Annotated in this window: 90 protein-coding genes, 2 tRNA genes, 3 rRNA genes and 2 pseudogenes (1 of these 97 cut by a window edge); 45 read left to right on the top strand and 52 right to left on the bottom strand. The window is 60.6% G+C overall.

Annotation, left to right across the window (positions count from 1 at the left end; genetic code table 11):
* The first annotated feature begins 5 nt into the window (after positions 1 to 5).
* Positions 6 to 1,073: a WYL domain-containing protein gene (locus PPUTUW4_RS03260; protein WP_015093385.1), complete on the top strand. Its 1,068-nt coding sequence runs from the start codon at positions 6 to 8 to the stop codon at positions 1,071 to 1,073.
* Between the two features lie 265 nt (positions 1,074 to 1,338).
* On the opposite strand, the gene PPUTUW4_RS03255 is transcribed toward PPUTUW4_RS03260, so the two are convergent.
* The 3 genes from PPUTUW4_RS03255 to PPUTUW4_RS30105 form a co-directional block, all read right to left on the bottom strand.
* Entirely contained in the window at positions 1,339 to 2,625 is a 1,287-nt protein-coding gene (locus PPUTUW4_RS03255; protein WP_015093384.1) for an McrC family protein, read from the bottom strand.
* Positions 2,622 to 5,210 carry an AAA family ATPase gene (locus PPUTUW4_RS03250; protein ID WP_015093383.1) on the bottom strand — a complete coding sequence of 863 codons (2,589 nt, stop codon included), beginning with the start codon at positions 5,208 to 5,210 and terminating at the stop codon, positions 2,622 to 2,624. The genes PPUTUW4_RS03255 and PPUTUW4_RS03250 overlap by 4 nt, the downstream gene beginning before the upstream one ends.
* A 202-nt stretch (positions 5,211 to 5,412) precedes the next feature.
* Positions 5,413 to 5,901, bottom strand: coding sequence for a hypothetical protein (locus PPUTUW4_RS30105; protein ID WP_015093382.1), 489 nt, complete (start codon positions 5,899 to 5,901; stop codon positions 5,413 to 5,415).
* A 404-nt stretch (positions 5,902 to 6,305) separates the two neighbouring features.
* On the opposite strand from PPUTUW4_RS30105, the pseudogene PPUTUW4_RS03240 reads away from it, so the two are divergent.
* A pseudogene (locus tag PPUTUW4_RS03240) lies at positions 6,306 to 6,955 on the top strand (hypothetical protein).
* Between the two features lie 345 nt (positions 6,956 to 7,300).
* On the top strand, positions 7,301 to 7,762 hold the full coding sequence (locus PPUTUW4_RS03235) for a cysteine hydrolase family protein (RefSeq protein WP_015093381.1): 462 nt from the start codon (positions 7,301 to 7,303) through the stop codon (positions 7,760 to 7,762).
* A gap of 29 nt (positions 7,763 to 7,791) precedes the next feature.
* Here the strand turns inward: PPUTUW4_RS03235 and PPUTUW4_RS03230 are convergent, their stop codons facing one another.
* Positions 7,792 to 8,043, bottom strand: coding sequence for a helix-turn-helix domain-containing protein (locus PPUTUW4_RS03230; protein ID WP_015093380.1), 252 nt, complete (start codon positions 8,041 to 8,043; stop codon positions 7,792 to 7,794).
* Between the two features lie 415 nt (positions 8,044 to 8,458).
* Between PPUTUW4_RS03230 and PPUTUW4_RS03225 the strand changes: the two genes are divergently transcribed.
* Both PPUTUW4_RS03225 and PPUTUW4_RS03220 read left to right on the top strand, forming a co-directional pair.
* Positions 8,459 to 8,809, top strand: a complete 351-nt coding sequence (locus PPUTUW4_RS03225; RefSeq protein WP_015093379.1) for a DUF6124 family protein — start codon at positions 8,459 to 8,461, stop codon at positions 8,807 to 8,809.
* Positions 8,810 to 8,924: 115 nt separating this feature from the next.
* Complete coding sequence (locus tag PPUTUW4_RS03220; protein ID WP_015093378.1) at positions 8,925 to 10,331, top strand: DUF2252 domain-containing protein; 1,407 nt, start codon at positions 8,925 to 8,927, stop codon at positions 10,329 to 10,331.
* Between the two features lie 92 nt (positions 10,332 to 10,423).
* On the opposite strand, the gene PPUTUW4_RS03215 is transcribed toward PPUTUW4_RS03220, so the two are convergent.
* Together PPUTUW4_RS03215 and PPUTUW4_RS03210 are read right to left on the bottom strand one after the other, a co-directional pair.
* Positions 10,424 to 11,269, bottom strand: a complete 846-nt coding sequence (locus PPUTUW4_RS03215) for a phosphatase PAP2 family protein (RefSeq protein WP_015093377.1) — start codon at positions 11,267 to 11,269, stop codon at positions 10,424 to 10,426.
* A gap of 31 nt (positions 11,270 to 11,300) precedes the next feature.
* Complete coding sequence (locus tag PPUTUW4_RS03210; protein ID WP_015093376.1) at positions 11,301 to 11,972, bottom strand: histidine phosphatase family protein; 672 nt, start codon at positions 11,970 to 11,972, stop codon at positions 11,301 to 11,303.
* 260 nt (positions 11,973 to 12,232) lie between these two features.
* On the opposite strand from PPUTUW4_RS03210, the gene PPUTUW4_RS03205 reads away from it, so the two are divergent.
* The gene (locus tag PPUTUW4_RS03205) at positions 12,233 to 14,152 is read left to right on the top strand and encodes a methyl-accepting chemotaxis protein (protein WP_015093375.1); all 1,920 of its coding nucleotides are present in this window, start codon (positions 12,233 to 12,235) and stop codon (positions 14,150 to 14,152) included.
* Positions 14,153 to 14,276: 124 nt separating this feature from the next.
* On the opposite strand, the gene PPUTUW4_RS03200 is transcribed toward PPUTUW4_RS03205, so the two are convergent.
* The 8 genes from PPUTUW4_RS03200 to PPUTUW4_RS03165 all read right to left on the bottom strand — a co-directional run bounded on the left by PPUTUW4_RS03200 (position 14,277) and on the right by PPUTUW4_RS03165 (position 24,858).
* A complete protein-coding gene (locus PPUTUW4_RS03200) occupies positions 14,277 to 14,696 on the bottom strand; it encodes a type II toxin-antitoxin system VapC family toxin (RefSeq protein ID WP_015093374.1) in 420 nt (139 codons plus the stop codon).
* Complete coding sequence (locus PPUTUW4_RS03195; protein WP_015093373.1) at positions 14,693 to 14,938, bottom strand: hypothetical protein; 246 nt, start codon at positions 14,936 to 14,938, stop codon at positions 14,693 to 14,695. Before PPUTUW4_RS03195 ends, PPUTUW4_RS03200 begins: the two co-directional genes overlap by 4 nt.
* Positions 14,939 to 15,032: 94 nt before the next feature.
* A complete protein-coding gene (locus tag PPUTUW4_RS03190) occupies positions 15,033 to 16,406 on the bottom strand; it encodes a DUF1329 domain-containing protein (RefSeq protein WP_015093372.1) in 1,374 nt (457 codons plus the stop codon).
* A gap of 134 nt (positions 16,407 to 16,540) precedes the next feature.
* Complete coding sequence (locus PPUTUW4_RS03185; RefSeq protein WP_015093371.1) at positions 16,541 to 18,496, bottom strand: DUF1302 domain-containing protein; 1,956 nt, start codon at positions 18,494 to 18,496, stop codon at positions 16,541 to 16,543.
* Between the two features lie 41 nt (positions 18,497 to 18,537).
* Positions 18,538 to 19,839, bottom strand: coding sequence for a hypothetical protein (locus tag PPUTUW4_RS03180; protein WP_015093370.1), 1,302 nt, complete (start codon positions 19,837 to 19,839; stop codon positions 18,538 to 18,540).
* Positions 19,840 to 20,078: 239 nt separating this feature from the next.
* The gene (locus PPUTUW4_RS03175; RefSeq protein WP_041474977.1) at positions 20,079 to 21,647 is read right to left on the bottom strand and encodes an FGGY-family carbohydrate kinase; all 1,569 of its coding nucleotides are present in this window, start codon (positions 21,645 to 21,647) and stop codon (positions 20,079 to 20,081) included.
* 20 nt (positions 21,648 to 21,667) lie between these two features.
* Positions 21,668 to 23,257, bottom strand: a complete 1,590-nt coding sequence (locus PPUTUW4_RS03170) for a glycerol-3-phosphate dehydrogenase/oxidase (RefSeq protein ID WP_015093368.1) — start codon at positions 23,255 to 23,257, stop codon at positions 21,668 to 21,670.
* Positions 23,258 to 23,262: 5 nt separating this feature from the next.
* Positions 23,263 to 24,858: an FAD-binding oxidoreductase gene (locus PPUTUW4_RS03165; RefSeq protein WP_015093367.1), complete on the bottom strand. Its 1,596-nt coding sequence runs from the start codon at positions 24,856 to 24,858 to the stop codon at positions 23,263 to 23,265.
* A gap of 210 nt (positions 24,859 to 25,068) precedes the next feature.
* Between PPUTUW4_RS03165 and PPUTUW4_RS03160 the strand changes: the two genes are divergently transcribed.
* A complete protein-coding gene (locus tag PPUTUW4_RS03160; protein ID WP_015093366.1) occupies positions 25,069 to 26,097 on the top strand; it encodes an AraC family transcriptional regulator in 1,029 nt (342 codons plus the stop codon).
* A gap of 41 nt (positions 26,098 to 26,138) precedes the next feature.
* Here PPUTUW4_RS03160 and PPUTUW4_RS03155 read toward each other — a convergent pair whose 3' ends face one another.
* From PPUTUW4_RS03155 to PPUTUW4_RS03135, 5 genes are all read right to left on the bottom strand, one after another.
* Entirely contained in the window at positions 26,139 to 26,507 is a 369-nt protein-coding gene (locus PPUTUW4_RS03155; RefSeq protein WP_015093365.1) for a glyoxalase superfamily protein, read from the bottom strand.
* A 234-nt stretch (positions 26,508 to 26,741) separates the two neighbouring features.
* Positions 26,742 to 28,199: a D-aminoacylase gene (locus tag PPUTUW4_RS03150; protein ID WP_015093364.1), complete on the bottom strand. Its 1,458-nt coding sequence runs from the start codon at positions 28,197 to 28,199 to the stop codon at positions 26,742 to 26,744.
* 81 nt (positions 28,200 to 28,280) lie between these two features.
* Positions 28,281 to 29,726, bottom strand: coding sequence for a SulP family inorganic anion transporter (locus PPUTUW4_RS03145; RefSeq protein WP_015093363.1), 1,446 nt, complete (start codon positions 29,724 to 29,726; stop codon positions 28,281 to 28,283).
* 347 nt (positions 29,727 to 30,073) lie between these two features.
* Entirely contained in the window at positions 30,074 to 30,985 is a 912-nt protein-coding gene (locus PPUTUW4_RS03140; RefSeq protein WP_015093362.1) for a LysR family transcriptional regulator, read from the bottom strand.
* A 248-nt stretch (positions 30,986 to 31,233) separates the two neighbouring features.
* A complete protein-coding gene (locus PPUTUW4_RS03135) occupies positions 31,234 to 31,824 on the bottom strand; it encodes an NAD(P)H-dependent oxidoreductase (RefSeq protein ID WP_015093361.1) in 591 nt (196 codons plus the stop codon).
* 163 nt (positions 31,825 to 31,987) lie between these two features.
* Between PPUTUW4_RS03135 and PPUTUW4_RS03130 the strand changes: the two genes are divergently transcribed.
* Entirely contained in the window at positions 31,988 to 32,302 is a 315-nt protein-coding gene (locus tag PPUTUW4_RS03130; RefSeq protein ID WP_015093360.1) for an antibiotic biosynthesis monooxygenase, read from the top strand.
* Here PPUTUW4_RS03130 and PPUTUW4_RS03125 read toward each other — a convergent pair.
* Positions 32,292 to 33,056: a sulfite exporter TauE/SafE family protein gene (locus PPUTUW4_RS03125; RefSeq protein ID WP_015093359.1), complete on the bottom strand. Its 765-nt coding sequence runs from the start codon at positions 33,054 to 33,056 to the stop codon at positions 32,292 to 32,294. The two genes, PPUTUW4_RS03130 and PPUTUW4_RS03125, sit on opposite strands and share 11 nt — an antisense overlap.
* 215 nt (positions 33,057 to 33,271) lie before the next feature.
* Between PPUTUW4_RS03125 and PPUTUW4_RS03120 the strand changes: the two genes are divergently transcribed.
* The 4 genes from PPUTUW4_RS03120 to PPUTUW4_RS03105 all read left to right on the top strand — a co-directional run bounded on the left by PPUTUW4_RS03120 (position 33,272) and on the right by PPUTUW4_RS03105 (position 35,649).
* Entirely contained in the window at positions 33,272 to 34,156 is an 885-nt protein-coding gene (locus PPUTUW4_RS03120; RefSeq protein ID WP_015093358.1) for a LysR family transcriptional regulator, read from the top strand.
* Between the two features lie 42 nt (positions 34,157 to 34,198).
* On the top strand, positions 34,199 to 34,777 hold the full coding sequence (locus PPUTUW4_RS03115) for an NAD(P)H-dependent oxidoreductase (protein WP_015093357.1): 579 nt from the start codon (positions 34,199 to 34,201) through the stop codon (positions 34,775 to 34,777).
* A gap of 49 nt (positions 34,778 to 34,826) precedes the next feature.
* Positions 34,827 to 35,198, top strand: a complete 372-nt coding sequence (locus tag PPUTUW4_RS03110; RefSeq protein ID WP_015093356.1) for a MerR family transcriptional regulator — start codon at positions 34,827 to 34,829, stop codon at positions 35,196 to 35,198.
* A 106-nt stretch (positions 35,199 to 35,304) separates the two neighbouring features.
* On the top strand, positions 35,305 to 35,649 hold the full coding sequence (locus tag PPUTUW4_RS03105) for a cupin domain-containing protein (RefSeq protein ID WP_007900627.1): 345 nt from the start codon (positions 35,305 to 35,307) through the stop codon (positions 35,647 to 35,649).
* Between the two features lie 165 nt (positions 35,650 to 35,814).
* Here the strand turns inward: PPUTUW4_RS03105 and mmsB are convergent, their stop codons facing one another.
* Together mmsB and PPUTUW4_RS03095 are read right to left on the bottom strand one after the other, a co-directional pair.
* Entirely contained in the window at positions 35,815 to 36,702 is an 888-nt protein-coding gene (mmsB, locus tag PPUTUW4_RS03100) for a 3-hydroxyisobutyrate dehydrogenase (RefSeq protein WP_015093355.1), read from the bottom strand.
* A gap of 10 nt (positions 36,703 to 36,712) precedes the next feature.
* Positions 36,713 to 38,239, bottom strand: a complete 1,527-nt coding sequence (locus tag PPUTUW4_RS03095; RefSeq protein ID WP_015093354.1) for a CoA-acylating methylmalonate-semialdehyde dehydrogenase — start codon at positions 38,237 to 38,239, stop codon at positions 36,713 to 36,715.
* A gap of 150 nt (positions 38,240 to 38,389) precedes the next feature.
* Between PPUTUW4_RS03095 and PPUTUW4_RS03090 the strand changes: the two genes are divergently transcribed.
* On the top strand, positions 38,390 to 39,337 hold the full coding sequence (locus PPUTUW4_RS03090; protein WP_007973226.1) for a LysR family transcriptional regulator: 948 nt from the start codon (positions 38,390 to 38,392) through the stop codon (positions 39,335 to 39,337).
* 99 nt (positions 39,338 to 39,436) lie between these two features.
* Here the strand turns inward: PPUTUW4_RS03090 and PPUTUW4_RS03085 are convergent, their stop codons facing one another.
* The 11 genes from PPUTUW4_RS03085 to PPUTUW4_RS03035 form a co-directional block, all read right to left on the bottom strand.
* The gene (locus PPUTUW4_RS03085; RefSeq protein WP_015093352.1) at positions 39,437 to 40,981 is read right to left on the bottom strand and encodes a class I SAM-dependent methyltransferase; all 1,545 of its coding nucleotides are present in this window, start codon (positions 40,979 to 40,981) and stop codon (positions 39,437 to 39,439) included.
* A gap of 480 nt (positions 40,982 to 41,461) precedes the next feature.
* Positions 41,462 to 43,564 carry an exodeoxyribonuclease V subunit alpha gene (recD, locus tag PPUTUW4_RS03080; protein ID WP_015093351.1) on the bottom strand — a complete coding sequence of 701 codons (2,103 nt, stop codon included), beginning with the start codon at positions 43,562 to 43,564 and terminating at the stop codon, positions 41,462 to 41,464.
* Positions 43,561 to 47,250: an exodeoxyribonuclease V subunit beta gene (gene recB / locus PPUTUW4_RS03075; RefSeq protein ID WP_015093350.1), complete on the bottom strand. Its 3,690-nt coding sequence runs from the start codon at positions 47,248 to 47,250 to the stop codon at positions 43,561 to 43,563. Before recB ends, recD begins: the two co-directional genes overlap by 4 nt.
* A complete protein-coding gene (gene recC, locus PPUTUW4_RS03070) occupies positions 47,250 to 50,699 on the bottom strand; it encodes an exodeoxyribonuclease V subunit gamma (protein WP_015093349.1) in 3,450 nt (1,149 codons plus the stop codon). The genes recB and recC overlap by 1 nt, the downstream gene beginning before the upstream one ends.
* 222 nt (positions 50,700 to 50,921) lie before the next feature.
* Positions 50,922 to 51,037: ribosomal RNA gene (rrf, locus tag PPUTUW4_RS03065) — 5S ribosomal RNA — on the bottom strand.
* 169 nt (positions 51,038 to 51,206) lie between these two features.
* A 23S ribosomal RNA gene (locus PPUTUW4_RS03060) occupies positions 51,207 to 54,100 on the bottom strand.
* A gap of 247 nt (positions 54,101 to 54,347) precedes the next feature.
* A tRNA-Ala gene (locus PPUTUW4_RS03055) sits at positions 54,348 to 54,423 on the bottom strand.
* Positions 54,424 to 54,432: 9 nt separating this feature from the next.
* Positions 54,433 to 54,509, bottom strand: a tRNA-Ile gene (locus tag PPUTUW4_RS03050).
* Between the two features lie 122 nt (positions 54,510 to 54,631).
* Positions 54,632 to 56,165, bottom strand: a 16S ribosomal RNA gene (locus tag PPUTUW4_RS03045).
* Together the 16S, 23S and 5S rRNA genes with 2 tRNA genes alongside form the textbook arrangement of a ribosomal RNA operon.
* A gap of 569 nt (positions 56,166 to 56,734) precedes the next feature.
* On the bottom strand, positions 56,735 to 58,228 hold the full coding sequence (locus tag PPUTUW4_RS03040) for a CoA-acylating methylmalonate-semialdehyde dehydrogenase (RefSeq protein WP_008021905.1): 1,494 nt from the start codon (positions 58,226 to 58,228) through the stop codon (positions 56,735 to 56,737).
* A gap of 74 nt (positions 58,229 to 58,302) precedes the next feature.
* Complete coding sequence (locus tag PPUTUW4_RS03035; protein WP_015093348.1) at positions 58,303 to 59,652, bottom strand: aspartate aminotransferase family protein; 1,350 nt, start codon at positions 59,650 to 59,652, stop codon at positions 58,303 to 58,305.
* Positions 59,653 to 59,790: 138 nt separating this feature from the next.
* On the opposite strand from PPUTUW4_RS03035, the gene PPUTUW4_RS03030 reads away from it, so the two are divergent.
* From PPUTUW4_RS03030 to PPUTUW4_RS03005, 6 genes are all read left to right on the top strand, one after another.
* Entirely contained in the window at positions 59,791 to 60,711 is a 921-nt protein-coding gene (locus PPUTUW4_RS03030; RefSeq protein ID WP_015093347.1) for a LysR family transcriptional regulator, read from the top strand.
* 199 nt (positions 60,712 to 60,910) lie between these two features.
* Positions 60,911 to 61,561 carry a TetR/AcrR family transcriptional regulator gene (locus PPUTUW4_RS03025; protein ID WP_015093346.1) on the top strand — a complete coding sequence of 217 codons (651 nt, stop codon included), beginning with the start codon at positions 60,911 to 60,913 and terminating at the stop codon, positions 61,559 to 61,561.
* Positions 61,562 to 61,579: 18 nt separating this feature from the next.
* On the top strand, positions 61,580 to 62,161 hold the full coding sequence (locus PPUTUW4_RS03020; protein WP_015093345.1) for a YigZ family protein: 582 nt from the start codon (positions 61,580 to 61,582) through the stop codon (positions 62,159 to 62,161).
* Positions 62,162 to 62,742: 581 nt separating this feature from the next.
* The gene (locus tag PPUTUW4_RS03015; RefSeq protein ID WP_015093344.1) at positions 62,743 to 64,308 is read left to right on the top strand and encodes an ABC transporter ATP-binding protein; all 1,566 of its coding nucleotides are present in this window, start codon (positions 62,743 to 62,745) and stop codon (positions 64,306 to 64,308) included.
* Positions 64,309 to 64,319: 11 nt separating this feature from the next.
* Positions 64,320 to 65,426 carry an ABC transporter permease gene (locus tag PPUTUW4_RS03010; RefSeq protein ID WP_015093343.1) on the top strand — a complete coding sequence of 369 codons (1,107 nt, stop codon included), beginning with the start codon at positions 64,320 to 64,322 and terminating at the stop codon, positions 65,424 to 65,426.
* Entirely contained in the window at positions 65,426 to 66,352 is a 927-nt protein-coding gene (locus tag PPUTUW4_RS03005) for an ABC transporter permease (RefSeq protein ID WP_015093342.1), read from the top strand. Before PPUTUW4_RS03010 ends, PPUTUW4_RS03005 begins: the two co-directional genes overlap by 1 nt.
* On the opposite strand, the gene PPUTUW4_RS03000 is transcribed toward PPUTUW4_RS03005, so the two are convergent.
* Positions 66,349 to 66,840 carry a hypothetical protein gene (locus PPUTUW4_RS03000; RefSeq protein ID WP_015093341.1) on the bottom strand — a complete coding sequence of 164 codons (492 nt, stop codon included), beginning with the start codon at positions 66,838 to 66,840 and terminating at the stop codon, positions 66,349 to 66,351. The genes PPUTUW4_RS03005 and PPUTUW4_RS03000 overlap by 4 nt on opposite strands.
* A 79-nt stretch (positions 66,841 to 66,919) precedes the next feature.
* Between PPUTUW4_RS03000 and PPUTUW4_RS30005 the strand changes: the two genes are divergently transcribed.
* The 3 genes from PPUTUW4_RS30005 (at position 66,920) to PPUTUW4_RS02990 (ending at position 69,405) form a co-directional block, all read left to right on the top strand.
* Entirely contained in the window at positions 66,920 to 67,078 is a 159-nt protein-coding gene (locus PPUTUW4_RS30005; RefSeq protein WP_015093340.1) for a hypothetical protein, read from the top strand.
* Between the two features lie 19 nt (positions 67,079 to 67,097).
* Positions 67,098 to 67,787: an SDR family oxidoreductase gene (locus tag PPUTUW4_RS02995; RefSeq protein WP_015093339.1), complete on the top strand. Its 690-nt coding sequence runs from the start codon at positions 67,098 to 67,100 to the stop codon at positions 67,785 to 67,787.
* A gap of 259 nt (positions 67,788 to 68,046) precedes the next feature.
* On the top strand, positions 68,047 to 69,405 hold the full coding sequence (locus PPUTUW4_RS02990) for an 8-oxoguanine deaminase (RefSeq protein ID WP_015093338.1): 1,359 nt from the start codon (positions 68,047 to 68,049) through the stop codon (positions 69,403 to 69,405).
* A gap of 200 nt (positions 69,406 to 69,605) precedes the next feature.
* On the opposite strand, the gene PPUTUW4_RS02985 is transcribed toward PPUTUW4_RS02990, so the two are convergent.
* Complete coding sequence (locus tag PPUTUW4_RS02985) at positions 69,606 to 69,851, bottom strand: hypothetical protein (RefSeq protein ID WP_041474771.1); 246 nt, start codon at positions 69,849 to 69,851, stop codon at positions 69,606 to 69,608.
* Between the two features lie 101 nt (positions 69,852 to 69,952).
* On the opposite strand from PPUTUW4_RS02985, the gene PPUTUW4_RS02980 reads away from it, so the two are divergent.
* From PPUTUW4_RS02980 to PPUTUW4_RS02970, 3 genes are all read left to right on the top strand, one after another.
* Positions 69,953 to 71,035, top strand: a complete 1,083-nt coding sequence (locus tag PPUTUW4_RS02980; protein ID WP_015093337.1) for a BMP family ABC transporter substrate-binding protein — start codon at positions 69,953 to 69,955, stop codon at positions 71,033 to 71,035.
* Between the two features lie 144 nt (positions 71,036 to 71,179).
* The gene (locus tag PPUTUW4_RS02975; protein ID WP_015093336.1) at positions 71,180 to 72,145 is read left to right on the top strand and encodes a 2-oxoglutarate and iron-dependent oxygenase domain-containing protein; all 966 of its coding nucleotides are present in this window, start codon (positions 71,180 to 71,182) and stop codon (positions 72,143 to 72,145) included.
* An 82-nt stretch (positions 72,146 to 72,227) separates the two neighbouring features.
* Positions 72,228 to 73,181, top strand: a complete 954-nt coding sequence (locus tag PPUTUW4_RS02970; protein WP_015093335.1) for an adenosine deaminase — start codon at positions 72,228 to 72,230, stop codon at positions 73,179 to 73,181.
* Between the two features lie 71 nt (positions 73,182 to 73,252).
* Here PPUTUW4_RS02970 and PPUTUW4_RS02965 read toward each other — a convergent pair whose 3' ends face one another.
* On the bottom strand, positions 73,253 to 73,987 hold the full coding sequence (locus tag PPUTUW4_RS02965; RefSeq protein ID WP_015093334.1) for a helix-turn-helix transcriptional regulator: 735 nt from the start codon (positions 73,985 to 73,987) through the stop codon (positions 73,253 to 73,255).
* 315 nt (positions 73,988 to 74,302) lie between these two features.
* Entirely contained in the window at positions 74,303 to 75,232 is a 930-nt protein-coding gene (locus tag PPUTUW4_RS02960) for a LysR family transcriptional regulator (RefSeq protein ID WP_041474976.1), read from the bottom strand.
* 121 nt (positions 75,233 to 75,353) lie between these two features.
* Here PPUTUW4_RS02960 and PPUTUW4_RS02955 point away from each other — a divergent pair, with 121 nt between their 5' ends.
* Both PPUTUW4_RS02955 and PPUTUW4_RS30000 read left to right on the top strand, forming a co-directional pair.
* A complete protein-coding gene (locus PPUTUW4_RS02955) occupies positions 75,354 to 76,367 on the top strand; it encodes a zinc-binding alcohol dehydrogenase family protein (RefSeq protein WP_015093332.1) in 1,014 nt (337 codons plus the stop codon).
* A 250-nt stretch (positions 76,368 to 76,617) separates the two neighbouring features.
* Positions 76,618 to 76,791 (top strand): hypothetical protein, encoded by a 174-nt coding sequence (locus PPUTUW4_RS30000; RefSeq protein WP_007971850.1) that lies wholly within the window; start codon positions 76,618 to 76,620, stop codon positions 76,789 to 76,791.
* A gap of 8 nt (positions 76,792 to 76,799) precedes the next feature.
* Here PPUTUW4_RS30000 and PPUTUW4_RS02950 read toward each other — a convergent pair whose 3' ends face one another.
* Positions 76,800 to 77,996, bottom strand: a complete 1,197-nt coding sequence (locus tag PPUTUW4_RS02950; protein WP_015093331.1) for a multidrug effflux MFS transporter — start codon at positions 77,994 to 77,996, stop codon at positions 76,800 to 76,802.
* A 90-nt stretch (positions 77,997 to 78,086) separates the two neighbouring features.
* Positions 78,087 to 78,284: a cation transporter gene (locus PPUTUW4_RS02945; RefSeq protein WP_007996466.1), complete on the bottom strand. Its 198-nt coding sequence runs from the start codon at positions 78,282 to 78,284 to the stop codon at positions 78,087 to 78,089.
* A gap of 148 nt (positions 78,285 to 78,432) precedes the next feature.
* On the opposite strand from PPUTUW4_RS02945, the gene PPUTUW4_RS02940 reads away from it, so the two are divergent.
* The 3 genes from PPUTUW4_RS02940 (at position 78,433) to cueR (ending at position 81,810) form a co-directional block, all read left to right on the top strand.
* Positions 78,433 to 78,816 carry a hypothetical protein gene (locus tag PPUTUW4_RS02940; RefSeq protein ID WP_015093330.1) on the top strand — a complete coding sequence of 128 codons (384 nt, stop codon included), beginning with the start codon at positions 78,433 to 78,435 and terminating at the stop codon, positions 78,814 to 78,816.
* 190 nt (positions 78,817 to 79,006) lie between these two features.
* Positions 79,007 to 81,400 carry a heavy metal translocating P-type ATPase gene (locus PPUTUW4_RS02935; RefSeq protein WP_015093329.1) on the top strand — a complete coding sequence of 798 codons (2,394 nt, stop codon included), beginning with the start codon at positions 79,007 to 79,009 and terminating at the stop codon, positions 81,398 to 81,400.
* Positions 81,397 to 81,810: a Cu(I)-responsive transcriptional regulator gene (gene cueR / locus PPUTUW4_RS02930; protein WP_015093328.1), complete on the top strand. Its 414-nt coding sequence runs from the start codon at positions 81,397 to 81,399 to the stop codon at positions 81,808 to 81,810. The genes PPUTUW4_RS02935 and cueR overlap by 4 nt, the downstream gene beginning before the upstream one ends.
* A gap of 182 nt (positions 81,811 to 81,992) precedes the next feature.
* Here cueR and PPUTUW4_RS02925 read toward each other — a convergent pair whose 3' ends face one another.
* Positions 81,993 to 82,886 (bottom strand): PA4780 family RIO1-like protein kinase, encoded by an 894-nt coding sequence (locus tag PPUTUW4_RS02925; RefSeq protein WP_015093327.1) that lies wholly within the window; start codon positions 82,884 to 82,886, stop codon positions 81,993 to 81,995.
* Between the two features lie 446 nt (positions 82,887 to 83,332).
* On the opposite strand from PPUTUW4_RS02925, the gene PPUTUW4_RS02920 reads away from it, so the two are divergent.
* On the top strand, positions 83,333 to 85,279 hold the full coding sequence (locus PPUTUW4_RS02920; RefSeq protein ID WP_015093326.1) for a methyl-accepting chemotaxis protein: 1,947 nt from the start codon (positions 83,333 to 83,335) through the stop codon (positions 85,277 to 85,279).
* Positions 85,280 to 85,403: 124 nt separating this feature from the next.
* On the opposite strand, the gene PPUTUW4_RS02915 is transcribed toward PPUTUW4_RS02920, so the two are convergent.
* On the bottom strand, positions 85,404 to 86,681 hold the full coding sequence (locus tag PPUTUW4_RS02915; RefSeq protein ID WP_015093325.1) for an acetyl-CoA C-acetyltransferase: 1,278 nt from the start codon (positions 86,679 to 86,681) through the stop codon (positions 85,404 to 85,406).
* 221 nt (positions 86,682 to 86,902) lie between these two features.
* Between PPUTUW4_RS02915 and PPUTUW4_RS02910 the strand changes: the two genes are divergently transcribed.
* Both PPUTUW4_RS02910 and PPUTUW4_RS02905 read left to right on the top strand, forming a co-directional pair.
* On the top strand, positions 86,903 to 88,255 hold the full coding sequence (locus PPUTUW4_RS02910; RefSeq protein WP_015093324.1) for a 3-oxoacyl-ACP reductase: 1,353 nt from the start codon (positions 86,903 to 86,905) through the stop codon (positions 88,253 to 88,255).
* Positions 88,256 to 88,257: 2 nt separating this feature from the next.
* Complete coding sequence (locus tag PPUTUW4_RS02905) at positions 88,258 to 89,112, top strand: MaoC/PaaZ C-terminal domain-containing protein (RefSeq protein WP_015093323.1); 855 nt, start codon at positions 88,258 to 88,260, stop codon at positions 89,110 to 89,112.
* An 86-nt stretch (positions 89,113 to 89,198) separates the two neighbouring features.
* Here PPUTUW4_RS02905 and PPUTUW4_RS02900 read toward each other — a convergent pair whose 3' ends face one another.
* Positions 89,199 to 89,555, bottom strand: a complete 357-nt coding sequence (locus PPUTUW4_RS02900; protein ID WP_015093322.1) for a DUF6124 family protein — start codon at positions 89,553 to 89,555, stop codon at positions 89,199 to 89,201.
* Positions 89,556 to 90,327: 772 nt separating this feature from the next.
* On the opposite strand from PPUTUW4_RS02900, the pseudogene PPUTUW4_RS02895 reads away from it, so the two are divergent.
* Both PPUTUW4_RS02895 and PPUTUW4_RS02890 read left to right on the top strand, forming a co-directional pair.
* Positions 90,328 to 90,462: pseudogene (locus PPUTUW4_RS02895) on the top strand (pilus assembly protein); the annotation flags it as partial.
* The gene (locus PPUTUW4_RS02890; RefSeq protein ID WP_015093320.1) at positions 90,459 to 93,200 is read left to right on the top strand and encodes an ATP-binding protein; all 2,742 of its coding nucleotides are present in this window, start codon (positions 90,459 to 90,461) and stop codon (positions 93,198 to 93,200) included. The pseudogene PPUTUW4_RS02895 and the gene PPUTUW4_RS02890, both read left to right, overlap by 4 nt.
* 136 nt (positions 93,201 to 93,336) lie before the next feature.
* Here the strand turns inward: PPUTUW4_RS02890 and PPUTUW4_RS02885 are convergent, their stop codons facing one another.
* The 4 genes from PPUTUW4_RS02885 to PPUTUW4_RS02870 are packed head-to-tail and all read right to left on the bottom strand — an operon-like array spanning position 93,337 to position 95,604.
* The gene (locus PPUTUW4_RS02885; protein ID WP_015093319.1) at positions 93,337 to 93,900 is read right to left on the bottom strand and encodes a DUF4136 domain-containing protein; all 564 of its coding nucleotides are present in this window, start codon (positions 93,898 to 93,900) and stop codon (positions 93,337 to 93,339) included.
* Between the two features lie 37 nt (positions 93,901 to 93,937).
* Complete coding sequence (locus PPUTUW4_RS02880) at positions 93,938 to 94,540, bottom strand: DUF4136 domain-containing protein (protein ID WP_015093318.1); 603 nt, start codon at positions 94,538 to 94,540, stop codon at positions 93,938 to 93,940.
* A gap of 12 nt (positions 94,541 to 94,552) precedes the next feature.
* Complete coding sequence (locus PPUTUW4_RS02875) at positions 94,553 to 95,302, bottom strand: methyltransferase domain-containing protein (RefSeq protein WP_007971340.1); 750 nt, start codon at positions 95,300 to 95,302, stop codon at positions 94,553 to 94,555.
* Complete coding sequence (locus tag PPUTUW4_RS02870) at positions 95,302 to 95,604, bottom strand: MazG-like family protein (protein WP_015093317.1); 303 nt, start codon at positions 95,602 to 95,604, stop codon at positions 95,302 to 95,304. Before PPUTUW4_RS02870 ends, PPUTUW4_RS02875 begins: the two co-directional genes overlap by 1 nt.
* A gap of 259 nt (positions 95,605 to 95,863) precedes the next feature.
* Here PPUTUW4_RS02870 and PPUTUW4_RS02865 point away from each other — a divergent pair, with 259 nt between their 5' ends.
* Together PPUTUW4_RS02865 and PPUTUW4_RS02860 are read left to right on the top strand one after the other, a co-directional pair.
* Positions 95,864 to 96,157, top strand: coding sequence for a hypothetical protein (locus tag PPUTUW4_RS02865; protein WP_015093316.1), 294 nt, complete (start codon positions 95,864 to 95,866; stop codon positions 96,155 to 96,157).
* 176 nt (positions 96,158 to 96,333) lie between these two features.
* Positions 96,334 to 97,683: an MATE family efflux transporter gene (locus PPUTUW4_RS02860; protein WP_015093315.1), complete on the top strand. Its 1,350-nt coding sequence runs from the start codon at positions 96,334 to 96,336 to the stop codon at positions 97,681 to 97,683.
* A gap of 11 nt (positions 97,684 to 97,694) precedes the next feature.
* Here the strand turns inward: PPUTUW4_RS02860 and PPUTUW4_RS02855 are convergent, their stop codons facing one another.
* From PPUTUW4_RS02855 to PPUTUW4_RS02830, 6 genes are all read right to left on the bottom strand, one after another.
* Entirely contained in the window at positions 97,695 to 98,495 is an 801-nt protein-coding gene (locus PPUTUW4_RS02855) for a DUF4123 domain-containing protein (protein ID WP_015093314.1), read from the bottom strand.
* Positions 98,492 to 99,811, bottom strand: coding sequence for a contractile injection system protein, VgrG/Pvc8 family (locus PPUTUW4_RS02850; protein WP_015093313.1), 1,320 nt, complete (start codon positions 99,809 to 99,811; stop codon positions 98,492 to 98,494). The genes PPUTUW4_RS02855 and PPUTUW4_RS02850 overlap by 4 nt, the downstream gene beginning before the upstream one ends.
* 231 nt (positions 99,812 to 100,042) lie before the next feature.
* Positions 100,043 to 101,956: an arginine decarboxylase gene (speA, locus tag PPUTUW4_RS02845; RefSeq protein WP_015093312.1), complete on the bottom strand. Its 1,914-nt coding sequence runs from the start codon at positions 101,954 to 101,956 to the stop codon at positions 100,043 to 100,045.
* A 219-nt stretch (positions 101,957 to 102,175) separates the two neighbouring features.
* Positions 102,176 to 102,547: a translation initiation factor Sui1 gene (locus PPUTUW4_RS02840; RefSeq protein WP_007991289.1), complete on the bottom strand. Its 372-nt coding sequence runs from the start codon at positions 102,545 to 102,547 to the stop codon at positions 102,176 to 102,178.
* 327 nt (positions 102,548 to 102,874) lie between these two features.
* Complete coding sequence (locus tag PPUTUW4_RS02835; protein WP_015093311.1) at positions 102,875 to 103,408, bottom strand: NUDIX hydrolase; 534 nt, start codon at positions 103,406 to 103,408, stop codon at positions 102,875 to 102,877.
* Positions 103,409 to 103,411: 3 nt separating this feature from the next.
* Positions 103,412 to 104,479 (bottom strand): DUF2333 family protein, encoded by a 1,068-nt coding sequence (locus tag PPUTUW4_RS02830; RefSeq protein ID WP_015093310.1) that lies wholly within the window; start codon positions 104,477 to 104,479, stop codon positions 103,412 to 103,414.
* 483 nt (positions 104,480 to 104,962) lie between these two features.
* Here PPUTUW4_RS02830 and gcbA point away from each other — a divergent pair, with 483 nt between their 5' ends.
* The 8 genes from gcbA to PPUTUW4_RS02790 all read left to right on the top strand — a co-directional run.
* Complete coding sequence (gcbA, locus tag PPUTUW4_RS02825) at positions 104,963 to 106,579, top strand: diguanylate cyclase GcbA (RefSeq protein ID WP_015093309.1); 1,617 nt, start codon at positions 104,963 to 104,965, stop codon at positions 106,577 to 106,579.
* A 106-nt stretch (positions 106,580 to 106,685) separates the two neighbouring features.
* Positions 106,686 to 108,632, top strand: coding sequence for a methyl-accepting chemotaxis protein (locus PPUTUW4_RS02820; protein WP_015093308.1), 1,947 nt, complete (start codon positions 106,686 to 106,688; stop codon positions 108,630 to 108,632).
* A 171-nt stretch (positions 108,633 to 108,803) separates the two neighbouring features.
* Complete coding sequence (locus tag PPUTUW4_RS02815) at positions 108,804 to 110,552, top strand: protein-disulfide reductase DsbD (protein ID WP_015093307.1); 1,749 nt, start codon at positions 108,804 to 108,806, stop codon at positions 110,550 to 110,552.
* 132 nt (positions 110,553 to 110,684) lie between these two features.
* Positions 110,685 to 111,140 (top strand): type II 3-dehydroquinate dehydratase, encoded by a 456-nt coding sequence (aroQ, locus tag PPUTUW4_RS02810; RefSeq protein WP_007971361.1) that lies wholly within the window; start codon positions 110,685 to 110,687, stop codon positions 111,138 to 111,140.
* 24 nt (positions 111,141 to 111,164) lie between these two features.
* Positions 111,165 to 111,644, top strand: a complete 480-nt coding sequence (gene accB / locus PPUTUW4_RS02805) for an acetyl-CoA carboxylase biotin carboxyl carrier protein (RefSeq protein ID WP_015093306.1) — start codon at positions 111,165 to 111,167, stop codon at positions 111,642 to 111,644.
* Positions 111,645 to 111,661: 17 nt separating this feature from the next.
* Positions 111,662 to 113,020 (top strand): acetyl-CoA carboxylase biotin carboxylase subunit, encoded by a 1,359-nt coding sequence (accC, locus tag PPUTUW4_RS02800; protein WP_015093305.1) that lies wholly within the window; start codon positions 111,662 to 111,664, stop codon positions 113,018 to 113,020.
* 273 nt (positions 113,021 to 113,293) lie between these two features.
* A complete protein-coding gene (prmA, locus tag PPUTUW4_RS02795; RefSeq protein ID WP_015093304.1) occupies positions 113,294 to 114,172 on the top strand; it encodes a 50S ribosomal protein L11 methyltransferase in 879 nt (292 codons plus the stop codon).
* A gap of 30 nt (positions 114,173 to 114,202) precedes the next feature.
* Positions 114,203 to 115,343, top strand: partial view of a DUF3426 domain-containing protein gene (locus PPUTUW4_RS02790; RefSeq protein WP_015093303.1) — the 5' portion only. The gene runs 113 nt beyond the window's last position; only the first 1,141 of its 1,254 coding nucleotides appear in the window; it begins with the start codon at positions 114,203 to 114,205; its stop codon lies beyond the right edge, outside the window.

Genomic DNA, 115,343 nt, shown 5'->3' with positions numbered 1-115,343 from the left:
GAGCCATGATAAATCATCACCGACGCCGTACTGCGTTGCGCAAAATTCTTCAACGCGAAGGCAAGTCCCTGTCGACGGCGGATATCCACGCGGAACTATGTCGGTGGTTCAATGATTTCAGCCTCAATGTAAAAACCACACTGCGAGACCTCGACGCTCTCACCGCAGCCGAGTTGGTAACTGCGGGTGAAACCGGCTTAGATAAAAAATCAAAATACTGGAAAACCGGTCGAGGCAGCTTCGACTTGACGCTCTCTCCCACAGAGGCGATGACCTTGGCGGCTATTTTCGACCACGCAGAGCGCTTCGGTTTCACATCCCACACGGAACAACTGACCAAGCTACGTGAATACGCAACCACGGAAATAACCAAGCACTCCAAACAGACTCTCGCATGGACGAAGCGGATCACTTCGGGGACCCGGTTTACGCTGCTTAGACCCGGCAAGTATGACCCTGCGCATCTCGACCTTATCCAAAGCGCCATTCTGGACGATGCTTCGCTTGAGGTGACCTACCTTCCAAGAGACGCCGGTGGTGTCGAGTGCATCTACCTGCTTAAACCCTTGGCTCTTTCCTATCAGGATTCAAACGTCTATCTGTCGGCATACGTGCTCGAGGAGCAATGGCCGAAGGGGCATACGCCTGCAACAGGCACCCGTCGCGGCAAATACAGCAGCAACGGTCCCAAGACGATGTGCGCCCTTATGCTGCATCGAATGGTAGAGGTCAAAGCGAGTTGGCTACAAATATCTGACCCGGATAACTACAACGTCAATTCGTTTGAGGTCCAAAAGCACCTCATGACGATACACGGCGATGACCCTATCCAACTCAAACTACGTCTTGGCCACAATCTGCACAATCGGCTTACCGAGAATCCGCTGGCTGAAGACCAGGTGGTAGCGCGTTGCGCCGACGACAAGTGGGACTTGTGCTGCACCGTCCTCGACACCCAGGGCCTGCGCCTGTTCCTGCTCGGCAATGCTGGTGACATTGAAGTACTCGAACCCCCGGTAATACGAGCACATGTGCGCGATACTCTTCGTTGCGCAGTGCGTGCGTACGATTAGTTGGCCAAGCCGCGGGGCTGATGCAATGTGGGCGGTGGTACTTATACAGCCCCAGGGCTACTAAGCGTGAATAGATGACCCGGCCCACGAAGCAGCGAGCTCTCCGCTGCAGAGAAGTTATGGCTCACCCTGGGGGTTGAGATACAGGTAACCTCATTTGGAGTGCTCACCATTGGAGTCCTCAGCCGATGGCATTCCATGCAGTATTCCACTACAAAATTCAGTAACATATTTTCATTTTAAATCAATAACATACAGAGCCTGTTCAAATTACCCCGGTAAAGCACCTCCCAAACCCCTCCTCTCCACCAACCAACAACTCATCCCCCTCCACATCAAACGGCAACACCCAAAGCCGCATTTCCGAGCTGAACTCAAACGCTGGCAAAGGCTCCGAAAACTGTGCAGTCCGCGGATAAATCAAAGCCAACTCCCCGCTCCCGCCCAAATATCGATGACCGTAGCTAAACAGCTGATAAAAATCGGCTTGGCTCAACCCATACTTATTCCGCCTATCGCCCCCATCCAGCCGCTTCCACTTAGTGTCTAGCACCCAAGCCCTCTCGCCCTGCTCCAGCAAAAGGTCCGGCTCCAAACGGAACATAGCGCTGCCATCATGCACGCACAGGCTATGCCGGGCAGCTTGTGATGTAAGCCGTGCTGTCGGCGCCAGTCGCCGGCGCAGCCAGCCTTCCACGTAATTTTCAAACAGTTTTTCCATAGGAAAGAGCAGGCTAATCCCTCGCCACTCACCGCTTACGGCAATGGGCATCTGCTGGTTAAGTATCAGCTCACACCAGGGCTTGATCGCTTGGTAGTGCGCCATCAGCCGGTCCCCGCTCCAGGCGCCGAAATCTTGGCTTACCTGCCGGCTTACCGGCAGCTCGGCGAGCATGGCGCGCAGTTCGTTAGCCAGGCGCCAGTTGGCGGGCTGTTGGGTCTTTTTAGCAACCTGCTCCAGCGCCAGCTTCAGCAAGCGGTTCTCGGCTCGGTCCGGCAAAAAGATGTCATGCCGAATTTGGAAGTGATGCTGTCTTCCCGGCGGCTGGCGCATTTGTGCCACAACGTTCAGCTGACCACGCAAAAAGCGTTGCTCTTCTTCGATACGCCGATAGTCGAAGCGCACACCCCGCTTTACCAATAAATCCAGCTCAGCAAGAAACTGCCCCATCACCCACTCACTGAGCGGTGCATCGAACAAATCCAAGCTGGCCACTGACGTCTCACGCGGCTTCAGATGTAAGGCATGCTGTATCATCCTGCGCAGTAACCGCCGGCTTTTCACCAGGCAATCGTCTTGCTCGTGGTGCTTGGGCAGTATCTCTAATCGCGTGCCACAGGGTGTTTCCAGCATGCCGACATAGGAATCCCACTTCAGCGTACTGCGCCCTTCAATCTGCAGCAGCGTAGCGCCATTGCGGTTGAAGCTGGCGCTCAGCTCGCATAACCATTCGAAAGCACTTTCCGAAATTTGCGCACAATCCAGTCTGCCAGGCGCGACGGCAGCCGTGGTCAGGCGGGCATACTCACGAACGCTGACGATTGCGCTCACGCGCCCGCCTCCTCAAATACCTCAGCAGGCATCACGACCTTGGTATTTGCCGCGATGACGCCGAAGTAGGCAGATATGCGCTTGAAAGCTTCATGGTTAATGCGCCAGGTCGGACCTTGCGCCGGCAAGCTGATGCCACCAAAAAGCGCTGTCAAATCCTGCTCATCCGGCACCACGAAGCGATCGACTGACAGCTTACGATGGTCATTGAAAACCCACTGAATGCGCTGCCAGTCCTCGAAGAAATACTCCTGTAACAGCGGCAGTATCTGACTGCGGAAGATCGCCTCCAAACGTTCCAGTGAGCCATCGTGCTGAAGCGGCATGAAATAGGCGTGCCCCAGGCAATGATCGCGGCCCAGCAGTACTTCAATACGCTGGTTCATCACGCGCAACAGTTGGCCAATGTTCAGCCCCTGCACTACCACATCGTCCAGTAGCTCAGGACGTGGAGGCATCTCCTGGAAAACGAAGCGACGGCGCAGCGCCACATCCAACCCGGTCAAGGAGCGGTCGGTGGTATTCATGGTGCCGATCAAATGCAGGTTGCTGGGCACGCTGAAGCGCTGCTTGGAGTAGGGCAACACTACCGACAGCGCCTCTTCTTCGCCGGCACGCTTAGAGGGTTCGATCAGCGTGATCAACTCACCGAAAATGCGCGAAATATTACCCCGGTTAATTTCATCAATGATCAGCACGCGAGCGTCAGTCACCGTGCTACTCGCTTGCGGTTTCAATAGCTGCTCAACCATCGGTGCAAACACATGTTGGTAGCCGTTAACCATGTACTTTTCCATTTCGGCTTCAGGGACCTTCTCAAACACTCGCCCACGCCGGATATCTTCAACGGTAATTTGGCCACTTCGCACATAGGCCAGCAGCTGCCGCAGCAAGCTCAATGGCAGCGGTAGTACGCCGCCCTTGGGCTTGTCCAACTCCACCAATTCCTGCCCAACGCTGCGCACCACATAACCTTGGCTAAAACGCTGCCCCACGTGTAGCAAAGCACCAGGGCCCACTTCGGGAGTACCGAGTAGCGCTTTAAGCTTGTCTCGGTTCAGAGTTGGTGCTTTCAGCTCGTAAAGGGTCATTTGGCTGAATTGCCCGTTGAGCAACTCAGTGTGAGGCAGTGACGGTTGGTATTGGCGCAGCCATTTCACCGGGCGCATCTGCGAATAGTCAGCCTCATACTCGGAGTGCGGCTTGAACAGGTAGTCCCCTGTCACCTCACCAATCGCCCGGAACTTGAAATTGCCATCTGACACGACAATCAGGTCGCCCACTTTCATCCGCGCGACGAAGGCGGTCACGCTGGTGATGCCATAGTCCGTCGCCGGGCTTTCAGGCTTCACACCGGCTGCAGCAAAGCGCTCTTGGACTTGCTGGCGGCTCGTGCACCCTGAAAAGTCGATAGCATCACCGTAGCCCAGCAACACGTAATCACCCGCCAGGCACTCCTGATAAATGCTGGCGTCTTCGCCCAGGGTGTTGCCCAACGACATTTTCCAAATGCGTCGTTGGCCAACTTCGGTCGGTGCCTCAGCCTGCTGAGTAACCTTGGCTGCCGCCGCCTCACAGAGTGATTTGAACACCCCGTCCACAACCTCATACCGCAGCTGCTGACTTGCTTCGTCAGTGGTCGCTCGCAGCCCTTCAACGAAATCTTCGTAACTGAAACTCTGGTGGAAGGTAACAAAACGGATGCGATCTTGTTCCACCAGCTCGTCGAAGCGCTGCTTAAGTGCCTCGCGATTGTCCAGCTGCTCGTCAAGGTATGCAGGGTCGAGCACCTTCAAGGCGCTGTCGATGGTGGCGTAGGTTTTACCGGTACCGGGTGGCCCAAACAGGATCTGGTTAAGCGCAGGTACTGAGGCGGCTGTCGTCACGGTGGACTCCTCTTGCTCGGACTGATGATAATCAAGGGGTACGAAACCCGATCCGCTGAGCGTCAATTCCCTCTCCCCGAGTACTTCGTCAACGGAATCGAGCCACTCCTTGATCTCCGTCGCGGTTGGGCACGCATCTGACTCAATTTCCCAGGCCAGGCCGGCGGCTTCCATCAACTCTCGATGGTCTGCAACCTTTCGCAGCGAACAGCGAATCTTGCCCCAGTCCCAATACAAGCTGAATACGGGCTTGCCTTTCAGGGCGTTCAGCTGTCGAACGCCGATACGAATGTCCGAGGGGTTGACGTTCACCGTCCAGTGATCAGCCTGTGGGTAGCGTAGGCGCATAATGCCCAATAACGTCCGCACCCATGTCTGCTCATGCGCAGTGCCTTTGTTCAGCAGCTGTCTTACCCGATGATCGGCATAGCCTTCGAGATCCATCGGCGCTAGGCCAGGACTCAGTTGAAGCTGAGTACGCCGATACTCCAGCCACTGCTTGAGGCCGTTGTGAACATTACCGCTATTGCTACCACCGATTGCTGCACGCGCCCCTCCCGGGCTGTAAATCTGATAAACCTGTTCCAGGTCATCGATGCTCTCAATTTCAAACACGTCTCGACCATAATCGTTCGAAACAGTGTTTACGCCACTGGCATAATTGTTAGCCGTAGTTGGGGCTTTCCCCGTCTCAACCATCCAGTCTTTAAAGAGTTGGCTGACGCTAGGTTTCAAAATTTCGCACTCCGGAAAAGGTCGCGGCATTAGTCGAACACCACTAGCCACAGCCCAGAAACAGAATCAAGGATATCGATAGTCAAAAATATGCAGCCAACGGCGCAACTGGTGAGGCGCCGGTGAACTGAGGGCGAGCAATTTTCACCGCCGCCCCAGTCCTCCTTCATTTCACCGAACTAAGCTCACCCCTCGGCTCATCCGGAGTAATCCAACGAACCTCAATCCGCCGCTGCTGTGCATCCTCCGGCGCAATCCCTGGTATGGGCTGTGGATCCCCATACCCCGCCGCCACCACGCGTCTCGCAGTAGCAGAACCGGACAAGTCGAGCAAGGCGTGAATTTTGGTCAGGCCCGAATCGAAACGCTCGACACTGCTGGCGTCGAGGTCATCCAGCTCATTGTCGGCGGCGAGCACCATGAGTCCAGCCATCTTCTTCAGGTAGCTCGACAACTCGCCGCTGGCCGCCAGCCGATGCAAGAATGGAATGGCGCTCCGCACGCCGCCCCAGCGCAGAATCTGCAAACAGGCCTGAAGCGCTTGCTGCTCATCACCGGCGCTGACTGCAGCCGAAAACCACTCGCGCAATTGCCCAAGCGAGCTATGGGTCTGCGTCCAGGTTTCAGAGTCGACCGCGCTCTGGTGACTGTGCACCAGCTTGCCTTCCAGCGGTAGTGCTCAAGGACCTGCTCGATCCTCTGCACATCGACCGTCAAGCCACCGGGCACGAACTTGCTGGACTCGCAGCGCAGCTTGAAGGTGAGCACCGGCAGGTTGGCTGCCAGCCATGCAATGAAAGCCTCGACTTCGGGTTGTGCCAGGAACTCATCACGCTTCATGCCCGCCGCCTTGCTGGTAGTGCCGAATGGCCATACCCTAAGCAAAATGACAGGCCGCGTCCACGTTGTCTGTTCATACAGGTAAACAATTGGAGCAGGTTCGAGTGCCCTGGCCAGACAGTTTCCAGCGCCAGCGGCGATTCGTCCATTCAACTGTAAAGTTTTCAGACACACATCACCTCTTTACGGACCGCGCGCGCCCTCAAGGATCATCACCTCATGGACCATCAAGCACTCAAGACCCGTCACCACCAGGAACGTGAGGGCCATCACCCCCAACCTCACCTTGCGTGCTCATCGAGCACTGAGCTTGCTGAACCGCGCCGAGCAGACTGATGACCGTGATGGGCGCTTCATCTTTCTGTGGGTCGCCTTCAACTCTGCCTACGCCACCGACATCGATGAAGAACTCCGCTTGTCCGAGCAGTCCACCTTCGAGAAGTTTCTGGACAAGCTCTGCGCACTGGACAAGGACAATCTGATCGAGAACCTGGTGTGGTCTGAGTTCCCAGGCAGCAGTCGCACCTTATTGAACAACCCCTAAGTGTTCCAGAGTTTCTGGCATAACCAGAACGGCAAGATTAGCGAGCAACAATGGACCGAGCGCTTTGCCAACGGCCGGCGAACCGCACAGCAAGCGCTGGCAAACCGCAACACCGCCGCCGTACTCGGGGTGCTATTTAATCGAACCTATGCCCTGCGCAATCAGATCATGCATGGCGGCGCCACGTGGAACAGCAGCGTCAACCGGGATCAGTTACGTGACTGTGCCAACCTGCTCGACAAGCTGGTGGCGGTCATCATTCTGCTGACGCTGGATAACCCAGAAACATTGTGGGGGGAATGCTTGTTATCCGGTTGTTGTTTAGCTAGATGACTGCGATTGGGTCAGAGGTCGCCTGACAGGTGACACTACTGGTAATCGGCAGGCGAGGAGTAATTGCGGCAGTATTCCAATTGGTATTCCACTTTAAAACACAAACCGATATTCATTAAGTTAATCAATATGTTACTGGCCCAATTCAAATTACCCCGGCCCACCAACCAAAGCTGACAAGGCCCGCCCAGTGCGGGCTTTGTTGCATCCGGGGTTTGATAATTCATGCCTCACACCGCACCCTGTGGGAGCGGGCCCGCGAAGAGGCCAGCGAAACCGCCCGGATGTTTTCCAACCGCAGGTCCCCGCGTCACCGCCCTCTCTCCCGGAGAAGCCCATGCGCCAAGCCCTCCTGATCATCGACGTACAACCCGGCTTCGTCCCACCGCAGTGGCTGGTCGACGGCATCCGGGCACTCATCGGCACCCTGCCCAGCGTCGCCACGGTCGAGCGTCACGACGAGTCCATAACCCCGTTCGAAAAACAGCTTGGCTGGCACCCCGCGCCGGACGATGACAGCCTGATCCCCGCCGACCGCATTTTCATCAAGCACGGCTATGCCCCCACAGCGGAAACCATCGACTACCTGAAAAGCCTGAACGTCGAGCGCGTGCTGGTGTGCGGCCTGCAGACCGAAACCTGCTGCCTGGCGGCGGGGTTTGCGCTGTTTGATGCGGGGTTGCAGCCGACTTTGATTACGGATTTGACGGTGGGGTCGTCGCTGGACCGGACGGGCGGGTTGGGGGTGAGGCTTTGGGAGCATCATTTCAAACACACGGTGAAATTGGCGGACTTGTAAGCTGTTGCGTTCGCGCAAAAGGGGTGGTTTCACTCGAATAATTCGCTTAGCTCTTCAAGCGTCGGCAATTCAGCTGGAATGACCGAAAGCTCACAATCCAACGCGCACAAGACTCGGGCATACGCGACCATGGCAACGGTGGAAGTCCCCTGTTCCACGGCAATGACTTTCTGTCGTGGCAGTCCGGAGAGCTCGGCAACTCTTGCTTGCGTCAGACCACGACTCTTACGTTTTTCACGTATTTGGTGCCCAAGACGGGATAGCAGAAGAGATTGATCCATATTCGATTTCCGTGACATTGGTGATCAAATGTATTGCATGCAGGACATTACTACGAATCGATTTGACTCAGTATCCAAGCGGTTATCCATCTCGACACCTTCCTCACGTCCTAGGACATTTCCCGCAAAACGCATCGCCCTTCATGAACTGGCGGGGCCGGCTTCTCGACGATAGCCTTTCTGGGTCGCTGAAAATCAGTGATCAGCTTTGACAGGCTGAAAACAGGAACCTTCCACTCGCCCAAACAAAACGGCATGCTTTCCCGCGTGCAATTTTCATGGTGGCTGTGCGTGGGGCATCTTCGGATGCACCGGTTTCCTGTGTTTCCGGTCTGTCAACCTGCGTACAGCCGCCACCCACCTTGTTTGACAGCAGGAGAGCGGCGGCTCCTTTGAACAAACCAGGAACCCCAACATGAAAAAGCAAAGCCCCAATCCGCCAGATTCAACAACCGAAACACCCGACCTATCCAACCTCTCCAACACCACCGAACCCGCCATCAGCGCCCGCCTGCGCAACCCCAATCACCTCGACCCCGTCAGCCACGTCTTCACCATCCGCCCCGACATCGACACGCCGTCCCTGCTCACCCACGCCAGCGAAACCCTCGCCTCGCTCAACGTCATGAGCACCGACCTTGCCTGCGAGCTTGAGAGTTCGCGTCGCAACATCGCCCTGGCGATCCAGCAGTTGGCCGTGCTGGCGCAATTGCTGGTGAACCGGGCGCTGGACAACATCGCGCCACTCGACGAAGCAGAGGCTTGAGATGGATCGATACATGCCGATGCCAGACAGGTCAGTCGCCGGGCAAACACGAACCCGCAAAGCCCTTCTACACTCCATTCGCAATCACCCTAAAACACCCGTCGAATAGGCCCCCATGACCACCCTCACCGACCGTTTTAAGCAAGGCAAGGATGCGCGCAAGAAGTGCTCGCGCAGTTCGCAAGCAGCCTTGGGCAATGTCGATCGCGATCCGATACCGCTGATCAAGGCGTCGAGTGAAGGACGCGTCAAATCGCTGGTGGAGCTGCGTTACGGGCGCATGCTGGTGTCGCCGTTCACCTTCTATCGCGGTAATGCGCTGCTACAGGCCCATGACCTGGCGGGCACTTCGAACATGGGGCTGGTTTCGCCGATTTGTGGCGATAGCCACCTGATGAACTTCGGCGGTTTCGCAACGCCTGAACGCAACCTGCTGTTCAGCGTCAACGACTTCGACGAAGTCCATCCCGGGCCGTGGGAGTGGGACTTGAAACGCCTGGTGGCGAGTTTTCTGGTGGCCACCCGCGACTTGCGCCATGGCGAGTCGGTTGAAGACAGCATCTGCCATGAGGTGGTGAGTGCCTATCAGAAAACCATGCTCGAATGCGCCGAACAAAGCTCGCTGGAAACCTGGTACGAATCCATCAGCTATAACGACTTGCTGGCGCAGGCCAACCAAAGCACCCTGGAACACGTGGAACGCGCCATCGAAAAAGCCGAGCGTCGCACCCATGCCGAACTGCTGCCAAAAATCAGCGAACGCGACGCCCATGGGCGTCTGATCATACGCGATGACCTGCCGGAAATTTTCCACCTGCACAAGAACACCACGCTGCTGGACGCCGATGATGACTGGTTGCGCCTGTCGGACTGGCGTCCGCTCTACGACACCTTCATGCGCGACTATCGCGGCACCCTGCAAGCGGACCGCCGTGAGCTGCTGTCGCGTTTTCAAGTGCAGGACATGGCCTTCAAGGTGGTGGGCGTCGGCAGTGTCGGCACACGTTGCCTGGTGGCGCTTCTGACCGACGATCAGCAGTTCCCGCTGTTCCTGCAATTCAAGGAAGCGCGGCGCTCGGTGCTCGCCGGCTACGTGAAGGCCAGGTCGCGGGTGCGCCATGAAGGGCAGCGTGTGGTCGAGGGTCAACGCTTGATGCAATCGGCCAGCGACCTGTTCCTCGGCTGGACCACCGGGCCCAGCGGGCGGCATTTCCATGTGCGGCAATTGCGCGATATGAAAATCTCCGCCGAACTCGAGACCTTCGATGGCGATGCCTTCGCGGCCTATGGCCGACTTTGCGGCCGGGCCCTGGCTCGCGCCCATGCCAAGTCTTCCGGGCAGGCGGCGGTGATCAGCGGCTACATCGGCAAGAGCGACGCACTGGCCGATGCGCTTTATAAATACGCTCAGGGCTATACCGAGCAGAACGAGCGCGATTTCGAGCGCTTCCAGCAAGCCTGCCGCAAGGGCCGTTTACGTGCCCGGTCGGAAGCCGACTTTGCCGCCGATCATTTGCCGTAGCTGTGTCGCAGGCTCTGGTGCGGGGCTTTGATCGAGATGAATTTTTCTTCACCCCACCCTCTCGCGCCAGCCTGTACATTTCGCTCGCTCATTCAAGAAACTACGGTTTGCCCGCCCTCCCGCGGGCTTTTTTTTGCCTGCGAATTCGCTTCGCAGAGCACCGGCTGTTCCAGCCTCGCTCGCCCGTAAAACGCCAGCGCCGTCAGCAAACACGCCAGCCACACGAAGATCCCGGCCCAGAAGGTGTGGGACATGTAGTGCCAGCCTTGCAGCACTCGCGTTGTGCCGTAGATGAAGCCGAGGGTCAGCGAGCCGTACATGATCGCCTTGGAATAGCGCCAGCGATAACGGCGAGCCACGAAGTACAACGCCAGCATGGTGAAACCGCCCGAGGCATGTCCACCCGGCCAGCAGCGGCCGTCACCGGCAACTTTCAGCAGGTCGAAATTTTCATACCACTCAACGTGCTGCATCTTGCCGCCGTACAGTGTCGTCTCGATCGGGCAATACACGCTGGTGTGGCCCTTGAGGTAGTGAATGACCCCGGTGCTGATGGAAAACGCGAACACCACGTAGAGAAAGTCGCGTCGATGGCGGTTGGCAAAGCGCAGCACCGGTGCGACTTTGATTTTTTCCAGGAAGGCGATGATTTTCGAGTGTTTTTCAGCCTTCAGGCGCGGCCAGAGAAACGACAGCAAGGCGCCGATAATCGCAATTTCGCCGGTCCAGTTCGGGATGATCCGCGCCCATTTGTGGGTGATCTTTTCGAACAGGTGGATCTGGTCCAGCGGGTACGTCTGCGTCACCGGGTCAAAAAAATAGTTGTTGAAGGCGATGTCGAAGCGGGTCATGTCGAACATCAGGAACACCACGGCCGCGCAGGCCAGCGGAATACCAAAGTTCACCCAATAAAAGCGGTAGCGGGAGTCGGTCTGCATGCTCAATCCTGATTCAAAGGGAGGCTGAAGTTCAACGGGGTGTCACCGTGGGCCAATCCGATGCTTCGATAAAACCAAGCATGCGCGGACTGTTCGGCGTTTCGGCGGAGATAAACAGAGACGCCCCGTAACCCAGGGTTGAAGTCGTCAGATCGAGGTCTTTTTCCAGTTGCGCCATGCATTCGCTATGGGTCACCAGAATCAGGTTTCGCCCGGCCACCTTGTGCGCCAACGCGTCGCGCAGCATGGTGCCCTTGCAACCGACCAGCCAGTCTTCGCCCGCGCCGGCCTTGTTGAACATGAAGCCGGCAGTCTGCGCCGTCCGCAGGATCGGGCTGTGGTAGATATCGGCCTTGTCCAGGCCCAGGTTACGGAACTGCGCCCCGACTTTTGTGGCAACACTGCGCGAACGCTCGGTAATGCCATCGTTGCCGATCAGGCAGGCAGCCGAAGAGTGATCGCAGCGTTCGACGTGGCGCACCAGCACGATCAGGTCGCCCTTGGCCCACTCCTTCATCAACGCCTGTGCACCGCGCACATTGCCATGCGCCAGGTCCGGAACGGTGGCCGGTCGCAGTAAAAACACCGTCAACGGGATCACCAACAGCGCCGAGGCCAACACCACCGCAGCGTTGCGATAGCGGGTGAAGCGCTTCAGGTCGATCGAGCGTTTTATCCCGAAAAGACTCAGTCTTAATTCCACATCAAGCCGCCTCGCCGGCACGCACCACCTCATCAGATCCCCGGAGGTTAAAGATGCGTGCGTCGGCGGCGGGTGAAACCCGTGTGAAAAAAAGCTTAAAAGCGCTGTAAAGATCTTGTTACAGAATCCGTTTGGAAAAATCCTTTCAGCTCCCGCCATTGCTGCCGATACATCCTGCTTACACAGCTTGGCGGCCCCCAAAAAAAACAATCTTCCAGCCAACCGACGAAAAAGAAGCACTACGTTCCTGGAGGAATTTGATGAATAGCTGGTTCGGCAACATCAGCGTGAACCTGAAACTGGGCCTTGGGTTTGGCCTTGTGCTGGCACTGACCTGCGTCCTCGCCCTGACCGGCTGGACCAGCCTGGGCGGGTTGATCGACCGCAGCAACTGGATGAGCGACATCACCCAGCTCAACGCCGGCCTGACCAAGCTGCGCGTGGTTCGCCTGCAATACATGCTGACCAACGGCGACGAAACCGCCGCGCAGGGCGTGCAGACCACCCTCGACGCCTTCTCGGCCCAGCAACAGGCCCTGCTGGCGAAGTTCAAGAGCCCGGAAAACCTCAAGCTGCTCCGGGAGCAGGGCACCGTGATCGACGCCTACAGGACGTCCCTGGGCAAAATGCGCAATGCTTATCGCGCCGGCAACAGCGCCCGCGACGCCATGAGCGCCAACGCCGAAACCGCCCAAAAGCTGATCAATGAGATCAACACCCGCGTGCAGCAAATGCCCCTGAGCGACCAGCGCTTCGAACAGTTCCAGGCCATTACATCGGCCAAGGAAGCGTTCCTGCTGGCGCGTTACGAAGTACGTGGTTACACCGCCACCACCAATACCGAAACCGAGCAAAAAGCGGTCAGCCAGCTGGACGCCGCCATCGCCAGCCTGAAACCGCTCAACGCGCATTTCGCCGACGCTCAGCAAGACGCCCTGCGTCAACTGGAGACCGCGCTGGGCAACTATCGCAGTGCCTTGCAGGCCTACAAGGCCGCCAGCAATGACGCGGTGCAGGCGCGCAAGGAAATGACCGACCAGGGCGCCGCCATCGTGTCCCAGAGCGATCAGCTGTATCAGATCCAGCTCGACCGCCGTGACGCCGAAAGCGCCCAGGCACGCACACTGCAACTGATCAGCACGCTGCTGGCATTGTTGGTGGGCATCATTGCCGCCGTGGTCATCACGCGCCAGATCACCCGTCCATTGCGCGAAACCCTGGCGGTGGTCGACCGCATCGCCAGCGGTGACCTGTCCCAGAACGTGCTGGTCACTCGTCGTGACGAACTCGGCGTGTTGCAGCAAGGCATCGCACGCATGGGCGTGACCTTGCGCGACTTGATCAGCGGCATCCGCGACGGCGTGACCCAGATCGCCAGCGCCGCCGAAGAGCTGTCGGCCGTGACCGAACAGACCAGTGCCGGGGTCAACAGCCAGAAAGTCGAGACCGATCAGGTCGCGACCGCCATGCACGAGATGACCGCCACCGTGCAGGAAGTCGCGCGCAACGCCGAAGAGGCCTCGCAAGCCGCTGCGGCGGCGGACGGTGAAGCCCGTGAAGGCGACAAAGTGGTCAACGAAGCCATCGCCCAGATCGAGCGTCTGGCCAGCGAAGTGGTACGTTCCACCGAGGCCATGAGCCTGCTGCAACAGGAAAGCGACAAGATCGGCAGCGTCATGGACGTGATCAAGGCCGTGGCCGAACAGACCAACCTGCTGGCGCTCAACGCCGCCATCGAAGCGGCCCGCGCCGGTGAAGCCGGTCGTGGTTTTGCCGTGGTGGCCGACGAGGTCCGCGGCCTGGCCCAGCGCACGCAGAAATCCACCGAGGAAATCGAAGGTCTGGTGGCCGGCCTGCAGAACGGCACACAACAAGTGTCTGCCGTGATGAACAACAGCCGCGTCCTCACCGACAGCAGCGTGGCCCTGACCCGCAAGGCCGGCGAGTCACTGGAGAGCATCACCCGCACGGTGTCCAACATCCAGTCGATGAACCAGCAGATCGCCGCTGCGGCCGAACAGCAAAGCGCCGTGGCCGAGGAGATCAGCCGCAGCATCATCAACGTGCGCGATGTGTCGGAACAGACGGCTGCGGCGAGCGATGAGACCGCCAAGTCCAGCGTTGAACTGGCGCGGTTGGGTGGTCAATTGCAGCAGATGGTGAGCCACTTCCGCGTTTGATGAATTCAGGCTCGTCCTGTAGGAGCGAGCTTGCTCGCGATGGTGGTCAACGAAAACGCGTGCATTCTGAATGACCGCGGCGCTGGCAAGTTCTTCGCGAGCGAGCTCGCTCCTACAGGGGAGCTCAGCTCATCCAGGGATCTATCACTTCAACACCGCTGAACTCGAAATCTCGAACATTGCGGGTGGCTATGGCAGCCCCATGGCTTCGGCAAGTGGCGGCAATTTGCGCATCTGCCATTGAAACTGCACGCCCGTTTGCTTCAGCACCCGCTGTCAACGCTGCGTACTCAACAGCGGCATGAGCATCGAACGGCAAAATGCGTCCGGCAAAGTCCTCTTCGAACATTGCCATGGCATGGGCTTCAAGTTTTTGTTTGCGCTTGCCAGATGGAAGGCGCGCGATTCCGTGAAGTATTTCTGCCACCGTCACCGCACTGACTGCCAGATCCATTGAAGGCTGCGCATCAGCCCAGGCAAGCACCCGGGTTTCAGGCTCCACTCGCATAAACTCTGAAAGAACGTTGGTATCGAGCACTATCATTCAGAAAAATCCACCGCCGTTGCTTTCTCTGAACGCTTTGGCAGATCAAGCTCGACTCCGCCGATGGCGTTGAATCTGTTGCGGATCCTGCTTCCAAGTCCACCGGCGCGATCAGCAGTCGTCAAGGCTCTGCCCAGAATCAGGCGAGCCTCTTCTTCCATGGAATGTCCGTTGTGAGCCGCTGTGATGCGCAGTTGCTCCTTGAGCTGATCATCAAGGTTTCGAATCGTGATGCTGGCCATGATGCCTCCTGCAATCAATGAAATCATTGATTGCAGAATAGCACATTCTGACCGACCAAAACCTGACGAGCTGCCAAGTGGTTAATGGCCTTTTTTACCGCGTCCCACGCTGGCGCAATGCCGACGGCATGAAGTACGCGTCTTCCGGCACCGGTTGGGCGAAGTCCACAGTGCCCTGCTCTTCGTTATCCAGGTTCTGCACGTAGTAACGACGCGCTTGCAAGTCATGGAATACGTCCAGCGCGCTCCAGGTGGTGGGCAGGTCGTAGAAGTTCTTCAGGTAGGCCATCGACACCCGCCACAACTCCCCTCGCCCGTCATATTGATCGACCAACGCGGCGCCCCAACTGTCCTCGTCCAGAAACAGCACGCGCTTGGAATAAATATGCCGCGCGCCCGGCTTGAGCGTGCCTTCGACCACCCAGACCCGGTGCAGCTCATAACGGGTGTATTGCGGGTTGAGGTGGCCCGGTGTGAGCAACTGCGCGTACTTCACCTCAGGGCTGCCGACTTTGTAGTTGTTGTAGGGAATGTAGACCTCTTGCTTGCCCTTGAGCTTCCAGTCGTAGCGGTCCGGCGAGCCGTTGAACAGGTCGGTATCGTCCGCCGTGCGCAGGCCGTCGGATGAGGCGATCGGGGTGTCATAGGCGAGGTTCGGCGCCCGGCGCACACGACGTTGTCCGGCATCGTAGACCCAGGCCTGGCGCGGGTCCTTGAGCTGGTCCAGGGTCTCATGAACCAAGGCCGCACCACCCGCCAGACGAGCCGGGCTCTTCACGAACGCCAGGTAGTAGAACAGGATGTTTTTCAGGTCGACGAATTGCCCGCCCGGGCGGTAATAGTTGAAGAGCCCCTCCTGCTGCGAGGTCACAAGTGCGAAGCTGCCGTTGCGTTGTACCGGCGCTTCCGAGGCACGACGGACCACATAGATACCGCGATAACGGGTGATGTGGTTCCACAGCACCTCGACCCCGTCCTTGGGCAGCGGGAACGGCACACCGCCATAGGCATCGGCAAAACCGGTGCCGCCATCGAGCAGCTTGGTCGCGGTCGCATTCTTCAAGGTGTTGTCATACAGCCACTGCGGCGCCGAGCCAGAGCGGCGTGAAGGATAGACCGGCATCTGGAAGGTGTCGGGGTAGCTGTTGAACAGGGCGACCTGACCCGGGCTGAGGTGGGCCTTGTACTGTTCAAGGTTGGCCTTGGTGATGGTGAACAGCGGCTTGTCCGCCGCATACGGGTCCGGGTGATGCTGGCCTGGCTTGTAGCCCGCCGGCGCCTGGGTGATGCCGCCGGTCCAGGCCGGAATGGTCCCGGCGGCGTTGCCGACACGCTCGGCGCCCAGTGGGGTCAGGGTGGTTTTCAGTTGTTCGGCCAGCTGGGGCGTGACGGCGGCCAGCGCGCTGCCGGCGGCCAGGCTCAGGAACAGCGCCAGCGTGGTCTTGGTCAGTCGTGAAGTGTGAAACATGATCGTTCTCCGAAATACAAAAACCTGTGGGAGCGAGCCTGCTCGCGAAAGCGGTTTTTCAGGCGACATCTGTGTTGAATGTGCCGCCCTCTTCGCGAGCAGGCTCGCTCCCACACAGGGTCTGCGTGTAGCAATCAAAGGAAGTACTTGAGGTTGAAGCCGATGTTGTCGCGGTCACGCAGGCCGTTGTCCTGCCCGCCGCCATAGAACTCGGTGTATTGCAGCTCGGCCTCCAGCTTGTTCTGGTAGTTGGCCTTGATCCCCAGGGTGTAGGCCTTGCGACCCTCGATGACGTTGCCCGCCTGATAGCTGTTGCCCTCGAAGTCATCCTTGTAGACGACATAGGGCGAGACGTTGACCCCGGCATACACGTCGTTCCAGGTGCCGTTGAGCATCGCGGTGTAGCTGTAGGAGTTGCGGTTGACCTGGTCGCCGCGCTCGCCACCGGACACATAGGAAAAGTTGCCGGTGCCCGCGTAGTAACGGTTACTGCCGTCATAAGCGGTGTATTGCAGGCTGCTGCCGCGCAGGTGCTCGGACGCCAGCTCGAATACGCCGAACATCGAGTCGAATGACAGGCTCGGGCCAAAGTTGTAAATGGTGCCCAGGGACGTGTTGAACGCTTCCACCCGCTCGGCGTTATTGATCTGGCTGTCGAGCGTGACCTGCTGCCCGCCGATGTTGATGGTCTGGCCGCCTGCCGCTGCGGCGGCGCCGTTGGCCAGGTCGCCGATCAGGTCGTTGGTGGCGGCGACCCCGATGGGCAGGTTCGGCCGATACGCCACTTCACCGAACACCGACGCCTGGCCCAGGGTGGTGTTGAAACTGAAGCCGTACATGCGGATGTCTTCGGCGTAGCGCCGGTGCGCCTGAATATTGCCCAGCACATCCACGGTCGCCAGGCCGTTGGCCAACTGCCCCGCCTGGCTGCCGGCGACACCGGCCAACAGGTTGGTCAGGGCATTCATGTCGATGCCCTGGTACCCGCCAAGGTCGGCGGAAATGGTCGGCTCCTTGGCGTGGTAGTTGACCATGTACAACCCGAACTCGGTGCTGTTGAACTCTTCTGCGATGTAGCGAAAAGCGAAACCGAACTGGCCGTCGTTGCGCGCGTTGAAATCCTTGCCGACCGTGGCCACCTTGACGGTGTTGCCAAAGGTCGGGGTAACCCCGTTGGCATACAGGCCGGTGGTGCTCAGGGCCTGGTTGAGCAGCGGGTTGTTGCCCAGCGCGCTGTACAGATCGATCACGTTACCGAAGCCAGGCACCGGGGTGTCCAGCGCGGTACCGCTGAAGTTGTTGTAGGCGGTGTTGCCGCCGTCGGCGAACAGGTCCGTCTGCGAGTAGAACGTGCCGACCGGGTCGATGCGGGTTTCCTTCCAGTTGGTCTGGTAAAAGCTTTCCATAGTCAGGCTGTCGGTCAGGCCGATGTTGAAGCTGAGCGCCTCTACCGGGACCAGCACTTCCTTGACTTCGGCCCCGGGCAGACGGTACTTGGCCGCATCCACCGGGTTGGTGGTGTTGATCCCGCCACGGTAGAAAATCCCCTCGCCCCAGTTGAACACCTGGCGCCCGATACGTGCAGTGACCGGCATCTGCGCCACGTCCCAATTGCCATAGAGGTAGGCGTCGAGCAACTCCGCCCGGCTGCCGGCGATATCGCGGGTCTGGCTGGTGAAGTGGTCGTCCTGCGGGTAACTCTGACTGGGTTGCGACGGATTGTTGTTGCGGTAGTAATCGTTGCGTTTGTCCATCAGTTGGGTGTCATAGAACGCGGTACCGCGCACGAACATCCCGTAATTCTGATAGTTGGCCTCGAGCTCCGAGGTGATCTTGTACACCTCGGAAACCAGCCCGGTGTCGAAGTTGCGATTGCCGTCGTTGGTGTTGACGTCGTCGTTGTTCTTGTCCCGGCCCTGAACCCGCCACAAGCGGCCATAAGACAAGGTACTGTCGAATGAACCGGTGACCTGGTTGTCCAGCACGCTGAATTCCTCGGCCTGCACGCCGTCGACCGCGCACAGTTGCAGCAGCCCTGCCAGGCCCACACCGGGAAGCGCCGCGCTAGACAGGCGAAATCGAGTGCTCATGATCTGTTCCTCTTTCCCTGGATTTATTGTTGTTGTGTGCGTTACTGCGATGGCTGGGGCGCCAATCCCGCACCGGCATAAATCCGGCTGTGCGCGCCGAAATGGCCCAGCAGTTTGAACAGCTGTTGATTGAGTGCCGGATGGTCGAAGTCTTCGCGCTGCAGCTGATTACCGCTGCTGAAATCACCGGTGACCGGTGCGGTGTCCAGCCACTGGCCGATGGCTTCGTCGAACGCTGCGGACGCGTCGACGGACTCGGCACTCACCACTTCGCGCAGGTAATCCACCGAGTACGGCGGGTATCGGGCGTCCTGGGCAGAATCGGCATAGGCGTCGAACATCGGATGGGGCTGGCCCGTGCGCAGCAAACGACGCAGCCAGCTCGACTGATACTTCTCCACTTCCATGTGCCGGGTCGCAACGCGCTCGATGGACGCCTGCTTGTCGGCCGCGAAACCGGCCAATGCCTTGCCTTCCAGCAGAAGAAGACTGGCGAGATCGACACCGGGCAATGGCTTGGCGTGATAAGGCTGGGTCAGGTCCTGAATGTGGTGCAGGCCCCAGCCGAGAAAGCGATAACCCCAATATGGATGGCCGGTGGCAAAGGCCAGTCGCGCCAATCCCATGTATTGATAGGCGCGCCAGTCGGGCCAACTGCGTTGGAGAAATCCGGCAGCGGCGTACACCACCGGGCTCTCATGGAAGAATCCCATGTGGAACGGCGCCTGGGAGCTGTACTGAAACCGCGCGTCACCGAAGGGCTGCGGGCCGAAGCCGTACAGCGTGCCGACGTCGCCGGGGTTGTCGCTGAACAGGTTGATGTCGTGGCCGTAATCCGGCTCATCGGCGGCGCTGGCCAACACGGCCAGGGGTGCGACTTGTTCGTGGTCAGCGACGACGATGAAGCGCTGGCGATTCCACGGTGACAGCGTCTGCTCGACCATGACCTGCTCGGCCTTGAGGTGCTCACGCTCGGGTTGATCCTTGCCCGGCATCGGCTGGATGACCATCGCCAGATGAATCCCGGGATTGATGCGCAGTGCGGTGAGGAAGTCGTGGCGCAGATTGTCCCCCGGCACGGCTGGCAATCGCAGGTTGTCGGGGCGCGGCGGGTACTGGGCGAAGTGCTCGCGGGCGAAGTGTTCCTGCTCGTCGAGCAACGCGCTCACGGCCTCGTATTGTTGCCAGAGAAACTGTTCCAAAGGCTCGACTTCGACCTGCGGTGCATCGCGCAAGGCCGGCAGGTCCTGCAGCGCCAGGTAGCTGCCCACCGTATGGTTGGACCAGCCCCACGCCAGCGGCGCCGTTCCACAAAGCAGCAACAGGAGGAATGTCAGCTTCATTGCCTGGTTCTTATTGGATGTGCAGTGAGGGTTGAGCCTAACAACCGCCCCTGCCCCTGACACTGTCCAATCTCACCAGAAAAGTTCTCCGATAGCGCCACATGCACGGTGTAAAAAACACCGAAGGTCATTGTGGGAGCGAGCTTGCTCGCGATGGCGGTGGGTCAGTCACCATTGATATCGAATGTACTGCCGTCATCGCGAGCAAGCTCGCTCCCACAGGGTTCCCGGGTGTTTTACTAAGCGGGGTAACCGGTGATTTTGCGGATGCTCTGGTACAACGGCTTGAGCTGTCGATACATGCGCAAGTAGACCTCTTTGTACAGTCGCTCATAGACCTGTTGCGCTTCGGGTTGCGGCAGGAAGACCGCCCCGACCCGCGTCATGGCGGTGATCGCCGTGGGGAAGTCCGCGTGCAGTCCCAGCCCCACCGCGCAGCAAATGGCCGCGCCCAGGCCGGACGCTTCGTAGACATGCGGACGCTCGGCCGGCAGGCCGAAAATGTTCGCCGTGAGTTGCATCGCGGCATCACTCTGGGAGCCACCACCGGCGACGCGCAAGCGCGTGATGGAGACCCCCGAACGTTTCTCGATCTTCTCCATGCCCTGACGCAAGGCATACGCCAGGCCTTCGAGGATGGCCCGGTAAATGTGCGCGCGGGTATGCACGTCGCCGAAGCCGATCATCGCGCCCTTGGCTTCCACACCCGGCTCGCGGATGCCCGGCGACCAGTAGGGTTGCAGCATCAACCCCATGGAGCCCGGCGGCACAGCCTCGACCAGCGCATCGAAGAGTTGTTCGGGCTCCACGCCCTGGGCTTTGGCCTGCTGCATTTCCCGCAGGCCGAACTCGTTCTTGAACCAGCTGACCATCCAGTAGCCGCGATAGATCATCACCTCGCAGTTGAATTGATCCGGCACCGCCGACGGGTAAGGCGGAATCAACGGGACGATTTCCAGGTAGCGCGAGCGGGTGCTGGTGATCGTCGCCGTGGTACCGTAGGACAGGCACACGGTGCCGGCGTCGACGACGCCGGAACCCACGACTTCGCAGGCCTTGTCGGCACCCGCGGCAATCAGCGGCAGCCCCTCGGGAATGCCGGTGTGGCGGCTGGCCTCGGCGCTGATGTAGCCCAGGGTTTCACCGGGCTTGTGCAGGCTCGGCAGTTGCTCGGGACGCACCGCCAGCGCCTGCCATTTCCAGTCGCTGGGTGCGGCCCATTTCAGGCGCTTGAAATCGAAGGGCAAGTAACCGACGCAACAGCCCACGGAATCGACAAAGCGCCCACAAAGACGATGGGTGAGAAACCCCGAGAGCAGCAGGAACTTGTCGGTCGCCGCCCAGACCTCCGGCTGATGACGGGCGATCCAGTTGGCCTCGGCCTGGGCGCGAAAGTAGTCCACCGTGGCTTGCGCGCCGACCAGTTTGAACAACCAGCCCCACGGTCCCTTGATACCGCCTTCGACTTCGCTCTGACGTTGATCGAGCCACAAAATGGCCGGGCGCAAAGGCTTGCCCTGGGCATCGACGTTGATCACCGTGCCGCGTTGGGTGGTCAGGGACACGCCGGCAATCTGTGAGCGATCGATCCCGGTTTGCTGCCACACCTGCTGGCAGGCTTCACCCAGTTTCTCCCAGTAATATTCCGGGTCTTGCTCGGCCCACCCAGGTTGTGCCGAGTAATAGGCCTGCAACTCGACCTTGCCTTTGCCCAGCAGATTGCCCTGCAGGTCGAAGAGCAGCGCGCGCACGCTCTGGGTGCCATTGTCGATGGCCAACAGGTAACGCTTGTTCGGGTGGTTATCCATGGAGCTCTCTTCAATGGGCATCAGTGCGTGGCATCCGGCAATCCGTGATGGCGTTGCCACAACGCCCGATAACGCTGTATCTCCTGCTGCCAACGCTCATCGTCCCAGCCCAGTCGCGGCTGGCAGAGTTGGCGAATGGCAGTGAAACAATCCTCGCCGCCACGCGGTAGCAGCAGGCCCAGACGGGTGCGGCGCAACAGCAGGTCATCGAGATGCAGAACCATTTCCGTCTCGCAGGCAACGGCCAGTTCCGCCCACAAGGTGTCCGTGCTGCCTACCGTTTCATGGCCCAATCGGGCGATCAGTTGCGCCAGCCTCGGCAGGTCACGACCATGCCGCCCGGCCAGGCGCCGCCACTGGCTGGCGCTGAGCCCCGGTATCGCCAGCGGCGGCACGACGGCGAAAACCGGCGCGGCGTCATCATTGAAGGGCCGCTCGAGCATGCTCGCGCAGGCCCTGAGCACTTCGATAGCCTGCGGGCGAAAGGTGGTCAGCTTGCCGCCGGCCAGGGTCACGCAACCCGGCTCCTGCCACAGCACATGCTCACGGGTTTCATTCGACGGTTTGAGTTCACCCGCCACGCTGCCCACCACCGGGCGCACGCCCGACCAGGTTGACAGCACATCGGCTGCGACCACCTCAGCGCCGGGAAATTGTTGAGTGCAAGCCGCCAGCAGATAATCGAGCTCCTCGGCGCTGATACTCGCGCTTTGATCCAGATCCTCGCGATGATCGAGGTCCGTGGTGCCGACCACCGTGGCACCCTCCCAGGGGAAAACGAACACCGGTCGACGGTCGCACTCATGCAGGAAGGTGAAGGCTTGCGCCACGGGCAGGCGCCAGCCCGGCAACAACAGATGACTGCCACGCAACGGGCGCAACTGGCGAGGCTCATCGGGCAGGCGCAAGCGCTCGGCCCACGCGCCCGTGGCCACGGCCAACACCCCACAACGCAATGTCAGTGATCCGCCCCCCTCGCAGTCTTCGACCTGAACCCCGCAAACACGTCCCTCCTCACGCAGCAATTGCTGCACGCGCACGCCGTTGAGCACCACGGCGCCGTCGGCCCTGGCCTCGCCCAGAACGCGCATCACCAGGCGGGCATCATCGGTCAGAGCATCGATAAAACAGGTGCCGCCCAGCAGGTCATCTTCCTTCACCCCGGGGGCCAGATACCGCAGTTGCTGCGCGTCATGAAAGTGATGGCTGCGCCGCCCGGCCAACGCGTCATAGATCGACAGCAATCCACCCAGCACCCGCGGTCCGGGAAAACCGCCACGGTAATGCGGCATCATGAAACTCATCGGCTCGACCAGCCCCGGCGCTTCGTCGAGCAGCCTCTGGCGTTCACGCACCGAATCGCGGGTCAGGCGCCACTGGCCCTTGGCGATGTAACGCAAGCCGCCATGGACCATTTTCGAAGAGCGGCTGGAGGTGCCCCAGGCGAAGTCGCGCTGTTCCAGCAGCAGGCAACGCCACCCTCGGCGCGCTGCTTCGCGCAGGATGCCGGCGCCGCTGATGCCGCCGCCGATGACGATCAGGTCCCAGGTTTCAGCCGCCAGCGTCGGCAGCACCTGCTGACGCCACGCCGCGTTCCAGTCCAGGCTCATGGCCGTCACTCCTGCAACAGCGTGCCAGGGTTCAGTCGCCCGGCCGGATCGAAGTGCCGACTCAATGCCTGCAGGGTGTCCATCGCCAGCGCGCCCTTCTCGCGCAGCAGGTAAGGCGCGTGGTCCTTGCCCACGCCATGCTGGTGACTGATGGTGCCGTGGTTGTCGACGATGGTCTGGCTGGCCGCCTGCTTGAGTGCCTGCCAGCGCGCCAGGGTGGCGGGGTAATCCGCCGCCGGGCGAAACACGTAGGTGGTGTAGATGCTCGATCCTTCGCCGTAGACGTGGGACAGGTGGGTGAACACATGGACCCGTTCGCCCTGCGCCGCCAAGGCGTCACGCAGGCTGGTTTCGATCAGCGTGAGCAGGTTATCGACGTTGCTCCAGTCGGTGGCCGTTTCCAGGGTGTCGACCACGTAACCGGCGTTCCACAGGTTCTCGCGCAGGTAGGGAAAGCGGAAGCGGTTCTGCGCCCACTTCTTGCCGAGCAAGGTGCCGGTAAACACCCCGCCGAACGCCTTGAGGTGCTGCCGGGCCTGACGCAGGGACAGCGCATTTTGCCGACGGTTGCCGGTCACGCCGAACGTCAGCAGGCATTTGCCTTCGCCAGCACCGCGCAGGGCCAGGTATTTTTCCAGCCAGGCGATCTGCTGCGGGTGACCGGCCAGCGCCAGCTGGGTTTCGGTTTCCACCGCGTTGGACAGGCGCAGCATCGACAGCGGCACGCGCGCCTGGGCCAACTGGCGGATGGCTTGCAGCGCCTTGGGCCAATCGGGCAGGAACACACCGTAGAAACGTTCATCGGCGGGCAGTGCGCTGACCCGTACCTTCACCTCGGAAATGATCCCGAAGCGGCCCTCACAACCCAACACCACCTCGCGCAGATCGGGTCCGGCCGCCGAGGCCGGAAAGGAGGGAATGTCCAAAGGTCCGGCAAAGGTTTCCAGGGTTCCGCCAGCGAACAGTTGCTCGATCCGCCCATAGCGCAATGACTGCTGGCCACTGGAGCGGCTGGCGACCCAACCGCCCAGGGTCGACAGCTCCCACGACTGCGGGAAATGCCCCAGAGTGTAACCACGGGCGCGCAGCTGACTTTCCACCTGCGGTCCACTGGTGCCGGGGCCGAAGGTGGCCAGCAGGCTCTCTTCGTCGAGGTCCAGCAGGCGACTCATACGGGCCAGGGAAACCGTCACCACCGGCCGCGCGGAACTCGGCGGGTTGATGTGACCGGCCACCGAGGTGCCGCCGCCATAGGGAATCAGGCACAGGTCCTGTTCATGGGCGAGCAGCAGTAAACGGCGAATCTGCTCGGCACTCGTGGGATAGGCCACGGCGTCGGGATAATTGCCCAGCGCGCCCTCACGCAACGCCAGCCAGTCCGGCAGGCTTTGGCCGCGAGCATGCAGCAATCGATCATGGGCATCCACGCTGTACAGGAAGTGTTGCTGCAACCGCGACGGGGGCACGCGGGCCAATGCCGTCTCAAGCGTCGCGTCGGGCAGCGCTCGACCGTCACCTACCCGCCGGGCGAGAAAACTCGCGCCCTGGGCCGGTAGTTCGACCACCGTGGTTGCATCTCCCCAGCCGTTCCAGCGTCGCATGCGTGTGTCCTTTTGCGGTTCTGATCAGTGATATTTCAGGCCCCCATACTAGTCAGCCGCCGGAAAGTGTCACGGTCGCATCGGGCCAGTTCGAGTAGCCAATTGAGTCAAACGTCGCGCAGGCGTCAGCCATTTACTTTAGTCGTGCTTTCAAATTACCTTTCAGCGCATTCATCCGCGCACGCGGGCCTTGATCAAAGGAATACGATCATGCAATCCCTGGGCTTCACTTCCGTTCCGCCGCTGCTCAAATACCTGCGTCATGCCGAACAACTGGGCATGGCCATCGAGCCTGCGTTGGCGGCTGCCGGATTGCAGGCGCAGCAGTTGAGTGACAACAGCCTGCGGTTGCCCGGTGAAGCCCATGAACGGTTGCTCGATTATTTCTGCGAGCACTCGGGCGATCCGTTGTTCGGTCTCAACGCCGCGCGTTTTGTGTTGCCCAACTCCTGGAGCGTGCTGGGTTACATCACCATGAATTGCGCGACACTGGGCGATGCGATGAGCCGCATCATGCCGTTCGAGAAGCTGGTGGGAGACATGGGCGTCAGCCGCGCCGAGGTGCAGGACGGCGACGTGCACCTGATCTGGACCTGCCGCCATCAACGCCCGCGAATTCGCCGGCACCTGGTGGAAAACGTGCTTGGCTCCTGGCTGCAATACGCGCGCTGGATCGCCGACACGCAAATGTCGCCGGCCGCCGTCTGGCTGGAACATGCCTGCCCGGCCGACACGACGCTGGCAGAGTACGAGCAGTTCTTCGACTGCCCGGTACTGTTCGACCAGCCTTATTCGGCGCTGATTGTGCCGTTGCCGTATTTGCAGCTGCCCTTGCGTCAGGCCGATGCGCAATTGCTGCGCACCCTGGAAGAACATGCCCAGGGGCTGATGGCCACACTGGAGGACGCGTCGCTAGAACAGCGGGTCAAAAGCATCCTGCGCCAGCTGCTCAAGGAGGGCCTGCCACGCAAGGAGCAGGTGGCCGAGCATCTCGCCGTGTCCGTGCGCACACTGCAACGCCAGCTGCATCAGGCCGGTACGTCGTACCAGCAGATCCTCGATGACCTGCGCCAGGAACTGGCCGAGCATTACCTGCTCAACAGCACCTTGCCGATTCAGGACATCGCCCAATACCTGGGCTTCACCGAACCCCGCTCGTTTCACCGCACGTTCAAAAGCCGGCGCGGGATACCGCCCGGCGAGTTTCGCCAAACCCACAGGGTGCCGAACGAAGGCTGATGGCTTAAGTCTGAGGGGCTGAAGGCTCAGGGGTTGAAGGTTCAGAGACTGATCGCGTTGGTGAACACCAACCGATTGCCGAACGGGTCAGCGATGGTCATGTCCTGACTGCCCCAGGGCATGGCCTGAATCTGTGGATGGGAAAATCTGTATTCCCTGGCCAACAGTTGCTGTTGAAACTGCTCCAGCTCATCCGTCTCGATCCGCAGCGCAGAACCCGGCGTGCTGTCGCCATGGTGTTCGGACAAATGCAGCACACAATCGCCACGGGAGATTTGCAGGTACAGCGGGAAATCCGCTTCAAGTCGATGTTGCCAGTCGATCTTGAAACCGAGGAAATCGACGTAGAACTCCACTGCCTTGGCTTCGTCGAAAATACGCAGGACCGGAGTGGTTTTACCGAAGTTCATCGGATTGCTCCCAGACATTGAAAAACCTGTGGGAGCGAGCTTGCTCGCGATGGTCGTTAACGATGACGCGTCTCTACTGGATAAACGCGGCGCTCTTTTGTCCATCGCGAGCAAGCTCGCTCCTACATAGACGTACCGACCCGCAATGGTAGTCGGGTTTGATGTCAGTCCTTCGGCGCGGAAATGCCAATCTTTAATCTCAAAGTGCCATCACTGTGACGCAATCCGCGAAACTCACTGAAAACCCGTGCGCAAATCCCCTTGCCGCGCCAAAAACCGCCCCTCCCTGCGTCCGTTGGCCTGGCCATCGCGGTAACTCAACACACCGTTGACCCACACCCCTTCAATGCCCTCCGCCGCCCGCTGCGGATCGTTGAAATCGGCGACATCACGGATGGTCGCCGGATCGAACAACACCAGGTCCGCCCAATGGCCTTCGCGTATTTCACCGCGCTCCTTCAAACCAAAGCGTGCCGCCGACAGCCCGGTCATTTTGTGCACGGCGGTGTGCAGCGGGAACAGTCCTACGTCACGGCTGAAATGTCCGAGCACCCTGGGGAATGCGCCCCACAGGCGTGGGTGTGGGAACGGGTCTTCCGGCAAGCCGTCGGAGCCGACCATCGACAGCGGATGCGCGAGGATCCGGCGCACATCCGCCTCATCCATGCCGTAGTACACCGCACCGGCCGGTTGCAGTTGGCGGGCGGCATCGAGCAACGACAGGTTCCATTCGGCGGCGATGTCCATCAGGTCGCGGCCGCCCATCTCCGGATGCGGCGTCGACCAGGTGATGGTGATGCGGTGGGCATCGGTCACCTGCTTGAGGTCCAGGGTCGATGAACTCGCGGCGTAGGGATAACAGTCGCAGCCCACCGGGTGGGTCTTCGCCGCCTGTTCGAGGGACGCCAGCAACTGCGGACTGCGCCCCCAGTTGCCGGCGCCGGCACATTTGAGGTGGGAAATGATCACCGGGCTTTGCGCATGGCGACCAATCCGGAACGCCTCGTCCATGGCCTCCAGCACCGGCTCGAACTCACTGCGCAAATGGGTGGTGTAGACCGCGCCGAATGCGCTCAGCTCTTCGGTCAGTTGCATCACTTCATCGGTCGATGCCGAGAAGGCACTGGCATAGGCAAGGCCGGTGGACAGGCCCAGTGCACCAGCCTCGAGGCTCTCGCGCAGTTGCTTGCGCATCGCGGCGATTTCTTCAGTTGTGGCGGTGCGCAACAGATCGTCGAGGTGGTTGCTGCGTAACGCGGTATGACCCACCAAAGCGGCGACGTTCAGCGTGGTGTTCGCCGCTTCGACCGCCGCCCGATAGTCGCGGAAGGTCGGATAAACGAACGCAGCGGCCATGCCGAGCAGGTTCATCGGGTCCGGCGGATCACCGCGCAAACTCACCGGTGAAGCACTGATCCCACAGTTGCCGACGATCACAGTGGTCACGCCCTGGCTGAGCTTGGGCAGCATCTGCGGTTGGCGAATGACCACGGTGTCGTCATGAGTGTGCACGTCGATGAAACCCGGTGCCAGCACATGGCCCTGTGCGTCGACTTCTTCGTTGGCACGGGCATCGCGCAAGTCGCCGATACGCTCAATGTGCCCGCTGAGAATGGCCACGTCGGCGGGATAACCGGTGCTGTTGCTGCCGTCGATGATCAGGGCGTTGCGAATCAGCGTGTCGTACTGCATGTCAGTCTCCCTGCGGCAGGTGATCATCACCGACCGGCCGATCTTTCCCCGCTCAGCGTGGGAAAGATCGAATGGCTGAGTTCAGTCGTGCTGCATCCGGGCGCGCTTGAGCAGCTTTTTGCAGCGCTCGGACAAGTGCAGCACTCGCAAGTGTTTTCCAGCCTTGGCGTAGCGCTCGCGCAAGGTGCCCAGCGCGGCGATGGCCGAGTAGTCGACAAAGCTCAGGTGCCGGCAATCCAGGGTCACTTGCGCCGGGTCATTGGCCGGATCGAACTGATTGAGAAAGGGTGTGGTCGAGGCGAAGAACAGCGTGCCATGCACCCGATACAGCTTGCTGCCGTCGCTCTCCAGATGACTGTCGGCATACAGCTGACGGGCCTGCTGCCAGGCAAAGTTCAGCGCCGCAATGATGATGCCGCAGAGCACCGCGGTGGCCAGGTCGGTGAACACGGTAATCACTGTCACCGCGATGATCACCAGCACGTCGTTGAGCGGCACCTTGTTCAGCACCCGCAACGAGGCCCAGGCAAAGGTCTGTTGCGACACCACGAACATCACCCCGACCAGCGCGGCCAATGGAATACGCTCGATCAGCGGCGACAGAAACAGGATGAACAGCAGGATCGACACCCCGGCCACCACCCCGGACAAGCGACCGCGGCCGCCGGAACTGAGGTTGATCACGGTCTGGCCGATCATGGCGCAACCGCCCATGCCGCCGAATGCACCGGACACCACATTCGCCGCTCCCAGCGCCACGCACTCGCGATCCGGGTAGCCACGGCTCTCGGTGATTTCGTCGGTGAGGTTGAGGGTCAGCAGGGTTTCCAGCAACCCGACCAGCGCCATCAGGATCGCGTAGGGCGCGATGATGCGCAGGGTGTCCAGATTCCACGCAATGTCCGGCAGCGCCAGCGTCGGCAGGCCACCGGCAATGTGCGCCATGTCGCCCAGGGTGCGGGTTGGCAAGCCAAGCAGATACACCGCCAGGCCCACGCCGAGAATCGCCACCAGCGCCGGCGGTACGGTGCGGGTCAGGCGCGGCAGTACGTAGACAACGGCCATGGTCACCGCGACCAGGCCAAGCATCATGTACAGCGGCGTGCCGCTCAGCCAGGCCTCACCGTCCTTGAAGTGCTCCAGTTGCGCCAGGGCAATGATGATCGCCAGGCCGTTGACGAAGCCGAGCATCACCGGGTGCGGCACCATGCGCACCAGTTTGCCGAGCTTGAGCAGCCCGAACGCCATCATGATCAGCCCGCCCAGCAACACCGTGGCCAGCAAATACTGCACGCCGTGTTGCACCACCAGCGCGACGATCACCACGGCCATCGACCCGGCCGCGCCGGACACCATGCCCGGTCGCCCGCCGAAGAGCGCGGTCAGGGTGCAGATGATGAACGCGCCATAGAGCCCCATCAGCGGATTGAGGTGGGCCACCAGGGCGAAAGCGATGCACTCGGGCAACAGGGCGAAGGAGGTGGTAAGCCCGGCCAGGACATCGGCGCGTAGACGTTTTGCTTTCATGGGGGGGACCGCACACAGGGAGAGACGAAAAAAGAGTGTGCGGATGTTACGGAATCGAGGGCGGCCCGACCAGTTAATGGACTGCTGAAAAAGCTTCGCGAGCAGGCTCGCTCCCACATTTGATCTAAACCGGTCACAAAATTTGTGTACGACACAAAGCCCTTGTGGGAGCGAGCCTGCTCGCGAAGAACGATGACGCGGTCTAATAGCGAACTCACACCATCTCGTCGCGAATCCACTCCACCACCGACATGCGCTTCGGCACCCAACCCAACAGTTCCCGCGCAAGACATCGAGCAAGGCTTGCGCCGCGCCACGATGATCGCCTCTTGCGCAGGAGTCACGAATCAGCCTTTGAAATCCGCGCTCGCATAAGCCGCCAACTTGCCCTGGATAAAGTCCAGGAAGCATTGAATCCGCAAGGCCAGCTGCGAGTTGCGGTAGTACACCGCATTGATCGGCTGGCGATAGCCGCTGTTGAATTCGGCCAGCAACACTTTCAAGCGTCCGGCACGAATGTCCTCGATGGTCATGAAGTGCGACAGGCTGGCGATGCCCTGGCCGTCCAGTGCCAGATGGCGGATGGTCTCGCCGCTGGAGGCGCTGATCGACGCCTGAATCGGCCAGCGATCGCCATGCACATAACGCAGCGGCCATTGGTTGAGGCCTTCGTTCTGGGTGAACCCCAGCAGCGTATGGTCGGCCAGGTCAGCCACGGCCTGCGGTGTGCCGTGCTTTTCCAGGTACGCCGGGCTGGCGACGATGTGCAGCGGGCTGCAACCCAGGGAGCGGGCATGCAGTGTCGAGTCGGTCAGGGTGCCAATGCGAATGGCGATGTCGGTGCTCTGTTCCAGCAGGTCGATGATCAAGTCGTTGCTGTTGAGTTCGAGCTGGATGTCGGGGTAAAGCCTGCGGAATTCATCGATGTAGGGCACGATGGCGTGCAGCATGAAGGGTGATGCCGCGTTGATCCGCAGGCGCCCGGACGGTGTTTGCTGGCGTGAGGACAGGCGCTCTTCGAGCTCATCCATCTGATCGAGAATGCGCTTGGCATGCTCGAAGAAATACTTGCCCTCCTCGGTCAGGTCCATGCGTCGCGTGGTGCGATTGATCAAGGTGGTGTCGAGCTTGGCCTCCAGCCGCGACAGCGTGCGGCTGACCGCCGAAGGCGTTTGCCCGACCTGCTCGGCCGCCGCGGAAATCGACCCGCATTCAATCACGCAGACGAATATCTGCAATTCATCGGATCTGGCTTTCACGTGTGTCCCTTATCGATAGTCCTGCGCCGCTTCTTTTGAGTTGTGAGGAACCATTGTGGCGAGGGGGCTTGCCCCCGTTGGTCCGCGAAGCGGACCCACAACCCACTAACGCGGTGGTTCAGGAAGTCGCGCATTAACCGACTTTACGACGGCTTCGCCGCCGAACGGGGGCAAGCCCCCTCGCCACAAAGGCCCCCTCGCCACAGGAACGGTGCCGGACTCAAATAATCGATAGTAGCCCGAAACAGTCACGCCTTCAGGCCAAACACCTCAATCAAATGCTGCTCATAACGCGCCACGTCGCCTTCGATGTTCGGGCGCTTCATCACGTCTACGCACAGGAACGTCGGCAAACCGGTCATGCCCAGGAACTCGTTGGCCTTGTGGAACGGGAAGTACACCGCATCCACACCCTTGGCTTCGAAGAAATCGGTCGGGTCGTCGAAGGCTTGCTGCGGGGCGTTCCAGGTCAGCGACAGCATGTATTGCTTGCCGTGGATCAGGCCGCCGCTGCCGTACTTCTGCGACGCGTCGGAACGGGTGCGGCCGTCGCTGGCGTAGAGGCTGCCATGGCCTTCGGTGAAGACTTCATCGATGTACTTCTTCACGGTCCACGGCGCGCCCATCCACCAGCCGGGCATCTGGTAAATGATCACGTCGGCCCAGAGAAACTTGGCCACTTCTTCGGCGACGTCGTAGCCCTCGTCGATGAAGGTGGTTTTGATATCCACACCACCGCGATCCAGCACGCTCAACGCGGCTTCATGCAGGGTGGTGTTGTAGCGGCCGTCGGAGTGCGCAAATTGTTTGCCGCCGTTGAGCAACAGGACTTTTTTCATGGAAGGTCTCGGTAAGGGTCGGGAATTCGATGGCGGCAGAGTACCGGTCGGCCTCGCGCGGAATAAGCGGCGATTTGGCAAAAGTCATTTGACCCACAAGCACGAATCAGCAGTCGATTGTTGCCTTAGACTGGCGCCCATTCTGATCTGAGGAGAGATGTAGATGAGTGAAATCCAGGGCTTCATCCTGCACGCCAAGACCCGTCCGGAAAAATCCGACGCCTTCGAAGCCTTTTTCAGCGGCTACGTGCAAGCAAGTCGCGCCGAACCCGGTTGCATCGAATACCACATGCTGCGCGACAAACAGGACCCGACCCTGTTCATTTTCTACGAGATCTGGCAGTCCCAGGCCCATCTGGACGTGCACTCGAACCTGCCGCACATGAAGCAGTTCCTCGAGCAGCGCGATGAATATCTGGAACGGGACTTCGACATCCGCGCCATCGACATGATCAGCCCGTCGTCCGCTAGCCGCTGATCAGCAAATGGCCGCCAAGCACACCCAGGCCAACGAAAAACACGCGCTTGAACCACAAGGCGCTGATCCGCTGGCGCAGCGATTGTCCCAGCCACATGCCGAGCATGGCCGGGATCAGCGCCAGCAGCGAGGCGCTCAACTCGCCCCCGCCGAGCGCGCCACGCCATAGCAAGCCACCGGCCAGGGCCAGGGTCGAGACGGTGAACGACAGGCCCAGCGCCTGCACCAGTTCGTCCCGGCTCAAACCCAGTGCTTGCAGATAGGGCACCGCCGGAATCACGAACACGCCGGTGGCCGACGTGATAACGCCGGTCAGCAGGCCACACAGTGGACCGAGCCCGCGTTCGCTGCGCCGCCCCACCCGCAAGGTCGGCAGGCACAATCCACTCAGCGCATACAGCAACAACGCAGCGCCCAACCCTCGCACCACCCAATGGCCACCGCTCATGCCGATCCACAACGTGCCCAGCCCTGTGCCGATGAAGATCGCCAGCAACATCGGCCACAGTCGTTTGATCAATCCGGACAAATGCCCGCCGAATGCCAGTTGCCAGACGTTGGTGAGCGTTGCCGGAATGATCAATAGCGCGGCTGCCTGCGACGGCGCCATAGCCAGACCGAGCAGTCCCATGGCAACCGTTGGCAGGCCGAGGCCGATCACGCCCTTGATCATGCCAGCCAGCACAAAGGTGCCGATCACCAGCAGTGACAGGGCCAATCCGAGGTTCTGGTAAAACGCCGAGAGTGTGTTCATGGGGCTATGGTGGGCCCGCGGGGGGTGATTGAAAATCTGCCATATACTGAGGCTGCCTCTTGCTATGACAGAGGCTGATTGTTTTGCTGCGGCAACTGGCCTCTTCGCGAGCAGGCTCGCTCCCACAGGGGCTATGCGCCGATCACATACCCAATGTGGGAGCGAGCCTGCTCGCGAAGGCGTTGGTCCAGACAACAGATAATCCGGGACAAACAATGCACTTCGACCTGACCGACCTGCACCTGTACCTGAACATCCTCGACACCGGCAACATCACCGCCGGCGCCGCACGCAGTCATCTGTCACTCGCGGCGGCCAGCGCGCGAATTCGCGCCATGGAGGCATCTTTGGGCGTCGAGTTTCTTCAGCGCAACCGTCGCGGGGTCAGCCCGACGCCGGCCGGCGATGCTCTGGCCCGGCATGCCCGGGTTCTGCTGCAACAGGCCGAACGCCTGCAACAGGAACTGGCCGAATACGCCAAGGGCGTCAAAGGCCAGGTGCGGCTGCTGTGCAATACCACGGCGATCACCGAGTACCTGCCGGAGTTGCTCGCGGACTTCCTGCACAGCCACCCCAACCTCGACATCGACCTGCAGGAACTGCCCAGCGCCCGCATCACCCACGCCTTGCGCCAGGGCGCGGCGGACCTGGGCATCGTTTCCGATGCGGTGGACACCGATGACTTGCAGACCCGAGCGTTCCGCGATGATCCGCTGGTGCTGATCATGCCCCGCGAACATCCCCTGGCACAGGCAACCTCGGTGAGCTTCACCGATACGCTGCATCACGACTACGTCGGCCTGAATGCCAACAGCGCGCTGGCGGTGTATCTCGAAGAACAGGCACTGCACGCCGGCCTGCGCATGCAGATTCGCATCCGCGCCGATGGCTTCGATGGCGTGATGCGCATGGTCGCCCGTGGCGCGGGCCTGGCGATTGTGCCGCTGGCTGCGGTCGAGCGCGGGTCCGGTGGCCTGTCCTTCAAGAGCCTCGCCCTGCAGGAAGTCTGGGGCCAACGCAAACTGCTGCTCTGTGCACGGGACTTCGCCGCATTGCCCGGCTATGCCAAGGCCCTGCTGCATGCCTTGACTCTCCCCTGAGGGGCAGACTTTATCCTTGAGGTTTGATTTTCAAGGACAGCGATGATGGGTAAACGAATACTGGTGATCCTCGGGCATCCGTCCAGCAACAGCTTCTGCGCCGCCCTTGCCGAGCGTTACACACTGTCGGCCGTGCGCGCCGGGCATGAGGTGCGTCAGTTGTTTCTCGGCACCCTGGATTTTGACCCGGTGCTGCGCGAAGGTTATCAGCAGGTTCAGCCGCTGGAGGCCGACTTGCATAACGCCCAGGCCGACATCCTGTGGGCCGAACAGCTGACGCTGGTTTATCCAATCTGGTGGGGTGGCGTACCGGCCTTGCTCAAGGGCTTTTTCGACCGGGTGTTCTTGCCGGGTTTTGCCTTCAAGTATCGCCAGGGCAAAGCCTTCCCCGACAAACTTCTGCGCGGCCGAACCGCCCACCTGTTGGTGACGATGGACACACCGCCCTGGTACTACCGCTGGATCTACCGCATGCCCGGTTTGCATCAGGTCCGCAAAACCACGCTGGAATTCTGTGGCATCAAGCCAACCCGAACCCTCACCTTCGGGCCAATTCTCGGCGCCAGCGCAGACCGGCATGCGGCCTGGTTACGCCAGGCCGAAGCTATCGCCAGCGCTTGAGTCGGTCGATAATGCGCCGAGCTTTATCCTCGGAGAAAAGGACCTTCCCATGTACATCGGCCAAGCTGCGCAACGTTCCGGAACCACTGTCAAAAGCATCCGTCACTACGAGTCGATTGGCCTGCTGCCTGCCGCTCGACGTCAGGGCAAGTACCGCATCTACGACCAGCACAGCGTCGATCTGCTGATGTTCATCAAATGTGCGCAGCAGCTGGGTTTCAGGCTCAAGGAATTGCAGTCAGCCTTTGCCGGACATCAGGGCCCGCAGTTGCCATGGGAACGGGCCCATCAGGTCATCGCCAGCAAAAAACAGGAAATCGCCGAACGGATAGCGGCACTGTCGCAACAGCACGCGCAATTGGTCGAGTTCGAAAGCAGCCTCGAACAATCCAGGCTCGACTGCCCGTTGACCCGTCTTTGAGGGCTGTGCGTTTCTGGACAGCTCAGTGTCGAGCACAGACAACTGACACACGGACAGGCGCTATAGGGTGCGACTTCAGTTCCTGAGCCCACTGCCCGGAGTCATCATGACCGCACCGATTACCGTTCTTCGCGACACCCACCCGCTGCCCGTACTCGACGCCTGCAAATGGGAAAAACTCGAAGGCGACCCGCACACCGTCAACCTCAACGCCTACACCAGTGAAGACGGCAGCAAGATCATGGGCACCTGGATCTGCACACCGGGCAAGTGGTACGTGGAATATGTGAAGTGGGAGTACTGCCATTTCCAGGAAGGCTACTGCATCATCACCCCCGAAGGCATGGCGCCGATCCACCTGCGCGCTGGGGACATCTTTGTCATCGAGCCCGGGATGAAAGGCACCTGGGAAGTGGTGGAGACCGTGCGCAAATACTTCGTGTTTGCCTGATACAAAAAAACCGGGGGATCACCCGACGTGATCTCCCGGTCAAAAGTCTTTAGGTAAGCGCCGTACCCTGTGGGAGCGAGCTTGCTCGCGATAGCGGTGGGTCAGTTACCATCAATGTCGACTGTAACGACCTCATCGCGAGCAAGCTCGCTCCCACAGTTTTTGCTATTGGGGCTTGCGATAGCTATTGATGATCGCCGAGAAGTCATTCCCACCTTCCCCACGCAAACTCATCGCCTGATACAGCTGCTGTGCCACCGCGCCAAGCACTACCGGCTGGTGCGCCTGACGCGCCGCTTCAGTGGCCAGCCCCAGATCCTTGAGCATCAGTTCGGCCCCGAAGCCGCCGGTGTAGCCGCGCGACGCCGGTGCTGTTTCGACGATGCCCGGCCACGGGTTGTACATCTCCGAACTCCAGCAACGCCCGGTGGAGCTGTTGATGATGCCCGCGAGCACCTTGGTGTCGATGCCCAGCGCATCACCCAGCGCCATGGCTTCGCTGACGCCGACCATGGAAATCCCCAGCAGCAGGTTGTTGCAGATTTTAGCGATTTGCCCGGTGCCGACCTCACCACAATGGACGATGTTGCGGCCCATCTGCGCCAGTACCGGTTGCAGGATGGTGAACAGTTCAGGCGTGGCGCCGACCATGAAGGTCAGGGTCCCGGCGGCGGCACCACCGGTACCGCCAGAGACCGGCGCATCGGCCATGGTCACGCCCTGTTTGGCAGCGGCGGCGGCCACGTCCCGCGCGGTCTGCGGATCGATGGTGCTGCAATCGACGGCCGGTACGCCTTTGCCGATACCGGCGAGCACACCGTTTTCACCCAGCCACACACTGCGCACATGCACCGCGGCAGGCAGCATGGTGATCACCAGTTCGGCGCCCTCCGCCGCTTCACGGGCCGATGCACTGATACTGCCGCCCAGTTGCTCCAGTTCGGCCAGCACGGCCTTGTTCAGGTCCACCAGGCGCAGCGCATGGCCGGCCTTGATCAGGTTGCGCGCCATCGGCGCGCCCATGTTGCCCAGACCGATAAAAGCGATTTTCATGTCCGGCTCCTTATCGCAGGTTGATCGTGGTGTTCACACCGTCGTTGACGCTGTTGTCGTCGAACCAGCGGCTGGTGACGGTCTTGGTCTGAGTGTAGAACTGCACCACCTGCTTGCCGTACGGACCGAGGTCGCCGAGCTTGGAGCCGCGCGAGCCGGTGAAGCTGAAGAACGGGACCGGCACCGGGATCGGGATGTTGATGCCGACCTGGCCGACATCGATCTCGCTCTGGAATTTACGTGCCGCCGCACCGCTCTGGGTGAACAGGCCCGTGCCGTTGCCGAACGGGTTGGCGTTGACCAGGGCGATGGCCTCGTCGAGGGTGGCGACTTCCAGCACCACCAGCACCGGGCCGAAGATTTCCTGGGTGTAGATCTGCATGTCGGTGGTCACGCCGGAGAACAGGGTCGGGCCGACAAAGTTGCCCTTCTCGTAGCCCGGAACCGAGATTTCGCGACCGTCCAGCTCCAGCTTGGCGCCTTCCTTGATGCCGCTTTCGATCAGGTCGAGAATCCGCGCCTTGGCTTTCTTCGAAATCACTGGACCGACATCGGTGCCCGGCTCGCTGCCGGCATTGACCTTGAGTTTTTGCGCCAGCGCCTTGAGGTCCGGCAGCCATTGCTTGGCCGCACCCACCAGCACCACCACCGAGGTGGCCATGCAGCGTTGACCGGCAGCACCGAAGCCGGCACCCACCAGCGCATTCAGCGCTTGTTCGCGATTGGCGTCCGGCAGCACCACGGCGTGGTTCTTGGCGCCCATCATCGATTGCACGCGCTTGCCGTGTTTACCGGCCAGGTCATAGACATGAGTACCGACGGCGGTCGAGCCGACGAAGGAAACCGCCTTGATGTCCTTGTGGGTGCAGAGCCCGTCCACCACATCCTTGCCGCCATGCACGACGTTGAGCACGCCGGCCGGAATGCCCGCCTCGATCGCCAGCTCCACCAGGAGCATGGTCGACATCGGGTCCTGTTCCGACGGCTTGAGCACGAAGGTGTTGCCGCAGGCGATGGCCATCGGGAACATCCACAGCGGAATCATCGCCGGGAAGTTGAACGGGGTAATGCCCGCGCACACGCCGATCGGCTGGCGCAGGGTGTAGGTGTCGACGCCACCGGCGACGTTTTCAGCGAATTCGCCCATTTGCAGGCTGCCGATGGAGCAGGCGTGCTCGACCACTTCCAGGCCACGGAAAATATCGCCTTCGGCGTCGGCAATGGTCTTGCCCTGCTCGGCGCTCAGGACCGCGGCGATGCGCTTGGAGTGCTCGCGAATCAGCGCCTGGAGCTTGAGCATGATGCGCATCCGCGCGCCGATGGGTGTCAGCTTCCAGGTCTGGAAAGCACGATGAGCGGCGCTGATGGCGGCGTCGACTTCTTCGGCGGTGGCAAACGGCACTTTGGCCAGCACTTGCTGGGTCGCCGGGTTGACGATGTCGTGCCATTCGGTGGACTTGGACTCGACCCATTCGCCGTCGATCAACAGTTTGACCTTTTGCACGGTGGTGTCATTGGGCGTGAGCGATGCGTTCATGTGAGTCTCCGGATCTTTGTTGTTATCTTGGGAGCCAAGGCGAAAGGGTCGCCCTGAGATGAGCTGTTTGTCGCGAATTGGTTCTCGGACTGTTTTTGGAGTATAGATGTGCAAACTTCTGATAAGAACGCACATAAAAACCGGTCCAACATGCAAAAAAACATCACCTCCCTCGGTTCGCTCAACTGGGATGACCTCAAGTTTTTCCTTGAAGTCGCCCGCACCCGCAAGGCCAGCACCGCGGCCAAGCGCCTGGCGGTGGACTACACCACGGTGTCGCGGCGCATCAGTTCGCTGGAAACGGCGCTGGGCACCTTGCTGTTCGAGAAGTCCCGGACCAACGGCTTTGTCCTGACTGCCGAAGGCCAGCGGTTGATGGGGTATGCCGAATCGATCGAAAGCACCTTGCACATGGCGTGCGAGCAGGTTTCCGGTTCCGGCGTGGCGCTGTCCGGTCATGTGCGCATGGGCTGCACCGAAGGCTTCGGCAGCTTTTTCATCACGCCGCAGTTGAGCCACTTCGTCGACACCTACCCGGCGATTTCGGTGGACATCCTGCCGCTGCCGCACTTCATCAGCCTGTCCAAGCGCGAGGCCGACATCGTCATCGCCCTGGAGCGCCCGGAGCATGGCCCGTACGTCTGCTGCAAACTGTGCGACTACCGGTTGCAGCTGTACGCGACCCAGGATTATCTCGACAACCACCCGGCCATCCACCGCCCGGCAGACCTGGCGAAACATTCGTTTATCAGTTACGTCGACGACCTGGCGTTCAGCTCGGAGCTGTTGTACCTGGCCAACGTACTGCCCGGTGCCAGCGCCAACCTGCGCAGCACCAGCGTGATCGCGCAGTTCGTGGCGGCGCAGCAAGGACGCTCACTGGCGATCCTGCCGTGCTTCCTCGCCACTCAAGACCCGCGCCTGCTGCCGGTGTTGCCACAGGAAATCAACATCACCCGACAGTTCTGGATGTACTGCCGGGAGGACCTGCGCAAGCTCAAGCGGATCACCCTGTTGTGGGATTACATCCGCCAGGTGACCGAGCAGAATCAGGGCCTGTTGATGGGTGAAAGCCGGGAGATGTTGTTTGCCGACTGAGGATTTGAAGAAATCAGGTAGCGGCACCGTAATGAGGTCAGCAGGTTAACGCCCAGGTGAGGGCTCCCAAGATGGGGGCGTCAGCCCCCCATCTGTCGGTCAAACGATGTTCAACGCCTTGAGAACCACCAGCGATTGCTCGGCAAACGCTTCGGCCTGTTCAGTCAGTTCGGCGATATTCTCCTCAGCTGTGGTCAACGGCTGATTGTCCTTGATGAGGACTTCGCCTTGTTCAGCGAGGACGCCCCACGCCAGCTGTGCCCATTCAGCCGGATGTTTTCTGCCTTGCTTGATTGAAATCAGGAACAGCAGCTGGAAGCGGCTGACCGGCACGCCGCCGCCCGTTACCGGACTGGCCAGGACCTGGATTTTGTTACTGAGCAGCGCACGTTTGCATAGCTGCAGATTGAGGGTGTTGCAGCGCGCCTGCACCAGTTTCTCGGCCACTTCGCTCTGGCACGGTGCTGCAGCGCCCATCCCGATCAATACGGTGATGGCCTGCACCAGATCGTCATAAGTCATCGAGGGCACGGCCCCGGCCAACTGGCGCAACGTTTTCGGTGCATAGGCGTTGGCCGTCAGCGCTTCGAGTACGGGACCATAGACCTCTGCCTGCAGCGTAGCTTCGCCGGCAGGCCCCCTGACGGTGTCAGAGATGCTTTCTGCCGCCCGCAGCAGGACAAAACGCGTGTTGTACATACCCTGGCGCTGTTCAGCGGCGGACAGTCGGTTGGCGCCGCGCACGTACAGATCTCGACGGAAATGCTGGTTGACGAAGTAGTCGCGCGCTTGTTCACGCATGACCGGGTGCTCGATTCCTTCCAGGAAGTCCATGCCTTCTGCGCTCAAGTTGAGCGGGGCCACCGAGTCCAGAGGGACAGCCGTCGTGGCGTAGTCGAGTTTGGCAGGGGCCAGGGCATCGACCACGTCGGTGAAATACATGCAGTTCCAGTCGCGATTGAAGTATTCATGGGCGACGTACTGGCGATCCTGGCCTTTGATGCCCTGGAGCTTGTCGTTCAGGTTCGGTACCGCGCTGGCGTAGTTGGGGTTGGCCGCCAGCAGCGTTTCGGAGAATTGCAGTGCGGCCTCGATACGCTGGTCCGGGCGAACGCTGGTGTTCGTGGCGAAGCGGTCGTGCAGCCTGAACAGATGACGCAAGGGCGCCGACGGCGACCAGCCGGGGAAGCAGTTGTAGCTTATGTACAGCAGGCCACCGGGTTTGAGGTGACGACGGGCGAACTCGACGATCAGTTTCTGGTTGTCGCGGCTGACCCAGGTCCAGATGCCATGCAGGCTGATGCTGTCGAATTGTGGCAAGTCGTCGCGGGCAAGCAGTTGCTCGAAGCTGTCGTCATACAGCCGCGCATCGCTGTTCCAGGCAGTCGCCAGTGCATTGGCATGGGCTGCCTGGCCTGGGTGGAAATCCGTACCTATGTAGGACCCTGGGTTGGCGGCGGCATGGATATTGATCGAGACACCCTGGCCAAATCCCAATTCGCAGTGATAGCCATCGGTCGTCTCAAGACTGGAAAAACCGCGCAACAACAAGCAATAGCGCTGGAAGACTGGATTGATTTCCCGGCTGTAGCTGTAGGTGTAGCCCTCGTCCGTAAAATACCCTTCGTTCCAGGCGTCGCTCATGCTTGTTTCCCTTTATATCGAGAGTGAAAAGTTGCTTTTATAAGGGGTAGCTCTTGCGCACTACAAGCAATAAAAAACGTGTGAGCAATCTTTTCGTGTCCACGCCAGGCTGTAGCCGTTGCGGCCACAGAGGGTACAGCTTGAGCGTGAACGATAGGGACGCCCTTGGCTTGCATGAGGGAGGCTAGCGCGTCCGCATATCCAGCTCACCAAGAGCCGCTCGCCAATTAGTCGGAGCTAACGCCGATGGCGACCCGGCGATTCTCGGTGCGTCGGTGTGGCCATCGACCCGCTCTCGCTCGATACCCACACCGAGCAGCGCCTTGCCGACGCGCTCTGTCGTCCTGACAGCCACCTTCATGCAGGAATACTCTTGGACCGAAGCGAAAGGATGCCGCAACGACTGCACAGCGAGGAAATGCCAGCGAGGCCACGTACTACGCCGCCTCGGACAACTTCCTACAACCTGTGAGTGACCTTTCAGCCTGCCAGCTCGCTGCCGTCCTTCAGTTCCAGCATCAGCCCGCTCAAGCGCTTGACCCGGCGTTTCACCGCCTCTTCAAATACGCCTGCGCGCGATTCGATCAGGGTGAACCAATCCTTGGCCCGGGTAATCCCGGTGTAGATCAATTCCTTGGTGAGGACCGGATTCAAGGCGTCAGGAAGAATCAACGCGGTATGCGCGAACTCCGAGCCTTGGGATTTATGCACAGTCATGGCGTACACGGTTTCGACATCATTCAGACGGCTTGGCAGGACAAATCGCACGCCGCCCTGACCGTCATTGCGTGGGAACGCCACACGCAAAACCTGTTTTCCGTGGCCCTCCTGCTCCGGGAGTTTGAGGGCGATGCCAATATCGCCGTTCATCAAGCCCAGCCCGTAATCGTTGCGGGTCATCAGCACGGGGCGACCTTCGTACCACTGTTGGTCGCTGTCGATCAGGCGTGCCCTGAGCAACGCGTCCGTCACCCGCTGGTTCAGGCCCTCCACACCCCACGGCCCCTTGCGCACGGCACATAACAGCTGGAACGCGTCAAAGGCTTGCAACACCTCCCGGGCCCAGTCGGTCCAGCTCGAATCGTCCAGCGGGCTGTCGAGTGGCGGCCGTTGTTTACGCAGTAAGGTCAGGTAATGCCGATAACCCTGCGGCCCCTCACCATGGCCTTCGAGCAGCAAACGCTCCAGGGTCCGGTCTTGCTCGCCCTTGAGGGACAAGCCATACACATCGTCATGGCTTCGCGCAGACAACAACTTGCGGGCTTCTTCCGGTTGCTGCTGGTTGACCCAACGAGCGAGCTGACCAATACCACTGCCCTCACCGAATCGCCGGGAATGGCGCAACATCACCACCTGTTGGGCCAGTGGATGAGCGCCCTGCGTATCCTCCTGCAATCCGCCGGCCTGCAGGCTTTCGCCGCTGACGGCTTCCAGCCACTGGCGTGTCTGCGGGCTGTACCAGCCAGCCTCCGCGTCACGACACAGATCCCCCAGTACCGCACCGGCTTCTACCGAAGCCAATTGGTCCTTGTCCCCCAACAGCACGAGGCGTGCATGGGCCGGCAAGGCGTCGAGCAGATTGGCCATCATTTCCAGGTCGATCATCGAGGCCTCGTCCACCACCAGCACATCCAGCGGCAGGCGATTGCCCGCATGGTGCCGGAAATGCCGTGTCCCGGGCCGACTGCCCAGCAGACGGTGAACGGTGGTGACATCCGACGGGATTTTCTCGCGTATTGCTTCGCTGACCTTCAGGGTCCGGACTTGCTGGCTGATGGACTCTGTCAGACGCGCCGCGGCCTTGCCGGTCGGTGCGGCGAGGCGAATGCGCAATGGCATGCCGGCTTCGACCGCCGGCGCCTGGAGCAACGCCAGCAAGCGCACGACGGTGGTGGTCTTGCCGGTTCCCGGCCCCCCCGTCACGATGCTGAAGGCGCTGCGGGTCGCCAGGGCGCAGGCCAGCTTCTGCCAGTCGATCACTTCACCCGGCCGGGCAGGCCCAAACAAACCGGTGAGGCGCTGCAGCAGGTCGTTCGGCGTGGACTCGTGTTCCGTCAGGCGCTCGCGTAGCGAAAGGTCGATCCGCCGCTCGTAGGCCCAATAGCGGCGCAGGTACAAGCGCTTGCCCGATAACACCAAAGGTCGGTCACGCACGTTGTCACGGCTGTCGGCGGCCAGTGCGACCAGGTTACTGGCGGCCAGCACCTTGCACCAATGAGCACCGTCCAGCGATCCGAGCAATTGCGACGGCAACAGCATGGCGCCGCCTTGTACGTCACCTTCGGGTGGTAATGACAGGGCGAAGTCCGGTTCTTTCAGCGTCTCGAACAGGTCGAGGCAGACATGCCCGTGGCCCAACTGGTGGCTAGTCAACGCGGCTGCCAGCAAGACCAACGGATCATCCTCCGGTGCCAGCTCATGCAGAAACGCCACAAAAGCTTTGTCCAGCGCGCGCAGCCAGCCACGTTCGACCCAGCGCGTGAGCAGCAACAGCAAATCGTCGGCACGACTCAGCGGCGCCAGATCGGCCAGGCTTTCAGCTGCCAGCGATGTCGGCAGCAAATCGGCGAATGAGCGATTCATAACAGTACTCCCTGTTCCCAGGCGGGCTCGGCCTTGGGCTCTGGCTTGCCCTGGAACAGCCTGTCCAGACGCTCGATGAGTTCTCTTGGCGGACGGGTGAAAAACACACCCTGGCTGGCCGCACGCGTCCCCCGCAGGAACAGGTACAACGCACCGCCGACATGCCGGTCGTAGTCGTAATCGGCGAGCCGCGCCTTGAGCTGGCGATGCAGGGCCAACAGGTACAACACGTATTGCAGGTCATAGCGGTTGTCGAGAATCGACTGTTCCATGGCCGGCACGGTGTAGGCCGCATCATCGGCGCCAAGCCAGTTGGATTTGTAGTCGGCAACGTAATAGCGGCCGTCGTGCTCGAATGTCAGGTCGATGAAGCCCTTGAACATGCCGTTGAGCAGCACCGGTTCGGCGGCCACCCGGGCCACGCCGTCATGGGTGTACTGGCACACCAGCGCATCGAGCTTGAGTACATCGACCTTATGGCTGGCGAACCAGAATTCCATCTCAACCTGGTATTGCGTCAACTGCCCGAATATCACCGGCGCCTGATCGGCACCCAGTTGTAACGGCGACTTGAGCAGATGCTGCAGCCAGTCGCTCAGCGTGGTGATCCAGCCCTCCCAGCCTCGGCGATTGCAGCGACGGGCAATGGCGTCGGTCACCTCCTGGGGTGCCGCGGCAAACCCCTCGCCCCCCGCCCATTCGAGCAGACCATGGAGGAAGGTGCCGGGGTTCGGGCCGCGCGGGAAGCGATGGATATCGCCGCCACTGGCCACCACTTCCCTGGGAGCCTGCGGGTCGAGACGTTCGTCATCGAACAGTTTTTGCGCCTGCGGACTCTCCGGCGCCTCGTCCGTGCCGACACTCAGGGTGTCGCCAATGCGCAATGCGCTGTAGGAGGCGATCCACCAGTTTTCACTGGCCTTGCGTTTGGGGATCAGCGGAGCCAGCAGTGCCGCGTCGTTTTGCGGTGGCAGGTAATGCTCTGTTGTCGCGTCAGGCATCTGGGCGTAGGCCAGCGCCGGGCAGTCCTGTTGCAGGTCGCGCAACCACTTCTGCAACGCCGGGGAGTCGGCCAATGGTGCACCGCCGCCCAACAGATAACCCAAGGCCGACAGATGCAGCACCGAACCATTGTTGTTGCCGCGCTTGAGGTCAGCCACCCCCAGCCAGCAGGCGTGCTGCGCCCGGGTCAGGGCGACATAGAGCAAGCGCAGATCCTCGGCCAGACGCTCATCGTCGGCCAGGGCAATCAATTCTGGCGTCGGCTTCAACGTGACCTGGGCATTGCCTGATTCATCGTGGTAGTGCAACGGCAGGCGGCTGCCATCCACCGGTTTCGCCGAACAGATGAACGGCAGGAACACCAAGGGGTATTCAAGGCCTTTGGACTTGTGGATGGTCACGACCTTGACCAGTTGCTCATCACTTTCCAGACGCAGAATCTGCTCCTCGCCTGCCTGCCCCGACAACGCCAGATGCTCGGACAAATGCCGGATCAGCGCTTGTTCGCCATCGAGTTCGGCGGCGGCCTGTTGCAGCAGTTCGGACAGGTGCAGGAGGTTCGTCAAGACCCGCTCGCCGTCACTGCGTGCAATCAGGGCCTGGGGCAAATGGAAGTCGTGCAGCAAACGGCGCAGCATCGGCAAAACACCCTGCTTGCGCCAGACTTCGCGATAGCCACGGAACTGCATGACCCGGGACTCCCAGGCCAATTCGTCCTGATTCAAGCGCTCCAGCTCGGTCAACGAAAGGTTCAAGGTGATGCTGGCCAACGCGGCCCGCAGCGGGCGCTCGACATCCGGCTCGGCGCAGGCCTTGAGCCAGGTCAGCACGTCATGCGCCTCCTGGGCGGCGAACACCGAGTCCTTGTCCGACAGGTAGACACTACGCACGCCCCGCGCAGCCAATTCACCACGCACCGCCTGCGCTTCCTTACCATCGCGTACCAGGATGGCGATGTCCGCCGGCAGCAGGCCCCTGAAGGCTTTGCCGTCCTGGGTGAACCCCGCTTTCCCCTGCTGCCCGCCATTGAGCAATGCCGTGATTTCACTGGCGCAGGCCGCCGCCAGATATTGCCGGTACACCGCGCCGGACAACGGTTGTTCGGTCGCCAAGTGCCAGATGTTCAAGGCCGGGACAGGCTGATTATTGATATGCAGCACTTCTTTGCGGCCCTGGGAGGCCACCGGCATGAACGGAACCGGGTTATTGCCATTCGGTTCCCGAAAGAGGAATGCGCCCCGTCCCGACTCCCGTGCTTCGGCACGCTCGAACACATGGTTCACCGCGTTGACCATGCCATGGCTTGAGCGGAAGTTGGTGCCCAGGGTGTGCAATCGGCCGGTGGTGGCCTGGCGGGCGCGCAGGTAGGTATGGATGTCGGCCCCGCGAAAAGCGTAGATCGCCTGCTTCGGGTCGCCGATCAGGAACAGGCCGCACTCGGGGCTGTTCTCTTCAATCCGGTAGATGCTCTCGAAAATCCGGTACTGCACCGGGTCGGTGTCCTGGAACTCATCGATCAGGGCGACTGGAAACTGTTCACGAATCAGGGTGGCCAGCCGCTCGCCGCCATCGGACTGCAAGGCCGCATCAAGGCGCAGCAACATGTCATCGAAGCCCATTTCCGCACGACGGCGTTTCTCTTCCTCGAATCGTGCCCCGACCCAGCGGGCGGCATGTTGCAGCACGGCGGCATCGGGCGTTGGCAACCCGTCGAGACAGGCCTTGAGACCGGCCATCGCATCGAGCCCCGGATGTCGAGGTGCATCGCCCTTCCAGGCTTCGGCCATGCCATCCGGGGTCAGGCGCGTGAAACCGGTGCCGATATCCAGTTGCTCGAGGGATTCGTCTTCGGCCCAGGCTTTGATTTTTTCGAACCATGGCTCGAAATAGCGTGCCTGCATCTTGCGTCCGTCGACGCTCTTGCTCGCGACGCCATGGTGGCAGATGACAAGCAACTCGTCCGCCCACTGCAGCCAGGGCTTCTTGAGTTCGATCAGGGCGGCCCGTCGCTCTTGCAAGCATTGCGAAATCACTTCGGCGGGCTCTTTCCCTTCAAGGGTATCGCGCTCACTGGCGAACAGTGCACGAATCCGCGGCAGCAACGCCGCCGGACCGCCCCAATTGCTGCGCACCCAATTCAGCGCATCACCTTGCATCGGGTAGCAGAACAGCCGCCAGTAATCGCGCAGGACTTCCCCCAGCAAGTCGCTGTGGTCGGTTTCCAGAGTCTGGGTAAACAGGCTGCCGCTGTCGAAGGCGTGCTCGCGCAACATGCGCTGGCACCAACTGTGGATAGTCGACACCGCCGCCTCGTCCATCCATTGGGCGGCGATATCTAGGCGGTTTGCGCACCCGGGCCATTGCTCGGGCATGTACTGATCACGCAACTCGGCAATCAGGCTGTCGGGGGCCGGCGTTTCATCGCGGAAAAAGCGTGCGGCCTCGGCGAGTCGCGTGCGAATGCGTTCGCGTAACTCTTTAGTGGCGGCGTCGGTAAAGGTCACGACGAGGATTTGCGGCGGCAACAGTTCGCGTCCGAAGCCGCTGCCTTCCCCACCATTGCCAAGCACCAGGCGCAGGTACAGCGCGGAAATGGTGAAGGTCTTGCCGGTCCCCGCGCTGGCTTCGATCAGTTGACTGCCACGCAGCGGGAAGGCCAGGGCCAGCGGTGTCTTTGTACTCATCAACGCGACTCCTCGCTGGACAGTGAACGCCAGGGTGCTTCAAGCAGCGGGCGATAGAGCGCATCACACCAGTCGGGGAAGGTTTCATCGGCGGTCAGGGCATCGTAATCGGAGAATTGACGTGCAAGTGCCGGACTTTCGCGTCGCTCTCCGTCCGTCGTCTGCCCGTCGCCTTCATAGGCCTTGCGCGCGGCGACCGCGGCTTTGACCGGGTCGGTTTGCCCCAGCCACGCAAAGGCGGTCTTGACCGCGATCGGCAGAGGCTGGCGCATACCCGACTGCCAGGCCATCAACAGGTCACCGAGAATTTTCCGTGCCGTGGACTCGTCCATCGGTGCGAGCAACAGGCTGTCGTCGCTGGCTACCAGCGCGGTGGTCAACGCCATGCCACTGGCACAGGCCACCAGATGCGTGAGCCACGGGCGCGTCAGCCGATGCCATTTGCGCGATTTGATCGAGCCGATACTGTTGGGGATCGTCGTGACAGACAGCAAACCACCATCAGCGCGCTGATGCAGACCGCTGAGCCAGCCCTCGATGTGCAGCCCTTGCAGTTCAAGATTGACGGGCAACGCACTGCTGAGCGGTGTCGGCCACAAAGCCAGAAGCTGTTGGTGGCGTTGCAGCAAGTCGGGCAGTGGTTCGATCAATTCACGTTGCAGGCACTCACCGAAACCGGCCATGGGCAGCAGCCCGCTGTTTTGCAGGCGTTTGGCCTGATCTTCCAGTGCCTGTGCGGTATTTCCCGGATCTGCCAGCGCCGCTTCGAGCAAACGGTCGCTGAGGCTGTAACGCTGCAATGCATCCAGGACAAAAGGCTCTTCATCGGCCAACGGCACTTCAGCCGCCTCGAAGAAGACTTTCAGTCGCTGGCTGAAAAAGTGCCGTACCGGATTGCGCAGGAAATCCTGCAGCTGACCGAGGCTGAGGGGTTCGTCCTGAACGTGAGGCCCGAGCACTTCGGCGCTCGCCTGTTGCTCTGCCGCTTGATGAAGGACCTGCCATTCGGTGGCATAGCTGAACGACTCATCCCCTTCGTGAAAGTAGCGGGCGCTGAAAGGCTGCAAGGGGTGCTCCCGGGTCATGGCTTCAAGCAGGTCCTCGCCACTTTGTGCCAATCGCCAACCGCTGGCCAAGTGGTCACGCAACTGGCCGATCAATACTGACGCCGGTCTCTCACTGTTGTCGCGGATGCTGCGGCCCACCCAACTGATGTAGAGCTGATCGCGAGCCGACAACAAGGCCTCCAGTAGCAGGTAGCGGTCATCTTCGCGCCGGGAGCGATCGCCTGGCCGGTAATCACTGCCCATCAGATCGAAATCCAGCGGCGGTTGCGCGCGCGGATAATCGCCGTCATTCATGCCCAGCAGGCAGACCAGCTTGAACGGGATAGCACGCATGGGCATCAAGGTGCAGAAGTTCACCGCACCGGCCAGAAAGCGTTGGGACAAACGGCCCTGGTCCAGGCCTGCAAGCCAGGCTTCACGGACGACCGTCAGCGGCAACTCGTCCTGCAAGCCGACGGATTCGCAGGTCTCGAGCCAGGTCTCACGCAGTTCTTCGAGCTGGGCCAGCAAGTAGTCATCGTGTTCGTTGCTGGCGAGGAAGAACAACTGCACCAACGCCTGCAAGCGCAAGCCCCATTGCCGCGGCGGTGCAGGCTGAGAGAGTTCATGGTGAGCCACTTCCAGCGCGTCCAGCAGCGCAACCAGCGGACCAATGAGCGCAGCGTCCAGACCACCGATCTCGTCGTAGGGCTCGATGCCCTCATAGGCATCGGCGCTGCCAACGGCATAACCGAGCAACATCCGTCGCAAACCGAAACGCCAGCTGTTTTGCTCCAGTTCATTCGGCAGCCCGAGTCCGGCACGTTGCTCGGCATTCATGCCCCAGCGAATGCCGGCACCTTCGATCCAGCGGTGCAGGGTCGGCAGGTCACGCTCCTCGACACCAAAGCGGGCGCGCAGTGCCGGGACGTCCAGCAGATCGAGAATCTCACTGACGGGGAATCGGCTGTCAGGCAACTTGAGCAGGTGCTCGACCGCAATCAACAGTGGATCGCGACCACGCTGGCCCTGGTCAGCCAGCGTAAACGGAATGAAGCGCGGGTCCTGACGGTCGAGCTGGCCAAACACGGCACGAATGTGCGGGGCGTAGCTGTCGATGTCCGGGACCATGACGATGATGTCCCGGGGGCGCAATGCCGGATCGGCACTGAAGCGCGCGAGCAGTTGATCGTGGAGAATCTCGACTTCTCGCTGGGCGCTGTGGGCAATGTGAAAACGGATCGATTCGTCCGTCTGCAGATCGATGGCCGGCCAGCGCTCCCGAGTCTCGTTGAGGGGACGCAACTCGAGGATGTCATCCTGCAACTGGTTGAGCACATTCAGCGGCTGACCGTCACTGAACAGGTCGATGCGCCCGTCACGAAATGCGGAGCGATAGCTGTTGGGATCGTCGTAACTGTCGAGCAGGTTGATATAGTCCCGCCCCTGTTTACCCCAGGCAGCCAGCAGCGGGTGAGCATGCTGGTGCAGGGTTTGCGGATCGATCACTACCGGCATGCCGCTCTTGCGGGCCTGTCGCTTGTATTGATGCCGCAACAGGTCTTTATCGGCGACGATGTCCGCCCAATGGTGACGACACGGGTTGTGTACGCACAGCAGGACCTGACTGAATCGTGCCAGCCCCGCCAGTGCTTCCAGGGCTTGGGCAGGCAGCGAAGAAATCCCGAAAACGATCACTCGCGAGGGCAATCCCTGGGGAGCTGTTTCGAGGTTGTTGATGCGCTCGACGAATCGCTGATGAACCCCGGCACGGCTTTGCGCCATGCCTTGCTCTCCGACATCCAGCAAGAGTGCACGCCATAACTCTGCCTGCCAGCAATTGGCCGGCGTCAGGGCTTTGGCCTCGCCCCTGGCGCTTCTTGTCTGATGTCGACCTTCTGCCCAGTCTTCAAGCCAGTCAGCCCGATAGACCTGGTACTGGTCGAACAGGTCCGCCAGACGCTCAGCCAATTGATAGCGTTTGCGCAGATCGGTGTCATGGGTCAGGAAGCGCTGCAGCGGCTCGAAGTGTGGCTGGTTGATCAACTGCGGCAGCAGGCGCATCAATCGCCAGGTCAGCGGAGCTTTATCGAGCAGGGACTTGGCCGGAATTTCATCGCGCCCAAGGACCATACGATAGAGCTGCCACATGAAACTGCCGGGCAACTGCACGTCGATGGCCGCGGCGATGCCGCAGCCGCCCATGTCGTCTTCTTCGGAATCTTCCGCCAGGGCCAGCTTCAACCATTGGGCAATGCCATTGCTTTGCACCAGCGCGATTTCATTCTCCAGGGGAGCCAGCGGGTAGCGCCGCATCCAACTGACCACCAGGCTGCGCAACTCGTCCAGGCGATTGCCGTGAACCACCATGAATCCAGCACTGAGGGACGTCGCGTCCGGCATAAGGCTTCCTTGGAAAATGCAAATTCGAGGGACGACTTTAGCATTTGTAGGAGCGAGCTCGCTCGCGAAGGTCGTCAACGATGACGCGGGTTGTCTGGGGTAACGCGGTGCCCTGAAGTTCTTCGCGAGCAGGCTCGCTCCTACAGGGAACAGCGTTTGAGGTGTATGGAGGCGCAAAAACAAAACCCCAACTGCTTTCGCAATTGGGGTTTCGGAATTTAATCTTGACGATGACCTACTCTCACATGGGGAAACCCCACACTACCATCGGCGATGCATCGTTTCACTTCTGAGTTCGGGATGGGATCAGGTGGTTCCAACGCTCTATGGTCGTCAAGAAATTCGGGTACTGAGTCGTGACCAGTTGGCCTCGCTTCAGCAAATTGGGTATGTGACAGCTAGGTGTTTTGTGAGCATTTCGAACTTTCGGTTCGTTTCGTCTTCACACACCGCAATCTGGTCTCTTTCGTCTTTTCAACTAGGAGCATCAAATTGCTTGGGTGTTATATGGTCAAGCCTCACGGGCAATTAGTATTGGTTAGCTCAACGCCTCACAGCGCTTACACACCCAACCTATCAACGTCGTAGTCTTCGACGGCCCTTCAGGGAACTCAAGGTTCCAGTGAGATCTCATCTTGAGGCAAGTTTCCCGCTTAGATGCTTTCAGCGGTTATCTTTTCCGAACATAGCTACCCGGCAATGCCACTGGCGTGACAACCGGAACACCAGAGGTTCGTCCACTCCGGTCCTCTCGTACTAGGAGCAGCCCCTCTCAAATCTCAAACGTCCACGGCAGATAGGGACCGAACTGTCTCACGACGTTCTAAACCCAGCTCGCGTACCACTTTAAATGGCGAACAGCCATACCCTTGGGACCGGCTTCAGCCCCAGGATGTGATGAGCCGACATCGAGGTGCCAAACACCGCCGTCGATATGAACTCTTGGGCGGTATCAGCCTGTTATCCCCGGAGTACCTTTTATCCGTTGAGCGATGGCCCTTCCATACAGAACCACCGGATCACTAAGACCTACTTTCGTACCTGCTCGACGTGTCTGTCTCGCAGTCAAGCGCGCTTTTGCCTTTATACTCTACGACCGATTTCCGACCGGTCTGAGCGCACCTTCGTACTCCTCCGTTACTCTTTAGGAGGAGACCGCCCCAGTCAAACTACCCACCATACACTGTCCTCGATCCGGATAACGGACCTGAGTTAGAACCTCAAAGTTGCCAGGGTGGTATTTCAAGGATGGCTCCACGCGAACTGGCGTCCACGCTTCAAAGCCTCCCACCTATCCTACACAAGCAAATTCAAAGTCCAGTGCAAAGCTATAGTAAAGGTTCACGGGGTCTTTCCGTCTAGCCGCGGATACACTGCATCTTCACAGCGATTTCAATTTCACTGAGTCTCGGGTGGAGACAGCGCCGCCATCGTTACGCCATTCGTGCAGGTCGGAACTTACCCGACAAGGAATTTCGCTACCTTAGGACCGTTATAGTTACGGCCGCCGTTTACCGGGGCTTCGATCAAGAGCTTCGCGTTCAGTAACCCCATCAATTAACCTTCCGGCACCGGGCAGGCGTCACACCCTATACGTCCACTTTCGTGTTTGCAGAGTGCTGTGTTTTTAATAAACAGTCGCAGCGGCCTGGTATCTTCGACCGGCGTGGGCTTACGGAGCAAGTCCTTCACCCTCACCGGCGCACCTTCTCCCGAAGTTACGGTGCCATTTTGCCTAGTTCCTTCACCCGAGTTCTCTCAAGCGCCTTGGTATTCTCTACCCAACCACCTGTGTCGGTTTGGGGTACGGTTCCTGGTTATCTGAAGCTTAGAAGCTTTTCTTGGAAGCATGGCATCAACCACTTCGTCACCTAGAAGGTAACTCGTCATCAGCTCTCGGCCTTAAGATCCCGGATTTACCTAAGATCTCAGCCTACCACCTTAAACTTGGACAACCAACGCCAAGCTGGCCTAGCCTTCTCCGTCCCTCCATCGCAATAACCAGAAGTACAGGAATATTAACCTGTTTTCCATCGACTACGCTTTTCAGCCTCGCCTTAGGGACCGACTAACCCTGCGTCGATTAACGTTGCGCAGGAAACCTTGGTCTTTCGGCGTGGGTGTTTTTCACACCCATTGTCGTTACTCATGTCAGCATTCGCACTTCTGATACCTCCAGCAAGCTTCTCAACTCACCTTCACAGGCTTACAGAACGCTCCTCTACCGCATCACCCGAAGGTGATACCCGTAGCTTCGGTGTATGGTTTGAGCCCCGTTACATCTTCCGCGCAGGCCGACTCGACTAGTGAGCTATTACGCTTTCTTTAAAGGGTGGCTGCTTCTAAGCCAACCTCCTAGCTGTCTAAGCCTTCCCACATCGTTTCCCACTTAACCATAACTTTGGGACCTTAGCTGACGGTCTGGGTTGTTTCCCTTTTCACGACGGACGTTAGCACCCGCCGTGTGTCTCCCATGCTCGGCACTTGTAGGTATTCGGAGTTTGCATCGGTTTGGTAAGTCGGGATGACCCCCTAGCCGAAACAGTGCTCTACCCCCTACAGTGATACATGAGGCGCTACCTAAATAGCTTTCGAGGAGAACCAGCTATCTCCGAGCTTGATTAGCCTTTCACTCCGATCCACAGGTCATCCGCTAACTTTTCAACGGTAGTCGGTTCGGTCCTCCAGTCAGTGTTACCTAACCTTCAACCTGCCCATGGATAGATCGCCCGGTTTCGGGTCTATTCCCAGCGACTAGACGCCCTATTAAGACTCGCTTTCGCTACGCCTCCCCTATTCGGTTAAGCTCGCCACTGAAAATAAGTCGCTGACCCATTATACAAAAGGTACGCAGTCACCTAACAAAGTAGGCTCCCACTGCTTGTACGCATACGGTTTCAGGATCTATTTCACTCCCCTCTCCGGGGTTCTTTTCGCCTTTCCCTCACGGTACTAGTTCACTATCGGTCAGTCAGTAGTATTTAGCCTTGGAGGATGGTCCCCCCATATTCAGACAAAGTTTCTCGTGCTCCGTCCTACTCGATTTCATGACTAAGAGATTTTCGCGTACAGGGCTATCACCCACTATGGCCGCACTTTCCAGAGCGTTCCGCTAATCTCAAAGCCACTTAAGGGCTAGTCCCCGTTCGCTCGCCACTACTAAGGGAATCTCGGTTGATTTCTTTTCCTCAGGGTACTTAGATGTTTCAGTTCCCCTGGTTCGCCTCTTGCACCTATGTATTCAGTACAAGATAACCATCTTATGATGGCTGGGTTCCCCCATTCAGACATCTCCGGATCAAAGTCTGTTTGCCGACTCCCCGAAGCTTTTCGCAGGCTACCACGTCTTTCATCGCCTCTGACTGCCAAGGCATCCACCGTATGCGCTTCTTCACTTGACCATATAACCCCAAGCAATCTGGTTATACTGTGAAGACGACATTCGCCGAAAATTCGAATTTCTCAACTAAGAGAACTCACAAATTTTACCTTAGCCTGATCCGTTACCAGTGAAAGTAACGTTCAGTCTATCTTTCTATCACATACCCAAATTTTTAAAGAACGAACTAGTCAAAGACTAGAAATCAACATTCACCATCGAACCGATGGAATGCTCATTTCTAAGCTTTATACAATCAGAAGCAGTAGTGGTGGAGCCAAACGGGATCGAACCGTTGACCTCCTGCGTGCAAGGCAGGCGCTCTCCCAGCTGAGCTATGGCCCCATACAAAATTGGTGGGTCTGGGCAGATTCGAACTGCCGACCTCACCCTTATCAGGGGTGCGCTCTAACCAACTGAGCTACAGACCCAATTTCGAGCGCGTAACTGTTAGCGTTGAGCTATCAGCTTGGAGCTTAAAGCTGCTTCTATCGTCTTCTTCAATGAATCAAGCAATTCGTGTGGGAACTTATGGAGCAGCTGAGTCGTCGATTAAGGAGGTGATCCAGCCGCAGGTTCCCCTACGGCTACCTTGTTACGACTTCACCCCAGTCATGAATCACACCGTGGTAACCGTCCTCCCGAAGGTTAGACTAGCTACTTCTGGTGCAACCCACTCCCATGGTGTGACGGGCGGTGTGTACAAGGCCCGGGAACGTATTCACCGCGACATTCTGATTCGCGATTACTAGCGATTCCGACTTCACGCAGTCGAGTTGCAGACTGCGATCCGGACTACGATCGGTTTTGTGGGATTAGCTCCACCTCGCGGCTTGGCAACCCTCTGTACCGACCATTGTAGCACGTGTGTAGCCCAGGCCGTAAGGGCCATGATGACTTGACGTCATCCCCACCTTTCTCGGTTTGTCACCGGCAGTCTCCTTAGAGTGCCCACCATAACGTGCTGGTAACTAAGGACAAGGGTTGCGCTCGTTACGGGACTTAACCCAACATCTCACGACACGAGCTGACGACAGCCATGCAGCACCTGTCTCAATGTTCCCGAAGGCACCAATCCATCTCTGGAAAGTTCATTGGATGTCAAGGCCTGGTAAGGTTCTTCGCGTTGCTTCGAATTAAACCACATGCTCCACGCTTGTGCGGGCCCCCGTCAATTCATTTGAGTTTTAACTTGCGGCCGTACTCCCCAGGCGGTCAACTTAATGCGTTACTGGCGCCACTAAGAGCTCAAGGCTCCCAACGGCTAGTTGACATCGTTTACGGCGTGGACTACCAGGGTATCTAATCCTGTTTGCTCCCCACCGTTTCGCACCTCAGTGTCAGTATCAGTCCAGGTGGTCGCCTTCGCCACTGGTGTTCCTTCCTATATCTACGCATTTCACCGCTACACAGGAAATTCCACCACCCTCTACCATACTCTAGCTTGTCAGTTTTGAATGCAGTTCCCAGGTTGAGCCCGGGGCTTTCACATCCAACTTAACAAACCACCTACGCGCGCTTTACGCCCAGTAATTCCGATTAACGCTTGCACCCTCTGTATTACCGCGGCTGCTGGCACAGAGTTAGCCGGTGCTTATTCTGTCGGTAACGTCAAAACACTAACGTATTAGGTTAATGCCCTTCCTCCCAACTTAAAGTGCTTTACAATCCGAAGACCTTCTTCACACACGCGGCATGGCTGGATCCATGTTCGCCCATTGTCCAATATTCCCCACTGCTGCCTCCCGTAGGAGTCTGGACCGTGTCTCAGTTCCAGTGTGACTGATCATCCTCTCAGACCAGTTACGGATCGTCGCCTTGGGTGAGCCATTACCTCACCAACTAGCTAATCCGACCTAGGCTCATCTGATAGCGCAAGGCCCGAAGGTCCCCTGCTTTCTCCCGTAGGACGTATGCGGTATTAGCGTTCCTTTCGAAACGTTGTCCCCCACTACCAGGCAGATTCCTAGGCATTACTCACCCGTCCGCCGCTGAATCAGAGAGCAAGCTCTCTTCATCCGCTCGACTTGCATGTGTTAGGCCTGCCGCCAGCGTTCAATCTGAGCCATGATCAAACTCTTCAGTTCAAACATCTTTGGGTTTTGAGAAAACCCTAAACTTGGCTCAGCAATCGTTGGTTACATCTTTGATTTCTCGCGGAGTAACTTGCGATGCTGATAATCTGTTGACTAGCAGTCTGACTCCACAAGCACCCACACGAATTGCTTGATTCAGTTGTTAAAGAGCGGTTGGTTAAGATCTTTCGTCTCAACCGAGGCGCGCATTCTACAGCAGCCTCATTTGCTGTCAAGTGATTATTTTCAGAAGTTCTCAAGGAATCCTTAACAACTTCAACCACTTGCGCTTTCGATCTCTCGTCAGCGGGAGGAGAATTCTACAGCGTTACCCGCTGCTGTCAACACCTCTTTTTCAACTTCCTTGGCGCTTCGATGAACTGAAGCAACCTGCTGCCGAAAACTGCGTAACTCTTTGTTTAGCAAGGAGTTTTCCGTTTCGACTGCGCCGGAAGTGGGGCGAATTATAGGCCTCCAGAATCTGCCGTCAACACCTGTTTTCACAAATCTGTCATATAGCCCCAAAAAGCCCCTAAACCAAAAAGGCCGACCCAATGGATCGGCCTTCTACGCCCTTCTACTTACAAGCTAGGAAACGCGAACTGCGAAGCTTCATGGCTCGCACGCTGCGGCCAGCGCTGGGTGATGGCCTTGCGGCGGGTGTAGAAACGCACGCCATCCGGGCCGTAGGCGTGCAGGTCGCCGAACAGCGAACGCTTCCAGCCGCCGAAGCTGTGATAGGCGACCGGCACCGGCAACGGTACGTTGACGCCGACCATGCCGACTTCGATCTCGTCGCAGAACAACCGCGCCGCCTCGCCGTCACGGGTGAAGATGCAGGTGCCGTTGCCATACTCGTGGTCGTTGATCAGCTGCATGGCTTCTTCCAGGCTGTTGACCCGAACAACGCACAGCACCGGCCCGAAGATCTCTTCTTTATAGATACGCATCTCTGGCGTGACGTTGTCGAACAGGCAACCACCCAGGAAGAAGCCTTCTTCATGACCGGCCACGGTCAGGCCACGACCATCCACCACCAGCGTCGCGCCAGCGGCTACGCCGTCTTCTACATAACCGCTGACTTTGTCACGAGCCTGGCCAGTCACCAGTGGGCCCATGTCCAGCCCGCAGGAAGTACCGGCACCGATTTTCAGCGCCTGGATTTGCGGAACCAGTTTGGCCACCAGAGCGTCTGCGACCTGGTCACCGACACACACCGCCACAGAGATCGCCATGCAGCGCTCACCGCAAGAACCGTAAGCCGCGCCCATCAGTGCGCTGACAGCGTTATCCAGATCGGCATCCGGCATCAGCACGGCGTGGTTCTTCGCACCACCCAGGGCCTGAACGCGTTTGCCGCGCTTGGTGCCTTCGGAGTAGATGTATTCAGCAATCGGCGTCGAACCGACGAAGCTCAGCGCCTTGACTTCCGGCGCCTCGATCAACGCATCCACCGCAGTCTTGTCGCCGTGCACCACGCTCAGTACGCCTTTAGGCAAACCGGCTTCCAGCAGCAACTGGGCAATCAGCAGCGTCGAGCTCGGGTCACGCTCGGACGGTTTGAGGATGAAACAGTTACCGCAGACGATCGCCAGCGGGTACATCCACAGCGGCACCATAGCCGGGAAGTTGAACGGCGTGATACCGGCGACAACGCCCAACGGCTGGAAGTCAGACCAGGCATCGATGTTCGGGCCGACGTTGCGACTGTACTCGCCCTTGAGGATTTCCGGAGCCGCGCAAGCGAACTCGACGTTCTCGATGCCGCGCTTCAATTCACCGGCAGCATCTTCCAGGGTCTTGCCGTGTTCTTCGCTGATCAGTTGCGCGATACGTGCTTCGTTTTGCTCCAGCAGTTGCTTGAAGCGGAACATCACCTGGGCACGCTTGGCCGGTGGCGTGTTGCGCCAGGCCGGGAATGCAGCCTTGGCCGCGTCGATGGCGCTCTGGATGGTTTCGCGGGTCGCCAGCGGCAACTTGTGAATAGCCTGACCGGTAGACGGGTTGAACACATCAACCGCGCGACCGTTCTCGGTCACCAGTTCGCCATTGATCAAATGCGGAATAACGCTCATGGAAGCTCCTGAAAAGTTGTCCACAGGCGCCCGTTCCCGAACGCCCGTTGTTTATAGGTATATAGAAGGAGAAATCAGTCGATCTTGCCCAGCACTTCGCCGACCGCGTCGAACAGACGATCCAGGTCCTGCGGCTTGCTGTTGAAGGTTGGGCCGAACTGCAGGGTGTCGCCGCCGAAGCGGACATAGAACCCGGCTTTCCACAGCGCCATGCCGGCTTCGAACGGACGCACGATCGCGTCGCCGTCACGTGGAGCGATCTGGATCGCACCGGCCAGGCCGAAGTTGCGGATGTCGATAATGTTCTTGGTGCCTTTGAGGCCGTGCAACGCATTCTCGAAATGCGGTGCGACGTCGGCCACGCTCTGTACCAGGTTTTCCTTTTGCAGCAGGTCGAGTGCTGCCAGGCCCGCCGCGCACGCCACCGGGTGTGCCGAATAGGTGTAGCCATGGGGGAATTCAACCGCGTACTCAGGCGTCGGCTGATTCATGAAGGTCTGGTAGATCTCGGAGCTGGCAATCACCGCGCCCATCGGGATCGCGCCGTTGGTGACTTGCTTGGCAATGCACATCAGGTCCGGGGTCACGCCGAAGGTGGTGGCGCCGAACATGGTGCCGGTACGGCCGAAACCGGTGATCACTTCGTCGAACACCAGCAGGATGTTGTGCTGGTCGCAGATTTCACGCAGACGCTTGAGGTAACCCTGCGGCGGAACCAGCACGCCAGCGGAACCGGCCAATGGCTCGACGAATACCGCCGCGATGTTCGATGCATCGTGCAGTTCGATCAGCTTGAGCAGTTCGTCAGCCAGGGCGATGCCACCCTGCTCCGGCATGCCACGGGAGTAGGCGTTGCTTGCCAGCAGAGTGTGCGGCAGGTGGTCGACGTCCATCATCGCCTGACCGAACAATTTGCGGTTGCCGTTCACGCCGCCGAGGCTGGTGCCCGCGATGTTCACACCGTGGTAGCCACGGGCACGGCCGATCATCTTGGTTTTGGTCGACTGGCCCTTCAAGCGCCAGTAGGCACGGACCATCTTCACCGCGGTGTCAGCACACTCGGAACCCGAGTCGGTGAAGAACACGTGGTTCAGGTTGCCCGGGGTCAGGTCGGTGATTTTCTCGGCCAGCTGGAACGACAGCGGATGACCGTACTGGAAGCCTGGCGAGTAATCGAGCGTGCCCAGTTGCCTGGCGACCGCTTCCTGGATTTCCTTGCGGGTGTGCCCGGCGCCACAGGTCCACAGGCCCGACAGCGAGTCATACACCTTGCGCCCCTTGTCGTCGATCAGCCAGCTGCCTTCGGCGCCAACGATCAGGCGCGGGTCGCGCTGGAAGTTGCGGTTGGCGGTGTAAGGCATCCAGTGAGCATCGAGCTTGAGCTGGCTGGCCAGCGAAGTCGGGGCGTTTTCAGGCAAGTTCATGGGCAAAACCTCGCAAGGCAGTAAGCGGCGTAAGGATTGAAAACCGTTGTTGCAGCTAAATTGCCACGGGGATAAAGTCTGTGAAATGCAACTCTTCTAATGTTCAGTCAGCCAATCACTAAACTTTGAGTAACCCGCATGAGCGCTCGCCGTCCCGATCCGCTGGCCCAGGTCAGCGACTTTGATATTCGCCTGCTGAGGATCTTTCGTAGCGTGGTGGAATGCGGCGGCTTCTCCGCGGCGGAAACCGTGCTGGGCATTGGTCGTTCAGCGATCAGCCAGCAGATGAGCGATCTGGAGCAACGCCTCGGCCTGCGCCTGTGCCAACGTGGACGCGCCGGTTTTTCCCTGACCGAGGAAGGTCGCGAGGTCTATCAATCGGCGTTGCAACTGTTGAGTGCGCTGGAAAGCTTCCGTACCGAGGTCAACGGCCTGCACCAGCACTTGCGTGGTGAATTGATCATTGGTCTGACGGACAACCTGGTCACCCTGCCCCACATGCGCATCACCCATGCCCTCGCGCAGTTGAAAGAGCGCGGCCCGGACGTGCAGATCCAGATCCGCATGATCGCGCCCAATGAGGTCGAACAAGGCGTACTCGACGGCCGTCTGCACGTCGGCGTGGTGCCGCAGGCAAGCGCACTGTCGGGGCTGGAGTACCAACCGTTGTATAGCGAACGCTCGCTGCTGTATTGCGCGGTCGGCCATCCGCTGTTTTATGTCGACGACAAACAACTGGACGACGAACGCCTGAACAGTCAGGACGCCATCGCACCCACCTTTCGATTGCCAGCGGAGATCCAGGCCCACTACCAGGCGCTCAATTGCACCGCCAGCGCCTCGGACCGCGAAGGCATGGCCTTCCTGATCCTGACCGGACGCTATATCGGTTATCTGCCGGATCACTATGCGAGTCTTTGGGTACAGCAGGGCCGGTTGCGAGCGTTGAAAGCAAAAACGCGCTTCTATGACCTGAGCCTGGCCTCGGTCACACGCAAGGGGCGTCGCCCGCATCTGGTGCTGGAGAGCTTTCTCGAGAGCCTGGCCGCGACGCGTTGAATTGCATATTTGAAGAAGTCCTGTGGGAGCGAGCCTGCTCGCGAAAGCGGTGTGTCAGCTGCATTGATATCGACTGATGTTCCGTCTTCGCGAGCAGGCTCGCTCCCACAGTAGATTGGTTTGCCCCAAAGACTTGTGTGTAGCCTGCGGGTACGTTATCAACACTCTGGCCGTCCCACCCACCAGTTCGGAAGTGCTTATGACCTTTGAAGTCCCAGCCCATGGCGCAAAACCCGCCAGCCGCATTCGTCAGAAGAACGAAGAGACCATCATCAAAGCCGCCGAAGACGAGTTCGCCCGTCACGGGTACAAAGGCACGAGCATGAACACCATCGCCCAGAACGCCGGGCTGCCCAAGGCAAACCTGCATTACTACTTCACCAACAAGCTCGGTTTGTACGTGGCGGTGCTGAGCAACATCATCGAGTTGTGGGACAGCACCTTCAACACCCTCACGGCCGAGGATGATCCGACCGAGGCCTTGACCCGTTACATTCGCGCCAAAATGGAGTTCTCCCGCCGCCAGCCGCAAGCCTCGCGGATTTTCGCCATGGAAGTCATCAGTGGCGGTGAGTGCCTGACCGAGTATTTCAACCAGGACTATCGCGCCTGGTTCCAGGGCCGTGCGGGCGTGTTCCAGGCCTGGATCGACGCCGGTAAAATGGACCCGGTCGATCCGGTGCACCTGATCTTCCTGTTGTGGGGCAGTACCCAGCATTACGCCGACTTCGCCACGCAGATCTGCCGCGTCACCGGGCGCACCAGGTTGACCAAGCAAGACATGGAAGACGCCGGGAACAACCTGATCCGCATCATTCTCAAGGGCTGCGGCCTGAAACCTGCCATTTAAATAGCCATTCAGGTACGTATGCCTTTTACCCTCAGCGGTTTTTGCGAATACCGCGAAGAGATTCGCAAGAGCCGCTTCATCACCTTCGCCGCGCCGATCTCCAGCCCGGCCGAGGCCCAGGCGTTCATTGAACAGCACAGTGACTTGAATGCCTCGCACAACTGCTGGGCGTGGAAGCTCGGCGATCAATATCGCAGCACCGATGATGGCGAACCCGGTGGTACGGCAGGTCGGCCGATTCTGGCGGCAATAGAGGCACAGGATTGTGATCAGGTCGCGGTGCTGGTGATCCGCTGGTACGGCGGCATCCAACTGGGCACCGGTGGTCTCGCCCGGGCCTATGGCGGCGGTGCGAACAAATGCCTGCAAGCGGCGCCAAAGGTTGAGTTGATCAGCCGGGTGCCGTTGCGATGCGCTTGCGGGTTTGCCGAGTTGGCGTTGGTCAAGCTGCGGGTGGCGGAGGCAGGTGGACTGGTTGTGGATGAAAGCTTCACCGCCAATGGTGTCGAGTTGCAGTTGGCGGTAGGCGATGCGCAGATCGATACCTTGCAGTCACAGCTGGCCGATTTGAGTCGTGGACGTATTCTCTTGCAGCGCTGAAAACAAGCGCAAAAGATCGCAGCCTTCGGCAGTTCCTACACGGAATCGTGCTGCGATCTTTTGGGGCACGCCGCTTTTCCACTTATTCCATATTTGCCCACATCTGCTGTGCACCCGGCTGTGGATAACCTGAGCACATACCGCTGTAACCCTTCTGTCATGCGGCTTTGCGGACTTTGCTCAATTTTCGTCCAATCTGCTATCAAGCACATCAAATTCAAGCAAAAACAAACAGTTACGGCGATTTATCACCTTTAGAAGAAAGCCACCCAGTGCTTATGCCCATGCCTTGAGCTTGCGCACAAATACTGTGGAGCAATCTGTGGATAACCCGTTCATGGCCGTCTCGGCACCCTGCACGGTATGGGTTGTGGTCGATTGATCATTTTTTGAGCAAAAGCCCACGAGCAAAATCGGGGCTTGATTTGCACCCTTGCCCCCATGTGGTGCCGGGCTCTGCGTGGCTCATTTGAAAGCTGCGTAATCAACGCCTCTGCTCGAAGGACTTCGACGTTTTCCTGACCTAGTGGCCAGAAAATTGCTTTATCCACAGGCACAAGTCCAACAGCACCGAGCCTGTCATGCCCAATCACGCTCCAATCGCGGATCCGGTTCCGCGCCTGCAACTGCACGGAATCAGCAAACGCTACCCCGGTTGCCTGGCCAACGATGCCATCGACCTGACCATTGCCCCTGGCGAGATCCATGCCCTGCTTGGGGAAAACGGCGCGGGCAAAAGCACACTGATGAAAATCATCTACGGCGTCACCCAGGCCGATTCGGGCGAGGTGATCTGGCAAGGTCAGCGAGTAAGCCTGCGCAACCCGGCCCAGGCGCGAGGCCTGGGCATCGGCATGGTGTTCCAGCACTTCTCGCTTTTCGAAACCTTGAGCGTGGCGCAGAACATCGCCCTGGCCATGGGCGCAGCGGCAGGCACACCCAGACAACTTGAGCCAAAGATTCGCGAGGTGTCCCGGCGCTATGGCATGGCGCTGGAACCGGAGCGACTTGTCCACAGCCTGTCGATTGGGGAACGGCAACGGGTGGAAATCATTCGCTGCCTGATGCAAGACATCCGCCTGTTGATTCTCGATGAACCGACTTCGGTGCTGACGCCGCAAGAGGCCGACGACTTGTTCGTCACCCTGCGCCGGCTCGCCGCCGAGGGCTGCAGCATTTTGTTCATCAGCCACAAGCTCGGGGAAGTCCGCGCGTTGTGCCAGAGCGCGACGGTACTGCGCGGCGGGCGCGTGACCGGACATTGCGTGCCAGCCGACTGTACGGATCGGCAACTGGCGCGCCTGATGGTCGGTGAGGCGGCGCAGCTGAACGCAAACTATAGGAAGGTGACCGGGGGTGATGCGTTCCTTGATGTACGCGGATTGTCCTGGCACAACCCGGACCCGTTCGGGTGCTCGCTCAAGGACATCAATCTTGAAGTGCGCAGCGGTGAAATCGTCGGTATCGCCGGTGTCGCGGGCAATGGCCAGGACGAACTGCTGGCTTTGCTCAGCGGCGAACAACGCCTCAATCGCAACGAAGGCGCAACCCTGCGCTTTGGCCAGGAACCGGTTGCCCATTTACACCCCGACGCACGTCGCAGACTTGGCCTGAGCTTCGTCCCTGCCGAACGCCTGGGCCATGGCGCGGTGCCAGCGTTGAGCCTGGCAGACAACGCGCTATTGACCGCTTTCCAGCAAGGACTGGTGAGTAAGGGTCTGATCCGGCGCAGTAGAGTCGAAGTGTTGGCCGAGGAAATCATCCGCCGTTTCGGGGTCAAGACACCCGATAGCCAGACCCCGGCCCGCAGCCTGTCCGGCGGCAACCTGCAAAAATTCATCCTCGGCCGGGAAATCCTTCAGCAACCCAAACTCCTGATCGCCGCGCACCCGACCTGGGGTGTGGACGTCGGCGCGGCCGCCACCATTCACCGCGCCTTGATTGCCTTGCGCGATGCCGGCGCGGCGATCCTGGTGATTTCCGAAGACCTCGACGAACTGTTCCAGATCTGCGACCGCCTTGGCGCCTTGTGCAGCGGTCGCCTGTCGGCACTGAACGCCACGGTCGATACGCGCCTGAGCGATGTCGGCGGCTGGATGGCCGGCCAGTTCGCTGCCCCTCAATCACTCGCATCCGCCACGCGCTAACGGAGTGTCACATGCTGCTTTCTCTTGAACCCCGTGGCCAGCAATCGCGGCTGATGCTGTGGTGCTCGCCGTTGCTGGCGGCTGCGCTGACCCTGGGCTGTGGATCATTGTTGTTCATCGCGCTCGGGCATGACCCGCTGTTGACCTTGCATACGCTGCTGATCGCGCCGGTCAGCGACCTGTATGGCGTCTCTGAATTGTTGGTCAAAGCCCTGCCGATTCTGCTGTGCGCATTGGGCCTGGCCGTCGCCTACCAGGCGCGCATCTGGAACATCGGTGCCGAAGGTCAACTGCTGCTCGGTGCATTGGCCGGCAGTGCGCTGGCGGTCAACATCATCGATCTGCAAAGCCGCTGGGCGCTGGTGGCGATTCTGCTCACCGGCACCCTGGCCGGTGCTGCCTGGGCCGGCCTGACGGCGTGGTTGCGCACACGCTTCAACGCCAATGAAATCCTGACCAGCATCATGCTCAACTACATCGCGCTGAACCTGTTGCTGTTCTGCGTTCACGGTCCGTTGAAGGATCCCGCCGGGTTCAACTTCCCCGAGTCAGCGATGTTCGGGGATGCCAGCCGCTTGCCGCTCTTGATGGAGGATGGACGGGTTCACGCCGGGGTGTATTTCGCCCTGCTGGCATTAGTGGCGGTGTGGGTGCTGTTGCAGAAAAGCTTTGTCGGCTTCCAGATCAAAGTGCTCGGGCTGGATAAGCGGGCCGCCGGTTTCGTCGGTTTTCGCGAGAAGCGCCTGATCTGGCTCGCGCTATTGATCAGCGGCGGTCTGGCCGGCCTTGCCGGTGTGTGCGAAGTCACCGGGCCGATCGGTCAGTTGGTGCCGCAGGTCTCGCCGGGCTACGGCTATGCGGCGATCACCGTGGCGTTTCTCGGCCGCCTGAATCCGCTCGGGATCCTGTTTTCCAGCCTGTTGATGGCGCTGCTGTACATCGGCGGCGAAAGCGCACAAATGAGCCTGAACCTGCCGCAAGCGATCACCCAATTGTTCCAGGGCATGATGCTGTTTTTCCTGCTGGCCAGTGACGTGCTGATTCTCTACCGGCCACGCTTGAACCTGCGCTGGAACCGTCGTGCCCAAGCCACCGCCGTACACGCAGGAGCGTTGTGATGGATATCGATCTGCTGAGCAATATTTTCTACGCCATGGTCCGCTGCGGTACGCCGTTGTTGTTGGTGGCGCTGGGGGAACTGATCTGCGAGAAAAGCGGCGTCCTCAACCTGGGCCAGGAAGGCATGATGCTGTTTGGCGCGGTGATCGGTTTCATCGTCGCGTTCAACACCGGGCACCTGTGGCTCGGCGTATTGCTGGCGATGTTCGCCGGGATGCTGCTGTCATCGCTGTTTGCTCTGGTGGCGCTGGTATTCAACGCCAATCAGGTGGCCAGCGGTCTGGCCCTGACGATTTTCGGCGTGGGCCTGTCGACCTTTGTCGGTGCGGCCTGGGTCGGCAAGCCGCTGGCAGGTTTCGAACCCTTGGCGATTCCCTATCTGAGCCAGATCCCGCTGATCGGGCGGATGCTGTTTGCCCAGGACCTGTTGGTCTATCTGTCGTTCGCACTGTTTACGCTGGTGGCCTGGGTCATTCTGAAAAGCCGTGTCGGGCTGATCATTCAAGCCGTCGGGGAAAATCCCGCTGCCGCCAGTGCCATGGGTTTGCCGGTGTTGTCAGTGCGTACGTTGGCGGTGTTGTTTGGTGGCGCGATGGCCGGTTTGGCCGGTGCCTATCTGTCCCTGGCGTACACCCCGATGTGGGCGGAGAACATGAGCGCCGGGCGCGGCTGGATTGCCTTGGCGCTGGTGGTGTTCGCCAGTTGGCGGGTGTGGCGCCTGCTGCTCGGCGCGTACCTGTTCGGGCTCGCCAGCATCCTGCACCTGGTGGCGCAGGGATTGGGGCTGGCGATTCCGTCGAGCCTGCTGGCGATGCTGCCGTATGTCGCGACCATAGTAGTGCTGGTGCTGTTGTCACGGGATGCGCTGCGGACACGGTTGTATGCGCCGGTGTCGTTGGGGCAGCCGTGGCAGGCCGGGCATTAGGCTGTGCCTGTTCGGTCCTCTTCGCGAGCAAGCCCGCTCCCACATTTGACCGAGTTCACACCCATCCCATGTGGGAGCGGGCTTGCCCGCGAAGGGGCCCGAACAGGCAACACCTGAGCCACGCCCCACGCCAATTCAAACACCAGAAAAACCACAAGCAATGAACTCGCCCCCTGGATCAGGGCATAAGCCTGCCAGGCCGAGAACAGGAATCTGGCCACGGCGTCATACCGTCCGAAAACCTGCTGCGGATCACGAATCCGCAGCACCGCCCACACGCAGACGATCGAGCCCAACAGGTTCGCCATCAACATGTGTACCGGTTCGAACGGTGGCAGCTCACCCGGCAAACTCAACGACTGGCTCAGCGCAGTCAAAACCCCATGCAACGCCGCAAAACTCCACGGCGTGACAAACGCCATCGTCACCAACAAGTCGTACCAGGCACTACCTTGCACCAACCGGCGATATTGCGTTGTAGTCCACATCGTCATTGCTCCATCAATTCAGGGAGCAACAAGGCTAAAGCCTGGAGTATGCTCCAAGGTCAAGCCCCTTCGAGACGTCATGATGCGCATCGGTGAATTAGCCCGGGCCAGCGCCGTCACGCAACGGCTGCAAGACAAACTCAAACTGATCGAAGCCCGCATGGCCGAACTCGGCGCGCTACGCGAAGAGTTGCAACAACGGCTCGGGCAACAGTGTCCATTGAATCCACGATCCTGAATTTTCAAGGAAGCCACTCATGTCCAAGGTAAAAACCGCACTCATTATCGGCGCCTCCCGGGGGCTTGGTCTCGGGCTGGTGAAAACCCTGCTGGCCGATGGCTGGCAAGTCACCGCCACCGTGCGCGACCCGCAAAAAGCCGAGGCCTTGCAGGCCCTGGGCAAGGTGCGGATCGAAAAGCTCGACATGGACGATCAGCAAGAGGTGTCTGCCCTGGGCCAACAACTCAAGGGTGAGGTGTTTGACCTGTTGTTCGTCAATGCCGGGGTCAAGGGGCCGGATGTCCAGACACCCAACGGTGGCGCGACGATGGCCGAGGTCGGCCAGCTGTTTTTCACCAATGCCGTGGCGCCGATCAACCTGGCCCAGCGTTTTGTCGAACAGATCCGTCCGGACAGCGGCGTGCTGGCGTTCATGAGTTCGGTGCTGGGCAGCGTGACCATGCCCGATGCACCGGAGCTGGCGCTGTACAAGGCCAGCAAGGCAGCACTCAACTCCATGACCAACAGCTTCGTCACTCAGTTGGGCGATACAACGCTCACTGTCCTGTCGCTGCACCCGGGCTGGGTGAAGACCGACATGGGCGGTGAAGGCGCGGACATCGACGTCGAAACCAGCACGCGCGGCCTGGTCGATCAGGTGAATGCGTATGTCGGCAAGGGCGGACACCACTTCATCAATTACCGGGGTGAGACCATTCCCTGGTAAACGCCACCAACACACTACCCTGTGGGAGCGGGCTTGCCCGCGATGACGGCGGCACAACCAACAACGATTTGACTGACACACCGCTATCGCGAGCAAGCTCGCTCCCACAGGGTTTTTTGTTGTCCTGTCGGGCCGGGCTTGCCCATAACGGCGTTTTGATCGAAACTGCCCACCTCGCCTCCCCGGCGAACCTGGATCAGCAGACAGGGCAACACTGAGCTGGCAACCCTGAACCCAACTTTCAGAGGAGCCGGCCAACATGCCTGCGACCCGTACCTGGTTAAAAAATCCCCTCGCCATTTTCACCTCCAACGGTCTCGATGCCCGTGGCGGCCTGGTGCTGCAAGACGGCTTGATCGTCGAGGTACTCGGCGCCGGTCAACAACCATCCGCGCCGTGCAATGAAGTGTTCGATGCTCGCGAGCATGTGATCCTGCCGGGCCTGATCAACACCCATCACCACTTCTATCAAACCCTGACCCGCGCCTGGGCGCCGGTGGTCAATCAGCCGCTGTTTCCATGGCTGAAAACCCTGTACCCGGTCTGGGCACGCCTGACCCCGGAAAAACTCGCCCTCGCCACCAAGGTCGCACTGGCCGAATTGCTGCTGTCCGGCTGCACCACCGCCGCCGACCATCACTACCTGTTTCCGGAAGGTCTGGAAAATGCCATCGACGTGCAAGTCGAGAGCGTTCGCGAACTGGGCATGCGCGCCATGCTCACCCGCGGCTCCATGAGCCTCGGCGAAAAGGACGGTGGCCTGCCGCCGCAACAGACGGTGCAGGAAGGCGAAGTGATCCTCGCCGACAGCCAGAGACTGATCGCCGAGTACCACGAACGCGGTGACGGCGCGCAAATCCAGATCGCCCTGGCACCGTGCTCGCCGTTCTCGGTGACCCCGGAAATCATGTCGGCCAGCGCCGAACTGGCGAACCAACTCGACGTGCGCCTGCACACCCATCTGGCAGAAACCCTCGACGAAGAAGATTTCTGCCTGCAACGCTTCGGCCTGCGCACCGTGGATTATCTGGACAGCGTCGGCTGGCTCGGCCCGCGTACCTGGCTGGCCCATGGAATCCACTTCAACCCGGACGAGATCGCCCGCCTCGGCGCCGCCGGCACCGGTATCTGCCATTGCCCGAGCTCGAACATGCGCCTGGCCTCGGGCATCTGCCCGAGCATCGATTTGACTGACGCCGGCGCCCTGCTGGGTCTGGGCGTGGACGGTTCGGCCTCCAACGATGCCTCGAACATGATGCTCGAAGCGCGCCAGGCCCTGTACATCCAGCGCCTGCGCTACGGCGCCGAGAAGATCACCCCGGAACGCGTGCTCGGCTGGGCGACCAAAGGTTCGGCCAGCCTGTTGGGCCGTACCGATATCGGTGAACTGGCGGTGGGCAAGCAGGCCGACCTGGCGCTGTTCAAGCTCGATGAACTGCGCTTCTCCGGTAGCCATGATCCGGTCTCGGCCCTGCTGCTGTGCGGCGCCGATCGCGCGGACCGGGTGATGGTCGGCGGCAAGTGGCGGGTGATTGACGGGGAGGTCGAGGGGCTGGATCTGAAGGGCTTGATTGCCGATCACAGCCAGGCGGCGCGACAGTTGATAGCAGGGACCTGATACAACACCGATCAAAACTGTGGGAGCGGGCTTGCTCGCGAAGGCGGCGTGTCAGTCGACATATTCTGTGTATGACACACCGCTATCGCGAGCAGGCTAGCTCCCACATTGGTTTTGTGGGGGCCTTCAGAGTCCCAGCAGCGACACCATGATAAACGTCGCAAACAACACGAAATGAGTCATGCCTTCGATGGCGTTGGTTAGGCCGCGACGATGAAGGCGATCAACGCCAACAGCAGGAAGCCTTCTTGCTTGAGGGTGGTGAGCATGGCGAGCCTTTTTGCCGAGTGGTGCCGATGAGCTACGGACTGCGGGGTGACGTTAACGTTTCGTTTTACCTTAGCGCACCAGAGGGTGGCGTGAGGTTGGTCAGATGCACCGCGTTGGTTCTGGTGTTGAAAAAGATCGCAGCCTTCGGCCGCTTCTACAGAGCTACGCGAAGCCATGCAGGAGCGGCCGAAGGCTGCGATCTTTTAATTTTGTTGTCCGGTTGGTCAGCCATTTGCATTGCCCCTGCCAACCACAGAACAAAATGGAGCTCCAGTTCATGCACAACCGTCCGTTGAAGAAGCTGCTTTGCGCCGTTACCGCCGCCATCGGCCTGAGCGCCAGCCTGAGTGCCAGTGCCAACGACCCGCTGAAAGTCGGCTTCGTTTACATCGGCCCGATCGGCGACCACGGCTGGACGTATCAGCATGAACAGGGACGCAAGGAGCTCGCGGAAAAATTCGGCCCGCAGATCACCACCAACTATGTGGAGAACGTGGCCGAAGGGGCCGACGCCGAGCGGGTGATCCGCAACATGGCCAAGGACAAATATGACCTGATCTTCACCACCTCCTTCGGCTACATGAACCCGACCGTGAAAGTCGCCAAACAGTTTCCCCAGGTGACCTTCGAACACGCCACCGGCTACAAGCAGGACAAGAACCTCGGCACCTACCTGGCACGCACCTACGAAGGTCGCTACGTCGGTGGCTTCCTCGCGGCAAAGATGACCAAGACCAGGAAGATCGGCTATGTCGCCTCGTTCCCGATCCCGGAGGTGATCCGCGACATCAATGCCATCCAGCTGGCCTTGAACAAGTACAACCCCGGTACCGAAATCAAGGTGGTGTGGGTCAATTCCTGGTTCGACCCGGGCAAGGAAGCGGATGCCGCCAACGCCCTGATCGACCAGGGCGTGGACGTGGTGTTCCAGCACACCGACAGCCCGGCGCCAATCCAGGCCGCCGAACGTCGCGGCGTGTATGCCGTGGGCTACGCTTCGGACATGGCGCACTTCGGGCCGAAGGCGGTGCTGACCTCCATCGTCAACGACTGGGGTCCGCACTACATTCAGGCAGCCCAAAGCCTGATCGATCATGACTGGAAGTCCCAAGACTACTGGGGCGGCTTGAAAGAAGGCACGGTTGAGCTGCCGATCAGCGACCTGGTGCCGGCTGCGGTGAAAAGCGAAGCCGAACAGCTCATCGCCAATATCAAGAGCGGTACGCTGCAGCCGTTCACCGGGCCGATCAAGGATCAGGCCGGCGTCGAAAAAATCCCGGCGGGCGTGAGCGCGACCACGGCGGAGCTGGCGTCGATGAATTACTACGTGGAAGGCATGAAGGCTGAAATACCGAAGTAACACTTCAACCACCACACAACCCCCTGTGGGAGCGGGCTTGCTCGCGAATGCGGTCTGTCAGACAACGGAGATGTTGGATGTACCTGCCTTTTCGCGAGCAAGCCCGCTCCCACATTGGAACCATAGTGTTTTCAAGGATTGCGCATGACCAGCCTCCCCATCATCGACATCGCACCGCTCTACAGCGACGACCAGAAAGCCTGGTCAGCCGTGGCCGCACAAATCGACCACGCCTGCCGCGAGTGGGGTTTCTTCTACATCAAGGGCCATCCAATCAGTGCCGCGCGCATCGACGCCCTGCTCGACCACGCCAAACGCTTCTTCGCCCAACCCACTGCCGAAAAACTCAAGATCGACATCACCCAGACCCGTCACCATCGCGGCTACGGCGCCATCGCCACCGAACAGTTGGACCCGAGCAAGCCCAGTGACCTCAAGGAAACCTTTGACATGGGTCTTCACCTGCCGGCCGGCCACCCTGATGTACTGGCGGAAAAGCCCTTGCGCGGCCCCAATCGCCATCCGTCCCTGCCCGGTTGGGAAGCGCTGATGGAGCAACACTACGTCGACATGCAGGCCCTCGCACAAACGCTGTTGCGGGCAATGACCATTGCGCTGGGGATTGAGCGCGATTTCTTCGACACTCGCTTCAATGACCCGGTCAGTGTGTTGCGCCTGATCCACTACCCGCCGCGTCACACGGCCAGCTCCACCGAGCAGCAAGGCGCCGGCGCCCATACCGACTACGGCTGCATCACCCTGCTCTATCAGGACGCCGCCGGTGGCTTGCAGGTACGCAACGTCAAAGGTGAATGGATCGACGCGCCACCCATCGACGGTACGTTCGTGGTCAACCTCGGCGACATGATGGCGCGCTGGAGCAACGACCGTTACCTGTCGACGCCGCACCGGGTGATCAGCCCCCTGGGCGTGGATCGTTATTCGGTGCCGTTCTTCGCCGAGCCGCACCCGGATACCCGCATCGAATGCCTGCCCGGTTGTCAGGATGCACTGCACCCGGCGAAATACCCGGCCACCACCTGCGCCGGGTTCCTGCTCTCGCGCTTCGCCGATACCTACGCCTATCGACGGGAACAGGAAGCTGGGTGATGAACCGCCTGGTCAGGTTTTACCAATTGTTGCGGCAACCCTCTGTAGAATGGCGACCATTGCACCTGATGAGAAAAGAATCATGTATGACTGGCTGAACGCCCTGCCCAAGGCAGAATTGCACCTGCACCTGGAAGGTTCGCTGGAACCCGAGCTGTTGTTCGCCCTGGCCGAGCGCAACAAGATTGCCTTGCCATGGAGCGACGTCGAAACCTTGCGCAAGGCGTATGCCTTCAACAACCTGCAAGAGTTCCTCGACCTGTATTATCGGGGGGCCGATGTGCTGCGCACCTCCCAGGATTTCTATGACCTGACGTGGGCGTACCTGCTGCGCTGCAAAGAGCAGAACGTGATTCACACCGAACCGTTCTTCGACCCGCAGACCCACACCGACCGTGGCATCCCGTTCGAAGTGGTGCTCAACGGCATCGCCGCCGCGCTGAAGGATGGCGAGCAGCAGCTGGGTATCACCAGCGGTTTGATCCTGAGCTTCCTGCGCCATCTGAGCGAAGACGAAGCACAGAAAACCCTCGACCAGGCCCTGCCGTTCCGCGATGCGTTCGTCGCCGTGGGCCTGGACAGTTCCGAGATGGGCCACCCGCCAAGCAAGTTCCAGCGCGTGTTCGACCGTGCCCGTCACGAAGGCTTCCTGACCGTCGCCCACGCCGGTGAAGAAGGCCCGCCCGAGTACATCTGGGAAGCCATCGACCTGCTGAAAATCCAGCGCATCGACCATGGCGTACGCGCCATCGAAGACGAGCGCCTGATGCAGCGGATCATTGACGAGCAGATCCCGCTGACCGTATGCCCTCTGTCGAACACCAAGTTGTGCGTGTTCGATCACATGTCGCAGCACAACATTCTCGACATGCTGGAACGCGGGGTGAAAGTGACCGTGAACTCCGATGATCCGGCGTACTTCGGCGGTTATGTCACTGAGAACTTTCATGCCCTGCACACCCACCTGGGCATGACCCAGGACCAGGCCAGACGCCTGGCGCAGAACAGCCTCGATGCGCGGTTGGTGAAACCCTGAAGGCAAACCTTGTAGGCGCTGGCTTGCCGGCGATGCTGGATGGGAGGCCGCCATCGCCGGCAAGCCGGCGCCTACAGTGCCATTTCCAGGTCGGTTTCCAGGGCAAAGCGATGAATTTCCCGTTGCCCGGAGGCCGTCACCTGCAAGGCTCGGGAATCGTTGGGCAGGCTCAGCCACCCCGACTGCATGAACAGCTGCAACAAGGCCGCACCCAGCGAGCCGCCCATGTGCGGGCGTCTTTCGCTCCAGTCAGGGCACGCGCAGGCAACCCTGCCGTTGTGATGGGCCAGCGCCTGGATGAACACTCCCCGTGCCGCCAACTCCGTCGCGCCCTTGAGCGTGACCGTGACCCGCTGATCCGAATGTTCGATCCAGCCCGCTTCCAGCAGTCGCTGATACAGGTCGGCGGACAGGGTACCCCCCAAGTGATCGTCGCACAGCCGGGCACTCAGCAATGACGAGCGCACTGCCCGGGGTTTGACCAGTGGCGCATTGCGCTTGAACACCTCCGGAATATCCTGGTGCGCGCTGGCGAAGGTCGCGCTGGCCAGCGCTTCGATTGCCGCCCCGACCTCGGGGGCAGCCAGGCGGAAGAAGCGTTTGCGGCCACGGATTTCAACCCTTAACAGACCTCCAGCGGACAAACGTCCCAGGTGTGCACTGGCCGAAGACTGTGACAGGCCGGCCAGTAATGCCAACTCTTCGGTTGCTCGCGCCGAACCATCCATCAAGGCCCACATCATTGCGCTGCGCTTTGGGTCAGCCAGCAATGTGGCGATCTGGCTGATGCAAGGTGCATGTTCCATGTATTCACTCCCTGTTGAATCGTTTCGTCTTCTGACCAGAAACATCTTGACCAGTAATGTGTCGTCGGCCAATCCGTGGAAACTGCCATGAATCCGGCAACGCCTTGCTCACCCATTGGCGCTGCCTGGCCGATGCCGCGAAGGTCAGAAGGATGACCGTGCTGCCGAGCCGACTCGAACGTGGACCCGCCATTGGGGCTCGACGCTACTTACATGATGAGGGCGCTAGTATATGCGGGTTGGTCGGCGGATCCTGTCCTCCGCCCGGTATAGGTGGTGATAGTTCCTGAGGGAAATTTCTCTTTTTTTGTGCGACTAATGATCAATATCCGAATAGCCCGGAAATTGACTGTTCAACAGGGCGCATCGGCTGACAAGCATTTCGCGCAACAGGTTCACCGGCTTACTCAATTGCGCGCGATGCGCGCACAACAGATTCAACGGTGCGCGCTCGCAGAGCAGTTCCGGCATCAGCACCTTCAAGCGCCCGGCCAGTACATCGGCGGCGACATCGAGCCAGGATTTGTAGGCGATCCCGGCACCGGCCACGGCCCAAATGCGAACGACATCGGCATCGTCACTGAAGCGATCGCCGCTGACGGTCAGGCTGACTTCGCGTTTGCCGTCGTGAAAACTCCAGTGATCGTGGACCCTGCTGCCGAGCATGTACAACAGGCAATTGTGCTGTGCCAGTTGCTCCAGATGCCGCGGTTCGCCGTGGCGAGCCAGATAGTCGGGAGCGGCGCACAACACCCGGCGGTTCTGTGGGGCGATGGGCAGCGCCACCAGGCTGGAGTCCTCCGGTTCACCGTAGCGCAGGGCAATGTCTACCGGCTGGCGGAACAGGTCGGCGATGCGGTCCCCCAGCAGCAGGCGCACGGTCAGTTTCGGATGTTCGCGCTGAAACTGGTCAAGCCAGGGCAACAGCAGATGGCGGCCAAAGTCCGACGGCGCCGACAGTTGCAGAACCCCGCTGACCTGGTCCTGACCGCTGGCCAGTAATCGCCGGCCCTCGTCGAGATTGCTCAAGGCCGCGCGGGCGTATTCGAGAAAGCCCTCGCCTTCGGCGGTCAGGCGCAAGCTGCGGGTCGACCGGGCCAATAGACGGGCGCCGAGTTGCCGTTCGATGCGCTTGAGCGCTGCACTGGCCGCCGCCGCCGACATGTCCATGCCCCGCGCGGCGGCGGACAGACTGCCCAGGTCCGCCGCCCGCACGAACAACTGCAAGTCATCGAAACGCATCAAGAACACCGATTATCAAAAAAACATTGAAAGAGACTGCTCTTTTAGCCGGTTTTATCTTCAGGAGAAATAGCCAATCATCTCCCCATCGAATCGCTTCTTTATTTGTGTTCAGGAGTCGCCCATGAAAGCCATTGCCTACTACGCCTCGTTACCGATCAGTGATGACAAAGCCCTGCAAGACATCGAGCTGCCGGAGCCGGTTGCCGGCCCTCGCGACTTGCTGGTGGAAGTCAAAGCCATCTCGGTCAACCCGGTGGACACCAAGGTGCGCCAGAACGTCCAACCCGAAGGCGGCGCGGCCAAGGTGCTAGGCTGGGACGTGGCTGGCGTGGTCAAGGCCGTGGGCAGTGAGGTGACGCTGTTCTCGGTCGGCGACAAGGTGTTTTACGCCGGCTCCATCGCCCGGGCGGGCGGCAACAGCGAATTGCATGTGGTGGACGAACGCATCGTCGGCCATATGCCCAAGACCCTTGGTTTCGCCGAGGCCGCCGCCCTGCCGCTCACCGCGATCACGGCCTGGGAACTGTTGTTCGAACGCCTGCAAGTGCGCGAAGGCAAAACCGACGAAGGCCAGAGCCTGTTGATCGTCGGCGCGGCAGGTGGCGTGGGCTCGATTCTGACGCAACTGGCTCACCAGCTGACGGCCCTGAAAGTCATCGGCACCGCTTCGCGTGCGCAGACCCAAAGCTGGGTGAAAGAGCTGGGTGCCGATCTGGTGATCGACCATGGCCAGCCACTGAGCGAAGCACTCAAGCGGGCCGGTGTGGATCAGGTCACCCACGTCGCCAGCCTGACCCAGACCGACCAGCACCTGGACCAACTGGTCGAGGCATTGGCGCCCCAAGGCAAGCTGGCACTGATCGATGACCCCAAGTCGCTGGACGTGACCAAGCTCAAGCGCAAGAGCCTGTCGCTGCACTGGGAGTTCATGTACACCCGTTCGCTGTTTGAAACCGCGGACATGATCGAGCAGCACAACCTGCTCAATCGCGTCGCCTGGCTGATCGATGCCGGGACACTGAAAACCACGGTGGGTGAACACTTCGGCACGATCAATGCGGCCAATTTGCGCCGTGCCCATGCCCTGCTGGAAAGCGGCAAGGCCAAGGGCAAGATTGTTCTGGAGGGGTTTTGAAACGCTGAAAAAAAACCTTTCCGGTTTCATCCTTTCTGCGTTTTTTCGTCTGCGACCGGAACGTCCCGGTCGCAGACAACCCCTGTGGACGCCCTCGAAAAGTCGTGTTTTTTTTGGTTACAAACCGTCAGTCCGACAGTTGATCCTTGTCACAATGCTGCTCGTATTCAGGACTACAATCGAATCTCCTGCGAGGCAGTCTTTTGCGTAACGTCTTTTACGAGACATCTTTTAAAAGAGGAATTCAGCTGTGAAGATCCTGATAAAAGAACTGGCAAAATCCCAGTGGCAAGTCCGCTTAGACCAGCATGCGGTGACGTTCCGCAGCGAAGCAGAAGCTCGCGCTTTCACACGTACCCTCGAAGCCCGCATCCAGGCCCCTCACCAGATCCCCATCCTCCACCCGCAGCGTGCTGCCGGCTGATTCCGGTCTCAATCCTGGGCTTGCGCCAGCGCCCGGGCATTTTGCAAACGCCGGGTGAGCAGCGCAGCGCTCACCACCAGAACTCCGCACAGGCTGATGACCATGGCCATCGGCACGGCGCTGCCATCGTGCAAAACGCCCACCAGCGCGGAGGCACCGGCAGCCACGCTGAATTGCAGGCAACCGAGCAGCGCCGACGCGCTGCCGGCCCGTGCGCCCTGCCCGCTCATCGCGCAGGCGGCGGCGTTGGGGCTGATGCAACCGAGGCTGGAAATACAGATGAACAATGGAATCAGCAGCGGCCACAGGTGGGCCGTGTGCAGAGCGCTGACAGCGAGCAGGGTCAGACCGGCCGCGAGATAAACCCACACCGCGCGCGCCAGCAAGAAGGTCGGGCCACGTTTGGCCAGCAGCCGCGCGTTGACCTGCGCCACCAGAATGAAGCCCGCCGCATTGGTGCCGAACAACCAGCCGAAATGCTCGGCCGGAACGCCGTAGAGCTTGATGATGATGAAAGGTGAACCGGCGATGTAGGCAAACATCCCGGCGATGGCGATGCCCCCGGTCAAGGCGTGGCCAAGAAATATCGGGTCGGCCAGCAACCGACCGTACTGACGCAGCGCACCCGATAGCGGTTGGCGCGGTATGTGGGCCGGCAAGCTTTCCGGCAATCCCGTGGCCACCGCCAGCCCCGCCAACGCACTGAACCCGGTCAAGGCCAGGAAGATCGACTGCCAGCCTGTGGTGTTGACCAGCAACCCACCCAGCAAGGGCGCGAGGATAGGCGCGAGCCCCATCACCAGCATCAACTGTGAAAAGACTTTCGCCGAGCCCACTGCATCACACTTGTCGCTGACCACCGCCCGGGAAATCACCATGCCCGCGCAGCCACCCAACGCCTGGACGAAACGTGCACCGATCAGCCATTCCAGATTCGGCGCATAGGCGCACGCCACCGAGGCCGCGGTGAACAGACCGACACCAGTGAGCAACGGAATGCGTCGCCCGAAACGATCCGCCACCGGGCCATAGGCCAACTGACCGATGGACAAGCCGAGGAAGTAGGCCGCCAACGTCATCTGGACGTGATTTTCGTCCGTACCAAAAGCCAGCGCCATGGCCGGGAAGGCCGGCAGGTAGAAATCGATCGCCAGCGGACCGAAAGCGCTCAAGGCGCCGAGAATCAGAATGGTACGGAAGTTCATCAGGCATCCAGTGAGGCAGGAGTCGGCAGCCCGACAGTCTAGCCGCGCATGGACGCCTTGAACATTCCGGTAGCTCGCTAACTATCAAAATCAGGCCAGTTTGACGCCATACCCCTCTTCGCTGATCGCCTCGATCACTTGCTGGGCAGTCAGCGCGCTTTCGACACCGACTTCTTTCGCCGCCAGATCGACCCGCACACTGGCTGCCGGGTCCTTGGCCTGCACGGCCTGAGTGATGGCCTTGACGCAGTGGCCACAAGACATGCCTTCAACGTTGAACACTTGCATGGGATGACTCCTTTTCCGAGGGTTGAGTCCAGTTTCGAGCTTGCCACCATGGCAAGGTCAAGTTCTGAAGATTGCTGCCGGGCTGGCAATCGGCGCTACGCTCGGCCAAGCTGCGTCCATCAATGACTCGAACTCAGGAGATTCAGCCATGCGCTGGTCGGTTTTCAGCCTGTTTGGCTTTCTCAGCCTTTTCGCCGCCGTGCCTTCGGTCAATGCTGCCGGTCAGGATTATGGCGTGCTGATCATTTCCCGCGAACGCCTGGAAGTCGCGACCAGCTGCGAGATCGGTGTGTACATCCAGGATCAATTGGCGGCGCGGCTGTTTCAGGAGCAGAGCACCTCGTTCAACCTGCCGCCCGGCATTGTCTCACTGCGCCTCAAGTTACTCCCGGGGCAGATGCCTGGTTGCAATCCGGGCATGCTCGCGCCGGGCTCGCAGAATATCCAGCTCAAGGCCGGCGATGTCCTCAAGTACCGGATCGCGATGACGCAGGAAGGGATGTACCTCAAGCGCGCCGGTCTCGGCTACTGACAAACACCCCTTGTGGGAGCGAGCCTGCTCGCGATGACGGTGGCAAATTCAACATGGATGTGACTGAAGGACCGCTTTCGCGAGCAGGCTCGCTCCCACATTTAGTCTCTGGTGAATTTCAGATTGGCACTTGACCTTGCCAGCATGGCAAGGTTGATCCTGTGGTCATCTACTACAGGGAGTGCGACCGATGTCCGAATCCACCACGTTCGACCTGCCGATTGCCGGCATGACCTGCGCCAGCTGCGCCGGGCGTGTCGAGCGCGCCTTGAGCAAAGTCATTGGCGCCAGTGCCGTCAGCGTCAACCTCGCCACTGAACAGGCTCGGGTCCAGGCACCCAGCGACAGCCTGCCAGCCCTGATGGATGCCGTGGCCAAGGCCGGCTACAGCGTGCCGCAGCAAAATCTGGAACTGAGCATCGACGGCATGACCTGCGCATCCTGCGTCGGTCGGGTCGAGCGGGCGCTGGGCAAGGTGGTGGGCGTGAAAAGCGTCAGCGTCAACCTGGCCAACGAACGCGCCCACCTTGAACTGCTCGGCCAGGTCGATCCGCAAACCTTGATCGCGGCCGTGACCAAGGCCGGTTACACCGCCAGCGTATGGGAAGCCGAACACCCGCCGGCCGACAACCAGCAACAGCGCCTGTATCGCGAACGCCTGGCCTTGATCATGGCCATTGTCCTCGCCTTGCCGCTGGTCTTGCCGATGCTGCTGCAACCGTTCGGCGTGCACTGGATGCTCCCGGCCTGGGTGCAATTCGCCTTGGCCACGCCGGTGCAATTCATCTTCGGTGCACGGTTTTACGTCGCTGCCTGGAAAGCCATACGCGCCGGGGCCGGCAACATGGATTTGCTGGTGGCCCTGGGCACCAGCGCCGGTTATGGCTTGAGTCTGTATGAATGGGCCACCGCTGCCGGGCGCATGCCGCACCTGTATTTCGAAGCCTCGGCGGTGGTGATCGCCCTGGTATTGCTGGGTAAGTACCTGGAAAGCCGCGCCAAGCGCCAGACCGCCAGCGCCATCCGCGCCCTCGAAGCCTTGCGCCCGGAACGGGCGATTCAGGTGCTCGATGGCCGTGAGCAGGAAGTCGCCATCAGCGCCCTGCGCCTCAATGACCTGGTGATGGTCAAACCCGGTGAGCGCTTCCCGGTCGATGGCGAAGTGATAGAAGGCCAGAGCCACGCCGATGAAGCCCTCATCAGTGGCGAAAGCCTGCCCGTGCCCAAACAGCCCGGCGACAAAGTCACGGGCGGCGCGATCAACGGTGAAGGCCGGTTGCTGGTGCGTACCCAGGCCCTCGGTGCGGAAACCGTACTGGCACGGATCATCCGCCTGGTGGAAGACGCCCAGGCCGCAAAGGCGCCGATCCAGAAACTGGTGGATAAAGTCAGCCAGGTGTTCGTGCCCACCGTGCTGCTGATTGCCCTGGCAACCCTGATCGGCTGGTGGCTGTATGGCGCGCCGATGGAAACAGCGCTGATCAACGCCGTCGCGGTGCTGGTGATCGCCTGCCCTTGCGCACTGGGCTTGGCCACTCCGACAGCGATCATGGCCGGCACCGGTGTGGCGGCACGCTACGGGATTCTGATCAAGGACGCCGAAGCCCTGGAGCGTGCCCATGAAGTCAGCGCGGTGGTATTCGACAAGACCGGCACCCTGACCTCCGGCGCCCCGCGCATTGCTCATCTGAGTGCCATCGACGGCAATGAAGCGAGCCTGCTGCAACTGGCCGGCGCCCTGCAACGCGGCAGTGAGCATCCACTAGCCAAGACTGTTCTGGATGCCTGCGCCGAACGCCACTTGAAGGTGACCGACGTCAGCGACAGCCAGTCCCTGACCGGCCGCGGCATTGCCGGCACACTGGAGGGGCGTCGTCTGGCTCTGGGCAATCGTCGCCTGCTGGAGGACAGCGGCTTGAACGCCGGACCGTTGGCCGACTCGGCAATCGCGTGGGAACAAGAAGGCCGGACCTTGTCCTGGCTGATCCAACAATCCCCCGCCCCCCAGGTGCTGGGCCTGTTCGCCTTCGGTGACACCCTCAAGCCCGGCGCGCTGCAAGCGGTGCAGCAACTGAGCACACGGAACATCAGCAGCCACCTGCTGACGGGCGATAATCGCGGTAGCGCCAAGGTGGTGGCCGAGGCGCTGGGCATCCAGGACGTGCATGCCGAAGTGTTGCCGGCGGACAAAGCCGCGACGGTCGCCGCACTGAAAGAAACCGGCGTGGTGGCGATGGTCGGCGACGGCATCAATGACGCCCCGGCACTGGCCGCCGCCGACATCGGCATCGCCATGGGTGGCGGCACCGACGTCGCCATGCACGCGGCCGGCATCACCCTGATGCGCGGCGATCCGCGACTGGTACCGGCTGCATTGGAGATCAGTCGCAAGACTTACGCCAAGATTCGGCAGAACCTGTTCTGGGCCTTTGTCTATAACCTGATCGGCATTCCGCTGGCGGCGTTTGGCTTCCTCAATCCGGTGCTGGCCGGTGCAGCCATGGCGCTGTCGAGCGTCAGCGTGGTGAGCAATGCGCTACTGTTGAAAACCTGGAAACCCAAGGACCTGGAGGACAACCGATGAACATCGGCCAAGCGGCCCGCCACAGCGGCCTGAGCGCAAAGATGATCCGTTACTACGAATCCATCGGCCTGCTCAAGGCGGCCCATCGCACCGACAGCGGTTATCGAGTGTATGGCGATGACGATCTGCACACGCTGGCGTTCATCAAGCGCTCGCGGGACCTTGGGTTTTCCCTGGAGGAAGTCGGCAAGTTGCTGACCCTCTGGCAAGACCGCCAGCGCGCCAGCGCCGATGTGAAGGCTTTGGCCCGTCAGCATATCGATGAACTGAACCGGAAGATCCGTGAACTGGGGCAGTTGCGCGATACGTTGCAGGATCTGGTTGAGCACTGCCATGGCGATCATCGGCCGGATTGCCCGATTCTGAAGAATCTGGAGTCGGGGTGCTGTGCCACCCCGGCCCGCGCGTGATTGCAGGGCACCGCAAAACCCTGTGGGAGCGAGCTTGCTCGCGATAGCGGTGTATCTGATACATCAATGCTGGATGTGCCGACGTCATCGCGAGCAAGCTCGCTCCCACAGGTATGGTGTCTGTCACATTGAATCTGTAACCCACAAAAAACCCGGCCGAAGCCGGGTTTTTCTTTAGCCGATCACTGCATCCACGGTGGAGGCGGTTCTTCGGTCTTGCCCGGCGGCGCATCGTCCGCCGCACGTGCCGCTTGCTTGCGCTCTTCATCCAAGCGTGCGGCCTCGATTTCGCGCATGATGCCGCCCACGTCCGCCAGCTCTTCCGTGTCGGCGAACTCGCCGGTCAGGACACTGGCCGGGTGCAAGGTGCCAGCCTCGTACAAGGCCCACATTTCCTTGGCGTATTTGGTCTTCTTCAATTCCGGCGCAAACCGCCCGAAGTAGGACGCCATGTTGCCCACGTCGCGCTCCAGCATGCTGAACGCATGGTTGTTGCCCGCCGCATCCACCGCTTGTGGCAGGTCGATGATTACCGGGCCGGTCGGCGTCAGCAGCACGTTGAACTCGGACAGGTCGCCGTGCACCAGACCGGTACACAGCATCAGCACGATCTGCGAAATCAGGAACGCGTGATATTCCCTTGCCTGGTCCGGCTCCAGCACCACATCGTTCAGACGCGGCGCGGCATCACCGTACTCGTCGGCCACCAACTCCATGAGCAGCACGCCTTCAAGGAAGTCGAACGGCTTGGGCACCCGCACACCAGCATTGGCCAGGCGGAACAGCGCCGCCACTTCAGCGTTCTGCCAAGCGTCTTCGGTTTCCTTGCGGCCAAACTTGGAGCCCTTGGCCATCGCCCGGGCCTGACGGCTGTTGCGCACCTTGCGGCCTTCCTGATACTCGGCCGCCTGACGAAAACTGCGTTTGTTCGCCTCCTTGTAGACCTTCGCGCAACGTAACTGGTTACCGCAGCGCACCACATAAACAGCTGCTTCTTTACCACTCATGAGTGGGCGCAGCACCTCGTCGACCAGACCGTCCTCGATCAGGGGTTCAATGCGTTTTGGAGTCTTCATCAGCTTTTATTGTGGGTCCTTTATTACCAAACACGCGAAAGTCATTCGTTATACGGCAATCCACTCACGGGGGGGAGGGGTTGCCGACTTATGAACATTGCACAAGCACACAATGTGCCGATTTCAACGGGTAAAACCGACGACCGCCACGGGTCACTCCGGATCATAGCCGAGCCTGCGTCACTTGTTGTGCAAGGACATTGAGGGCAATTGCGACAGAAGCCGACACCACTTCTGAATCCTTCCGTAGGATTTTTCCCAACAGGCCTCAATTTCCTCCGACAACAGCCGAAGTCCTTAGTGACAAAGTGATTTGTCCGACAATCGCAGCCACAACAAAAGCGATGCCGCACTCAAGGACCCGGGTTGACCAAGAACGATTACGGCTGCCAATAAACCGCGAGTCATCTGCACTGCGTGGGCCTACAAGAAAATCTGGAGCGCGGATGAACATCAAACAGAAGTTGACCTGGGCGTTTGCAATCATCGCCTGCCTACCCGTGGTGCTGGTCGCCACCCTCGTTGTGCTGAACCTGCGCAGTGATGCCAGGGACGAATTTATCGACGGCAGTGCCCGCGAGATTCGTCAGGTCAGCAACGCCATGCAATTGTTCTTTGACAGCATCAGCCAGAACGTCGATTACCTGGCCAGGCAGCCGCTGATCCGAAACTCCGACGACAGCCTCAAGACTTACATGGCTGCCAACGCCGAGAGCGTTCCCCAGGGCGAGATGGACAAGAAGGTCTTCACCCTGCTCCAGGACCTGGGCAACAGCCACCCTTCCTACGCCTATGCCATCCTCGGCACGGCGGCGGGCGGCTACGTGTCGTGGCCGGATGATCCGAAGCTGAACAACTACGACCCGCGCCAGCGCCCCTGGTACAAGGCCGCCCAGGCCAAACCGGGCAAGCCGTTTCGCACCGAGGCCTACTACTGGGCCCAGGACGACGCGACCTACGTCAGCACCGTGCGCACCATCGACAACAAGCTGGGCACCAACGGTGGCGTGGTCAGCATCGACGTGACGCTCAAGCAGCTCACCGAAATCGTCAAACAGATCAAGCTCGGCGAAACCGGCTACCTGATGCTGCTGGAAAACACCGGCACGGTCCTGGTGGATCCGAAACAACCGGAACACAACTTCAAACCGCTGAACAGCCTGGGCGAGGGCTACGCGCAACTGGCCAAGGCCGGCAAGGGCCTGGTGGAAGTGGAGTTGAACGGCGAGCGCTACATGGCCAACGTCTGGCCGTCGGAGCAACTGGGCTGGACCTTCATCGGCCTGATCAAACAGAACGACGTGATGAGCTCCGCGACCCGATTGACCTGGTTGATCGCCATCATCGCCGCCGTCCTGGCCGTCATCTTCGCCGCCGTTGGCGCCAGTTTTGCCAGCCTCATCGTGCGTCCGATCCGCAGCGTGGCCAGCGGCCTGGAAGGCATCGCCCAAGGCGAAGGCGACCTGACCCAGAACCTGCAAATCCGTGGCAACGACGAAACCGCGCAGCTGGCCAACTGGTTCAACCAGTTCCTGACCGCAATTCGTAACCTGATCCAGAACATCGGCGGCGCGGCGGGCAAGATCCTCGCCACGTCCAAGAGTTCGACCCAGGTCTCCAGCGACATGGCCGAAGCCGCCGGACGCCAGCGTGAAGCGGTGGACATGGTGTCCACGGCATTCCACGAAATGGTCGCCACCGCCAACGAAGTTGCGCGCTCTTGCAGCCAGGCGGCGGAATCCGCCGACAGTGGCCAGCGCCAGGCGCGCGAAGGTCAGCAACAGATCGATGCGGCGGTGAACAGCGTTGATCGCCTGAGCCAGGAAATCGAACAGTCAGCCCAGTCGATGCAACAACTGGAGCGCGACAGCAACGACATTCAGTCGATCCTGGGGACCATCCGTTCGATCGCCGAACAGACCAACCTGCTGGCGCTGAACGCCGCGATCGAAGCGGCCCGGGCCGGTGAACAAGGCCGCGGCTTTGCCGTGGTGGCCGACGAAGTACGAGCCCTGGCCAAGCGCACGGCCGACTCCACGGCGGAAATCGACGGACTGCTGGGCAACCTGGCCAAACGCACAAGCCAGGTGACCCAACAGATGCACGCCAGTCTGGAAGTGTCCCAGCAATCGGTGACACGCATCGGCGAGGCGCGCAACAGCTTCGGGCAGATTCGCGAGTCGGTGGACGTGATCCGCGACATGAACACCCAGATCGCCACGGCGGCGGAACAACAGCATCAAGTGGCCGAAGACATCAACCGGCACATCAGCCAGATCCATGGCGATGCGCAACTGGTGGCGGAGCTGGCCAACTCGGCACGCCTGGACTCCCAGAGCCTGGCCGGGCTGTCCAATGAGCTGGACGGGCTGGTGCGCAGGTTCCGCACCTGATTTGCAAACTCACCACTAAACCCTGTGGGAGCGAGCTTGCTCGCGATGAGGATGGTTAATCCAACATAGATGTTGGCTGACACTCCCCCATCGCGAGCAAGCTCGCTCCCACAGTTGTTTTAACTCAGCGTTCGATGATCGCGGTCACACCCTGCCCGCCCGCCGCGCAAATCGAAATCAGTCCCCGCCCCTTTCCCGCCGCATCCAGCAACTTCGCCAGGTTGGCGACGATGCGCCCGCCCGTGGCGGCAAACGGATGCCCTGCCGCCAGTGAACTGCCCTTGACGTTGAGCCGACTGCGGTCAATCGAGCCCAACGGCGCATCGAGCCCCAGACGGGTTTTGCAGTACTGCGGATCCTCCCACGCCTTCAATGTGCACAGCACCTGCGCGGCGAAGGCTTCGTGGATTTCGTAGTAGTCGAAGTCCTGCAAGGTCAGGCCATTGCGCGCGAGCAAGCGCGGCACAGCGTAGACCGGCGCCATCAACAACCCTTCGGCACCGTTGACGAAATCCACCGCAGCAGCCTCGCCGTCACGCCAATACGCGAGAATCGGCAGACCGCGCTCCTTCGCCCATTCCTCGCTGCCCAGCAGCACCAGTGACGCCCCATCGGTCAGCGGCGTGGAGTTGCCCGCCGTCAGGGTGCCCTTGGCGCTTTTCTCGTAGGCCGGCTTGAGTGCGGCGAGCTTTTCCAGGGTCGAATCCGGGCGCAGGTTGTTGTCACGGGTGAGTTCCAGGAACGGCGTCATCAGATCGTTGTGCCAGCCTTCGGCATAGGACGCCGCCAGTTTCTGATGGCTCTCAAGCGCCAATTGATCCTGGGCTTCACGCGGGATGTTCCAGGTCTGGGCCATCAGCTCGCAGTGCTGCCCCATGGACAACCCCGTGCGCGGCTCACCGTTGCGCGGAAACTCGGGGATCAGATGTTTGGGGCGCAATTGCAGGAAGGTTTTCAGTTTGTCGCCGGTGGTTTTGGCGCGATTGGCTTGCAGGAGGATTTTGCGCAGCCCTTCGCTGACACTGATCGGTGCATCCGAGGTGGTGTCCACGCCACCGGCGATGCCGCAGTCGATCTGGCCCAGGGCAATCTTGTTCGCCACCAGCAACGCCGCTTCCAGCCCGGTGCCGCACGCCTGCTGGATGTCATAGGCCGGGGTGGCGGGCGACAACCGCGAGCCGAGTACACACTCGCGTGTGAGGTTCATGTCCCGCGCCAACTTGAGCACGGCCCCGGCGACCACTTCGCCGATGCGCTGGCCATGCAGGTTGTAGCGCTCGATCAGGCCTTCGAGGGCAGCAGTGAGCATCACCTGGTTGCTGGCCGTGGCGTAGGGGCCGTTGGAGCGGGCGAAAGGAATCCGGTTACCGCCGATGATCGCGACGCGGCGCAGCTGGGTCATATAAAGCCTCTGCAAAATTTTAAATGTGAGCAAGGTCCCCTGTGGGAGCGAGCTTGCTCGCGATGGCGGTCTGTCAGTCAAATTTTGTATGCCTGATAAACCGCCATCGCGAGCAAGCTCGCTCCTACAATGTAACCAAGCGTAGGCCTTATCTCGTGGATCGAACGACTGATCGCCATTCATGGTCCACACTTTGAACCCAAGCTTTCGGAGCGCGTTCCATGTCTGACCGCTATATCGACTTCGCCAATTCGTCCATCGGCCATCGCCTGGTCGGTGCCCTGGGGTTGCCGGCACCGACTCGACTGGAGCGCTGGCAGGCAGGCCGGCTGCGGCCCGTGGAAGGTGCGCTGCTGATCGGCGGCGGGCCATTGGCGGAACACGTCAGCGCCTTCGCCAACCGCCTGACCGACGCGATCTACAGCTACGGCACCGAGCCTTCGATGGCCACGGCCTGGATTCCCGGCCACGGACCGAAACTCAAGGCCGTGGTGTTCGACGCCAGTGACCTGCTGCACACCGATCAGCTCAAGCAACTGCGCGAGTTCTTCCAGCCGCTGATGAAGAACCTCGATCACTGTGCGCACCTAGTGATTCTCGGACGCGATCCGCAAACCCTGCATGACCCGTTCGCTGCCAGTGCCCAACGCGCCCTGGAAGGTTTCAGCCGTTCCCTGGCCAAGGAATTGCGCAGCGGTGGCACCCTGCAATTGATCTACGTCGGCGAAGGGGCCGAGGCGCAACTGGAAGGCCCGCTGCGGTTTTTCCTCTCGCCCAAAAGCGCCTTCGTGTCCGGGCAGATCATTCGCCTGAATCCGTGCTCGACGCCCGTTAGCGACTGGACGCGCCCGCTCGCCGGGCGCAAGGCACTGGTGACCGGCGCGGCGCGCGGCATTGGTGCTGCCATCGCCGAAACCCTGGCCCGTGACGGTGCCGACGTCATCCTGCTCGATGTGCCAGCGGCCAAAACCGATCTCGATGCCCTCGCCGCACGCCTCGGCGGGCGCAGCATCAGCCTCGACATCTGCGCCGAAGATGCAGCCTCGCAGTTGATCGAACAACTGCCCGACGGCCTCGACATCGTGGTGCACAACGCCGGCATCACCCGCGATAAAACCCTGGCCAATATGACCCCGGACTTCTGGGACGCCGTACTGGCAGTCAACCTCAACGCACCGCAAGTGCTGACCAAAGCCCTGCTCGATAGCGGCGCCCTGCACGACAACGCTCGGGTGATTCTGCTGGCCTCCATCAGCGGTATCGCCGGCAATCGCGGGCAAACCAACTACGCCGCGAGCAAGGCCGGGCTCATAGGCCTGGCGCAAGCCTGGGCGCCGCTGCTCACCGAACGCGGCATCAGCATCAACGCCGTGGCACCGGGATTCATCGAAACGCAAATGACCGCGCACATCCCCTTCGGCCTGCGTGAAGCCGGACGGCGCATGAGCGCCCTCGGCCAGGGTGGCCTGCCACAGGACGTCGCCGAAGCCGTGGCCTGGCTCGCGCAACCGGGCACCGGCGCATTCACCGGGCAAGCGTTGCGCGTATGCGGGCAAAGCGTTCTGGGGGCTTGAGGATGATCACCGACTGGCACACTCTCAACCGCGAACCGAGCCTCCCGGGGCTGTACGCACGAGCGGCGACACGGCGAAAAATCACAGGCACCACCCTGCCCGATTCGGGTTTGCGCTGCTGGGTCGACGTCGATCCCAAACGCCTGGCGGCCTATCGCAAGGTCTGTGGCTTCGCCGACAACGGCCTGCTGCCGCCGACCTATCCTCATATCCTCGGCTTTGCCTTGCAGATGCAATTGCTCACGGCCAGGGACTTCCCGTTCCCGCTGCTGGGCCTGATTCACCTTAGCAATCGAATTCGTCTGCTACGCCCTATGGGTGGGGTAAGTCGGGCGCGTGTCGGCGTTCAGGTGCAGAACCTGCAACCCCATGCAAAAGGCGCGACGTTCGATTTGCTGACTACCCTCGACGATCAACTGGGGCCGTTGTGGGAGGCACAAAGCCGGATGCTCTGCCGCGGCGTCAAACTCCAGGGCGAACCGCTTGAGGAGAACCTGGTAACGAGTCTGGACATGAACGAAGTCGAACACTGGAAAGCGCCCTCGGACATCGGTCGGCAATACGCCAAGGTGTCCGGCGACTACAACCCGATCCACCTGAGCGCGGCCAGCGCCCGACTCTTCGGCTTCCCGACCGCCATCGCCCATGGCCTGTGGAACAAGGCGCGCACACTGGCGGCACTGGCCGGGCATCTGCCTGTGGCGAACGTCGAGATCGCGGTGCAGTTCAAGAAGCCGGTACGGTTGCCCGGTGAGGTGACGTTGCTCGCCAGCGAGCCGGGGGCGAGCGGGGACTTTCAGTTGGTGGGTGTCGGGGATCTGGAGCACATGGTCGGGCATTGGGAGCCGGTGGCCTGACAAGTCCGATGTCTGTGGCGAGGAAGCTTGTCGGGCGGGCGCTACGCACCCGAGCGGGAGGACTCCCTCGCCACAAAGCTCCGTGGTCAGTCTTGCGGATCGAGATTATCCAACGCCCGGTTCACCGCCAGCTCACCCAGCATGATCACCTGCGCAATCCCCAGCAGCGTATTGCGCTGCGAGCCCTGCAGAAAACCCGCGAAATCACTAGCCATCACACTCGCCGACGCCAGTGATTCACAGGCGTGGGCCAGCAGGGTTTCGGTGTCGATGTTCGGGGCGATGACGAACATCGTGCTGGGTTTGTGGGTGACAGGCTGCCTGGGTGGATTGAGGTAGTGATCGAGGGCGCGGTCGGCAGCTTCGTGGAGTTTGTTTGAGTGGGGGGATTGAAAGGGGGAAACGTCGTCGGTTTCGGGGGGATTTGGGGTTGGTTTGATCATGGTGAATCTCCATTCTTGGATTTGGAGTTCGCCATCACTGCGACCAAGCAGAAGGGTGGCGAACCGTACGCAGGTTGGTCGACCAGGGAATGGAAACCCGGCAGGGCCTAGGCCCTCCCACGCACAGCTCGCCATCAAGCAAGCACAAAAATGCCGCTAGCGCGGCACTGTGCGCCATTCTAAACCCGGGCGACCAAACCCGATCACTGATTTTGCAGCGACGGACAAAGGCTAGAGATCGCGCTTCCGACGGACAACCTGAAAAGCGTGTCAGAGGTTTCCTCGGGACTTGAGGAAAACTACACGGGATTGGTTGACTGTAAGACCGCCTTCGCGGGCAAGCCCGCTCCCACAATGGGCCGGGGTAACCCCACGCTTCTCACCACTCATCAGGCCGAGCGTTAGCTCGCCTGCAGCTCTTGATCTTGATCCAACCGCCCCCTCACGCCCTGAGCCTGTCCGTCAACCTGTGACGACCTCCATCGGCGCTTCTACCAACGTTGATCCGTGCCGCGTCAAAGCCTGCAAGTAAGCCTTTTCGTCATAGATGGTGCTGGTTTTCCAGCACCCGTAAACGTGCCGGGCACGTGCATACCGTCCGTCGCAAGACCCGGGGCGGCCATGAGTTTAAAGCTCTGCACTCGGTAAAAACCTCCGTTTTGGCGGAATGATTCTATGCTGACATTACTCAGTGATAGTCAGGGTAGACGCACTCATGAAAGCCAGACTCCCCCACAAACAAAAAGGTGCCGCCGCGATAGAGTTCGCCCTGGGATTGCTGACCGTCGCCATTCATTACCCCGCCAATAAAATCAGCGCCGTCATTCCGTTCCTGAACCTGCCCGGCATCGGTCGGGCACCCAATCTGCCGGCGACCCTCACGGCCAGTGCGAGCCTGCAATTTTGAGTGCCGGGGATAAATTGTTCGGGCGCCTGCTCCACCGCCACCCGCCGCCCCCACCGGAGCCGCCGGAAACACTGCGGGTGCACAGCTTCGGATTGCAGATGCAGCTCAATGCCGATGGGCGTGTCGTTCAATTGAGCGGTCCGCTGCGGCACTTGCTGGCCCAGCATCCCCCCGGCACACAGGAACCACACCTGCTCGACTTCCTGTTGCCCCACAGCGGCCTCGTCATCGAAGGCGCGCCGGCGCACTGGCAGGGACAAACCCTGGACCTGGACTTCTACAGTCTCAATGGTCCGCCCCTGCATTTGCGCGGCTGGGTGCAACCCTTGGCCGACGCCTGGCTGTTGCAGATGCTCGACATCGGCGACTTGTTGCTCGAGCGCCGGCAATCGCGCAACCGCGAGCAATGCCAGGTGCTGGCGCTGCAAATCGCCGAACAGTTGCGCCTGTGCAGCCTGACACGCCTGCCCGAGGTGCTGGGCGAACAACTGCAAAACCTGGCCCAGCGTTTTCAGATCCCCTGCATTGCCCTGGCCTTGCTCGATGAGCAGGAGCAGGGTTGGCAGATTCACCAGCACTACACGGCTTTCGATGCACCGCAGCTATGGCAAAACGACCAGCGCCTGGGCACGGGGCTGGACAGTTTGAGCGGCTCGGCACCCCAGTACCTGATCCCGCGCGAACACCCGCGCCTGCAAGGCACGTTCGGCAATAACGATGGCTTCGCCGTGCCCTACCACGATGCGCACGGTGTGGTCGCCTGGTTGCTGTGCGGTTTCTACACGCCGCAACAACGCGCCCCCGATGTCACCGAGCGCGACTGGCTGCAAATCACCGCCGCGCTCGCCAGCCCCTTGCTCGAACGCCTGCGCGAGCACCGGCATCACCTGCAACTGGAACGCCTGGAATCGCTGCAAGCGTTGCTGGGCACAGGCTGGTGGGAAGTTTTCAGCGACAGCGAAGAAGTGCAGTTGGCACCTTCGCTGGCGACGACCCTGAACCTTGGAACGTCGCGTTTATCCGTACAGGACTGGCTCGACCAGGTGTATCCCGCCGACCGAGAAGAGCTGCGCATCCGTCTGCAGGACTTGCAGGCGTCGGGCACGCCGCTGCTGTTGTGCGTGCGCCTGTATCGCCCCGACGATGCACTCGAACCCGTCTGGTATCGCCTGCAAGGCCAGGCGCTGGGCGTGGGCAAAAACCGTCGACTGGTGGGTTTCATGCACGACATCAGCGACATCAAGAATCAGCAGCAGAGCGCCGCCGCCGCCCATGCGCGCCTGGACAATCTGATCGCCAGTTCACCGGCGGTGATTTATGTACAGCGCTATGAAGAAGGCGCACTGCGACCGGTGTTCTTCAGCGACAGCCTGCTCCCGTTGCTCGGCTGGACCCTGGCCGACTGCGCCCCCGGAACGCTGGTGGAGCGGGTGCACCCCGACGACCGCCTGCAGTATTTCGAGCGCACGCGGCTGTTGCTGCGTGAAGGCTCGGTGCGCGCCCGCTATCGGTTGCGCGACAGTCAGGGTGACTATCACTGGCTGCTCGATGAAGCGAAGTTGTTGCGCGACGACCTCGGCTTGCCGGTGGAGGCCGTGGGCTTGTGGCTGGACGTCACCGAAGCGACCCTGGCGACCGAGCAGGTCAGGCAGAGTGAAGAACGCTACCGGATTCTGGTGGAAGACTCGCCGGCGATGATCTGCCGCTACCAGCCGGATCTGACCCTGACCTTCGGCAATCGCCCACTGGCCACCTATCTGGAACTGGCGCCCGAGCAATTGCCGGGGGTGAATCTGGGCAACTGGATGTCCGGGGACCAGCGCGAGGCATTCACCCGGCGGTTGAACCAGTTGAGCCCGGAGTTTCCGGTCAGTACCGCCGAGATCAGCCTGCAACTGCCCGGCCGCGAGCACGCCTGGTGGGTCTGGTCCGATCGCGGGGTGTTCGACGAACAGGGACGCTTGCTCGAGGTCCAGGCCGTGGGGCGCGACAACACCGAGGTACGACGCTCGCAGCAGCAGCTCACACAAAGCGCGAAAATGGCCACCCTCGGCGAAATGGCCACCGGCCTGGCCCATGAGATCAACCAGCCGTTGAACGTAATGCGCATGGCCATCGTCAATGTACTCAAGCGCCTCAACAACGGCGACGTACAGGTGGACTACCTGATCGACAAGCTCACCCGTATCGACAGCCAGGTGCAACGCGCCGCGCGGGTGGTGGACCACATGCGGGTGTTCGGCCGCCGCTCGGAAATCGAGCAGCAACCGTTCAACCCGGCCCAGGCCATCGAAGGCACGCTGGCGCTGTTGTCCGAAGGGATGCGCGGCAAAGGTGTCGATCTGCGCATCAGCGAGACCGGGTTTGATGTGCTGGTGCGCGGCTACGTCGATCAGCTTGAGCAGGTGCTGATCAACCTGATGGTCAACGCCCGGGATGCATTGCTCGGCAAGCGCGAGGCCAACCCCGATTTCAAACCGTGGATTTCGGTGTACGCCGAACAGGATACACACGCGGTACGCCTGTGGGTCGAAGACAACGGCGGCGGTATCGACCCGCGTTTGCTGGAGCGGATTTTCGAGCCGTTCTTCACCACCAAACCGGCGGGTGTCGGCACCGGTCTGGGGCTGTCGGTGAGCTATGGCATTGTCGAGAACATGGGCGGCAAGCTGAGCGTGCAGAACGCCACCGAGGGTGCGCGTTTCTGCATTGAACTGCCGATTGTGCTGACGGACTAGATCACCAGGGCTGGGCGTCCCGTGTGACAACCGAGGTTGGCACCCACCTCGACCTGGTTCAGGTCGATCCCCAGGCTCGCAAGTGTCGAGCATAAAAACCCCTGTGGGAACACAGGGGTTGAGAGACTGGCTGATTCTAAGTGGCGTGCGGTGGATAGTTGGCCAATATCCGTGTAACCGTTTCCCAGATGGCATCGCGTCGATCCGAAGGGTTCGGCGTGCGGCTCAATATCTGTTCGTCACTGCCACGCCACACCAGTTTGCCGTCCTTGCCATCGAGCAGGTCGATCTGGATGGTGGCAACCTTGTAGCTGACGTTGCGGGTTTCGTTATACATGGGCGCGCCATAGTAGCCATACCACGGGTTACCCCACCCGCCGCCGTAGTTGGTGGTCACCTGCTGTTGCCGCTCTTCGACAATCAGGTAGGTCTGCACATTCAAGTCACCCTTGGCACCCGCGGCGGCCGGGCGCAGACCGCGCTGGTCCAGTTGATCGGCTACCGCCTGACGGATGCGCTGTTCGGTCAGGTCGCTCTTGATCCGTGGATCATCGGGACGGTATTGCAGGGCGGGTTCTTTCCACGTCCAGCTGCGATAGGCAGCAAAGTCGCGGCTGGCGTCGAAGTCATGATTGACCTGGTTGGCGGCGCAGGCACTGAGCAGCGCGACCATGGCCAGTAGTATGAAACGGCGGAACATGATGGTTCTCCTGCGAAATGCTTCTTATCTACAGAAACTAACTGGGAGGATACGCCGACATCGCCTTTTCCACAGCCTCCCGTATGGCATCGGCGCGCTCGCTTTCGCTGCCCCGGTTGCCGGTTTCAGCGCTGGAGCTCCATATCGGCTGACCGCTTTTGGCGTCAAACATGTCCACCTGAACCACCACGACCTGTTCCGAATAGGTGCGCACGACTGGCACGCTGCCGTACATGCCGTATCCCGGACCGTAGCCACCGTAACCGCCGTAGTAACCGTAATCGTCCTGAACCTGGCGCAAGCGGGTTTCCAGGCGCAGGTCGGCGCTGACAAACAGGTCGGCCGGGCGATTGTCGTGCAACGGGCGCAAGCCGCGCTGGTCCAGCGCATTGCTGACCGCTTCGGCAACCTGCGCCGAATCAGCCCAGGCCGTGCCCGCTGGCATGTGCCCGTCGAGCCAGGCCCAACTGCGGTAGCGTCCATAGTCACGGGGTGGTGCCGGGTAAGCGCTGCGGTCGAAGGTCTTGGCGGCCTGCGGTGGTGCCGGTGGCAAAGGGTTGGACGTGGCGACATAAGGGTTGCTGCCCTGACAGGCGGCCAGCCCCAGGCAGAACAGCAGTACACCTGAATGACTTTTCATTGCGTGCTCCGATCAGACAGGCCGACAGATCCAGTGCAAGTAACGCCCAAGCCCGGCATAGGCTGGATGGCGGCGGTGGGCCAGCTCCATTTCCAGCAGGTCCACCAGCTCGGCGCGAGCCTGGAATTCCACCGGCATGTAATCGTGAAAAACCCGCACGCCACTCTGGGTTTCGACCCGCCATAGCCCCTCAAGTTGCGCCGCCAGTTCCCGCGGATCAAGGGGCTGCTGCGGGGTCAGGCTCTGCTTTTCACCGGCCATGTCGTTCTTGCGCATCTTGCGGAAATGGCCCTTGAGCAAGTTGCGGTAGATCAGCGCATCGCGGTTGTAGAACGCCAGGGACAGCCAGCCGTCCGCCTTGGTCAGTTGATGCAGCACCGGCAGGATGGCGTGGGGTTCGGCCAGCCATTCCAGCACGGCGTGGCACAGCACCAGGTCGTAGGGCTCGGTGAGCTGCCCTAGCAGTTCCTGCCAGGGTGCCTGAATGAAGGTGGCGCTCTGTCCGGCATCGGCGAAGCGTTGGCGGGCGCCTTCGAGCATCGGTTCGGCAGGTTCGGCGAGGGTCACCTGATGGCCACGCTGGGCCAGCCACAACGACATGTGGCCAAGGCCTGCGCCGATGTCCAGCACGCGCAGCGGGCGGTCGGGCAAGGTTTCGGCCAGGTCGGCCTGCAACACCGCCAGACGGATCGCACCTTTGGCACCGCCGTAGATTTTTTCGGCGAAACGGGTCGCCAGTTGATCGAAATGACGGTCGCTCATCAGCTGAACCTCCGCTCGCTGTCCGCCAGTTTGCTGCGCACCACGGCCTCCATGTCCAGGCCCAGCTCGCCGCACAACAGCAACAGATAAAGCACGATGTCACCGACTTCCTGCCCGGCATGGGCGAGTTTGTCCGCCGGCAACTGGCGTGACTGGTCTTCGCTCAGCCACTGGAAAATCTCCACCAGCTCGGACATTTCCACGCTCGCGGCCATGGCCAGGTTTTTCGGGCTGTGAAATTGCCGCCAGTCATTGCGGTCACGGATGGCGTGCAGGCGTTCGGTCAGTTCAACAAGGTTCATCGGGTTCTCCTGAAGGCGTATAGCTTCAGGGGGATCACAGGTGAAGGCAAGTGACAACGGCTCAGTGTCCCGTTTGTTTTTTTGTGGGAGCGAGCCTGCTCGCGAAGGCGGCGGCACATCCAACATTGATGTGTCTGATCCAGTGCTTCCGCGAGCAGGCTCGCTCCCACAGTTGCGGTGCAACGCTCTATGCTTGTGGGAACTCGGCGCATGATCGACAGCCCAAGGCTCAATTCTCTTTGATCAGGATGTTCACTCCATGCAGGTAGAAGGTTTTTCCGAATGGCTCGGCCAGGTACTCGGCTCGATCATCCGCTTCATCGTTGATGGTCTCAGTGGGCTGTTCAATCTGTTGAGCAACGCCAGCAGCAATTTTATCGAAGGCTTGTCCCAGGCGCTGGGCATGGAGACTTCGGTCGTCAGCATCGTGACCTTGATCCTCGGGCTGATCCTGCTGTGGACGGCGATCCGCGCCTTTCTCAATGCGTCGTTCATCATGGGGATCATCTGGTTGTTGCTGGGGCTTTGGCTGCTCAGCTGGATCATCCACTGACCCCACCGAACACTGTGGGAGCGGGCTTGCTCGCGAAGAGGGAGTGTCAGTCGAATCAATATTGACTGGACGACCGCTTTCGCGAGCAAGTCGGATCGCCGCACCGCCGCTCCCACAATTGAACACGGCATGCTCTGAATGTGCCGCTACAATGCCTGCTCCCCCAAGGAGCCTGCATGTCCGACCTGACCGCCGACTGGCGCGACCGCCCTACCCATCGCCGGGTCTGGGCACTTGCCGCGCCGATGATTCTTTCGAACATTTCCGTACCGCTGGTGGCACTGGTCGACAGCACCGTCATCGGTCACCTGCCCCACGCCCATCAACTCGGCGCCGTCGCGGTCGGGGCCAGTCTGTATACCTTCCTTGCCTGGGCCATGGGTTTTCTGCGCATGGGCTCCACCGGGTTCGCCGCCCAGGCGGCCGGGCGTGGGGATGGCGCGGCCTTGCGGCAGATTCTGTTGCAAGGCCTGTTGCTCGCCTTCGGCCTGGCCTTGGTCCTGGGTGCTGTGGGCGTGCCGTTGAGCACAGTGGCGCTGCACTTCATGCAACCGTCGGCGGAGCTCGATCAACTGACCCGCGAGTTTTTCCACACTCGCCTGTTCGGACTGCCCGCGGCGCTGGCCAGTTATGCACTGGTCGGCTGGTTTCTCGGCACCCAGAATGCCCGGGCGCCGCTGGCGATTTTGCTGAGTACCAACCTGGTCAATATCGCCCTGAACCTGTGGTTCGTCCTCGGCCTCGAATGGGGCGTGGTCGGTGCCGCCCGGGCCTCGGTGATTGCCGAATGGACGGGGGCGCTGATCGGCTTGCTGATGACCCGCAAGGCCCTGCGTGCCTATCCCGGGCATATCGTCTGGGCGGCATTGGCGCTGTGGCAGAGTTGGCGGCCATTGCTGGCGGTCAACCGCGACATCTTCATCCGTAGCCTGGCGCTGCAATCGGTGTTTTTCCTGATCACGGTGCAGGGCACGCGGCTGGGCGACGCCACGGTCGCGGCCAATGCCCTGCTGCTCAACGGTTTGCTGCTGACAGCCCACGCCCTCGATGGCCTGGCCCACGCCGTGGAAGCGCTGTGCGGGCACGCCCTCGGCGCCCGCGATCGCGATGCCCTGCGTCGTTCATTGGTGGTGGCGGGCGGCTGGTCGTTGTTGGCGAGCCTGGGCTTTGCCGCGCTGTTTCTGTTCGTCGGGCATTTGTTCATCGAGATGCAGACCGACATTCAAAGTGTGCGCGACACCGCGTTCATCTACCTGCCCTACCTCGCCGTATTGCCGCTGATTGCCGTCTGGAGCTACCTGCTCGACGGCCTTTTCATCGGCGCCACCCGCGCCAGGGAAATGCGCAACGGCATGCTGCTGACCGTGGTGCTGGTGCTGCCTTTCGGCTGGGCACTGCAAGGCTGGGGCAACCATGGCCTGTGGATAACCTTTTTGCTGTTCATGCTGCTGCGCAGCCTGACCCTCGGCGTGATCGCCTGGCGCCTGCGCCGTCACGATGGCTGGTTTGCCGGCAGCACTCACTGAGCGGGTCGAGCTCATGGCCAGGGTTGGTCGTTCTGCCACCGGTGGCGCAGGCTATCGAGGCGCTCCTGCTGAGTCCTGCCCGGCAATGGCTGCACGGGCACGGCGTCGGGATACTGCAAACGTAGCCATATCCAGCCATCAAGTACCGGGCGCTCGCTGAAGCCCAGCACCAGTCCTTCCTGCACATGGGCCCACAGGCGGGAGAAATCGGCCCCGGTGGATCGGTTCCAGCGCCAGGCATGTTGTTCGAGCAGGCAGGTTTGCAGTTTTCCCTGTTGCCCGGCACTGAGACTTTCCTCGACGGCCAACGGGCTGACTGGCAGCCCGGGGTTGGACAAGCGCTGCCAACCCTCGCATCCCGTCGCGCGATCTGCCCAACTGCCGCCGAACCAACGCAACTGCTGGATGGGCCCTAGCCAGCGACTTAGTTCAGCGGCATCGCAAGCATCGAAAAAATAGCTGGCCGTGATCGGGTTGTAGTAGTTCAAAAGGGCCCGGTGCAAGCCAAGCGTAACCGTGAGCATGCGCCGTAAATGCGCCAGCAACGACGCAGCGCCGGCCTCGCTGACCATCAGCAATCCGGGCCAGCGTTGGCCGTCGACAATGCACAGATCGGCCAGTGCCGGGCAGGTGCGCAGATCGACCAGGACCGGCCCCTGCTCTCGCAGCGCATGCCACTCCGTCCTTTCGAACAACCCATACCACCGGGCTTGTGCAAACATCTGCCGAAGCGTGACACCCGCCTGCGGCGTGCCCGGCACATCCAGCAACAACCACTGCGGGGGCGCCTCGGTCGTGCGTGTGACGATCATGCTCCAGAGCTCTGGCCAAGCTGCGTCGCCAGACGACAGGTGCACAACGCCTGTGCGCAATGATTGAAACTGCCACCGCCGGGCAGCAGGCACAGCATCAGCAGCGGTTCTGCCGAGTGCAACCATTGCTCCAGGCCCTCATCAGGGGTACAGATGACCTGGGGAGTGTCCGCGCTCATCTCCTCGATCGTTTCCGGCGCATGCAACACCCCGGTTATCTGCGGCTGATCGGGATCACCTTCGACAAAACTCACGACCAGCTCGGTTCCTTCGCGCAATGGCGAGTACGTCTCGGCCTGCAACGGCCCGGCCAATGGCAGCCAACAGTGACTGGGCGCTGCCCCTTCGCCCTGGTAAAGCCAGTCGAATTGCACCGGTACCGGCCTTGCCGGGTCGGGGCCTTGCTCATCGACCTCGACGACCCACGCCCGCTGCAGGCTGTGCATCTGAGGTTTGCTCGTTGCGCAGGGCGGCTCGAAGCGGGCCGGCCATTGCAGGGCGCGGGCCTGGTTGTAGTACGGCGTCGCCGTATCCTGGCTGCCCCAATGTTCAACGTGGGTCACCAGCCAGAGCCGATTGCAATCGGCAACCGGATGACCGGACAGCGGCATCACCCGACCGCTGCGCAGGGTCGCCAGGTCTGTCCGGCATTCGACACATTGCGCCGCTGTCGCAGCGCTACGCTGGTGTTCGAGCTGCCGCACTGCCGGCCGATCACCCTCGCTGCGCATTACCGCAGGCTCACCGGTTCGAAAATGCTGGTGATCGTCGCTGAACACCACGCAGCCCCCCCCGACCCGGTTTTCGAAGTGGTAATGCAGGCCTTCCTGGGCGCACAGTCGCTGGAGAAACTGCAGGTCCGACTCTCGATATTGCGTGCAGAAATCCCGGGGCGGGTGGTCGCCGCTCAGCGCCAGGCGCCGATCTTTACCGGTAATGCCGTGCTCCTTGAGCACCTGATCGAGGATTTGCGGCACCGAACGGGCACTGAAGATTCGTTGGCTGAAGCGCTGGGCCAGACAAGCCAGTCCTGATCCCAGGCGCACCTGGCAGAGTCGGGGCCCCGAGGCATGATCACGCTGGACGAGTTCATGCAATTGTCCATGCACATGGTTTCCGGCTGGCCCGAAATGCAAGGAGGCCGGACGGTACAGCAAACTGGCAAGGTCAAGCACCGGGTCATCGATCAGCAGCTCCAGGTCGAACACGAACGGCTCGCTGATGGCTTCTCTACCGGTAAAGGCCAGGACCTCAAGGGAGTCGGGCAAACCTGCAACATCCAGACGAAATAACGGTTCGCTGACTGGATTGAACATCGGCGTTTCTCTACGGGAGGGGCGGCCGGGGATTCTCGCTGAGAGACATGGCCGAGTAGAGTGCCGAAGTACAACTTAGGAAATAACCTACGCGAAAAGAAGACCAAATGCGCTGGATAGTCGAAACGCAGGTAATTTCCCATGGAATCGGAGAATTGCCGCACCAGGTCATCTGAAATTTCCGAGGCAAAAGGAAAAATTTCAGACAACCTGGTGAGCGTGTAACTTACCTCAGGAAGACAGGTAAGACGAACGGGTCAGCCCCAGACGCAAGGCATCGAGGAACTGCGTGCGCTCGGTTGCACTGATGCGGGCACTGGCGCACTTGTCGCGGTAGTGAGTCATCAACTCCTCCGGCGACAAGTGCACGTAACGCAGCATGTCTTCGATGGTGTCGTGGGTTTCGATACCGGCGTGGTACACGCTGCCGTCGGCGTTCTGGTAGATGTTCACCGAGTCGGTGTCACCGAACAGGTTGTGCATGTCGCCAAGAATTTCCTGGTAGGCACCGACCAGGAACACACCCAGCAAGTAGTCCTCACCTTCCTTCAACGCGTGCACCGGCAAACTGGTTTCGATGCTTTGCTCGTCGACGTACTGGTTGATCTTGCCGTCGGAGTCACAGGTCAGGTCTTGCAGCACCGCACGACGCAACGGCTCTTCGTCGAGGCGGTGCAGCGGGATGATCGGCAGGACCTGATCGATGGCCCAGGTATCCGGCAGGCTCTGGAACACCGAGAAGTTGCAGATGTACTTGTCGGCCAGTTTGTCGTTGAGTTCGTCCAGCACCTGACGGTGGGAACGCTGGCGCGCCTTCAGCGAGTTGTGCAGGCGGCGGCACACGGCGAAGTAGCATTGCTCGGCCAGGGCTTTCTCGGCCAGGGTCAGCTTGCCGTCGGCGTACTGTGAGGCAACATCGCTCATGTAGTGCGTGGCGCGCCAGTAGGTTTCGGTGACCATCTCGATGTCGGTCGGACCCAGAAGGTCCACCAGCCACTGCACGGTTTCCGGCAGCGCTTCCTTGTTCTCGATCTGTGGCACGTCGTCGTTGTGTTTCTCGACGTCGGTCACCTGGATCACCAGCATGGCGTGGTGCGCGGTCAGGGAACGGCCGCTTTCGGAGAAGATGTTCGGGTGCGGCAGGCTCTGCGCATCGCAGAACTCCTTGAGCATCCCGACCACGACACCGGCGTAATCGTCCATGTCGTAGTTGATCGAACTGGCGTTACGCGAGTGCGTGCCATCGTAGTCCACGCCCAGGCCGCCACCGACATCGATGTGGTCCACCGGCAGGCCGAGGTTGCGCAACTCGCCGTAGTAGCGGATCGCTTCCTTGAAGCCGTGCTGGTAGTCCGCCAGGTTGGCGATCTGCGAGCCCATGTGGAAGTGCAGCAGGCGAATGCCCTGGTCCAGGCCGGCCGCGCGGAAACGCTCGACCACCGACAGCAGTTGCGCCGCCGACAGGCCGAACTTGGATTTCTCGCCGCCAGTGTCTGCCCACTTGCTCGACGCCAGGGATGACAGGCGCACGCGCAGGCCGACCTGAGGCTTGACCTTGAGCGAGGTCGCTTCTTCGATCACCAGGCCGACTTCGGATTCTTTCTCGATCACGATGAACACGTTGTGGCCGAGCTTCTGGCCCATCAGCGCCAGGCGGATGAACTCACGGTCCTTGTAACCGTTGCAGACGATGGTGCCGCCCTTCGGCGCCAGTGCCAGCACCGCCAGCAGTTCGGGCTTGGACCCGGCTTCCAGACCGATGGAAACGTTCTGGGTGGCGATGATGTTTTCGATCACCGCTTCCTGCTGGTTCACCTTGATCGGATACAGCGCGGTGTACTTGCTCTGGTATTCCAGACGCTCGATGTTGGCATCGAACGCGCCGGTCAGCTGACGCACGCGGTCTTGCAGAATGTCCGGGAAACGGACCAGCAACGGCAAGGACAGGCCGCTTTTGCGCAGCTGGTCGACTTGCTCGAACAGGTCGATAGGCGAGCTGCTCGGACCGTTCGGACGAACTTCGACGCGACCGGCGTCATTGATCGCGAAATACCCGGCCCCCCAATGGCGAATCCCGTAAACACTGCGGCTGTCCGCAACTGTCCATTGGCTGCCATCGTCTTTGCGTGTGCGTCGTACGGACATCGAAGTCCCCTATAAAGAAGTCATAGTGCGTCGCCTGGATTCAGGCCGGCGCAGTCTAAAGAATGAAAATGACGGTTCGTCAACGAGGCAATAGACCCCGCCGACCGCAGTGAGTTTAGAAACCGGTCATGAACAGGCTCTGTGAAAACCATGTGGACGGCGCCAGGCCTGAATGCCATCAGGACCGGATCAAGCCGAGGGTGGTTTTCACAGAGGCTGCTAGCCGCCGGACTTCTTCGCCTTGAAACCGAGCTTGATCAGTTCTGCCAAGAGTAGCTCGACATGATCGCCCTGGATTTCGATGACACCGTCTTTCAACGCCCCACCGGTACCGCAACGCTTCTTCAACGTCGTGGCCAGTTCCTTGAGCGCATCTTCAGCCAATGGCACGCCGGTGATGGTGGTCACCGTCTTGCCGCCACGGCCCTTGCTTTCGCGACGCACGCGCGCAATGCCGTCGCCGGCCGGGATAACGGTCTGTTTGCAGATGCAGGCGTCCACCGGTTTACTGCATTCCGGGCAATGACGACCTGCGTCGGTGGAAAATACCAGGCCGCCCAAGGCGGCGAAGGATGCGGCTTTTTTGGCCACCGGCAATCCTCTTCGGAGGACAAAGACTGGTCGCAGCACTTGGGAAGTGCTATCGACCGCGAAGCCCCACTCAGGCAGGGGCAGCGCTACTGAAACGGTACAACATTCACTTCACTGTGGGAGCGAGCTTGCTCGCGATGAACTCAAAGGCGACGCGTTCATTCTGGATGCCCGCGTAATCGTTGACGTCCATCGCGAGCAGGCTCGCTCCTACAGCAACAACCAGCAATACCGGTTCAGTTTAAAAAGGTCGCGCAGTGTAACGGCAAAAACGCCGATTGCTAAGAGCCAATCGGCGCCAATTTATAGTTGTTTTGCGACGTTGCTTTATTGAGCCTTCAGATAGCGCTTCAACGCCGCCAGAGAGTCCGGGCAGTAAGGCTTTTCCGCGATCTCCAGCATGACCTGATCGATGGAAATAAAGCGTGCTTCGAGTACCTCTTCCGGTTGCAGGGTCAACGGGCCGTCCCACACCGCCGAGAACGCCGAGCACCACAGGCGATTGCCAGTGTCCTCGAAGAAGAAATGGTCATGGGCGGTCAGCTCCACGCCACTCACGCCCAGCTCCTCTTCCAGTTCCCGGGCCGCCGATTCGGCGTAGGTCTCAGTGGCGAGCACCATGCCCCCCGCTGCCACGTCCCAGTAACCGGGATAGATCGCCTTGCTCAGGGTGCGGCGATGCACGCATAGCTCGCCAGCGGAATTGAACAACATGATGTAGGTACCGCGCCCGATCAGCCCGCGCTCGCGCAAATCGGAACGGACCAGGGCGCCGAGCAGGTTGTCCTGCTCGTCGACCCAGGCGATCTGTTCGGCATCGGAAGCCGCACGGTGTGCGGCCTCCCTGGTGTTTTCGACCATGACTCAGCCCTGATTGAGCAGTTGACGCAAATCGATCACCGCGGCGTTGGCCCGGGAAATGTAGTTGGCCATGACCAGCGAGTGGTTGGCCAGTACGCCGAAGCCACTGCCGTTAAGGATCATCGGGCTCCATACCGGCTCCTGCGAGGCCTCCAGCTCACGAATGATCTGGCGCACGCTGACCGTGGCGTTTTTCTTGGCCAGCACATCGGCGAAGTCGACTTCGATGGCGCGCAACAGGTGCGACAGCGCCCAGGCCTGGCCGCGGGCTTCGTAGAACACGTTGTCGATCTGCAGCCATGGAGTTTCGACGATTTCCTCGTCGACTTGCGGCGCCACACCCGGTGTCACTACCTCGGTCTTCAGCGCAGTGTTGAGCTTGACCCGGCCAACGCTGGCCGACAGCCGTTGCGACAGCGAACCCAAACGAGTGCCGACGTCACCCAGCCAGTTGTTCAGGTTGTCGGCACGGGCATAGAACAGCGCGCTCTTCTGGCTCGGATCGGACAGACGCGCCTGATAGCGGCTCAGGGAGTTGATGCCTTCCTGATACTCCGACTCACTGGACGGCAGCACCCAACTCTTGTTGTCGAAGTTGAAACGCGGCTCGGCCTTGGCCAGGTCGGCGTCTTCGGCGGACTGCGACTGCGAACGGGCGAAATCTTTGCGCAACGCCCGGCTCAGGTCGCGGACCTGCACCAGCACGCCATATTCCCAGCTCGGCATGTTGTCCATCCACAGGCCTGGCGGGAAACGGTCGTTGGATATATAGCCGCCCGGCTTGGTCAGCAAGGTGCCGGCGACGGTCTTGAGGGTTTCCACCGTGGTGTAGCCGACGACCATCTGCTTGCCTTCTTTCTCGGCCGCCAGTTGTGCGGTTTGCTGGACCGGGAAGAGCGCCGGCTCCTGGCTCCAGTACCAGCCCAGGACACTCGCCACCAACAGGTAGATACCCAGCAGAGTGGCCAGCGCCCGGCTGAACAACAGACCGCCCAGGTAACTGCGGGCCTCCGACTTCGGTTCAGCAGTACGTTCAGGCGCACTGCCTGTGCGGTTCTTCCAGTCCAGCATGGCGATATCCTTTCAATCTCTTGAGTTCAACGGTTCGACCACAACCATACAACAACGTGCCTTGGCCCGGCACCCGCCATTGCATCAATGGGGGAAATTACCGGGCTTGTGGATGAAAAGTGTTCCTGGTCTCCCGACGACGCTACGACCTTCAAAATCCGACCAATGCTCTGAACTACCGCCTAAGGGAATCCCCTACCCCCCGAAACCGAAAAAAAGGGCCACTGCGCAGAGGCTGGAAAATCATGAATCTCCAAATGCCAGTCACACTTCAATTGCCGCCCCACGTCCACCAAGTGCCCTGAATAAAGCGCTTCACCCCCGCACACCGCAACTTTAAAGGCCCAAACCAGACTGATCGGTCACAAACTGAATGAGGTCGCATTGCAGATTATTGACGTACAGCACTCATGTAATGGGAAAGTGATGCTAGCATAGAGCCACCAGTCGACCTCAGTGTGCACCCTAACTAGTAGTCAGGATATGACCGAGCCAGAAGACCCCAGCCGTGAGCGCCTCAAGCACCACTTTGCCCAGCGGGTAATTCATCAGGCTCGTCAGATTCTTGAGATATGGCAGCGCCTGCAACGCAGCGAGTGGTCCACCGCCGACCTGTCGGAACTCAGCGAGGCCAATCTGCGCCTGCTACGTTTCGCCGAGCGCTTCGAGCAAACGGAACACACGCAACTGGCGCGTCATATCGGTCAATCCCTGGAGGCGGTCGACGCCAACCGCGGACGCCTGAGCAGCGGTCTGATCACCGACCTCAACCGCTTGATGCAGCGCCTGTCACGCACCGGCCTGCGCCATGGCGACCAACTCGATCAAACCTTCCTGCCGCCACTGCGCAAGCCCATCTATATAATGCTGCAGGATCACGACCGCGCCGAGCGCCTGGCCAAACAACTGGAATTCTTCGGGCTCAGCGCCCAGTCCCTGGACAGCGTAGACGCGTTTCGTTCGTCGATGGTCGAGCGCTTGCCGGCGGCGATTGTCATGGACGTGGACTTCAGCGGCCCCGGTGTCGGCCTGAAGCTGGCTGCCGAAGCCCAGGAAGGCCTGGACCATCGCTTGCCGCTGCTGTTCTTCAGCCTGCACGAAACCGACACACCGACCCGCCTCGCCGCCGTGCGTGCCGGCGGCCAGGAATTCCTCACCGGCACTCTCGAAGCGTCGAGCCTGCTGGAGAAAATCGAAGTCCTGACCTGCGTCGCCCAGTACGAACCTTATAAAGTGTTGATCATCGACGACTCCCGCGCCCAGGCCCTGCACACCGAGCGCCTGCTCAACAGTGCCGGAATCGTCACCCGGACGTTGATCGAGCCGATCCAGGCCATGGCCGAACTGGCGGACTTCCAGCCAGACCTGATCATCCTCGACATGTACATGCCGGCCTGCACCGGTACGGAACTGGCCAAGGTGATCCGTCACAACGACCGTTATGTCAGCGTGCCGATCATTTACCTGTCGGCCGAAGACGACCTGGACAAGCAACTCGACGCCATGAGCGAGGGCGGCGATGACTTCCTGACCAAACCGATCAAGCCCCGGCACCTGATCACTACCGTGCGCAACCGCGCAGCAAGGGCCCGCAACCTCAAGGCACGGATGGTCCGCGACAGCCTCACCGGCCTGTACAACCACACGCACATCCTGCAATTGCTCGAAGACTGCTCGTTCCGCGCCCGTCGCGAGAACAAGCCACTGAGCTTTGCCATGCTCGACATCGACCATTTCAAACGGGTCAACGACAGCCACGGCCACCCCATGGGCGACCGGGTGATCAAGAGCCTGGCGCTGTTTCTCAAGCAACGCCTGCGCAAAACCGACTTCATCGGCCGCTACGGTGGCGAAGAATTCGCCATCGTCATGCCGGACACCGATATCGAAGCGGCCTACAACGTGCTAGATGAAATCCGCCAGCGTTTTGCCGAGATTCACTACCCCGCTCAACCCCAGGACCTGTGGTGCACCTTCAGCGCCGGGGTGGTGGAGTTATGCGAAAGCTCTGACAGCCTGATGATGGCCAGCCTGGCAGACGAGGCGCTGTACCGCGCCAAGGGCGGCGGACGCAATCGCGTGCAGGCCGCCCGCACATAAAAGCAAAGTGCCACTTTTTCATCGGAATCGACCGACACGGTCATAACCCTGTAACAGAAACGCAATAACTTCAGGCGCTTACCATTTCTGCCGTTGGTAGTCCTTAATGCGCCTGAAGCTGCTGACCAATCTCAATACCCTCCTTTTGGTGGCCGTGTGCGTGGCCCTCGGCGCCACGCTGTGGTGGTCGCAAAAAGCCCTTGAGCGTCCGTATCTATTAATGGAGCGCTACCTGGGCCTGTCGCAGCAGTTTCAGAATGAAGTCGCCCGCAGCGTCGAGGATTACCTTGGCAGCGGCGATGCCCTGCGCCTGAGCAGTGCCGCCCAAGGCATCGACAGCCTGCAAAAACAACTCGGCGAATTGCCACCCGCCCTGGCCGAGACCTTGCGCCCGAGCCTGTCGACCCTTGAAGAGTTCAGCAAAACCGACCTGCTGGCAGCCGGCAAACTGGCCGGCGATCCGCAGGCCCTGCTGCTGCAGGCCGAACGGGAGCTGGGTGCCAGTCTCGATCAGCTCAGCCATTACGCCAGTGGCAATGCCGCCTATCTGACGCCGCTGCTCATCGCATCGCAGCACCTGGGCAAGTTGTCCCTGGCGCGGGACAAACTGGTCAGTAGCGGCCGCAGCGAACTGGCCGCCGACGTCGAACGCGAAGTGACCAACATCCGCACCCAGGCAGAAAAACTCGATGCCCTGCCCTTGCTGGGGGTGACCTCCAGCAGCGAATCGAACACCGATGATTTCGCCGCGATGATGGGCCTTGAGAACCAGGAAAAAACCGTCGCCGAAGATGCCGGCGTCGGCCTAAAGCGTGAACTCAACAGCCTGCTTACCCGCTACCCGGCCGAGCTCGCACGTACCCGCGATCAAATCGGCAAACGCGCTGACCTCAGTACCGCGACTCACCTGAAAATCGCCGACGTGCAACAGGCCATTGCCGGACTGGAACCGGTGGTACGCGCCCAGCACGGGCAGATCCAGGGTGAAGTACGGCTGATGCAAGGCGTGATGATCGGCTTGATCCTGTTGATCGCGCTGCTGATCGACACCTTGCAACGCAAACTGGCCCGGACCCTGACCAACCTCGCCCCGGCCCTGTCGACCTGGGCCGAAGGTGACTTCAGCCGCGACATTCAACTGGGCAACACCAACCGCGAACTGCATGACATTGAAGCCTCGCTCAACCGCCTGCGCGCTTATCTGGTGGACCTGGTAGGGACCATCCGCCTCAATGCAGAGCAAGTGGCCGGCAGCAGCCGCACCCTGGCCGACCTGAGCAATGATTTGCATGACGGAGCAGAACATCAGGCCGGCGACACGGCGCTGATCCGCGACTCTCTCAGCGAACTGGAAGCGACCATTCAGCAAGTCGCCGGTGATGCCAGCCAGGCCGCCGACGCCAGCCGCCACGCCGGCCTGGCCGTGGAGCACGGACAGAAAGTCATCGGCCTGAGCCTCACCGGCCTGCATGCGCTGGTGGATGAAGTGCAAGGCAATGCGCAAATGATCGAACACCTGGCCGAGGAGTCGGCCACCATCGGCGGCGTGTTGACGGTGATCCGCTCGATCGCCGACCAGACCAACCTGTTAGCCTTGAACGCTGCCATCGAGGCGGCCCGGGCCGGGGAAATGGGCCGCGGCTTTGCCGTAGTGGCGGAAGAGGTGCGCTCACTGGCGCAACGTACCGCCGGGGCCACGGCAGAAATCCAGACGCTGATCGCCGGACTGCAAACCGCCGCGCGGCAGTCGGTGGAAGGCATGCGTGCCCAGGTCGAACACGCCGAAGCCACGGCCAGCCAGGCCCAGGCCGCCGACGGCGCGCTGGATAAAATCGTCGGGGCGATCCAGACCATTTCCGACACGGCGGTGCGCATCGCCGATGTCACCGCCCAGCAAAGCGGCGCGGTCAGCGAGATTCGTGATCACAGCGAGCGGATTCATCAGTTGGGTGGGGATAACTTGCTGCGCATTGGCGAAGGCCGTGAGCAAGGGGAGAACCTGCTGGTGCTGGGTGGGCGATTGCACACCGCCGTTCAAGCCTTCCGCGTCTGATAGGCCGCCATCGCGGGCAAGCCCGCTCCCACATTTGATTTGTGCACGACGCCCCCCCCTGTGGGAGCGGGCTTGCTCGCGAAGGCGCCAGATCAATCACCACAGATTCCCAGCCTGCACACCCCGCCGCTGTCCGCTATCATCCCCCCTATTCCGATACGCGAGATTGTCATGCGCCGTTTGCTCTGCCTGCTGCTTTTAGTATTCGCCCTGCCGGCCAGCGCCACCGGCTTGCTGGAAAATCGTCCAAGCTCGACCTTGGGCTCGATCAACAACAGCGCCGACTTCCTGCCCGTGCGCGAAGCCTTCAAGTTGAGCCTGGTAGAAAGCACGCCGCAATCGATCAAGCTGCGCTTCGTCGCCACTGACGGCTATTACCTCTACCGTCACCGCTTCCAGTTTCGCGCCGATCCGGCCGAAGTCGTGCTCGGTGCGGCGAAACTGCCCGATGGCCAGAAAAAGCACGACGAGTACTTCGGCGACGTCGAGGTCTACCACGGCATTCTCGACGTCGAACTACCGCGCACCGATCAGCGGGCCTTCACCCTGGCCGTGACGTATCAGGGTTGCGCCGACAAAGGCCTGTGCTATCCGCCAGAGACCGAGCGCCTGAGCATCGATGGCAGCGGCGCGGCGACGACGACGGCATCTCAATGGAGCTGGCGCGAACTGGCATTGTTTTTCCTCGCGGGCCTGGGCCTGACGTTCACACCCTGCGTGCTGCCCATGCTGCCGATCCTGTCCGGGGTGGTGCTGCGCGGCCAGGTCGGCGGCTGGCGTGGTTTCAATCTGTCACTGGCCTATGTGCTGCCGATGGCCGCTTGCTTTGCCCTGCTCGGCGCGCTGATGGGCCTGTTCGGTGCCCAGCTCAATCTGCAGGCGCGGCTGCAATCGGCCTGGGTGCTAGTGCCTTTTGCGATGTTTTTTGCGCTGTTCGCGCTGGCGATGTTCGGCGTCTTCGAACTTAAGCTGCCGCAGGCCATCAGCAGTCGCCTGGACCGCATCGCCGGCCGCACCGAAGGCGGGTCACTGTGGGGCGCCGCGGTGTTGGGCGTGGTCTCCAGCTTGCTGGTTTCACCCTGTGTTTCGGCACCATTGGCCGGCGCGTTGCTGTACATCAGCGCCAGTGGCGATGCGCTGGGCGGCAGCCTGAAACTGTTCATGCTTGGCCTCGGCATGGGGGCACCGCTGTTGCTGGTGGCCACCGGTGGCGCAGCCTGGTTGCCAAAAAGCGGTCCTTGGCTGGTCTACGTGAAAAACGCGATTGGCGTGCTATTGCTCGGGTTGGCCGTCGGCCTGCTCAGTCGCGTCCTGCCGGGCCAGGTCACCTTGCTGCTGATCGGTTTGCTGGCCGGCGGTGTCGGCCTGTTCATGGGGGCGCTGGAATTCGTCTATAAACCACCACGCAAACGCCTCGGACAGTTGCTAGGCATGTTCCTGGTGTTTTACGCGCTGGCCTGCTGGTACGGCGCGTTCAGCGGCCAGGCCGACCCGTTCAACCCGATAGGCCAGCCACGTATCGTTGCCAACGGCGGCGCCGCGCAAAACACCAGCGCCTGGCAAACCGTCAGCACGCCGGCCGATCTGGACCGCGCACTCACCGACGCACGCTCCTCCGGCACACCGCTGCTGCTCGACTGGTATGCCGACTGGTGCATCAGTTGCAAAGTCATCGAGCGTGAGGTGCTGGACGACCCTGTCGTCATCGAACGCCTGAAGGGTTACCGGCTGATCCGCTTCGACATCACCGCCAGCAACGCCGAGCAACGCGCCTTGCTCGACCGCTACCAGTTGTTCGGCCCCCCGGCCCTGATGTTTTTCGGCAAGGACGGCGTCGAACGCGCCGATGTGCGGGTGATCGGCGAGATCAACGCCAGGGACTTCGCCGAACGTGTTACCAGGGCGAATGACCGCATTTAATCAAGCAGTCATATATTTCGCGCAAACATCGGTCATCGTGCTGCCTATTGCAGAGAACTGGACAGTCACAAAGACTTTGCGGCATAGTCGCCGGGTTCTGACAATTGCTCACGAAAAATAAAGGAACAGCCGATGGCGACCCTACTGGTTCTGCACGGACCCAACCTGAACTTGCTCGGCACTCGTGAACCGGGCACCTACGGCGCCACGACGCTGGCGCAGATCAACCAGGACCTGGAACGCCGTGCCCGCGAAGCCGGTCACCATCTGCTGCACCTGCAAAGCAATGCCGAGTACGAATTGATCGACCGTATTCACGCTGCCCGCAGCGAAGGCGTGGACTTCATTTTGATCAACCCGGCAGCTTTTACACATACAAGTGTCGCATTACGTGACGCGCTGCTGGCGGTGAGCATCCCATTCATCGAAGTGCATTTGTCTAACGTGCACAAACGCGAACCTTTCCGCCATCACTCTTACTTCTCCGACGTAGCGGTGGGAGTGATCTGCGGCCTTGGCGCCAGCGGTTATCGACTGGCCCTGGAGGCCGCCCTGGAACAGCTTGAACAACAAGTTAACCGCCCCTGACCGACCCTTGGGAGTTGATGATTCATGGATATCCGTAAAGTTAAGAAACTAATCGAATTGCTGGAAGAGTCCGGCATCGACGAGCTCGAGATCAAGGAAGGCGAAGAGTCCGTACGCATCAGCCGTCATAGCAAGACCCCGGCTCAGCAGTACTACGCGCCGGCTCCAATGCCTGCTCCGGCTGCCGCGCCTGTCGCTGCCGCTGCCGCTGCCGCTGCCGCTGCTCCGGTTGCCGCTGCTCCTGCTGCCGCCGCCGCACCAGCGCTGAACGGCACCGTTGCCCGTTCGCCGATGGTCGGTACGTTCTACCGCAAGTCTTCGCCAACCTCGCCGTCCTTCGTTGAAGTCGGCCAGACCGTGAAGAAAGGCGACACCCTGTGCATCGTTGAAGCCATGAAGATGATGAACCACATCGAAGCTGAAACCAGCGGTGTGATCGAATCCATCCTCGTCGAAGACGGCCAGCCGGTTGAGTACGACCAACCGCTGTTCACCATCGTTTGAACCGCGGAGAGCCTTTGATGACTGCGAAGTTGGAAAAAGTTCTGATCGCCAACCGCGGTGAGATCGCCCTGCGGATCCTGCGCGCCTGCAAAGAGATGGGCATCAAGACCGTCGCCGTTTACTCCAAGGCTGACAAGGAACTGATGCACCTGGGCCTGGCAGACGAATCCGTCTGCATCGGTCCGGCATCGGCCGCCCACTCCTACCTGCACATTCCGGCAATCATTGCCGCAGCCGAAGTGACTGGCGCCACCGCCATTCACCCGGGCTACGGCTTCCTTGCGGAAAACGCCGACTTCGCCGAACAGGTCGAGAAATCCGGCTTCGCGTTCATTGGCCCGAAAGCCGAAACCATTCGCCTGATGGGCGACAAGGTATCGGCCAAGCACGCCATGATCGCAGCTGGCGTACCGACCGTTCCGGGTTCTGACGGCCCGCTGCCGGAAGACGAAGAAACCGCTCTGCGCATTGGTCGCGAAGTGGGTTACCCGGTGATCATCAAGGCCGCTGGCGGCGGCGGTGGTCGCGGCATGCGCGTTGTGCACAAGGAAGAAGACCTGATTTCCTCGGCGAAACTGACCCGCTCCGAAGCGGGCGCAGCGTTCGGCAACCCGATGGTCTATCTGGAAAAATTCCTGACCAACCCACGCCACGTGGAAGTCCAGGTTCTTTCCGATGGCCAGGGCCAGGCTATCCATCTGGGCGACCGCGATTGCTCGCTGCAACGTCGTCACCAGAAGGTTCTTGAAGAAGCGCCGGCACCGGGCATTGACGAAGACGCACGCCAGGAAGTACTCGCACGCTGCGTCAAGGCGTGCATCGACATCGGCTACCGTGGCGCAGGCACTTTCGAGTTCCTGTACGAAAACGGTCGTTTCTACTTCATCGAGATGAACACTCGTGTCCAGGTAGAGCACCCGGTTTCGGAAATGGTCACCGGCATCGACATCGTCAAGGAGATGCTCAGCATCGCCGCCGGCAACAAGCTGTCGTTCACCCAGGATGACGTGGTCATCCGCGGTCACGCGCTGGAATGCCGGATCAACGCCGAAGACCCGAAAACCTTTATGCCGAGCCCTGGCACGGTCAAGCATTTCCACGCTCCAGGCGGCAACGGCGTTCGCGTCGACTCGCACCTGTACAGTGGTTATGCCGTTCCGCCGAACTACGATTCGTTGATCGGCAAGCTGATCACCTACGGCGCAACCCGTGACGAAGCCATGGCGCGCATGCGCAATGCGCTGGACGAGATCGTGGTTGACGGGATCAAGACCAACATCCCGTTGCACCGCGACCTGACCCGCGATGAAGGCTTCTGCAAAGGGGGCGTGAACATTCACTACCTCGAGCACAAGCTGGCTGGCGAGAAGCACTAAGCTTTAGCTGGCACATGACAAAGCCGCCTCTGGGCGGCTTTGTTGTATCTGGACATTTCATCAGATAGGTGGCTTTGCACAATCCCTGTGGGAGCGGGCTTGCCCGCGAAGACGTCGGCACATCCAACATCAATGTGACAGACAGTACGCATTCGCGAGCAAGCCCGCTCCCACAGGCACAGCGGACTCCCACAAAAGCCCCGCTCTCGCGTAAACTTGCGTCCTTCTCGCAGCCCGCCTGGCTGCAATCAACATTTTTCAAAGGTGCCCGCCATGCCTTGGCTGCAAGTACGTCTCGCCATCAGCCCAGAACAAGCCGAAACCTATGAAGACGCTTTCCTTGAAGTGGGCGCCGTGTCGGTGACCTTCATGGACGCCGAAGACCAGCCGATCTTCGAGCCGGAACTCAATACCACGCCGCTGTGGTCGCACACGCACCTGCTGGCCCTGTTCGAAGGTGGCACCGAGCCCGGCCCGGTACTGGCCCACCTGGAGCTGCTGACCGGCAGCCCGCTGCCTGAACACCACAGCGAAGTCATCGAAGACCAGGATTGGGAACGCAGCTGGATGGACGGATTCCAGCCAATGCGCTTCGGCCAGCGCCTGTGGATCGTGCCGAGCTGGCACGCCGCGCCGGAACCTGACGCAGTGAACCTGTTGCTTGATCCGGGCCTGGCGTTCGGCACCGGGACCCACCCGACCACCGCACTGTGCCTGGAATGGCTCGACGGTCAGGACCTGAAAGACTGCAACGTGCTGGACTTCGGCTGCGGCTCGGGGATCCTGGCGATCGCCGCGCTGTTGCTGGGCGCCAGGGAAGCCGTGGGCACCGACATCGACGTGCAGGCGCTGGAAGCCTCCCGCGACAACGCCGGGCGCAACAACATCGCCGAACACCTGTTCCCGCTGTACCTGCCGCAGGACCTGCCGCAGGTGCAGGCCGACGTGCTGGTGGCCAACATTCTCGCCGGCCCGCTGGTTTCCCTGGCGCCGCAGCTGTCCGGCCTGGTCAAGTCGGGCGGTCGCCTGGCGCTGTCGGGCATCCTCGCCGAACAGGGTGACGAAGTCGCTGCCGCCTACGCCAAGGACTTCGATCTGGACCCGATCGCCAATCGCGATGGCTGGGTGCGCATCACTGGCCGTCGGCGCTAGAATGGCCGCCTGCATAATCCGGAACGCCGCATGACCGATAGCTTCGTCACTCAGTGCCCGCATTGCCAAACCAGCTTCCGCGTCAGCCATGCCCAATTGAGCGTGGCTCGTGGCGTGGTTCGCTGCGGCTCTTGCTTGCAGGTGTTCAATGCCGCCAGGCAATTGCTTGAGCAGGCCGGCAAGGAACCACCGGTAGCGGCGCCGTTACCGCCTGTGCAGCCTACCGAACCGCTCGAGCCATCGGCACCGCGCGCCATCAGCCAAAAGCAATGGAGCGCGAATGAACTGGACCTGGACAGTCTCGACCTCGACGAAGAACTCGCCCGGCTCGAACAGCGGGAAATCCAGCCAGCCACCGAGCTCGGCCGCCATCGCGACGACTCGCTGAGCGCCCGTCGCGACAGCGCCGGGCAGGATGACGAGGAGCCCTGGTCCGACAGCCTGTTCAGTGAGTCGGCGGCCGATCGCGCGCAAGTCAACGAACCGTCAGACCACCTTGAATCGCCAGAGCCGACGGTTGAACCGGGCAAAGTCTCGCGCACCGAACCTTCGCTGTCCCTGGAACCGGTCGATCTCGACGACGAACTGCAGCCACCCCAGTTGCGCTTGCATGACCCACTCGATGCGCCGCTGCACCACGAACGCCTGTCGGCTGCCGACGAGAACGAAATCGACGACAACCTGCCCTCGATCGAACCGCTGCGCAAGCGACGCGAACGCAGCGAGACGGGCCCGCGTGCCGAAGTGCTGCAAGACCTGACCGACGACCCGCTGCAACTGGACTGGCAAAAACGCCGCTCGCCCTGGGGCCGACGGCTGTTGTGGTTGCTGCTGGTGCTGATTGCCGCTGGCGCGCTCGCCGGCCAGTACATCGCCTACCATTTCGACGAACTGGCGAGACAGGATCAATATCGCCCGTGGTTCCAGCAACTGTGCCCGCAAATCGGCTGCACGGTGCCCTCCAAAGTCGACATTGCAAAAATCAAAAGCAGCAACCTGGTGGTGCGCAGCCATCCTGAATTCAATGGCGCGCTGGTGGTCGATGCGATCATCTATAACCGCGCAACCTTTTCCCAGCCCTTCCCGCTGCTGGAACTGCGCTTCGCCGACCTCAATGGCCACCTGATCGCCAGTCGCCGCTTCAAACCCGGCGAGTACCTCAATGGCGATC

Source organism: Pseudomonas sp. UW4 (assembly GCF_000316175.1).
Taxonomy (GTDB): domain Bacteria; phylum Pseudomonadota; class Gammaproteobacteria; order Pseudomonadales; family Pseudomonadaceae; genus Aquipseudomonas; species Aquipseudomonas laurylsulfatiphila.
Note: the sequence above shows the minus strand (reverse complement) of the source record. Positions and strands in the feature narration are given on the sequence as shown.

Bases quoted from the DNA above. Each gene is read 5' to 3' on its own strand.
- cueR (WP_015093328.1), top strand. From the start codon at position 81,397: ATGAACATCGGCCAAGCGGCCCGCCACAGCGGCCTGAGCGCAAAGATG.
- PPUTUW4_RS03135 (WP_015093361.1), bottom strand. From the start codon at position 31,824: ATGAAAAAAGTCCTGTTGCTCAACGGCGGCAAACAATTTGCGCACTCC.
- gcbA (WP_015093309.1), top strand. From the start codon at position 104,963: ATGACCGAGCCAGAAGACCCCAGCCGTGAGCGCCTCAAGCACCACTTT.
- PPUTUW4_RS02965 (WP_015093334.1), bottom strand. From the start codon at position 73,987: ATGGAACATGCACCTTGCATCAGCCAGATCGCCACATTGCTGGCTGAC.
- PPUTUW4_RS02855 (WP_015093314.1), bottom strand. From the start codon at position 98,495: ATGATCGTCACACGCACGACCGAGGCGCCCCCGCAGTGGTTGTTGCTG.
- aroQ (WP_007971361.1), top strand. From the start codon at position 110,685: ATGGCGACCCTACTGGTTCTGCACGGACCCAACCTGAACTTGCTCGGC.
- PPUTUW4_RS03015 (WP_015093344.1), top strand. From the start codon at position 62,743: ATGCCCAATCACGCTCCAATCGCGGATCCGGTTCCGCGCCTGCAACTG.
- recC (WP_015093349.1), bottom strand. From the start codon at position 50,699: ATGCCGGACGCGACGTCCCTCAGTGCTGGATTCATGGTGGTTCACGGC.
- PPUTUW4_RS03025 (WP_015093346.1), top strand. From the start codon at position 60,911: ATGACCTTTGAAGTCCCAGCCCATGGCGCAAAACCCGCCAGCCGCATT.
- PPUTUW4_RS03185 (WP_015093371.1), bottom strand. From the start codon at position 18,496: ATGAGCACTCGATTTCGCCTGTCTAGCGCGGCGCTTCCCGGTGTGGGC.
- accC (WP_015093305.1), top strand. From the start codon at position 111,662: ATGACTGCGAAGTTGGAAAAAGTTCTGATCGCCAACCGCGGTGAGATC.
- PPUTUW4_RS03000 (WP_015093341.1), bottom strand. From the start codon at position 66,840: ATGTGGACTACAACGCAATATCGCCGGTTGGTGCAAGGTAGTGCCTGG.
- PPUTUW4_RS02830 (WP_015093310.1), bottom strand. From the start codon at position 104,479: ATGCTGGACTGGAAGAACCGCACAGGCAGTGCGCCTGAACGTACTGCT.
- PPUTUW4_RS02910 (WP_015093324.1), top strand. From the start codon at position 86,903: ATGTCTGACCGCTATATCGACTTCGCCAATTCGTCCATCGGCCATCGC.
- speA (WP_015093312.1), bottom strand. From the start codon at position 101,956: ATGTCCGTACGACGCACACGCAAAGACGATGGCAGCCAATGGACAGTT.
- PPUTUW4_RS02970 (WP_015093335.1), top strand. From the start codon at position 72,228: ATGTATGACTGGCTGAACGCCCTGCCCAAGGCAGAATTGCACCTGCAC.
- PPUTUW4_RS03220 (WP_015093378.1), top strand. From the start codon at position 8,925: ATGACCACCCTCACCGACCGTTTTAAGCAAGGCAAGGATGCGCGCAAG.
- PPUTUW4_RS03010 (WP_015093343.1), top strand. From the start codon at position 64,320: ATGCTGCTTTCTCTTGAACCCCGTGGCCAGCAATCGCGGCTGATGCTG.
- PPUTUW4_RS03235 (WP_015093381.1), top strand. From the start codon at position 7,301: ATGCGCCAAGCCCTCCTGATCATCGACGTACAACCCGGCTTCGTCCCA.
- PPUTUW4_RS03180 (WP_015093370.1), bottom strand. From the start codon at position 19,839: ATGAAGCTGACATTCCTCCTGTTGCTGCTTTGTGGAACGGCGCCGCTG.
- PPUTUW4_RS03030 (WP_015093347.1), top strand. From the start codon at position 59,791: ATGAGCGCTCGCCGTCCCGATCCGCTGGCCCAGGTCAGCGACTTTGAT.
- PPUTUW4_RS03125 (WP_015093359.1), bottom strand. From the start codon at position 33,056: ATGAACACACTCTCGGCGTTTTACCAGAACCTCGGATTGGCCCTGTCA.
- PPUTUW4_RS03095 (WP_015093354.1), bottom strand. From the start codon at position 38,239: ATGAACGCATCGCTCACGCCCAATGACACCACCGTGCAAAAGGTCAAA.
- PPUTUW4_RS03190 (WP_015093372.1), bottom strand. From the start codon at position 16,406: ATGTTTCACACTTCACGACTGACCAAGACCACGCTGGCGCTGTTCCTG.
- PPUTUW4_RS02865 (WP_015093316.1), top strand. From the start codon at position 95,864: ATGCAGGTAGAAGGTTTTTCCGAATGGCTCGGCCAGGTACTCGGCTCG.
- PPUTUW4_RS03260 (WP_015093385.1), top strand. From the start codon at position 6: ATGATAAATCATCACCGACGCCGTACTGCGTTGCGCAAAATTCTTCAA.
- PPUTUW4_RS03225 (WP_015093379.1), top strand. From the start codon at position 8,459: ATGAAAAAGCAAAGCCCCAATCCGCCAGATTCAACAACCGAAACACCC.
- PPUTUW4_RS03020 (WP_015093345.1), top strand. From the start codon at position 61,580: ATGCCTTTTACCCTCAGCGGTTTTTGCGAATACCGCGAAGAGATTCGC.
- PPUTUW4_RS03150 (WP_015093364.1), bottom strand. From the start codon at position 28,199: ATGCAGTACGACACGCTGATTCGCAACGCCCTGATCATCGACGGCAGC.
- PPUTUW4_RS03035 (WP_015093348.1), bottom strand. From the start codon at position 59,652: ATGAACTTGCCTGAAAACGCCCCGACTTCGCTGGCCAGCCAGCTCAAG.
- PPUTUW4_RS03205 (WP_015093375.1), top strand. From the start codon at position 12,233: ATGAATAGCTGGTTCGGCAACATCAGCGTGAACCTGAAACTGGGCCTT.
- PPUTUW4_RS02880 (WP_015093318.1), bottom strand. From the start codon at position 94,540: ATGAAAAGTCATTCAGGTGTACTGCTGTTCTGCCTGGGGCTGGCCGCC.
- PPUTUW4_RS02820 (WP_015093308.1), top strand. From the start codon at position 106,686: ATGCGCCTGAAGCTGCTGACCAATCTCAATACCCTCCTTTTGGTGGCC.
- PPUTUW4_RS02925 (WP_015093327.1), bottom strand. From the start codon at position 82,886: ATGAAGACTCCAAAACGCATTGAACCCCTGATCGAGGACGGTCTGGTC.
- PPUTUW4_RS03230 (WP_015093380.1), bottom strand. From the start codon at position 8,043: ATGGATCAATCTCTTCTGCTATCCCGTCTTGGGCACCAAATACGTGAA.
- PPUTUW4_RS03200 (WP_015093374.1), bottom strand. From the start codon at position 14,696: ATGATAGTGCTCGATACCAACGTTCTTTCAGAGTTTATGCGAGTGGAG.
- PPUTUW4_RS02975 (WP_015093336.1), top strand. From the start codon at position 71,180: ATGACCAGCCTCCCCATCATCGACATCGCACCGCTCTACAGCGACGAC.
- PPUTUW4_RS03120 (WP_015093358.1), top strand. From the start codon at position 33,272: ATGCACTTCGACCTGACCGACCTGCACCTGTACCTGAACATCCTCGAC.
- PPUTUW4_RS03155 (WP_015093365.1), bottom strand. From the start codon at position 26,507: ATGAACTTCGGTAAAACCACTCCGGTCCTGCGTATTTTCGACGAAGCC.
- PPUTUW4_RS03115 (WP_015093357.1), top strand. From the start codon at position 34,199: ATGATGGGTAAACGAATACTGGTGATCCTCGGGCATCCGTCCAGCAAC.
- PPUTUW4_RS02990 (WP_015093338.1), top strand. From the start codon at position 68,047: ATGCCTGCGACCCGTACCTGGTTAAAAAATCCCCTCGCCATTTTCACC.
- PPUTUW4_RS02985 (WP_041474771.1), bottom strand. From the start codon at position 69,851: ATGGCTTCGCGTAGCTCTGTAGAAGCGGCCGAAGGCTGCGATCTTTTT.
- PPUTUW4_RS02900 (WP_015093322.1), bottom strand. From the start codon at position 89,555: ATGATCAAACCAACCCCAAATCCCCCCGAAACCGACGACGTTTCCCCC.
- PPUTUW4_RS03165 (WP_015093367.1), bottom strand. From the start codon at position 24,858: ATGCGACGCTGGAACGGCTGGGGAGATGCAACCACGGTGGTCGAACTA.
- PPUTUW4_RS02955 (WP_015093332.1), top strand. From the start codon at position 75,354: ATGAAAGCCATTGCCTACTACGCCTCGTTACCGATCAGTGATGACAAA.
- PPUTUW4_RS03110 (WP_015093356.1), top strand. From the start codon at position 34,827: ATGTACATCGGCCAAGCTGCGCAACGTTCCGGAACCACTGTCAAAAGC.
- recB (WP_015093350.1), bottom strand. From the start codon at position 47,250: ATGAGTACAAAGACACCGCTGGCCCTGGCCTTCCCGCTGCGTGGCAGT.
- PPUTUW4_RS30005 (WP_015093340.1), top strand. From the start codon at position 66,920: ATGATGCGCATCGGTGAATTAGCCCGGGCCAGCGCCGTCACGCAACGG.
- PPUTUW4_RS02995 (WP_015093339.1), top strand. From the start codon at position 67,098: ATGTCCAAGGTAAAAACCGCACTCATTATCGGCGCCTCCCGGGGGCTT.
- PPUTUW4_RS02860 (WP_015093315.1), top strand. From the start codon at position 96,334: ATGTCCGACCTGACCGCCGACTGGCGCGACCGCCCTACCCATCGCCGG.
- PPUTUW4_RS03085 (WP_015093352.1), bottom strand. From the start codon at position 40,981: ATGAGCGACGCCTGGAACGAAGGGTATTTTACGGACGAGGGCTACACC.
- PPUTUW4_RS02920 (WP_015093326.1), top strand. From the start codon at position 83,333: ATGAACATCAAACAGAAGTTGACCTGGGCGTTTGCAATCATCGCCTGC.
- PPUTUW4_RS02950 (WP_015093331.1), bottom strand. From the start codon at position 77,996: ATGAACTTCCGTACCATTCTGATTCTCGGCGCCTTGAGCGCTTTCGGT.
- PPUTUW4_RS02940 (WP_015093330.1), top strand. From the start codon at position 78,433: ATGCGCTGGTCGGTTTTCAGCCTGTTTGGCTTTCTCAGCCTTTTCGCC.
- PPUTUW4_RS02875 (WP_007971340.1), bottom strand. From the start codon at position 95,302: ATGAGCGACCGTCATTTCGATCAACTGGCGACCCGTTTCGCCGAAAAA.
- PPUTUW4_RS02945 (WP_007996466.1), bottom strand. From the start codon at position 78,284: ATGCAAGTGTTCAACGTTGAAGGCATGTCTTGTGGCCACTGCGTCAAG.
- accB (WP_015093306.1), top strand. From the start codon at position 111,165: ATGGATATCCGTAAAGTTAAGAAACTAATCGAATTGCTGGAAGAGTCC.
- PPUTUW4_RS02915 (WP_015093325.1), bottom strand. From the start codon at position 86,681: ATGACCCAGCTGCGCCGCGTCGCGATCATCGGCGGTAACCGGATTCCT.
- PPUTUW4_RS03145 (WP_015093363.1), bottom strand. From the start codon at position 29,726: ATGAAAGCAAAACGTCTACGCGCCGATGTCCTGGCCGGGCTTACCACC.
- PPUTUW4_RS03170 (WP_015093368.1), bottom strand. From the start codon at position 23,257: ATGAGCCTGGACTGGAACGCGGCGTGGCGTCAGCAGGTGCTGCCGACG.
- PPUTUW4_RS02850 (WP_015093313.1), bottom strand. From the start codon at position 99,811: ATGTTCAATCCAGTCAGCGAACCGTTATTTCGTCTGGATGTTGCAGGT.
- PPUTUW4_RS03160 (WP_015093366.1), top strand. From the start codon at position 25,069: ATGCAATCCCTGGGCTTCACTTCCGTTCCGCCGCTGCTCAAATACCTG.
- PPUTUW4_RS02980 (WP_015093337.1), top strand. From the start codon at position 69,953: ATGCACAACCGTCCGTTGAAGAAGCTGCTTTGCGCCGTTACCGCCGCC.
- mmsB (WP_015093355.1), bottom strand. From the start codon at position 36,702: ATGAAAATCGCTTTTATCGGTCTGGGCAACATGGGCGCGCCGATGGCG.
- PPUTUW4_RS02835 (WP_015093311.1), bottom strand. From the start codon at position 103,408: ATGGTCGAAAACACCAGGGAGGCCGCACACCGTGCGGCTTCCGATGCC.
- prmA (WP_015093304.1), top strand. From the start codon at position 113,294: ATGCCTTGGCTGCAAGTACGTCTCGCCATCAGCCCAGAACAAGCCGAA.
- PPUTUW4_RS03090 (WP_007973226.1), top strand. From the start codon at position 38,390: ATGCAAAAAAACATCACCTCCCTCGGTTCGCTCAACTGGGATGACCTC.
- PPUTUW4_RS02815 (WP_015093307.1), top strand. From the start codon at position 108,804: ATGCGCCGTTTGCTCTGCCTGCTGCTTTTAGTATTCGCCCTGCCGGCC.
- PPUTUW4_RS03130 (WP_015093360.1), top strand. From the start codon at position 31,988: ATGAGTGAAATCCAGGGCTTCATCCTGCACGCCAAGACCCGTCCGGAA.
- PPUTUW4_RS03105 (WP_007900627.1), top strand. From the start codon at position 35,305: ATGACCGCACCGATTACCGTTCTTCGCGACACCCACCCGCTGCCCGTA.
- PPUTUW4_RS03040 (WP_008021905.1), bottom strand. From the start codon at position 58,228: ATGAGCGTTATTCCGCATTTGATCAATGGCGAACTGGTGACCGAGAAC.
- PPUTUW4_RS03250 (WP_015093383.1), bottom strand. From the start codon at position 5,210: ATGGTTGAGACGGGGAAAGCCCCAACTACGGCTAACAATTATGCCAGT.
- PPUTUW4_RS03005 (WP_015093342.1), top strand. From the start codon at position 65,426: ATGGATATCGATCTGCTGAGCAATATTTTCTACGCCATGGTCCGCTGC.
- PPUTUW4_RS02935 (WP_015093329.1), top strand. From the start codon at position 79,007: ATGTCCGAATCCACCACGTTCGACCTGCCGATTGCCGGCATGACCTGC.
- recD (WP_015093351.1), bottom strand. From the start codon at position 43,564: ATGAATCGCTCATTCGCCGATTTGCTGCCGACATCGCTGGCAGCTGAA.
- PPUTUW4_RS02885 (WP_015093319.1), bottom strand. From the start codon at position 93,900: ATGTTCCGCCGTTTCATACTACTGGCCATGGTCGCGCTGCTCAGTGCC.
- PPUTUW4_RS03215 (WP_015093377.1), bottom strand. From the start codon at position 11,269: ATGCAGACCGACTCCCGCTACCGCTTTTATTGGGTGAACTTTGGTATT.
- PPUTUW4_RS02870 (WP_015093317.1), bottom strand. From the start codon at position 95,604: ATGAACCTTGTTGAACTGACCGAACGCCTGCACGCCATCCGTGACCGC.
- PPUTUW4_RS03175 (WP_041474977.1), bottom strand. From the start codon at position 21,647: ATGGATAACCACCCGAACAAGCGTTACCTGTTGGCCATCGACAATGGC.
- PPUTUW4_RS02905 (WP_015093323.1), top strand. From the start codon at position 88,258: ATGATCACCGACTGGCACACTCTCAACCGCGAACCGAGCCTCCCGGGG.
- PPUTUW4_RS03195 (WP_015093373.1), bottom strand. From the start codon at position 14,938: ATGGCCAGCATCACGATTCGAAACCTTGATGATCAGCTCAAGGAGCAA.